The following is a 110,941-nucleotide window of genomic DNA, read 5'->3' as shown; positions in this document are numbered from 1 at the left end:
GGGGCTCTCAGGCAGCCAGTCGTGGCCGGTGGGGTAGGATTTCACCAGGTAGACCAGAATGGCGTTGGAGTCCGACAGCGTCACGCCGTTGTCATCGATGGCGGGGACCTGGCCGAAGGGGCTGATGGCGAGAAATTCGGGCGCCTTGTGCGCACCGTTCGCGACATCGATATCGACCGTCTCATAGGGGAGGTCGAGCAGCGCCATCATGAGTTCGACGCGATGGCTGTGACCGGATTTCGGGTGCCGGTAAAGTTTGATCGGGACGGCTTGAGTAGGGAAGTTGGGGTTCATGCTTGGGCTCCTGTGAACGAGACATGGGGACTTTCGCGCTCGATGTGGTGAGCTGTTCACGAGGATATTGGTTTCCAAAAATCCGCAGTAGATGTCAAAGTTGAAACCTAGACTTCCATTATTTGGAAACCACAGCTCAATGGATCGGTGACCCATGCCCGATAGACTCCAGACCATGGCCATGCTCCTCAGAGTCGTCGACGAAGGCAGCATCACGGCGGGTGCCCGGGCCCTGCGAATGCCCATCGCGACCGTTAGCCGCAGGATCTCCGAGCTGGAAGCCGATTTGAACGCCGAGCTGGTCCTGCGTTCTCCGCGTGGGCTGACGCTGACCGAGGCGGGCACTGCCTACGTGGCGGCTTGCCGAAGGATTCTGGAAGAGGTGGCCGAAGCGGAACGTGGCGCCTCTGGCGAATTTTCGGCGCCTCGGGGGACGCTGACCCTGACGGCTCCGATCGTCTTCGGACGCTTGTATGTCCTGCCGGTGGTCACGGCTTTCCTGCAGTGTCACCCGGAAGTGAACATTCAGCTGCAGCTCACCGACCGCCCGATGAGTATCGGTGAGGAGCACATCGATATGGCCGTGCGTATCGGCCCACTGCCGGATAGCGGCTTGATCGCCCGCAAGGTCGGCGAAGTACGCCAAGTCGTCTGTGCCAGCCGCGCCTATCTCGACGAGCACGGAAGGCCCTCTACGCCGAGCGATCTCGAAGGTGCCTCCTGCATCACCTTCGATCAGTTGCTGGCCACCCAGGCCTGGCGCTTCGAAGCGGAGGGAAAGTCGCTGCGGATTCCTGTGCATGCACGTCTAACGGTGAACACGGCTGAAGCGGCGCTTGATGCGGCAGAAGCAGGGCTCGGCTTTACTCGCGTGCTCTCTTATCAGGCCGCACCCAGGATACAGGCCGGCCGCCTTGAAACCGTATTGCAGGCGTGGGAGCCAACACCCTGGCCGATCCACCTGGTTTACGAACGCCGGCCGCTGCTCCCGCAGAAGCTACGGGCCTTCATCGATTTCGCGGTACCGCGTATCGCGCAAAGCGTGAAGGCAGGGTTTGGTTAGCGCCGAGCTTCAGACAAGGCTGATGTAACGACAAGGCGAAATGGGTGGAGCAATTATGGAGCGCTTTGTTACGTGATAGCCTATTGAAATTCTGAAACTAACTTGTGGACAGGAATCATCACGTCATGACCCGTTTTCTTAAAGAATTTGTAGGCAGCAGTTATCCTATGGCCGCCATCCACAAGCATGTATGTCTTTCCACAACCACAGTTCAATAATCGAATTGGCTCATTGATGCCGCTGCCTGCTTTCAGTGACTTGAATACCGTTTTAAGTCTCTCATCATCGCCTCGGACCCAATATATTGGAAGCTGGACAAGTTCACTGACCGCCACTTTAGTGCACATGTTTTTATTGACTCCTTGTCGCGTAACAGGTCTTAGACTATACGCCAAGGCAGGCCTGCACCAGCGACCCAGGTCAACGTAAGCCCAGAAGACGAGAGCCAGCGCAGTGCGCTGGCTCTCAGTGTCTAAGGGCCCGGTGGCTCAGGATGACTTGACCGAAGCTTGGGAATCGCTACTCGGCCACGTGGAAAGCGCCTGGGTGGCAATAGCCTCCAGCATGTCGCGGCTGAAGCCGGCCTTGGCCTGCACCGCCATGTCGTGCAGCACGGCCATGACATAGGCGGCGTTGAAGTCGGCGACGCTGAGCCGGTCGCCGACGAGGCACTCGCGCTCCTGCAGGTGGCGCCCAAGCACCGTCAGCATTTCCCTGCACTCCTGCCTGGCCAGGTCGGATTTGAGCGGCCATCAGACTTGTGCGGCCCCGCCGTCAGCGAAGACCTCGCTACCGGTCATGAAGCTGCTTTCGTCCGAGGCAAGAAAGAGCGCCACCGCTGCCGTCTCCTTGGGATGCCCGATACGACCGAGAGGTATCTGCGAGACAAAGCCCTCCAGCAACGCATCTTCCTCGCCGGCATTTGCCAAGCCCTTGAGGCCGGGTGTCTCGGTGGCGCCGGGAGAGAGCACGTTTACGCGGATGCCTGTCCCTTTCAGGTCCAGCGCCCAGCTTCGGGCAAAATTGCGAATTGCAGCCTTGGTCGCGCTGTAGACGCTGAACGCAGGCGTTCCCGTCGAGCCGGTGGTCGAACCGGTGAGGATGATGGATCCACCGGCCTGCATAAGCGGCAGAGCCTTTTGCACCGTGAATAGCGTTCCTTTGACATTGACGTCGAAGGTCAAATCGAACGACGCCTCGTCGATGGTGCCAAGCGGAGCTAGCTTTCCAAGCCCGGCATTGGCGAAAAGAATGTCTATTCGTCCGCTCTTCGCACGCACCGTCGCGAACAGCCGATCAAGGTCGTCCAGACGCGAAACGTCGCCCTGCACCGCGGTCACTCCGGAGCCGATCGTCTCCACCGCCCTGTCCAGTTCCTCCTGACGACGGCCGGTAATGAAAACCTCGGCACCTTCTGCCACAAACCGTTTGGCCGTCGCCAGACCGATGCCGCTGTTGCCGCCGGTTATGACGGCGATTTTACCTTCAAGCCTGCCCATCTCGATCTCCTGGAAAATGATAACCGCTTCGAGATAGAGAGTAGAGGCTTGCTTTCCTTTATTAAAGTATGCACCTTTTGGTAAGTACCAACTGGAGCATGCGAAATGACAACATCTGGTTTTAACTGCGGGCTGGACGCTGCGTTGGCTGTCATCGGTGGCAAGTGGAAACCTTTGATCCTGTTCCACCTCGCCCACCAAGCGCGGCGTTATGGCGACCTGAGGCGCGCCATCGGCAATGTCAGTGACAAGATGCTCATTCAGCAACTCAAGGAATTGGAGGCTGATGGAATCGTCGACCGGCTCGACTTCAAGGAAATTCCGCCGAAAGTCGAGTATTCCCTCACTGCGTTCGGCCAGACCCTCGCCGAAGCCTTGAAGCCGCTCTGCGCCTGGGGAACGGAACATATGACTGAGGTTGAGCACCTTATGTCACGGCGCCCGGTACCGCGATAGCCCGCCTGCGCGAAGACCCCGCGACCGTCGAGGTGATGCTCAATCCCGACGGCCGGCTCTGCAGGATCTCGGGAGGTAGACGCATCATCTTCATCGGCTCGGGTATCGCCAGCCGTGTGGGTTTCCCTGGGGTAGCGGACTACCTCAGCGGCGCCGTGCTGAACGTGTCCGGGGGTACCAGATCTGAGGCTTACGAATAGGCGTAAAGAAGGCTCACACAAGCCACTCACGAAAACCGAGTGCCGGCACGTGCGCCGGCTCTCGGTGTCTTGCGGCCCTCTTCGGCCAGATTCTCTGCGGTAGTGGCGGATCAAAAATCGAAAAACACCGTCTCGCCTTCGCCCTGCAGCCTGATGTCGAGGCGGTAGCGCACCTTGCCGCCGGCCTCTTCGCGCTTGGCGATGAGGGTCTGGCGGCGGGTCGGCGATTCGATGCGGGAGAGCACTGGACAAGCGGCGTTGGCTTCGGCTTCGTCCTCGAAGTAGAGGCGGGTCTGCAACTGGATGTTCACGCCGCGGGCGAAGATCGCGAGGTTGATGTGCGGCGCCATGGGCTGGCCGTTGGGGTGAGCTACCGGGCCGGGCTTGATGGTGGTCAGCGACCACTCGCTACCCTCGTCGGCAGTGGTGGCGGTACGCCCGAAGCTGTTGAACGGCTTCTTCAGGTCGAACTCGGGCTGGTATCGACCCTTGCTGTCGGCCTGCCAGGCCTCGAGCAGGGCGTCGCGCACCAGGTCGCCGTTGCCGTCGATCACCGTACCGACCACCTCGATGTGCTCGCCCTCAGCCTCGGGACTGGCCATCCGGCTCCAGATCTCCTCGTCTCGCTCGGGTAGGCCGGCCACGTGAAGGGCCAGGCCGATGTGCACGTAGGGCCCGGCGGTCTGGGAGGCAGTCTCGCGCAGCATCAGCTCGCTGCAGGGTTGGGAATTCGGCTGTTTCATCTGGTTGCCCCTTGCTGGTTCTCGAACCCGCTTACTGGTTTTCAAAGAAGGTTTGGAGCTCGCCGCGCACCACCAGGTCGAAGCGGTAGGCCAGGCAGTCCATGGGCTTGCTGCGCGCCATGTCGAGGCGTCCGACCATGGTCTCGACCGCGGCCGGATCCTTGATGGTGTTGACGATGGGGCACAGCGGAATCAGCGGGTCGCCTTCGAAGTACATCTGGGTAATCAGGCGGGTGGAGATCGAGGGGCCCATCACCGAGACGTGGATGTGCGAGGGGCGCCAGCTGTTGGGGTCGTTGGGCCAGGGGTAGGGGCCGGGCTTGATGGTGCGGAAGCGGTACCAGCCCTGTTCGTCGGTCAGGGTGCGGCCCACGCCGCCGAAGCCGGGATCGAGCGGGGCAAGGTAGCCGTCCTTCTTGTGGCGGTAGCGGCCGCCGGCATTGGCCTGCCACATCTCCACCAGGGTGTGCGGTACCGGCTTGCCGAACTGGTCGACGACGCGACCGAACATGACGATGCGCTCCCCTACCGGCAGGCCAACCGCCCCTGCCAACGCGGGGTCTTCACGATAGTTGAGCAGCAGGTCGTTGTCGTGCGGCCCCATGCGCAGGTGGCGGAAGTCGGGGCCGGAAAGCTCGGAGACGCTGGGCTGCTGCATGCTGACCAGCGCCTGTTGCGGCGAGCGGGCCACGCTGGTCTTGTAGCCGGGGGCGTAGGCCGGGGGGTGCCAGTTGCGGTCGCGCTCTACGAAGCGCTTGTTGTGATCTTGCATGGTGGTCGTCTCTTGGGGAGAGTGGTCTTGTCTCGCCCAGTGTGGCGCCTTGTCGCAGGTGCGCCAATTGACGACTCGGGCAGGCCCCATAACCGCTGGGTTATGCTGCGCTGCCGCTACGATGGCTACCTTGCACGGCTGCTCGAGCCGCGCCCGACGCTGGCCTCGCGCAACACCTCGCAGAAGGTTTCCAGCGCCAGCGAGGATGGCATGCTGGCATTGAAGCAGAGCCCCACGGAACCGCCCTGGGCTTCCAGGTCGACGGCTAGCCGACACAGTAGCCCTGCCGCCAGGTCCTCGGCGATGGCTTCCTCGGGGGCGACCCAGATGGCGTCGCTCTCCAGGGTGTAGCGCCGGCTGATGGGCAGCGAAAGCGTTTCCAGCCGCTGGCTCATCAGCGCAAGCGAATGGCGCACGCAGAAGCTTTCGACCTGCTGGCGAAGGGTGGTCTGGGGTGGCGGCAGCACCCAGGGGAAGTCGCCCAGCCGGGCGGGATCGAGCGGGGAGACGCCGGCCAGCGGATGGCCGCTGCGCACACTGAGCAGCAGCGGCTCGTAGTAGAGGTGCTCGAAGGCCAGGTCGCGAATCTCGCGCGCCTCGGTCATGCGCCCCACCACCAGATCGAGTTCGCCGCGGCGCAGGCGCGAGAGCAGGAAGGCGCTGGAGCCGGTTACCACGTTCACGCCCACGTCGTTCTGCCCGTCGGGCTCGGCGTGCCAGCGGCGGATGGCCTCGGGCAGCAGTTGGCTCTCCACCGTGGAGAGTGCGCCCACGCGTAACCAGCGGTCGCCGCGGTGGATATCGCCGACGGCGGCCACGCCTTCTTCCAGCGCACGCATGGCCGGCCCGGCATGGCGCAGCAGGGTCAGGCCCGCCTGGGTCAGCGCCACGCCTTGGGGTGTGCGTTCGAACAGCGCCGCGCCGAGGCTCTCTTCAAGCTCACGAATGGTCTTGGAGATGCCCGGCTGGGTGATCGCCAACCGCTCGGCGGCCCGGGCGAAGCTGCGCTGGCGGGCCACTTCGAGGAAGGCCTGCAGATGGCGCAGCTTGATGCGGGCGTTGAGCAAGCGACTCTCCTCGGTATTGCGATGCCGGTCATCGCCGGATTTCGCTCAGACGATACACCAGCGACGCGCCAGCGGCGAACCGCCCGGGTCAGCCCTTCTCCCCCCAGCCCAGCTCCTTGGCAAGTGCAAACGCATGGTTCGCTGCCGGCACGCCGGCGTAGATCGCCACGTGCATCAACACCTGGCGCAGCTCCGCTTCGCTGAGGCCGATGCGCTTGGCGGTCTTGAGGTGCAGCGTGAGTTCCTCGCGACCCAGCGCGGCCAGGATACCAGTGGTGATCAGGCTGCGTTCGCGCCGGGTGAGGTCGTCGTTGCTCCATAGCTCGCCCCAGGCCAACCGGGTGATCATCTGCTGGAAGGGGGCGTCGAGACTGTTGGCATTCTCGCTGGCGCGGGCGACGTGCGCCTCACCCAGCACCTGCTTGCGGGTCTCGAGGCCCGCGGCGTAGCTCACGCCATGCTCGCCGACATCTTCGCGATCGGCGGCCATCCACAGCAGCAGCCGCTTAGCCATGGCGGCGGGGCCTTCGACCGAGGGCACGTGGGCGAAGCCTTCAAGAATTTCCAGCGGCGCGCCGCCGCATTCGGCCGCCAGCGCCTGCAGGGTCTCGGGCGGCGTGGCCACGTCGTCGCTGCCGCCGAGCAGGTGCACGCTGACGTTCGGATGCTGCGCCAGCGGCCCCTTCAGCTTGCCGCGGAAGTCGGTGCGGCCGAGCATCTCGCACAGCCGGGCGTAGGATTCACCGTCGGTACGTGACATCTGGGTACGCCAGCCGGCTTCCAGGGCGGGTTCGGCGGCAAACCGCTGGGCCGAGAACCAGCGCGGCACGATCTCGCCGGACATGGCCGAAAGCCCCTCGTCGCGCACGCGGCCGGCGCGGGTGGTCCACAGCTCGCTGTTGCCGATCACGGCGCCGGTATTGGTCAGAGTGGCGGAGTAGAGCCGCTCGGCGTGCTCGGCGATCAACTGCTGGCCGACCACGCCGCCGATGGAGGTTCCGACGAAGTGGAAGCGCGAGGCGCCGGCATGCTCCGCCAGCGCCAGGGCCTCGCGGGCCAGCGCCGCCGGCGTGATTTCGCCACCTGCCTCCGGCCAGGCCTGGCTGGCGCCGTGGCCGGGCAGGTCCCAGGTCAGCACGCGGTAGCGCGGCAGCAGCGCCGGTAGCAGGTCGTCCCATACCGCCTGGGTCATGCCCAGCGGATGCGCCAGCACCACCAGCGGCAGCGCCTCGGGGCCGAGCAGGCGATAGGCGACGCTGCGGCCGTCGATCTCGAGAAACGCCATAAACACCCTCCCATTTTCAGACGTCGAATCATGGCTCGGCGCCTGATTGGAAAATTACGCCTTTTCTATCAGGGTCGCGATGCCCTGCCCCACACCCACGCACATGGTGCACAGCGCATAGCGCTTGCCGCTGCGTTGCAATTCGTGAGCGGCGGTCATCAGCAGGCGGGCGCCGGACATGCCCAGCGGGTGGCCCAAGGCGATGGCGCCACCGTTGGGGTTGACCCGCGGGTCGTCGTCGGCGAGGCCGAGATCCCGCGTGCAGGCAAGTGCCTGGGCGGCGAAGGCCTCGTTGAACTCGAACACGTCGATCTCGTCCATCGACACGCCGGTGCGCTCGAGCAGCTTGCGTACCGCCGGCACCGGGCCGTAGCCCATGATGCGGGGCTCGACGCCGGCCGTGGCCATGCCGAGGATACGGGCCATCGGCTTGAGGCCATGCTGCTCCACTGCGGCCTGGCTTGCCACCAGCATGGCGGCGGCGCCGTCGTTGACGCCGGAGGCGTTGCCTGCGGTGATGCTGCCGCCCTCGCGGAACGGCGTCGGCAACCCGGCCAGCTTCTCCAGGGTGGTCTCGCGCGGGTGCTCGTCGGTGTCGAACACCAGCGGCTCCTGCTTGCGCCGGGGAATCTCGATCGGCGTGATCTCGATGGCGAAGCGGCCCGCCTTCTGCGCGGCGGCGGCCTTCTGCTGCGAACGCAGGGCAAAGGCGTCCTGGTCTTCGCGGGAGATGTTGAACTGCTCGGCGACGTTCTCGGCGGTCTCCGGCATTGAGTCGATGCCGTAGGCCTTCTTCATCAGCGGATTGACGAAGCGCCAGCCGATGGTGGTGTCCTCGATCTTTTGGCCGCGGGAAAAGGCGCTGTCGGCCTTGCCCAGCACATAGGGCGCGCGGGACATGGACTCCACGCCGCCGGCCAGCGCCAGCTCCATCTCGCCGGCCTTGATGGCACGGAAGGCGGTGCCTACCGCGTCCATGCCGGAGCCGCACAGGCGGTTCATGGTGGTGCCGGGCACGGAGGTGGGCAGGCCCGCCAGCAGCGCCGACATGCGCGCCACGTTGCGGTTGTCCTCGCCGGCCTGGTTGGCACAGCCCATGAAGACCTCTTCGATGGCCGCCGGATCGAGCTGCGGCGCATCATTCAGCACCGCCTTGAAGATGGTGGCGGCAAAGTCGTCGGGGCGCACGCTGGCCAGGGTGCCGCCGAAGCGGCCGATGGCGGTGCGCCGCGGATGGCACAGGTATACGTCGGTCATAAGGACTCCTGGTTCATTCGCCCGCGTGCTTGCGCTCGGTCCTGGCCTTCAATTCGCGCAGGATCTCGAGTTCGTGGGCGCTGGGCTCCGGCGTGGTTTCGAGCGTGTCGGCGAAGCGGATCTCCCAACCAGTGGCCTCGATCACGTCCTCGCGGGAGACGTTCGGGTGCAGCGAGACGACCACCAGCTCCTTGGTCTCGGGGTCGGGCTTCATCACGCACAGGTCGGTGATCACACGGGTCGGCCCCTTGCCGATATTGGGCACGCCGTCGCGGCCCTTACCATCGCGGCCGAAGCCCAGGGTGGTGATGAAGTCGACGTCCTTCACGAAGGCGCGCTTGGAGTGCTTCAGGGTAATGAAGACTTCGCCGGCGTTGGTGGCGATCTCCGGCGCTCCGCCGCCGCCAGGCAGGCGCACTTTGGGGTCATGGTAGTCGCCGATCAGGGTGGTATTGAGGTTGGCGAAGCGGTCGATCTGCGCGGTACCGAGGAAACCGACGCTGACCTTGCCGCCCTGCAGCCAGTAGCGGAACATCTCGGGCACCGAGACGGTGGTCAGCGCCGATTCGCATAACTCACCGTCGCCGATAGAAAGCGGCAGCACCTCGGGCTTGGTCTGCAGGGTGCCGGATTCGTAGATCAGCACTACGTCGGGGGCGTGGGTCAGGCGCGCCAGGTTGGCCGCCTCCGAGGGCAGGCCGATACCGACGAAGCAGGTCATGCCGTTTTCCAGAGCGCGTGCGGCGGTGACGCTCATCATTTCCGCCGAGGTGTACTCGATGCTCATCAGGCGTTCCCCCCTGCGTTCATGACGTTCTCTTCGATCCACCGGGTAAAGGTGTCGCGGTCGCGGGCGATGGCGTCCCACTCCTTGTAGAAGCGGTTGTCGCGCGGGTAGTAGCCGTGGGCGTAGGAGGGGTAGGAACCCTTCTCGGCCACGGCGACAGCGCTGATCGCCCAGCCGGGGATGATGCAGGCGTTGGGGTGATAGTCCGGCTCGGAGGTCAGGTCGTCGACGATCTCCTCGACGGTGACGATGCTCTTCCTGGCCGCCAGCACGGCTTCCTTCTGCACGCCGATGATGCCTTCCACCAGCACGTTACCGGCGCGGTCGGCCTTCTGCGCGTGGACGATGGAAACGTCTGGGCGCACCGAGGGCACCGCAGCCAGGCGCTCACCGGTGAACGGGCACTCGATGAACTTGATCTGGTCGTTGACGCTGGGCAGCTCGCTACCCACGTAGCCGCGCAGCACGGCCAGCGGCAGCCCGGCAGCGCCAGCCTCGAAGGCGCAGGCCATGGCGGCGTGGCTGTGTTCAAGGATCTCGACCTTGTGCGGCCAGCCCTTCTCCACCGCATCGCGCAGGCGATGCAGCGAGCCCACGCCAGGGTTGCCGCCCCAGGAGAAGATCACCTTTTTGGCGCAGCCGGCACCGATTATCTGGTCGTAGACCAGGTCGGGCGTCATGCGGATCAAGGTCAAATCCCGCTTGCGCTGACGAATCACTTCGTGACCGGCGGCGAAGGGAATCAGGTGGGTGAAGCCCTCCATGGCCACGGTGGCGCCGTCTTCGACGTAACATGCCACCGCGTCATGCAGGCTCAGGAACTCGGCCATGGTCGTCCTCCTGGCGGATGCTCTCAAACACGTTCGAATAGCGAACTTTGTTTTGTGATGCGAACAAGTTACCTCCCTGCCACTTCGTCGTCAAATTCGCTGCGCCAGAAAAAACACAAGGGGAGGCTGGGCCTCCCCTTGCTCGAATCATGCAAGGCAATGATTAGTCAGCGAATCACTTCCGCTGAAGCCAGGCAATGGCACGCCGCACCTGAGCCTTGCTACTACCAAGGTATAAAGCGGGATCCGTCGCCTGGCGCAGCGCCTCGGCCTCCAGCTTGCCCTTTACCTGGGCATGCGCTTCGAGCGCCTCGGCGTAGGGAATGCCCTTGAGGCGCGCCGTCTCGGCGGCTTCGGCGCTGACCCGCTTGGCCGCGTCCTGGCCCAGCACCGGCGCGAGCAGGCGCGATACCGGTTCCGCCATGATGCCGCCGCCGGTAGCCGCCAGGTTGCGGCGCATTGCTTCGGGATTCACCTCGAGCCCTTCGAGCAGCGTGGCGGCCTGCTCCAGCGCCCCTTCCAGCAGCAGGGCGCTATCGACCAGCGGCGTCCACTCGGCGTGCCACTCGCCCAGCCCCCGCTCCAGGGGCTGAGCATTCGCATTGAGCAATACCGTGACCAGGCCGTGGATCTGTCGAGCCGCGCCGCGGATCATGGCGCAACGCACCGGGTTGCGCTTGTGCGGCATGGAGGAGGACTCGCCCATGCCCGGGGCGAAAGGCTCCGCCACCTCGCCCACCTCGGTCTGGGTCAGCAGCGAAATGTCGAGCGCCAGTTTTTCCGCCGCCACTGCCGCCGCGTCCAGCGCCGTGCCCAGGGCATGGATCGGCTGGCGGTCGGTGTGCCAAGGAAGCACCGGGGCACTCAGGCCGAGGCGCTGCGCCAGGGCATCCATGAAATCGAGGCCCAGCTCGTCCAGTCCCGGCTCGTCCAAGCCAGAGTGCACGCCCACGGCGCCGCCGAACTGCACCGGCAGCTCGACCGCGGCCAGGCGGCGACGTGCCTGCTCCAGGCCGATGGCCCAGTGCGCCACCTTGACGCCGAAGGTGAACGGCAACGCCTGCTGCATCAGGGTGCGCCCCACCATGACCGTTCCTTCATGGGCACTCATCAGTTCGAGCGCGGCCAGACGACACCGCACCAGCAGGCCGTCCAGGGCGGCCAGGCGCGGCTTCAGCAACAGCATCAAGGCCGAGTCGATCACGTCCTGGCTGGTGGCACCCTGGTGGAAATAGCGCCTGAGCTCACCGGGCAAGGCGCTGCGCGCCTGCTTGACGAAGGGAATGGCCGCGTTGCCGCCGCTGGCCACGCCGGCGGCGACGGCTGCCATGTCGAAGGCGTGGTTTTCCAGGCAGCGGCGCATCTCGGCACTGGTGCCCTCGGGCACACCGCCTCGAGCTTCCTGCACGTCGGCCAAGGCCAATTCGAAGGCGAGCATGGCCTGGACCATGGCCTGGTCATGACACTCTGCCAATGCCGTTTGGCTCATGAAAGGGTGCCGAAGCAGGGCGTCAGGCATATCATGCTCTCCTTAGGAAGGGCTGGCTCATGCTCAGTCTCAAGACTCAGTCTCAAGACCCAGGCTCAGGTCCTAGCTTAGCCCATGGTCGTACATATGTTCGCAAAACGAACACTATGCTAGATTGAAGGGCTCCGCTGGAGCAACTCACCAAGGACAAGACGGGAAAGAAATGACACCCGAGGAAGAGGTACTCAGCCCGGACGACCGGGACTTCGTCACCGCCCTGGCCAGCGGTCTGGAGGTCATCCTGGCCTTCGACGAGACCCACTCGCGCATGACGCTGAGCGAGGTCGCCAGCCGCACCGGCATGAACCGTGCCCGCGCCCGGCGCTTCCTGCTCACGCTGCACGCCCTTGGCTACGTGCGCAAGCAAGGCCGTAACTTCGAGCTGGCCCCGCGGGTGCTGCAGCTCGGCTATGCGTTTCTCTCCGCCAACAACTATCGTAGCGTGATCCAGCAGGTATTGGAGGACATCACCGCCGAGAGCGGCGAATCCTCTTCCCTGGGCGTGCTCGACGGCGACGAGGTCACCTACGTGGCGCGCTCCTCGGCCCGCCACCGGCTGATGGCCATCACCCTCTCCGTCGGCACCCGGCTGCCTGCCGCCCATACCTCGATGGGGCGGGCGCTGCTGGCCCAGCTTCCCGATGCCGAACTGGATGCCTTCCTGGAACGGGTCACGCTGGAGCGCTACACCGACAAGACCGTGACCGACAAGGCCGCGCTCAAGAAGTGCATCCTCAAGGTGCGCCAGCAGGGCTACGCCATCGCCGACCAGGAACTGGACTCGGGGCTGCGCTCGCTGGCCGTGCCGGCCTTCGACGCCAACGGCAAGCTGCTAGGTGCGATCAACATCAGCACCAACGCCGCGCGGGTGGATCTCGACACCCTGATGAAGGAGTATCTGCCGCTGTTGCAGCAGAAGGCCCGGGATATCCGCACCACTATCAGTTGAAGGCGTGACAGGCGGCATGACTTTTCTTGAACACGATTCTAGAATAGCCTATTTAGCCAGCGAGATATCATCATGGCGGGCAGTCTGATCGAACGCACCCTCGGGGTGCTTGAAGCTCTTTCTGAAGATGCCGACGGCCTGCCGCTGCTGATTGTTGCGGAGCGCCTGGGTATTCCCAAGAGCGCGGCTCACCGTATCTGCCACGAGCTGATCCGCCTGGGCCATGTGCGTCAAGATCCAGCCAGCCAGCGCTATCAGCTCACGACCCGATTGGTGGCACTCAGCTTGCGCTATCTCTCCAGCACCGGCGCCAGCGATATCGTCCAACCGGTGCTCGACCGCCTGGCCGAACAGAGCGGTGAGCTGGTGCGCCTGTCGGTAATCGAAGGCAACCGCCTGACCTGGATCGCCAAGGCCCAGGGCGCCCGCAGCGGTCTGCGTTATGACCCCGACATGGGCAAGGAAGCGCCGTTGTTCTGCACCGCCAGCGGTCATGCCTGGCTGGCGGCCCTGAGCGACGAGGAGGCCTTGGCGCTGGTCGACACCCAGGGCATGGAAACCGACCACCCGCTGGGACCCAACGCCCCACGCAGTAAGGAAGCCCTGCTCGAGCATCTGCAGCAGACGCGGCAGCGCGGCTACAGCTGGACGCACGACAGCATGGGGCCCGGTACCGCCGCTATGGCCGCACTGGTGCGTCACCCCTTGGATCGCCATCCCCAAGGGGTACTGAGCATCGCCGGCCCCAGCGTGCGGCTCGACGAGCAGCGTGTGAAGGAACTTGGCCCCGCCCTGGTGACCGCCGCCGAAGAGCTCTCCCAGGCCACGCCCTCCTCGCGCCTCTTCACCTGATTTTTCCTCTTTCTAAAAGCGGCTGGCCGGGATAGCGCCCGGCACGGTCGTGGCTGCCTTGGCACGGAGGCCCGCATGCTCGAGATACTCGCCATTACCACACCGATCTTCCTGCTGATCGGTGCCGGCTACCTGGCCATGGGCACCCGGCTGGTGAATCGTGAGCAGCTTCAGGGCGTGGCCACCTTCGTGCTCTACTTCGCCCTGCCGGCCTTGATCATTCGTGCCCTGACGCAAAACCCTCTCGACCAGGTGCTTCATACGCCCTACCTGCTGGCCTATGGCCTGGGCTCGGTGGCGGTATTCACGTTTGCCCTGCTACTGACCCTGGGACTGCAGCGCAAGCCGCTCAGCGAGGGCGCCATGCATGCCCTGGGCATGTCCGCCTCCAACAGTGGCTTCATCGGTTATCCGGTTGCCGCCATGGTACTCGGCAGCTCGCCGGCAGCTGTCCTCATGGCCTTGAACATGGTGATCGAAAACCTGTTGATCATTCCGGCAGCCCTGATCCTGGCCGAGGCAGGCCGCCAGAGCGGCGCCGGCATCGTCACGGTAGCCCGCAAGACCTTGGTACGCCTGGTGCGCAACCCCATCCTGATCGGCCTGGCGGCAGGCCTGGCGCTGGCCGTGACGGACACTTCCCTGCCAGGCCCCCTGGCGCAGGTAGTCGACATGCTCGCCAGTGCCGCCGGCCCGGCGGCACTGTTCGTCATCGGCGGCACCCTGTTCGGACTCCAGGTCCGCGGCATGGTGAAGGATGTCGGCCAGATCGTCGTCGGCAAGCTGATCCTGCATCCCCTCGCGGTGCTTGGCCTATTCCTGCTGATGCCAACGGCGGACCCCACCCTGCTGGCCGGGGCACTGCTGTTCGCCAGTGCGCCGATGATCAGCATCTATCCGCTGCTCGGCCAGCGCTATGGCATGGCCGGCGTCAGCGCTGCCGCGCTGATGATGAGCACGTTGACGGCTTTCGTGACCCTGAGTGCGGGCATCTGGTTAATGGATGTCTCTGGTCTGTTGACCACTGGTTAGCAATGCGTCGAGTGAACCGGAGGGACGTTTCAACATGAGCGATCCTTATGAAGCCTGATCGAGAATCAGACAGGTCGTACTCGCAAGGGCGTAAAGCTTGCCGTCTGGTCCGTAGAGCTGGCCTTCCGCCACCGCCATTCGGCGGCCACCGTGAACCAGCCGACCTTCCGCGCGAACCCGCGGTACCGCCTCGGTGAGGGCCCGGATGATATTGAACTTCAGCTCCAGGGTCGTGTACGTCTTACCAGGCGGCAATGTCGAATGGACGGCGCATCCCATCGCCGTGTCGAGCATGGTCGCAAACCAGCCGCCGTGTACCGTACCCATCGGGTTGTAGTATCTGGAGCCCGGCCGTCCCTGGAATACCGCACGCCCAGGCTCGATGCGCACAGGAACGCAGTCGAGCGTGGCGACCATCGGGGGGAGCGGCAGCTCGCCGGCAAGGATCGCTTCGAGTATTTGCAATCCACTGCGGCCGGCGACCTGATCAGGCGACGCCACACCGGGAACGGTCTGAAGACGGGCACGCACGGCCGCTTCCTCGGCCTGCCAGCGAGCGAGCGTTTCTTCGGAATTCATCGCGTCGGTTGTGGTCATTTCGCATCCCCGTCGACGGTGATGGAGAGGTCGCTGTAGAGGCGATTGGTACTTGCATGCGGTGCATCCCACCCGCCCCCCAATGCCCGGAAGGAAGCAATGGCGGCGCGCGCCGCTTCGGTTTGCGCCTGGGCCTTGGCGTCACGCACCTGCAGCAGGTTGCCGTCGGCATTGAGCACTTCGATCAGGCTGACGACGCCACCTTCGTAGGCGGCAAGCGAGTTCTCGCGGGCACGGGCGAGTGAGGCTTCACCCTGCGCCAAAATGCCGACCTGGGCCTCGCGTTTGACGAGGGCGGAAAAGGCGCTCTCTACCTCCTCGGTCGCCCGCAGCACGGCCAGCCGGTAGGCCGCGAGCGCTTCGGCTTCCTGGCCGCGCGCGGCGGCGATCTGCGCCTCGACGCGGCCGAAGTCGAACAGGCGCCAGCGCAGCCCGAGGACGCCCTGGGCCTGGCTGGCATCGCCAGAGAAGAGGTTGCCGCTCGAGATCGTGGTGGCGCTGCCCAGCAGGGCGCCGAGCGAGAGCTTGGGATAGTACTCCGACATCGCCACGCCAATGCGTGCGTTCGCTGCAGCGAGACGCCGCTCGGCCACGATGAGATCCGGCCGGCGCCGAATCATCTCGGCCGGGGTGCCGGTCTCGGCCAGGCCCGGCGCGACCGGGATCGATGCCGCCGGGCGCAAGTCGGCGCGGTAGGTCCCAGGCGGCACGCCAAGCAGCACATCCAGCGCGTTCATTGCCACGTCGAGGCCCGCCTCCAGGACGGGAATCTGCGCCTCGACCTGAGCGAGCGAACCCTCGGCCTGGTGCATCTGCAGCTCGGCAGCGATCCCCTGCTCGTACTGGAACCTGATCGTGTCGAGCAGTTGGCGACGGGTCTCGGCCTGTTGCCTGGCGATCGCGAGGCGCGCTTGCAAGCCTCGGATCGTGACGTACACATCCGCCGTGTGCGCGGCCACGGCCAGTCGTGTCGCGACGGCGCCAGCTTCGGATACCGCGTACTCCGCGCGCGCGGCTTCCCATCCTCGCCGCAGGCCGCCGAACATGTCGACCTCCCAGCCCGCCTCGAGGTTGGCCTCGTAGGCACTGCCGCTGCGATCGAAATCGGGCGTGGCAGACAGCACCTGCCCCAGCGGGGTCTCGACCGACTGGTATACTTCCGCACCGTGAGCGCTCACGTTGGCCGATGGCAGCAGTGCGGCATCGGCCTGGCGCAGCGAGGCACGCGATTGGGCGACACGGGCCGCCGCTTGCGCGATGTCCAGATTCTGCTCGAGGGCGAGGCTGACGAAGCGCGCCAGCAAGGGATCGTCGAAGGCGGCCCACCAGACCTGGAGCTCCGCCTGGCTCTGGACTTCCCGCTGCTCGACGCTCTCCTGCCCGATGAAGCGAGCCGATAGGGCAGTTTCAGGCGGCCGGTAGTCCGGGCCGACTGCGCAGCCCGTCAAGACGCTGACACTCAGCAGAAGGGCGAGAGAGCGGGGGCGGGCAAGCATGGGAGTCTCCAGGGGGTGGAATTTGTTGAAGTGACTATAGTCCAATATAGTCACTAGCTGTCAAACCCAAAATATCGAGGTGTGGTGTCTCATGAGTGAAAACGCGTCTTCCGCCCCCCAATCGCGCGGCCCTGCCGATCACAGTGTTCGCGAGCAGATCGTGGAGGCCGCCGAAGGGCACTTCAGCCACTACGGTTACGACAAGACCACGGTCTCCGACCTGGCCAAATCAATCGGTTTTTCCAAGGCTTACATCTACAAGTTCTTCGATTCCAAGCAGGCCATCGGCGAGGCCATCTGCGCCAAGACCTTGAGCGCCATCATCGTGGCGGTCGAAGAGGCCGTGGCCGACGCGCCCACGGCAACGGAAAAATTCCGCAGAATGTTCAAAAGTTTGGTATCGACTGGTGTGAGCCTGTTCTTCAATGATCGCAAGCTGTACGACATTGCCGCGCACTCGGCCGGCGAGGGCTGGCCGTCTGCCCGCGCCTACGGTGAGCGCATCGAACAGATCCTGATGGAGATCGTCCGCGAGGGGCGCGAAAGCGGCGAGTTCGAGCGCAAGACGCCGCTGGACGAGACGGTGAAAGCGATCTTCCTGGTCATTCAACCCTACGTGAATCCGCTCCTGCTCCAGTACAACCTCGATCTCGTCGAGGAGGCGCCGGTGCAGCTGTCGAACCTGGTGCTGCGCAGCCTGGCTCCCTAGTGGCCTAGCGAACCCAGCGAGTGACTATTTACAAATATGGTCACCCGTCATAAGCTGTGAGATATCCGTCCTCCCGGAGATCTCCATGCTCAAGCGCCGTGATGTCCCATTCCTCACCGTCATCGCTCTGCTGCCGCTTGCCTTGGCAGCGTGCAGCGATGCCACCTCTTCAATCGATCCACGGATGCAGACTCCCCTGGTGCGGGTAGCGGCGGTGGCGCCCTCCGCCCAGGCGGAGCGTTCGTTCACCGGCGTCATTGCGGCGCGAGTGCAAAGCGACCTCGGCTTCCGCGTACCCGGCAAGATCCTCGAGCGCCTGGTCGATACCGGGCAGACCGTCGAACGCGGCCAGCCGCTCATGCGCATCGATCCCACGGATCTGCAGCTCGCCACGCGCGCCTTTGAGGAGGCCGTGGCCGCCGCCAGGGCGCGTGCACGCCAGACCGCGGAGGACGAGGCGCGCTACCGCGCTCTCGTTTCCCGGGGCGCGGTGTCGGCATCGGCCTACGACAACGCCAGGGCGGCCGCCGAGTCGGCACGGGCGGAACTCAATGCGGCCGAAGCCCGGGCCGACGTTGCCCGCAACGAAGCGAACTATGCGGTCCTGCTTGCAGATGCGGACGGCGTGGTGGTGGAGACCCTGGCGGAGCCGGGCCAGGTCGTCGCGGCCGGCCAGGTGGTCGTGCGTGTGGCGCATGCCGGACACCGCGAGGCGGTCGTCGCGTTGCCCGAGACCCTGCGCCCGGCGCTCGGCTCCACCGGCCGCGCAACCTTGTATGGCAATGGGCTCACGGGCGCTGCAACGCTTCGCCAGCTGTCGGATGCCGCCAACCCTCAGACGCGGACCTTCGAGGCCCGCTACGTGCTGGATGACCGTCTGGCGGATGCGCCGCTGGGCTCGACCGTCGCCCTCCTTATCCCGACTATCAAAAGCCCTGACGACCGCTCCACCCCGGCACTGCAGGTACCGATCGGTGCCATCTTCGATCCGGGTCGGGGGCCCGGCGTATGGCTGGTCGAAGGAGAGGGGGGCGAAGAGCCAGGGCCTCGGGTCACCTGGCGTGCCGTACAGGTGGCCGGCCTCAGCGACGAAGCGGCGTCGGTCGTCGGCGAGCTCGAGGCGGGCGATCGTGTCGTCGCGCTCGGCGCGCATCTGCTGCACGAGGGCGAGCAGGTGCGACTCGCTGGAAACGAGGTCGCACCAGACGTAGCCGTCAACGGCGGAGAACGGCAATGAGCGGCTTCAATCTCTCCGCCCTCGCGGTACGCGAGCGCTCGGTCACCCTGTTTCTGATGGTGGCGATCTTCGTCGCCGGCATCGTGGCCTTCCTGACCCTGGGCCGGGCGGAAGACCCCGCCTTCACCATCAAGCAGATGACCGTGGTCACGGTCTGGCCCGGGGCCACGGCCCAGGAGATGGAAGAACTCGTCGCCGAGCCGCTGGAAAAGCGCATGCAGGAACTGCGCTGGTACGACCGGACCGAGACCTTCACGCGACCGGGCCTGGCCTTCACCACGGTATACCTGCTCGACAGCACGCCGCCCGCCGAGGTCCCCGAGCAGTTCTACCAGGCGCGCAAGAAAATCGGCGACGAGGCCGGCAGCCTGCCACGTGGCGTCATCGGCCCGATGGTGAACGACGAATACGCCGACGTGACCTTCGCCCTCTATGCGTTGAAGGCGAAGGGCGAGCCTCATCGACATCTCGTCCGCGAGGCAGAGAGCCTTCGCCAGCGCCTGCTTCACGTGCCGGGCGTCAAGAAGGTGAACATCATCGGCGAGCAGGCCGAAAGGATCTTCGTCGAATTCTCCCATGACCGCCTCGCGACCCTGGGCGTCTCCCCTCTCGACCTCTTCGCGGCACTGAACGGGCGCAACGTGATGACGCCCGCCGGCTCGATCGAAGCCCACGGTCCGCAGGTCTTCATCCGGCTGGACGGGGCGATCGACGACCTCGAAGCGATCCGCAATACCCCGGTCACCGCGCAGGGCCGCACGCTGAAGCTCGGCGATATTGCCGAGGTGAAGCGGGGCTACGAGGACCCGGCCACCTTCCTGATTCGCAACGACGGGGAGCCGGCCCTGATTCTCGGTGTAGTGATGCGCGAGGGCTGGAACGGTCTCGATCTCGGCGAGGCACTGGAGGCGGAGGCAGCGGCGATCAACGCCGAGATGCCGCTCGGCATGAGCCTGTCCAAGGTCACGGATCAGTCGGTCAATATCAGTTCGGCCGTTGACGAGTTCATGCTCAAGTTCTTCGCTGCCCTCGGTGTGGTGATGCTGGTGGGCTTCCTCAGCATGGGCTGGCGCGCCGGCATCGTGGTCTCGGCAGCGGTGCCCCTGACCCTGGCCGCGGTGTTCATCGTCATGGCGGCCACCGGCAAGAACTTCGACCGGATCACACTGGGCTCGCTGATCCTGGCGCTGGGGCTGTTGGTCGACGATGCGATCATCGCCATCGAGATGATGGTGGTGAAGATGGAGGAGGGCTACGACCGCGTGCGCGCCGCGGCCTATGCCTGGAGCCACACCGCCGCGCCCATGCTCTCCGGCACCCTGGTGACGGCGATCGGCTTCATGCCGAACGGCTTCGCCAGGTCCACCGCCGGCGAGTACACCAGCAACATGTTCTGGATCGTCGGCATCGCCTTGATCGCGTCGTGGGTCGTGGCCGTGGTATTCACGCCCTACCTGGGGGTGAAGCTGCTGCCCAACATCGAGAAGCACGAGGGCGGGCACGGGGCCATCTACGCGACGCCGAACTACCAGCGTTTCCGCCGGCTACTGGGCAGCGTGATCCGGCGCAAATGGCTGGTTGCGGCGGGCGTGATCGGCGCCTTCGGCGTCGCGATCCTCGGCATGGGCGTGGTCAACAAGCAATTCTTTCCGACCTCCGACCGCCCCGAGGTGCTGGTCGAAGTCCAGATGCCGTATGGCACCTCGATCGAGCAGACGAGCGAGGTGACCGCCAAGGTCGAGGCCTGGCTGGCCGAGCAGCCGGAAGCGGCGATCGTGACCGCCTACATCGGACAGGGGGCGCCGCGCTTCTACCTCGCCATGGCGCCGGAGCTGCCCGACCCCTCCTTCGCCAAGATCGTCGTCCTGACCGACGACCAGGCGGCGCGCGAGGCGCTCAAGCTCAGGCTGCGCCAGGCGGTGGCCGACGGCCTGGCGCCGGAGGCGCGCGTGCGGGTGACCCAGTTGGTGTTCGGCCCCTACTCGCCGTTCCCCGTGGCCTTCCGCGTGATGGGCCCCGACCCCGACACGCTACGCGGCATCGCGCGAGAGGTGCGTGCCGTGATGCAGGCCTCCCCCCAGATGCGCACGGTCAATAGCGACTGGGGCGAGCGCGTGCCCACGCTGCGTTTCTCGCTCGACCAGGACCGGCTGCAGAGCCTCGGCCTGACCTCCAGCGACGTGGCCCAACAGCTGCAGTTCCTGTTGAGCGGCGTTCCCATTACCGAGGTGCGCGAAGATATCCGCTCGGTCCAGGTCGCGGCCCGTTCGGCCGGTGACACGCGGCTCGATCCGGGCAGGATCGCCGATTTCACCCTGGTTGGCGCGGCCGGTCAGCGGATTCCGCTATCGCAGGTCGGCACGGTGGAGGTCCACATGGAAGACCCGATCCTGCGCCGCCGCGACCGCACGCCGACGATCACCGTGCGCGGCGATATCGCCGAGGGCCTGCAGCCGCCGGACGTGTCCACCGCCATGTGGCAGGAACTGCAGCCGATCATTGCCGAACTGCCGACCGGCTACCGGATCGAGCTGGCCGGCTCCATCGAGGAATCCGGCAAGGCCAATCGCGCCCTGGTGCCGCTGTTTCCCATCATGATCGCCCTGACGCTGACCACGATCATCTTCCAGGTCCGCTCGATCTCCGCCATGACGATGGTGTTCGCCACCGCGCCGCTGGGCCTCATCGGGGTCGTGCCCACCCTGCTGGTGTTCCAGCAGCCGTTCGGCATCAACGCCCTCGTTGGCCTGATTGCGCTGGCCGGCATTCTGATGCGCAACACCCTCATCCTGATCGGCCAGATTCACGACAACGAGAAGGCAGGACTCGCGCCCTTCGACGCCGTGGTCGAGGCCACCGTGCAGCGCGCGCGCCCGGTCATCCTGACCGCGCTCGCCGCCATCCTGGCCTTCATCCCGCTCACCCAGTCGGTGTTCTGGGGAACGCTGGCCTACACCCTGATCGGCGGCACCTTCGCCGGGACGGTGCTGACCCTGGTGTTCCTGCCGGCGATGTACGCCATCTGGTTCAGGATCAAGCCGGCCCCGTCGCAAAGCTGGGCGCCATCACCCCAATCCCCCTAATAGAGAGGAACTACCATGTCGAATTCCAAAGTTGTCATCGTTACCGGCGTGTCATCGGGCATCGGACGTGCCGCCGCGGTGAAGTTCGTCGAGCAGGGCTGCCGGGTGTTCGGCACCGTGCGCAACACGGCAAAGGCACGGCCAATACCGGGAGTCGAGCTGGTCGAGATGGATATCCGTGACGAAGCATCGGTTCAACATGGAATCCAGACCGTCATCGTTCAGGCCAAGCGCATCGACGTGCTCGTCAACAGCGCTGGCGTGACCCTGCTCGGCGCAACGGAGGAGACGTCGATTGCCGAAGCCCAGACGCTGTTCGACACCAACCTCTTCGGCCTCTTGCGCACGATCCAGGCGGTGCTGCCGCACATGCGCGAGCAGCGTTCTGGTCGCATCGTCAACGTCAGCTCGGTGCTGGGCTTTCTGCCTGCGCCGTACATGGGACTCTACTCGGCATCCAAGCATGCCGTCGAAGGTCTATCCGAGACCCTGGATCACGAGGTGCGTCAATTCGGCATTCGCGTGGCACTTGTCGAACCCTCCTTCACCAAGACCAGCCTGGATCTCAACGCGCCCCAGACGGCTTCCAGACTCCCTGACTACACCAAGGAGCTAGGCGTCGTTTCCCAGGCCATCCAAAACAATGTCCAAAAAGCGCCCGAGCCCGATGGGGTCGCCACCACGATTGTCGATGCCGCGTTGGGTGCATGGAAAATGCGGCACACGCCCAAAGGTGAGGCTTCTCTTCTGAGGAAATTACGCCGCTTCATGCCCGCTGGCCCGGTCGAAAAAGGCCTCAGAAAAACGTTTGGGCTCGCCTGAATCGATCCCGCTTTCTCTCCAGAGTATGAGCGTTGCGGGCTTCACGAATGGCAGACGAGGAATCGAGTATGCGTCGAGTTGTTGTGACTGGCCTGGGGCTGGTTTCTCCTTTGGCCGCAGGCGTAGGGACCACCTGGGTCCGGCTCTTGAAAGAATACGGCACTAGGCATCTGGCTCCTCGTGTCACTCCAGATGCAGAGTCTTCAGGCGGCAATGGACCCCGACGCCAGGGCGTGCTCCGTTCCGCCCCGCAGATGGCGCTGCAGGATTTCCTGCGCGCCCTCGGCATCACGCCGCAGGGCGCAGTCGTATAGCGCTCGGTGCTCGTCGGCGGCGATGCGGCCCCGGTAGGACAGGGCGATGAGCTGATAGCGCAGGTACTTGTCGAAGACCGCGTTGTGCAGGTGCATCAGTACCTGGGAGCCGCAAGCCGAGGTCAGCGCCTGGTGAAACTGCCAGTCATACCGCTTCCAGAGTTCGGCGACCTGTAGATTGCCGCTCGCCATCTCCGCCTCCATGGTGGCGAGCTTGTGGTAGGCCGCTACGACTCTCGCTTCCCAGTCGATGTCTCCATGCGCGAAGGAGTCCTCCAGCGCTCGCCCCTCCACCAGAAGTCGCAATTCGGCCAGCTCGCGAGCATTCTCGGCCGATATCGGCGCGACTTCGAAGCCACGCTGACCTTCGGCGACGACGAAGCCCTCCGAGGTCAACCGGTTGAGAGCTTCGCGCAGTGTGGTCACGCTGGTGTCGTAATCATCCTGCAGGTTGCTCAACTTCAGCTTCTTCCCCGGGGGCAGTTTGCCGGCGATGATGTCGGCGCGTATGCAGCGCCAGGCCGTCTCGCCCACCGAGACCGGCGCCTCTGACTTGTTCAGTCTTCCGTGAATTAGGGGCGTTGGATCCGAATCGATGGAGGAGAGCTGACCGGTCTCCACCGTATGTGCCACACAGGCTGCGATATGCTGATGCAATACGGCAGCAGCGCGCTCGGCATCGCGTGCCAGGGCTGCATCTAACAGCAGGCGGTGTTCCTGCGCCGCGGGTTTGCCGCGAAAGATGACGGCAACGATCTGATAACGCTGGTAGCGGTCGAAGATAGCGCCATAAACCTGGAGCAGCTCCGCCGAGCCGCACGCGGAAATCAGGGTATGGTGGAATTCACGGTCATAGTGCTTCCATTCGGCGCTGCGGCTGGTATCGCCCGCTATCATCAGGCGTTCCATGGACTCGAGCTTGTGGTACGCGCCGACCACCCGACCTTCCCACTCCAGGTCGCCCTTGCGGAATGCCTCGCGCAGGGCGTGGCTCTCCAGCAGTTCGCGCAGATCGGCGAGTTGCTGAAACTCCTCCTGGGTGACGGCGGCGACTTCGAAGCCGCGCTGACCTTCGGAACGAACCAGGCCTTCGGCAGATAGCCGGTAAAGGGTCTCGCGAAGGGTACTGACGCTGGCCGAGTAGCGCTCCTTCAACGCTTCCAGGCGCAGCCGGGAGCACGGTGCCAGACGACCGCCAATGATGTCGCTCCGGATGGACCGGTAAGCGCTTTCACCCGCCGTTTCCTGTGGTACAGGCAGCAAGACTCACCTCCCTTTTTGTACTGACCATTTTGTTCCTCGCCAGTGAAGCCAGCAAGAGAAAAACAAAACTCAAATGACATTATCAAAAATATAGTAGGAAATATCTAAAATCAGTTGATCACCAAAATGCGTGATGTAGCATGGAGCTGTCCAGCGTGGGGAGCAAGCCATCTCGCCGCGGGCGCATCACAATGACAAGATAAAAAGGAGTCACTCCATGCCCATTCCCGCCAAGTGCCGCGGTATTCTTGCCGCCGGCGTCATGATGTTCGCAGCGACCACGGCGTCCGTGGCCATCGCGCAAGACAACCCCAGGCTGCGTTTCTCGGCGGTGTTCTCCGAGCAGGACATCCGTGCCGAGATGATGCAGCGCTTCGAAGAGGCCATCGCCGACGACTTCACTATGGAGCTGCATTACGGCGGATCGCTCTTCAGCCAGGGCTCGGAATTGGTCGCGCTCCAGCGTGGCAACCTGGAGATGAGTAACGTCGCTCCCCAGGACGTCGCCAACCAGATCCCGGCCTGGTCCATTCTGACCTCCGCCTACCTCTTCCGTGATGCCGAGCACCTGCTGACGTTCTTCGGCAGCGAAGCCGGGGAAGAAATGAAGGCCATGGCCGAGGAGCAGCTTGGCGTCCACATTCTGGGCCCGACCTTCTTCGGCACTCGCCATGTAGGGCTGGTGAACGATGAGCGAATCGAGACCCCAGAGGACATGTCCGGTGTGCGGCTACGCATGCCGCCGGGTGAGTCGTGGCAGTTCCTGGGCCGGGCGCTCGGGGCCAATCCGACCGCCATGGCTTATGCCGAGGTTTATACGGGCCTGCAGACCGGCGCCATCGACGGTCAGGACAATCCCCTGCCGAACGTCCAGAACATGCGTTTCTACGAAGTCATGGACCAGATCGCGCTGACGTCGCATCTCGTGGCGTTCGACCTGCTAATGGTCTCCTCCAGCGTCTGGAACGACATGACGCCAGAGCAGCAGCAAGCCTTCCAGGCCGCTGCCGACGAGGCGATCGCCTGGAGCACGGCGGAACATCAGCGCAAAGAGCAGGAGCTGGCTGACTTCTTCAGTGAGCAGGGGCTCGATGTCTACACGCCGGATATCGATGCCTTCCGCGAGTATGCGCAGCAGCAGTACCTGGAATCCTCGATCTCCGACGCATGGCCGGAAGGCATGCTCGAGCGCATCAACAACCTTTGATGGCTGATGGATCGGCCGCGTCGCGGTCGATCCCACTCCACCCTGGAGGTACGCAGATGCGCCAAAGGATTCTCCGGTGGGCGGCATGGCTGCGCCATGGCGCCGACGCCATTGCGGCCGCCATGCTCGCCGTCATGTTCGTTTCCTTCCTGATCACGGTGCTGTTCCGCTACGTTCTTAACTGGCCGGCGGGCTGGGCCTCGGAACTGAGCACCGTGATGTGGGTCTGGCTGGTGCTGTTCGGTGCGGCCTTTCTGCTCCGCGAGCGTGACGAGATCCGCTTCGACATCTTCTACAGCAATGTTCCGCCTCCCATTCGCCGCGTAATGACGGTGCTTTTCTCCCTTGGCGTCGTCGGCCTTTTCCTGGTTTCCCTGCCCGCGGTCTACGACTACGTGACCTTCATGAAGGTGCAGCGCACGTCATATCTGCGTATCCGCTACGACTGGCTGTACTCGATCTACGTGGTCTTCGCCCTGGCCATCATCATCCGCTACGGCTGGATTGGCACTCGCGCCGCACTGGGACACGACCCGATGACCGCCCGCGACGCCGACGACGAAACAAAGCGAGGTTAAGGATGGATCCCTTCACGCTCACGCTTCTGGTGATCATCGCCCTGGCTCTGCTGGGGCTACCCATCGGGCTATCGATGATGTCGGGCTCCATCGTCTACCTCTTCATGAACGGGATGGACATGGGGCTGGTGGCCGAGCGGTTACTGAACAGCATGTTCACAAGCTACGTCATCCTAGCGGTGCCACTGTTCATCCTCGCCGCGGAATTGATGAACATCGGCACCATGACCAATCGCCTGCTGCATTTCTGTAATGCCTTGGTCGGACGCTTCCGCGGCGGCCTGGCCTACGTGAACATCGTGCAGTCGATCATTTTCTCCGGCATGTCCGGATCGGCCTTCGCCGATGCGGCAGGCTCTGGGCGGATCATCGCCAACATGATGATCCAGGACGGTCGTTACACCCGCAGCTTCGCCGCCGCTCTGACGGCGAGCGCGGCGGTCATTGGGCCGATCATTCCACCCTCGATTCCGATGGTGCTTTATGCCCTGGTGTCCAACGCCTCCATCGGCTACCTGTTCCTCGGCGGCATCATTCCCGGGTTGTTGATGGGGGTCATGCTGATGATCGTGGTGATGGTCACGGCGCGTCGCCGCCGGTTTCCGGTGGAAAAGCCCACGCCAGTGCGGGAATTGCCGGGCATTACCGTTCGCGCCTTCCCGGCATTGATGTTGCCGGTGGTACTGCTGGGTGGAATCTACAGCGGAGCGATGACGCCCACCGAGGCAGCCGCCGTCGCCGCGGCATACGCCTTTCTGATCTCGGTCCTGCTCTATCGCAACATCAATGCACGACAGGTTTACGGTTCACTCGTCAACAGCGCCCGCTCTTCCGTCGCCATCGGCATGCTGATCGCGGGCGCGCTGGTGTTCAACTACGTGGTGACGTCCGAGAACATTCCTCAGGCACTGCGCATATTCCTGGCCGATTACGACCTTTCGGTGCTGCAGTTTCTGTTGCTCGTCAACCTCGTACTGCTGCTGCTGGGCTGCTTGCTCGAGGGAACGGCCATTATCCTCATCATCGTGCCGGTGTTTATCCCTACGGCGAATGCCCTGGGCGTCGACCTGGTGCATTTCGGCGTCATCGCCGTGGTGAACATCATGATCGGGCTGGTGACACCGCCTTATGGACTACTGATCTTCATCATGCAGAGCATTACCCGCGCCCCGTTGCGCAGCCTGTTCCTCGATCTCATCCCGTTCATCGCCGCACTCTTCCTGTCGTTGGCGATCATCACGCTATTCCCTGATCTCGTCCTCTGGCTACCGCGGCAGTTCGGCTACCAAGGCTGAATAATGATAAGAGGTAATGTCCATGCATAGCCTTCATATTCTCAACGGCCCGAACCTGAACCGACTCGGCAAGCGCGAACCGGAGATCTACGGCCATACGACACTGGCGGAGGTCGAGTCCTTGTGCCGGCAGGCCGCCGGCACCCGGCCGGTGGTGTTTCGCCAGTCCGGCTACGAAGGACAGTTGGTGGAATGGATTCACGAGGCCATCGATGAACCCGCTGCCGCCATCGTCATCAACCCGGCGGGGTTGACCTTCACCTCGATCCCGATCCTAGACGCGCTCAAGATGTTTCCCGGACCGATCATCGAGCTGCATATCTCCAACATCCACCGGCGCGAAGAGATTTATCATCGCTCGCTCGTCTCGCGCACCGCCACGGCAGTGATCGCGGGCCTGGGGCCGGCCGGCTATCGGACAGCCGTCGAGGCCGTGCTACGCCTGGTCGAAGACGCCGATCCATAAGCGGATCTCGGTGAATCACGCGCCCAAACGCGGCCCCTTTTCAGGGGCCGCTCTCGTTCAATGCCCCCTTAGCCACCATGCCCGAGACTCTCCGACTTACCTGGCCATTGATAAAAATGGAACTTCGTTCTAAATTGTTCCATCAGCCTTCCAGCGAGTCTCTACATGGCCGACATACGACAGGATTACGACCTGGTGGTGGTAGGTTCCGGCGCCGCCAGCCTCGCCGCCGCTGCCACTGCTGCCTATCACGGCCTCAAGGTCATGGTGGTAGAGAAAGCCGACGCTTTGGGCGGTGCCACCGCGTGGTCGGGCGGCTGGATGTGGGCGCCGCTTAATCCGCTGGCCAAGGCGGCCGGCATCGATGAAGATCCGGAGACCGTGCGTACCTACCTGCGTCATGAGCTGGGTGAACGCTATGACGCGGCGAAGATCGACGCCTTTCTCGATGCCGCACCGCGAATGGTGGAGTTCTTTCACGACAAAACGGCACTGCAGTTCGCCGACGGCAACGCCATCGCCGACATCCACGGCGACACCCCCGGCGCCGGCACCGGCGGCCGCTCGGTGATTGCCGCTCCCTTCGACGGTCGCCAACTGGATCGCGAAACGCTGGCCAAGCTGCGCAGGACCATGCCCGAGACAGCCTTTCTGGGCATGCCGATCCAGGCCGGGCCGGACCTGCTGGCTTTCCTGACCGCGACCCGCTCGCTGAAATCCTTCGTACATGTCACACGACGCCTCACCCGACATTTCCTCGACCTGGCCCGCTACGGCCGCGCCATGCAGTTGGTCAACGGGGTGGCCCTGGTCGGCCGTCTGGCCAAGTCCGCCGTTGACCTGGGCGTGGAGCTGCGTGTCTCATCGCCAGCCAAGCGCCTGATCATGGAGGATGAACGGGTCACCGGCGTGGTGGTCGAGGGCTCGCAGGGGCAGGTGACCCTCCGGGCCCGATGTGGCGTGGTGCTAGCCACCGGCGGCTTCCCTTGGGACGTCGAACGCCGCCGGGAACTCTTCCCGCGTACGCCGACGGGCCAGGAGCACTGGCCGCTGCCGCCACCCTCGGCCAGCGGCGACGGCCTGCGCCTGGGCGAGTCAGTGGGCGGTACGGTGGGCACCGATCTCCACTCACCGGTGGCCTGGGCGCCGGTGTCGCTGGTGCCCTGGGGTGGTGGCCGGGTCGGGCACTTCCCGCATATCATCGACCGCGGCAAGCCGGGCCTGATTGGCGTGCTGAAAGACGGCAAGCGCTTCGTCAACGAGGCCGGCGGCTACTACGACTACGTGGACGCCATGGTAAAGGCGGTGCCGGAGGGCGAGGAGGTCTGCTCCTGGCTGATCTGCACTCACCGCTTCCAGCGTCGTTATGGCCTCGGCATCACCCGTCCGGCGCCGGTGCCCTTCCGACACTGGATCCGCAAGGGCTACCTCAAGCGCGGCAAGACGCTTGCCGAGCTGGCGCAAGCGTGCGGTATCGATGCGGACGGCCTCGCGGCCACCGTGGCCGACTACAACCGCCACGCCGCCCGGGGCGAGGACCCCGAGTTCGGGTGCGGCGCCACCCCCTACAACCGCAAGCAGGGCGACTCTGCCCACGGCCCCAATCCCTGCGTGGCACCCCTGGTCCAGGGTCCTTTCTATGCAGTGAAGGTAGTGCCTGGCTGCTTCGGCACCTTCGCCGGTCTCGAGACCAACGAGCATGCACAGGTGCTGAACGCCCAGGGCACGCCGATCGAGGGCCTCTACGCGGCGGGCAGCGATATGGCCAGCATCATGGGCGGCTACTACCCGGCCGGCGGCATCAACCTGGGCCCGGCCATGACCTTTGGCCATATCGCCGGCCTGCATGCTGCGGGACGGATACGGCACGACGCTGCTAACTCCGGAGCCGACGCTACCCATGCGTGAGCCGATCTTCTCCCTGGCCGCCCTCACCGTACTCGAGCTGCCGCCCCCCGAGATGGTCGAAGTCGCCGCCCAAGCCGGCTATGAGGCTGTGGGCCTGCGGCTCATTCCCGCTACGCCGGAGGAGTACCACTTCCCGCTGGCCCGGGATGCCGGTCTGTTACGGCGTACCCGGCAACGCCTCGGGGAAACCGGGCTACGAGTCCTTGATATCGAGATCCTGCGCCTGAAGCCCGACACCGATGTGCGCCGGGATTTCTGCCAGGTGCTGGAGATCGGTGCCGAGCTAGGCGCCAGCGAGGTGCTGGTGGCAGGGAACGACGACGATGAGGCACGTACCATCGACAATTTCGCTGCCCTGTGCGAACTGTCCGCCCCGCTAGGCCTGCATCCGCACCTCGAGTTCATGCCCTGGACGGGAGTGAAGAACCTGGCCCAGGCGCACCGCATCGTCGCCGCGGCGCGCCTGGCCGGGCAGGACAACGCCTGCCTGCTGGTCGACGCCTTCCACTTCAACCGCTCGGCCAGCCGCCTGGAGGATCTTGTACGGGTGCCGCCGGACTGGCTGCGCTACGTGCAACTGTGCGACGTGGCCGGGCCGATTCCGGACAGCATGGAAGCGATATTGCACGAGGCGAGGCAGCAGCGCTGCTTTCCCGGCGATGGCGATATCGATCTGCGAGCTCTGCTGGAGACTCTGCCCTCGGGGCGGCCATACAGCCTCGAGATCCCTACCGAGTCGCTGCGCCGCCAGGGCATCGCCGCGCTGGAGCGGGCCCGCCAGGCACTCGACAAGGCGCGTGCCGTGATTGCCCTTGCCTGACAGACTTTCGATGGGCCTTCTCGGTGCCTATCTGTTAGCCTGCTACTATTAAGCTTCTTCAAAGAGATGCCCGAAGGCCATGTCGACGACCACCGCCACCACTGCCCTCGGCAGCGCAGACCGTCCGCTGCTGGGCATCGCCTTCATGCTGGGCGCCGGCCTGCTGTTCACCCTGCTCGATACGGGTGTGAAATGGCTCACCCAGAGCTACTCGCCGGTGCAGGTGGTCTGGGCCCGCTATGCCGGCCACATGCTGGTACTGGGCGCCTACCTGCTGATGCTGGGCTGGCCCCGATGCCGAGCGATCATGGCCTCCGTCGAGTCGCTCCCGGGGCAGTTCGTGCGCGGCCTACTGCTGCTCGCCGCCAGCACCTTCGCCTTCCTGGCCTTTCGTGAGCTGCCGCTGCTGCAGGTATATGTGATCAATTTCAGCTCGCCGCTGCTGGTCACCTTGCTGGCCATTCCACTTCTCGGTGAACGCGTGACCCTGGCCCGTGGTGCAGCGGTCGCTGCCGGTTTCGTTGGCGTTGTGATTGCGGTGGGTCCCGTCGACTGGCGTGCCCAGCCCGCCGCCCTGCTGCCGTTCGGCATGGCCCTGTGCTTTGCGCTCTATCAACTGGCCACACGGCGCTTCGGCCGCAACGACCACCCGCTGGCCTCGCTGTTCTACGCAGGGCTGGCCGGCGCCATGGTCAGCTCGATGGTGGTGCCGTTCTTCTGGAAGCCCATCGCCGGCGGCGATGTCCCGCTGTTCCTGGTGGTCGGAGCCCTGGGTGCCGTCAGCCAACTCGCCCTGATCATGGCCATGCGCTGCGCCCCGGCCTCGCTGGTGTCGCCCTTCCTCTACCTGCAGATCGTCTGGGCTACCGTGTCGGGCTATCTGGTATTCGGCGACGTGCCGCTGCTGGAAACCTACCTGGGCGCCGTGCTGATCATCGGGGCGGGGATATTCCTGGCAACCCGTAAGCGCTGATCGTCAGCGCCTGCGGCCTTGTCTCAGGGCTCCTGCAACAACTCGCGGCGGTAGTGGGCATAGAGAGTGGCGGCCTGCTCCTCAGCAGCAGCACGTTTGCTCTCGTCCTCGCAGAACCGCTTGAAGGCGTCGACACCCTGGAAGACGAACAGGCCCACACCGCTCATCACATCGGCACCGACCGCCCTGGCGGCGGCGACGAGCTCGGTGACCGCCGGCACATACACGGCATCGAAGATCCAGTGGTGCGCCGCCACCAGCTCCTTGGGCAACGGGCAGCCTGGACTCTTCTCGTGGCCGATGGGGGTGCAGTTGACCAGGCCATCGCAGGCCGGCACCGTCTCGGCCAGCTGCGCCGGGGTGATGGTGGAGGCAGCAAAGCCCTGGGCCTTCAGTTCCGCGGCCAACTGGCGCGACTTGGCCGGATCCAGGTCCATCAGAACCACCTCCAAGGCACCGAGCCTGCCCAGGCCGAAGGCGACCGCTTTGCCCACGCCGCCGGTGCCGAGCAGCAACACCCGTCCCGGCTCACGCTCGCCGAGGGTGGCGTGAAAACCGCTGACGAAGCCGGTGAAGTCGGTGTTCTCGGCGAAGATGCCACTCTCCTCGAAAACCAGCGTGTTGGCGGCCCCGACCATCCGCGCGCCCTCGGAAGCACGGTTGGCAAGGTGCATAGCATCTTCCTTCCAAGGATAGGTGACGTTCACGCCCCGGTATCCGGCGGCCATCACCTTCCTCACCTGACTCTCGAGTGACTCGATCGGCTGTTCGTTGGCGTCGAACAGGTCATAGGTGGTGGGTATGCCGATCAGCTCGCCGAGCCGTACGTGCAGGTCCGGCGAGCTGGAGTTCATGATGGCCTTGCCGATCAATCCCAATTTCATAACGCTGTTTCCTGTATGAGCGAGCTTTCTGCGCTCGAAGAGCTCGAAGAGCTCGAAGAGCTCGAAGGAATCTCGAAAAACAATCCCGGACCGCTACTGGCTCTGTCGGTACTCAGCCGGCCTTGGCCTGGGCCGCGAGGCGAATGCCTGCGTTGGACTCACCAAAATTCTGGTAGCCGCCACGTCGCTCGACGATCTCGAAGAAGAAGCGCCCCGAGAAGGTCTCGGTATAGGCATGCAGGAAGTCGCCGTCCTCGTTGCGATCGAACAGGATGTTGCGCGAGCGCATGGCGTCGAGCAGTTCCGGGGCGATGTCGAAACGCGCCTCCAGGTCGTCGTAGTAGTTGCGCGGGATCTTCAGCAACGGCAACCCACGAGCAAGAAACTCGTCCACGGTGGCAATGATGTCGCGGCTCTCGAAGGCGATCTGCTGCACGCCGCCGCGGAAAGCGCTGAGGAAACGCCCCGGCTGGGTCTCGCGGGCCTGGGAGACGGTGAGCGGCAGGCGAATGCTGCGGTCGGGGCTGACCACCGCCTGGCTGATCATCATGCCATGCGGATCGACGATCTCGTTCTCGGACTCGGCAGCGAAGCCGAATACGGTGCGGTAGAACAACTGCCAACCCAGCAACTGAGTGGCCGGCAATACGTATGAGAGATGGTCGATGCGTACCAGACCCGCTTCGTCACGGCTCTCCTGGTCGAAAAGCTCGAAGTCGGTGCGCCACTGCAGATCATCGGCAGCCGCCTCGTCCACCAAGTAGATCAGGCTGCCCTCGACGCCACGGATCGCCGAGATTTCCATTTCTCCTTCGCCCACCTGACTACGGAACAGCGGAGCCTTGAAGGCCCGCGCACGTCCCAGCGCCCGCTCCACGTCATCGACCCGAAACCCCACGGCACATACCGAAGTGCCATGCAGCAGTCGGAAGGTGTGGGCGAAGCTGTCGGTCTCGAAGTTGAGCACTAGATGGATCTCGCCCTGCTTCCATAGCTCGACGTTCTTGGAGCGGTGACGCCCCACGTGGCGAAATCCCAGCGCATCGATGAACTCGCCCAGGGGGCCGGCGCTCTCCTCGTCGAGGGTGAACTCGATGAAGTGAATGCCATGATAGTTCGGCGCGGGAGGCAGCTCACGCGCCCAGGGCCCATGCTCGACCAGATTCTCTAGCCAGATCAACGAGCGCAGGCCATCCAGGGCAGTGACCTCGGTAGGTGCGGCGCGGAAGGCATCGCTGAAGATCTCGAGCGAAAGGGGGCCGTCATAGCCCGACTTGCCCAGCTCGGTCATGAAATCATGGAGCGGCAGGCGCCCCTGGCCGGGGAAGCAGCGGAAATGTCGGCTCCACTGCAGCACATCCATGTCCAGCAGCGGCGCATCGGCCAGTTGGACAAAGAAGATCTTCTCTTTGGGAATCTTGCCGATCGTAGAGAGGTCGTGGCCGCGCGAGAGGATATGAAAGCTGTCGAGCACCACGCCAAGGTTGGGATGATCGGCTCGGCGCACCACCTCCCAGGCATCTCGATAATCCGCGATGTGGCGCCCCCAGGCCAATGCCTCGAAGCCGATGCGAATGCTGCGCCTGGCCGCGCGCTCGGCCAGTTCGCGCAGATCGGTCACGGCCCGCTCCATGTCGTCGATGGTCTGCGGCGAGACGTTGCTGCAAACCAGCAGGAAATCGGTGCCGAGCTGCTCCATCAGGTCGAACTTGCGTTCGGCACGCTGCAGGTTGCGACTACGCTGCGGTTCGGGCATGGCCTCGAAGTCGCGAAACGGCTGAAAGGCCACGATAGTCAGCCCCAGGCGCTCGCAGAGCTGACGCACCTCCCCGGGGGAGCCGTCGAACGAGAGCAGATCGTTCTCGAAGATTTCCACACCCTCGAAGCCCGCGCGAGCGATCGCTTCCAGCTTGGTCCTGAGATCGCCGCTCAAGCAGACCGTGGCAATGGCACGCATCTACATCCCCTCCTGGCGCCATCGCCTGACGGGCAATGGGCAGCCTTCTTGTTCGTTCAAGAATTTTGTCGTTCCGCCTCAGGTGGAACTGGAACATGGTTTCAATGTTCGCATAGCGGCCTTAAGTTCGCAATGATCCAAAACATGCAAGCACAGTTATCGACATAGGCCTTAACGGCCCGCGGCGGATATCATAAGAGTAGTGCCGAAGCTGTGGCTCGTTATCTTCTTCTGTGTGCATGCGTTAGCAGTATCCGGCATTAAACCTTCGTCGCAGAATTTCCCCTGAGCATTGACAGTATTGGAAGGGAGTTCTAGTGTTCGCAAAAAGCACTATCGTTCGCAGGGCGAACACAAACCCATTCCCGCCGAGACAGAAGGCCGTCATCAGGCGGCAAATAACAACCAATCAGAACAACCCCGGAGGATTTCATGTTCAAACCGCTGCTCACATCCCTGGCCGTCTCCCTCGCCTCACTGGCCATGGCCAGTAGTGCACTCGCCGATTATCCGGAGCGCAACATCCAAGGCACCATCCAGTGGGGTGCCGGTGGCGCCACCGATAACGTCGCCCGCAGCCTCACGCCCCATGTTGAAGAAATCCTGGACACCACCATCGTGCTGACCAATCGCCCGGGTGGTACCGGCGTGATCGGCATGAACCACGTCATGCGCCAGCGTCCCGACGGCTACAACCTGCTGATCGGCGCCGAGAACCCGCAGCTCTATCCGCTGATGGGGCTGGCCGACTTTACCTACGACGACATGCATACCGTCAACATCATCGGCCAAGGCCTGGTGGTGATCGCAGCACCTGCCGATAGCCCCTTCGACAGCTTCGCCGACCTGCTCGAACATGCCCAGCAGAACCCGAACGAGCTGCGCATGGGCGGCACCGGTGCTGGCGGCCTGCCGAGCACCGTTCATGCCATGATCAACGCCGTGGGCGAGCTCGACGTGCGAACCGTCACCTTCGGCGGCGACGGCCCCGGCATCACCGCTATGTTGGGCGGCCACATCGACTTCATGCCGCTGAGCCTGGCCGCCGCCGGTGAGCAGATTCGTGGCGGCAAGATGAAGGGACTGGCCGTGCTCACCGCCGAGGAGATCGAATCGCTGCCAGGTGTCGCGCCGATCACCGAAGCGCTGCCCGATATCGAGGCCTTCCTGCCGTGGGGGCCGTTCTGGGGCGTTTTCGTCCACCAGGACACCCCCGACGACATCAAGGCCACCTTGGAAGATGCCTATGAACAGGCCGTTGCCAAGGATGAGTTCGTCGAGTTCCTGCATAACTTCGGTGCCGAACCGCTGAACCTGCGTGGCGAGGAAGCCCAGCAATACCTGGACAGTTGGCAGTCGGTTACCGGCTGGTCCATGTTCGAAGCCGATGCCGAGACACTGAAAGCCACGCCTGAAGAGCTCGGCATTCCGCGTCCGTAACCCACCTTCGCGGTGAAGGGGGAGGCAAAGCTTCCCCCTTGGAGTCTGTTGATGAGCAAGAAAATCGAGCGCGTACAGGCTGGCGAAAAAGTCTTCGACTGGCTGCTTCTGTTGCTGAGTATCGGTGTACTGGTCGAGGCTTACCGCATCGACGGCGGTCTGCGGCTCAATTCGGCCGGCTCATTCCCGGTAGGCCTGGCCCTGGTGATGCTGGCCTCATCACTGGCCATCCTGTTCAGCCACCGCTACAAGCGACGTGATGAACGCATTCACAGTGCCCTGCATGAGTTACAGGTATTCTTCCACGAGCACTTCCAGCCCCATATCGTGGTCTTCTCGGTGGGCGCGGTGATATATCTCGCGGCCATCGTCTGGGCAAGCTTCTATGTCAGCACCTTCATTTTCCTGGCGGCCATGTTCATCTACCTGCGCCAGGGCAAGGTCATCAGTTCGCTGATCATTACCGCGGTGGCCCTTGCGATCATCTATGTCCTTTTCACCGTGGTCTTCCGCGTCTACCTTCCCTGACCCTCGAGGCCCTCGATGAGTGACACCCTTTCCTTCCTGCTCATGGCCTGGCTCGACCCGGGCCTGCTTGGCCTGACCGCCCTCGGCGTGCTGGCCGGCATATATATCGGCGCCATACCCGGCCTCTCCGTAACCATGGCCGTGTCGATCCTGATCTCCTTCACCTTCTCCTGGGACATCAACAATGCCCTGGCGCTGATGGTCGGCATCTACGTGGGTGGCGTCTACGGCGGCTCGCGTACCGCCATCCTGCTCAACATTCCCGGCGCCCCCTCGGCGGTGACCACCGCCTTCGACGGTTATCCGCTTGCCCAGCGCGGCGAGGCCGGGCGTGCCATCGGCCTGAGCACCGTGATGTCGGTAATCGGCGGACTGATCGGCGTTGCGGTGCTCGCCGGCACCGCCCCTTATCTCTCCGACCTGGCGCTGCAGTTCGCTCCTCGTGATTACTTCCTGATCGCCGTACTCGGCCTGCTGCTGGTCAGCTCGCTCTCCGGTAAGTCACTGTCACGCGGTATTTTCTCGGTAGCCTTGGGAAGCGTCATTGGCCTGGTGGGCATGGACATGGTCACTGCCCAGCCACGTCTCACCATGGGGCAAATGGAGCTGCTCGGTGGGATCCACTACGTGGTGGTGATGATCGGCCTGTTTGGCGTGGCCGAGGCGCTCTACCAGCTGCACAACCTGGCCAAGGTGCCGATCAAGCAGAAGGTCGACAAGATCGTGCCGCCGCTGAACATGGTACTGAAGTTCCTGCCGCTTTCGATACGCACCGCGATAATCGGCGTCGTGGTAGGCGCACTGCCCGGTACCGGTGGCGACATCGCTTCGCTGTTCGCCTACGATCACGCCAAGCGCACCGTCAAGAACCCCAGCCGGCCGTTCGGCGAAGGGGCCTATGAAGGCCTGGTGGCCCCTGAGACCGCCAACAATGCCGCAGTGGGCGGTGCCTATGTGCCGATGCTGACGCTGGGCATGCCCGGCGATGCGGTGACCGCCGTGATCATCGGCGCCCTGGTCATCCACGGGCTCAACCCCGGCCCGATGCTGATGATCGAAACCCCACACATCTTCTGGTTCACCGTGGGCAACTTGGCGCTGGCGAACATCTTCCTGCTGTTCTTCGGCCTCACCGGCATCAAGATCTTCTCGAAGATCGTCGAGGTGCCCAAGGCGGTGCTGATCCCGCTGATCCTGGTGCTCTGCGTGGTCGGCACCTACTCCATCAACAGCAACATGATGGAAGTCTACTGGATGCTCGGCTTCGGCATCCTCGGCTACTGGCTCAAGGTATTCGGCTTCCAGATGGGTCCGATCATCCTCGGCGTCATACTGGGCCCGCTGCTCGACGAATCTTATCGCCAGGCGATGTCATCGGTTGGCGATCGCGCTGGCGATTTCCTGTTGGCCCTGGTTACCAACCCGCTGTCCCTTGTGTTGACCAGCGTGATCGTACTGGTACTGCTGAGCAACACCCCGCTCAAGGGCTGGCTGGCCAAACGCTTCAGCAGGGCCTGACGCACCACTGGCGCAGCCATGCCCGGCCGTGCCGGTGGTGAGAACAAACGGACGAAAGGTTGTGAGTGTGACCGATCCAGCCCTTCACTATGCGCTGGTCTTCGACTTCGATGGTGTGGTGCTGGACTCGGCCACCCTCAAGCGACAGGCCTTCGCCGATCTCTATGCCGAGGCACCTGCCCCTCAGTACCAGGCCGTATGTGCCTACCTGGGCCGCAAAGGAGGCCAGCCACGCGAGGTCAAGTTTCGCCATATCGAAGCGCATATCTTCGGTCAACAAGCCAGTGAAGCGCGTATCCGCGAACTCTGCGCGCTTTTCAAGGCCAGCGTCGAGCAGCGTCTCCTCGAGGCCCCTGCGATTCCCGGCGCTGTGGAATTTCTCGCCCGCTGGGCCGGCAAGCGCCCGCTCTACCTGCTCTCGGCCACGCCCGAGGCCGAGCTGAGGGCCATCGTCGAGAAGCGCGACCTCGCACGCTATTTCCGAGAGGTCGTCGGCTCGCCTCCCGACAAGGTCACCGGCTTGCGTAACCTGCTGGTTCGCTGCGGACATGCCGCGAACGAGACGGTAATGATCGGCGACTCCTACAACGATTTTCGCGCCGCCCGCTCCAACGGCACCCGCTTTGTCGGCGTCACCGCCGACCCCGGCGCCTCCCCTTTCCCGGGCGACACCATCACCGTCCGCGATTTGCACGGCCTGGACGCCGCCTTGGAAAAGCTCTGACCCTTACACCCCCTCGTCACTCTTGCCTGTCGTGCTCCTGTTCCATCTGCCCAGGGCGTATCGGTTGGCGGGGTTCTTCTAGGCCGGGGCTTTCCGGTTCCAGATCGCGGTAGGGGGCGTCGAATTCATTGCTCTCCCCTTGACGTTCACTGCCGCCCTGCCCTACCTGTGGCTCGGTATCAGCCCCCGTATCGGCACCCGACTGTGCTTCGTTTTCATCGTTCGAGCCGGTGCCGTGCATGTCCTGTTCGGGCTCGTCTCGGGCAACGCCCAGGTCGTCCTCGCGCGCCTCGATGGTGCCGATCTGCGCCTCTTCGGCTACCGCTCCTTTCTGTACTGGAGCGCTTGGTTCAGGAGACGCATCCTGACCGAAGGCGGCCGGCACCGCTCCGAAGGCAAGCGCCGCGACCAGGAACCCCATTCCCTTGTGGTAGTTCATCGTCCTTTCCTCCCGCGGCAGAGTGCCGCTCATTCCCAGCCATGAACGCCCGCCATGTCCGGCAGCTCATGGGCGATGCCCTTGTGGCAGGTAATGCAGGTTGCCTCGCCCTCCACCAGGCCGCGCTGGTGCGCCGCGGCTGCCCGAGGGCTCTGGCGGGTGAAGTCCATGTACTGTTCGTCGTGGCAGTTACGACACTCCAGCGAGTCGTTGGCTTCGAAGCGCCGCCACTCGCGTGACGCCATCTCGAGGCGGTGGTCGAGAAACTTCTCGCGGGTGTCGATGACCCCGAAGATATGCCCCCACACCTCCTTTGAGGCCTGCATCTTGCGCGCGATCTTGTCGGTCCAGTTGTGCGGCACATGGCAATCGGAGCAGACCGCCCGTACCCCCGAACGGTTGGTGTAATGAATGGTGGGCAGAATCTCCTGGTAGACGTTGGATTCCATCTCGTGGCAGCTGATACAGAACTGCTCGGTATTGGTGGCTTCCATCGCCGTGTTGAAGCCCCCCCAGAAGAGTACGCCGCCGATGAACCCGCCCACGGTGAGAAAGCCGAGGCTGAAATAGCCGCTGGGCGAGCGGAACACGCGCCAGAAGGTTCCGAGGACGTTGCCGATCCATCTGAACATAGCGTCCTCCTTATTCGCTTCGCTGGCGTGAACCGCGGATGAGATCGCTCATGTCCACGAAGGTGTTACCAACCCGCGAGGGCGCATCGGTCTGCGGTACGTGACACTGGGTACAGAAGTAGCGCCGCGGCGACAAATCGCCGAGGAAGTTGCCCTCTCGGTCCATGTAGTGGGTGACGCTGACCATGATCGCCTGGGTCTCGCCGACACGGGTTCGCGCGTGGCAGGCCATGCAGCGGTTGGCGTTGAGGTCCACTTGGTAGTTGTCGATGCGGTGCGGAATGGTGGGTGGCTGCATCGGATATTCGCGCACCGGGCGCAGGCTGCGGTCCTCGACCCGGTACAGCGGCTCCGGTGTCGGCTCCTCCAGCAGCGGTACGTTGGCACGCAGCGCATCGAGCTCACCTTCGGCGGCGAAGCTGTGCAAGGCCAGCAGGCTGAAAGCGGCAATGCAGGACAGGACGGTAACGCTGAACAGTCGCATGATCGCCTCCTAGACGGCCTCGATTCGGCAGGCGCATTTCTTGAAATCCGTCTGCTTGGAGATGGGATCGGTGGCATCCAGTGTGACCTTGTTGATCAACTGGCTGGCGTCGAACCAGGGCACGTACACCACGCCGCGCGGCATGCGGTTGCGTCCGCGCGTCTCGACCCGCGAGTGCATCTCGCCGCGCGGGCTGGCGATGCGCACCTCGCTGCCACGCCTGACGCCAAGTTCACGCGCATCCTGCGGATGCATGTAGACCACAGCCTGGGGAAAAGCACGATGCAGCTCGGGTACTCGCCGCGTCATCGAGCCGGAGTGCCAGTGCTCGAGCACGCGCCCGGTTACCAGCCACAGCGGGTACTCTTCGTCGGGCGCCTCGGCGGGCGGCTCGTAGGGCACGGCATAGACGATCGCACGGCCGTCCGCCTGGCCGTAGAAATGGATGTCGCGCCCCTCCTCCACGTAGGGGTCGTACTGGCCGTTGTAGCGCCACGGGGTCTCCTGGCCGTCCACCACCGGCCAGCGCAGCCCGCGAACCTGGTGGTAGACCTCGAAGGGTGCCAGGTCGTGGGCCTTGCCGCGGGTGAAACGGGCATACTCCTCGAATAGCCCCTTTTGCACGTAGAAGCCGAAGTGGTGGGACTCGTCGTTGTCGAACTCGGGGTTGAGTTCGTCGAGGCCGAAGGCGTCCACCTGGCCGTTGCCAAACAGCACGTCAAAGAGAGACTTGCCGCGGTAATCCGGGTTGGCGTCGAGCAGTTCCTCCGGCCACACCTCCTCGATGTCGAAGCGCTTGGAGAATTCCATCATCTGCCACAGGTCGGAGCGCGCCTCGCCGGGGGCCGTGACCATCTGCTGCCAGAACTGGGTGCGCCGCTCGGCGTTGCCGTAGGCGCCCTCCTTCTCGACCCACATCGCCGCCGGCAGGATCAGGTCGGCAACCTCGGCCGTCACGGTGGGATAAACATCCGAGACGATGATGAAGTTGTCGGGGTTGCGATAGCCCGGGTAGGTCTCCTCGACCAGGTTGGCTGCCGCCTGCACGTTGTTGTTGCACTGCACCCAGTAGACGTTGATGTCGCCGTCCTTGAGCATGCGGTTCTGCAGCACGGCGTGGGCACCGGGCTGTTCCTGGATGGTGCCCTCCGGTACCTTCCAGATCTCCTCGGCAAAGCGGCGATGGTTGGCGTTGGTCACCACCATGTCGGCGGGCAGGCGATGGGAGAAGGTGCCGACCTCGCGCGCCGTGCCGCAGGCCGAGGGCTGACCGGTGAGCGAGAAGGGGCTGTTGCCCGGCGTCGCGATCTTCCCGGTCAACAGGTGGATGTTGTAGATCATGTTGTTCGCCCACACACCGCGGGTGTGCTGGTTGAAGCCCATGGTCCAGAACGACATCACCTTGGTGTCGGGGTCGGCGTAGAGTTCGGCCAAGGCATCGAGCTGGCGCTTGGGCACACCCGAGAGCCGGGTGACGGTCTCGGCATCGTACTGCTGCAGGAATTCGCGGTAGCGCTCGAAATCGATGTCACGCGCGCCGGCACTGTCGCGGGCGTTGGCCGCTGCCAGCTCCAGGCGATGCTCGGGACGCAAGCCGTAGCCGATATCGACGTTACCCTCCATGAAACGCACGTTCTCGTCGACGAAATCCCAGTTCACCCGATCGTTCTCGATGATATAGCGCGCGATGTAGTTGAGGATGGCGAGGTCGGCCTGGGGAGTGAAGATGATCGGCTGATCGGCCAGCTCGAAGGAGCGATGCTCGAAGGTAGAGAGCACGGAGACGCGCACGTGAGGGTTCGACAACCGCCGGTCGGTAATGCGTGTCCACAGGATGGGGTGCATCTCCGCCATGTTGGCGCCCCATAGCACGAAGGCATCCGCCGCTTCGATGTCTTCATAGCAACCCATCGGCTCGTCGATACCGAAAGTGCGCATGAAGCCGAATACGGCGGACGCCATGCAGTGGCGTGCGTTGGGGTCGAGGTTGTTGGAGCGAAAACCGGCCTTCATCAGCTTGTTGGCCGTGTAGCCTTCCCAGATCGTCCACTGGCCCGAGCCGAACATGCCGATGGCGCTGGGCCCCTTCTCGCGCAGCGCGGCCTTGTACTTCTCGGCCATCACGTCGAAGGCCTCGTCCCAGCTTACCGGCGTGAATTCACCATCCTTGTCGTACTCGCCGTTGGTCTTGCGCAGCAATGGCTGGGTCAGGCGATCCTCGCCGTACATGATCTTGGAGAGAAAGTAACCCTTGATGCAGTTAATGCCGCGATTGACGGGCGACTGCATGTCGCCGTGGGTAGCCACGACCCGATTGTCCCTCACGGCCACGTTGACGCCGCAGCCCACCCCGCAGAACCGGCACGGCGCCTTGGACCACTTCAGCTGCGTGTGCTGCGCGTCGGTCACGATGTTCTGCGCCTGCGTAGCGGTCGTCATGCCGGCCGCCGAGGCCGCCGTCGCTATCGCCGAACTCTTGATGAAATCACGCCGTGTCAGCGTCATGTGCCTCGACCTCCCGATCCAGCTCCTGCCTCGATTCCATGTGGTGGTAGACCATGCTGACCGACAGCACGCCCTCCCGCTCCTGCAGCCAGTCGATGATCTCGACGATGCGGCGCTGCGAAGGCATTTCGAGCAGCACCACCATCTTCCCGACAGGATCGACGGCAGGAATTTCCACACCGTCGAATGCCGAGCACTGCACCTGTAGCGCATCGATATGTTGTGGCCTTACCTGCACCACCAGGCTGGAAATATGCACCTCGTCATCCATGTCGCTCCCCCTCATTACCCAGCCCCGCCAATGCTTTCGGCATCACCTTGACTGCCTGAACCGGACAGAATTGCACGCAGGCGCCGCAGCCATTGCAGGCCTCGCTATCGACGCAGGGCTCGGGAACACGATGCGCATTGAAGGTGAAACGAATGGCACTGATCTCGCACACTTCGCCACAGTTTTTGCAATAGGTACCGTGAATGCCTAGGCAACTTTCTTCGATGGTAGCCACGTTATTCCAGGCAGGAACTGCTTCACTGTTGGCAAAGACCGGCTCGGGGCAGGCATGGACACAGGCCTGACAGAAGGTGCACTCACCTAAGGAAAAATCGATTTCGGGGAACCCGCCATCACCAGGAACGATGACCTGAGTTTCGCAGGCCTTAATGCACTCACTACAGCGTGTGCATAGTTGCGTAAATGCTCCCTCATGGGCGGACCAAGGCGGTCTGATCACCGGCTCATGCCATACGCGCCCTTGCAGCAGCGCACGACGCGACGGATCCACAGGTGACATGGCTTACTCCCAATCGCCAGGTGAAACTGGCGCTTTTCGTCACGGTATTATGTGGTTATTTTTGGTCGTAAACTGGCTAGAACTACGTCTATCCAGGCGGACCAGGAGGTCCAGTAAGCAGCTGAAGCATCCATACCCCAAAGCCGTAGCCCGAAACCACGATGACGGCCAAAATGGGAAACAGGATGCCAGCCAGGAAGAGAAAGACGGCCAGTTCTCGTCGCTTCTCCCGGGACTCTTCTGGCGTATTTGGCTTGGTTGGTCTAGCACGTCTGTCGATCGAATTTCCCATACCCGGCACCGTAGCGTGTCGTCTTGTACTACCGTAGGAAGCAATGGTCGTTCATGCAAATCTTCTACATGTTTTTATTTGGCACCATGCATATCAGGAGATCCGAATGAGTAAATGTTTTTCATGCGGTGCAATGATGGCAACGATCGGGGCAGCCTGGCTTTTCACGCTCGGCTCGGCCTGGGCGGGTCTCGACCGCGACGAGGTGCGCGCCGCCCTGTATGCCCTGCACGCGCACCAGGCGGAGCTGGCCGAGCTGGCCAGGGAACGCGCCGCGCGTGACGAGGTAGCCCAGCTGGCGAGCACCCTGGAGCGCGACCACGGCATTCTCGAGGAGTGGCTGGTAGCGGCCAGCGAGCGCGGCGAGGCTCCCGAACGGAGCGGCGAGGCCGTGCACGACAGCGAAGCCTTCGAAGCACTACGCGAGCTGGAGAGTGAGGCCTTCGACGAGGCCTACCTGGCTTACCAGATGGAGCTGCACATGGCGGCGATCGAATACCTGGAGCAGCACCGGCCCCAGGGCGACGAGCAGTTGGACGAGTTCAACAACCACCTGTTCGTCACCCACGGGACGCTGCTCGTCAACGGCGAGCTGGTCGACTCGCTTCGCTAGGGAGATAGCTGTGCGCATGCCCGCAGCCGTGAGGTACGACAGCGGGCGCCAGCCTCAGGCGCGCTCGGCGGCGCGGATCACGGCGTCCAGCGCCGCCAGGTAGCCCTGGCTGCCGAGGCCGGCGATCACGCCATCGGCGCGCAGCGAGACGTAGGAGTGGTGGCGGAAACTCTCGCGCTTGTGCACGTTGGAGAGGTGCACCTCGATCACCTTGCCCTCGAAGGCGTTGAGCGCATCGAGAATGGCCACCGAGGTATGCGTATAGGCGGCGGGGTTGATGACGATCGCCGCGGTGCCGTCCTCGCGGGCGGCATGAATGGCGTCGATCAGCACGCCTTCGTGGTTGCTCTGTAGCGCCTTGATGTCCCAGCCGTTGACGGCGGCCTTCTCGTACAGCGCGTTGTTGATGTCGTTCAGCGTCTCGCTGCCGTAGATCTCCGGCTGGCGGGTGCCGAGCAGGTTGAGGTTGGGGCCGTGCAGGATCAGAACCTTGTTCATCGCTATCTCTCTCGGGGCAACAGAATCGGGTGGGTAAGCCTCATGCCTGCGGCTCCAGCAGCCGCTGCCAGGCATCGATCACCGCCTGGCGGTGGGCGTGGAAATCAGCGTCGCGGCCGCGGGCGGCCTCGCGAGTCAATGAGGCGCGATGCGCGGTGCTACGCAAGGCCAGGTAGGCCTCGCGCAGGCGTTGGCACTCCTCGGCGGGCAGCCGGCCGGTGCTCTCCAGCGTCTCCAGGATGCGCATGTTGTCGCTCCACTGCAGCAGTTCGGGTGTCTCGTGACCCATGGAGAGCACCGCGAACTGGCACAGGAACTCGATGTCGACCATGCCGCCGGGGTCGTGCTTGAGGTCGAACTCTCCCTCCCCGACCTTGCCACCCAGGTGGTCGCGCATCTTGTGGCGCATCTTCACCACCTCCTCACGCAGGGCCTCACGCTCGCGTCGCCGCCCAAGGATTTCGCGGCGCACCGCATCGAAGCCCTGCGCCAGGCGGGGATGGCCAGCCACCACACGGGCTCGCACCAGCGCCTGGTGCTCCCAGGTCCAGGCCTCGCGACGCTGGTATTCGCCAAAGGCCTCGAGCGTGGTGGCCAGCAGCCCGGCATTGCCCGAGGGACGCAGGCGCATGTCAACCTCATAGAGAGTGCCGGCCGGGGTCACCGCGGTGAGCAGGTGGATGATGCGCTGCCCCAGGCGGGTGAAGAATACCGGCGTGTCGATGGGCCGCGTGCCGTCGGTCTCGCCCTGGGAGTCGGCATCGTGCATGAAGACAAGGTCGAGATCGGAGCCATAGCCCAGTTCGATGCCGCCCAGCTTGCCGTAGCCGACGATCAGGAATTCCGGTTCAGCCCCGGCGCGCGAGCCATCCCGGCGCCGCGGAAAGCCGTGCTTGCGCACCAGGTGACGCCAGGCCATGGCGAGCACCGTTTCCAGCAGTACTTCGGCAATGTAGGTGAGGTAGTCGCTGACCTTCATCAGGTGGCGGGTACCGGCGATGTCCGAGGCGGCGACGCGCAGTACATGCGCGTGCTTGAACACGCGCAGCGCCTCTAACTGGGCCTCTTCATCATCCTCGGGGATGCGCCCCAGGGCCTGGCGCAGCTCATCGGCCAGGCGCGCCTTGTCGGCGGGGGTGTAGAGGGTCTCCGGGGTCAGCAGCTCATCGAGCAATAACGGGTAGCGGGCCAGTTGCTCGGCGATCCAGGGGCTGGCGCCGCACAGCCCCATCAGGTGGCTCAAGGCCTCGGGGTTCTCGCGCAGCAGCGCCAGGTAGGCGGTGCGCCGCAGCACCGACTCGATCAACGGCAATACCCGTTCAAGCGCGGTATCGGGAGTGTCGCTTGCGGCCACGGCGTCCAGCAGCAGCGGCATCAGCGCCTCGAGGCGGTCGTAACCGATGCGCTGCATGGACTGGACCTGGCGCGACTGGCGCAGGGTCGTGAGGCGTCGCAGTGCCATCTCGGCCTGGTCGAAACCCGCCTCGGCCAGCAGCGCCTGCGCCTCCTGGGCATCGAGCTCGGCGCACCACAGCGCGCGCCACTCCTCGAGCGACAGGGCGCCCTCCTCCGTGGCATCGCTTGATTCCTCGGTCTCCTCTTCCGGGTCGGCGATCACCGCGTCGAAGTGCTGGCGCACCCGGCAGCGGACCTCATCGAGCCGCGCCATGACCGCCGGCCAGTCCTCCATGCCCAGCGCCTGGGCGACGCGCTCCCGGTCGAGGTCGTCATCGGGCAGGCTCTGGGTCTGGCGGTCCTCCAGTGCCTGCAGCACGTGCTCGAGATCGCGCAGGAAGACGTAGTCGGGGAGAAGTTCATCGACCACCGCCTGGGGCAGCAGGCCGAGAGCTGGCAGGCGCGAGATCGCCGTGCGCAGCGAGGTGACCTGCAGCTCGGTATCGCGTCCGCCGCGGATAAGCTGGAAGGCCTGCACCACGAATTCCACTTCGCGGATACCGCCGGGGCCGAGCTTGATGTTGGCCTGCATGCCGCGGCGTTTGACCTCGCGATTGATCAGCGCCTTCATCTCGCGCAGCGATTCGATGGCGCCAAAGTCGAGGTACTTGCGATAGACGAAGGGGCGCAGGTTGCCGAGCAGCTCGCTCCCGGCCCCCAGGTCGCCGGCTACCGGCCGCGCCTTGAGCATGGCGTAGCGCTCCCACTCCCGGCCCTGGTCCTGATAATAGGCCGCCAGCGAACTGAAATTGCCGACCAGCGGGCCACCATCGCCCAACGGGCGCAGGCGCATGTCGACGCGAAAGGCGAAGCCATCGGCGGTGACCGCATCCAGCGCGGCGATCAATCGCTGTCCGAGTTTGGTGAAGTACTCCTGGTGTTCGAGCGACGTGCGCCCGCCCTCTGTCTCACCCTTCTCGGGGTAGGCAAAGATCAGGTCGATATCCGAGGAGAGGTTGAGTTCACCGGCGCCGAGCTTGCCCATGCCCAGCACCACCAGGCGCTGCTCGCTGCCATCGGCGCGCGGCGCCGGGCGCCCCCAGCGCGGCTCGAGGTGCTCCTCGAGCCAGCCCAGCGCTCCCTCGAGACACACCTCGGCAAGCCGCGACACAGAGGCAGCCGTCGACCACATGTCGATGCCCGCCGGTCGCGTCAGGTCGCGCCAGACGATGCCCAGCATGCGCGCCCGGCGGAAGCGGCGCAGCGCCGCGTGCAGGGCCGCCTCGTCCTCGGCATTTTCCAGCCGCTCGGCCAGCCAGGCAGCGAGCGTATCGGGGCCAGGAGCTTCATCCAGCTCGCCGCTGGCATCAAGGTGCTGCAGCCAGTCGGGGTAACGCACCAGGGTATCGACCGCGAAGTCGGAAATGGCCATGACGCGCGCCAGCTGGCGCCGGCGTCCGGGATCGAGGCCCAACCAGTTCTCCGAAGGAAGCTCCTGGCCGGTCATCTCGGCGACGTTGTCGCCCCGTGCCAGGCTTTCGCCGAGGCGCTGCCATGCCTTCTCCAGGGCGGGCACGAGCGCAGGGGAAAGATCATCGGCAGGCAGGAAGTCGTCGGGTAAGGGCATGGCAACGGGCCTTGTCGCAGCTGGATCACCCCCAGCATATCGAAGGCACCGGCACGGCGGCACCCCCGAACCGTGGCGTGGCGGAATTCAGCCGAAGAATTTCTGCCAGGCGAGCAGGCTCCAGGTCAGGCCGGCGGCCACCAGCGCCAGCATCACCGCTGCCGAACCGATGTCCTTGGCCCGCCCCGACAACTCGTGATGCTCGGTGCCGATGCGGTCCACCACGCTCTCGATGGCACTGTTGATCAGCTCCACGGTGAGCACCAGCAGGCAGCTGCCCACCAGCAGGATCCACTCCACCGGCCCCGAGCCGACCCACCAGGCCAGCGGCAGCAGCACCACGCACAGGGCCAGCTCCTGCCGAAACGCCGTCTCGTGGCGAAAGGCGAACTTGAGCCCCTTGATCGAATAGCCCGTGGCATCGAAGAGGTGCCGCCATCCGGTACGTGCTGGTTTCATCGTCTCGCTATCCTTACTTGCGGGTAGACGTCAATGCGCCTCGATCATGCGCTCCAGGTCCTGGGACAAGGGGTCCAGCACCTGGGCCCAGTTGAGCCAGGGCGTGGATGCGGTGCCGTTGACCAGCACCGTGAACACGCCCCAGCGCCCCGACCGGGTGCGAAAATAGCCGCTCACGGCACGAACGGCGTAGGGCTGGTTGAGCGTGCCGGTCTTGAGCATGATGTGGTCCTGGAACAGCGGCGAGCCACGGCGAATGAAGCGGGCAACGCCGTTGGCCGGCGACTGGAAGCTGGCGACGAAGCTGGGAAACAGCGACGAGCGATGGAACATGCTCTCCAGCAGCACATTGGCACCCTGTGCCGAGGTGCGGTTCTCGGTGGTCAGGCCGCTGCCACTGAGCATGATCACCGGGCCGTGATCGGGCAGCCCGGCCACGTAGTCCTGGATCGCTTCTCCTGCCTGGAGCAGGGTCGCCCGCGGCGTATCGACCAGATTGAGTGCCAGCACGTCGGCCATGAAGTTGTTGGAGTAATTCATGACGTGCAGCAGCAACTCCTGCAGCGTCTTGCCTTCCACCTGCGCCAGGCTGCGGGCGGATGCAGGCGGCGGTTCGATGCTGGTGGCGTAACCAGCGCCGATGGCGATTCCGGCTTGCTCGAGCATGGCCGTGAGGGTGCGTGCCGTCTGGCGAGCGGGGTCGCCGCTGGCACGGTAGACGTCGCGAGGCGCGGCATCGAGCGAGATGTGGCCGCTCAGCAGCATGACATCCCCCTCCTCGCGGGTGACGCGTTCGGCGCTGAACTCGGTGCCGCCATTGGGCGGCCGCGTCTCGATGCGATTGTCGATGCCCACGATCAGCGACTGGCTGTCGCAGCTGGTGACTCGGGCCGGCTCGCCCGCCGCCGCACCCGGCGCCACGTTGACGCACCAGTTGCCATGGTTGACCCCGGCCGACGATAGCAGCGCGCTGTAGCTGTTGGCCACGCGCGACCGCGCCTCGCAGCGGTCGGTGGTGATGCATTCCACCGGGCCGAAGCGCCACTGGCTGACTACCAGGCGCCCTTCGACTTCGCGCACTCCGGCCTGGTGCAGCCGCTGGGCCAGGCGCCACAGATCCTCGCTGGCAAGCGCAGGGTCGCCACCACCATCGAGTATCAGGTCACCGCGCAATATGCCGTTGGCGTCGAGGTCGGCAGTGCTGACCAGTCGCGTGGTAAAGCGGTGCTGCGGCCCCCAGCGGTCGAGGGCCGCCGCCGCCAGGTAGGCCTTGGACACCGAGGCCGGTGACAATTGACGCTCTGGCTCGATGGCGCCCAGTACCACGCCGGAACGCCCCCCATCGCCCAGCAACCGGGCCTCGGCGCTGATGCGAAAGCCGCTCTCGAGCATTTTTCCCAGCGCGGGGAAGCCCTCTGCCGAGGCTGCCAGGGGCAGCCACAATCCACAAAACAGGGCCAGGCAACGCAGCCTGGCGACGGCCATCGTTAGCATCTCGGTCAAACCCATCCTTCGCCCATGGAGGCTGGCTCAATGAGCGGAAACGCGTGAAAACAACTGGATCACCACCACTCCGATGACGATCAGGCCGATGCCCAGCACCGCCGGCAGGTCGGGCCGTTGGCCATACACCAGCGCCCCGACCAGGGCCACCAGCACGATACCCAGGCCGGCCCAGATTGCATAGGCGATGCCGACTGGGATGGTGCGCAGCACCAGCGACAGCATGAAGAAAGCGATCACGTAGCCGACCACCACCACCAGGCTCGGGCCGGGGCGGGTGAAGCCGTCGGTGGCCTTGAGCGCACTGGTCGCGACGACTTCTGCCACGATCGCCAGCGCCAGGTAGATGAATGCCATCAGCCAGCCTCCTCTGACCCGCCGGGGACGAGCTGCGGCGCATGCGGCAGGTCTGCGACCAGGCGCCAGAGTGACTGACCGCTGAGGTGGTACTTCCGTTCAAAGGGCGTCAGGTATCGCTCGCCGGGGACGAAGGCTTCCACCGCGGCGGCAACGCCGGTGACCCGCTCCAGCGCCAGGGCGAACTCCTCCACGTAGAGCCGCCAGTTGGAGCGCAGCTCCAGCCGGCCGCCAAGGGCCAGAATCACGGGCAGCACCGGGTGGCCGTGCCAGCGCTGCTTGAGGTGCGTCGACTTGGGGTAGGGGTTGGGATAGAGCAGGTAGTGCCGTACCGGCTGCCAGCCGGCGGCCAGCGCCAGGCGCCAGAAATCGACCAGGTCGGCACGCACGAGCAGGGCGTTGTCGCCCACTTCGCCATGCTCCCGCGAGAGCCGGTCGGCACTTCGATCCACGCCGATGACCCGATGGTCATCGAAGCATGCCGCCAACTGTCGCGTCGAGAGCCCCACGCCGCAGCCGGCATCGAGAATCAGCGGGCGCCGCCCATCGTCGCGCTCGTACCAGGCACGGGCGCGCTCGAACGCCTCACGGGTATGGGCGGCCACGGGCTTGCGCAAGGGGTGGCGCAGGGCGCGCTCGACCCTTCGTGCAACGTCCTTGTGCGGGCCGAGCTGATTGGTGGCGATGACGCGGGAGGTGGCAAGCATTGCGGAATCGGTTCGGTAGCTGACGAACTGGCCATTCTAGCAGCCATGGCGCACCAGGCGAGGAGCAAAAAAAAGGCGCATCCAAAGACAGGATGCGCCCACATACCCACTCGTATGACTCAAACAGCAACGGCAGCATAGCGCTTCCATCACGCAATTTCAAACGTTTGTTTTATCCTTGCCGACCAGAACTTGCGCCGCACGCCCATGACGACGTCCCGAGGCGGGTGATATGATCGTCTCCCTTATATCTACATTACCGACTCGCACGAACAGCACAACGAGGAAAGCGGCTTGTCACACTTACCGGTGATCGTCGGCATGGGCGGCGTCAACGCCGCCGGTCGTACCTCAGGCCATCAAGCATTTCGTCGCACCGTGATCGACGCCCTTCCCGAAGCCGAGCAACACGCGCTGCTGCTCGGCCTGGCCGCCCTGATGGGCCTGGGCAGTTGCCGGGAAGGCGCCTGGTACGATGCCGCCGGAAATCCCATTGCCGCCAGCCGGCTGGCCGAGAATTGCCGCGACCAGGTGCTCGATCACACCCTGATCCGGCGCATCGAGGACCCCCGCTTCAACGACGACGGGCTACCGGCCAATCGTCGCGCCAGCCTGGGCCTGGGCTCGGAACTGACGTTCAGCATTCGCCGCCGCCAGCTGCCCGAGCGGCTGCCGCCGACCTGGCAGGTTCGTGAACTGGACCGTCACACCCTGGAAGTCACGGTGCCCCCGGGCGAACTCGACGTGCTGCTGCCGGAGACCCGGCCTGCCCAGGTGCGCGCCGCCGGCCAGCTGCCCAGCGGCTTCGATCCCAGCCGCTACTATCGCAGCGTGCACCATCCCCGCGGCCTGTCGATGTCGATTTTCGCCGCCAGCGACTGCCTGTCGAGCAGCGGCCTGGAGTGGGAGACCCTGCGTGATCGGCTCGACCCCGACGACATCGCCGTCTATGCCGGCAACTCCATCGGCCAGCTCGATGACGAGGGCTGGGGCGGGCTGCTCAAGAGCTTCGTCTCGGGCAATCGTGCCACCTCCAAGCAGATGCCGCTGGGCTACGGGCAGATGCCCGCCGATTTCCTCAACGCCTACGTACTCGGCAGCGTCGGCGGTACCGGGGCCGTGCTCGGCGCCTGCGCCAGCTTTCTCTATAACCTGCGCCTGGGCGTCGAGGACATCCGCAGCGGCCAGCGCCGTGCGGTCATGGTGGGCACCTCCGACGCCCCGGTAACGCCCGAGATCATCGAGGGCTTCCGCGCCATGGGCGCGCTGGCCGACGACGAGAGCCTCAAGGCGCTGGATGCCCTGGAGCTGCTCACCGATGCCGACTACCAGCGCGCCTGCCGCCCCTTCGCGCGCAATTGCGGCTTCACCATCGCCGAGGCCAGCCAGTTCGTGCTGCTGCTCGACGACGCCCTGGCACTGGAGCTCGGCGCCGAGATCCTCGGCAGCGTGCCGGGCGTGTTCGTCAACGCCGACGGCTGGAAGCGCTCCATCTCCGCCCCCGGCATCGGCAACTACATCACCTTGGGCAAGGCAACGGCCCTGGTACGCGACATGCTGGGTGAGGAGTCGCTGCGCGAACGCACCTTCCTGCATGCCCACGGCACCAGCACGCCCAAGAACCGGGTGACGGAATCGCACGTCTTCGACCTGGTCGCCCAGGCTCATGGCATCGAGCACTGGCCGGTCGTGGCGGTGAAGGCCTTCGTCGGCCACTCCCAGGGCAGCGCCGCTGGCGACCAGCTGACCAGCGCCTTGGGCAGCTTCGCCCATGGCCTGCTGCCGGGTATTCCCACCCTCAATGACGTGGCCGACGACGTCTACGCCGAGCGGCTGAGCTTCTCGAGCACGCCGGTTCCTTTCGCTGCCGATGCCGCCTTCATCAATGCCAAGGGCTTCGGCGGCAACAACGCCACCGGCGTGGTGCTCTCACCCACCGTGACCGAGCGCCTGCTGGTGAAACGCCATGGCGAAGCGGCCATTGCGGCCTGGCGTGAGCGACGCGAAGCCACTCGCCAGGCCAGCCAGGCCTATCTGGCCCAGGCCGACGGAGGCCACTACCAGGCACGCTACCGCTTCGGCGAAGGCGTACTGGAAGGACCGGAACTCGACGTCAATGCCACCAGCATCTCCATCCCCGGCTATGCACGCCCGGTATCGCTGACGGTGGACAACCCCTTCGGCAAGTTGGAAGACTGATACGCTGCCCGGCTGGCGTTGTCGCCTCGGCCGTGGACGGTTACCCTGAGCCCTCTTGAGCTGTGCAATGAGCGGAGCGCCATGAAAATCGCGGTCTACCCGGGCACCTTCGACCCCATCACCCACGGCCACTATGACCTGATCGAGCGCGCCTCCCTGCTGTTCGACAAGGTGGTGGTCGCCATCTCGGCCAGCCCCGGCAAGAATCCGGCGCTGGATCTCGACACGCGCATCGCCCTGGCCCGCGAGGTCTCGGCCGGGCTCGACAACGTCGAGGTGATCGGCTTCTCGGGGCTGCTCACCGACATGATGGCCGAGCAGCAGGCCCATATCATCCTGCGCGGCCTGCGCGCGGTTTCCGATTTCGAATACGAGCTGCAGCTGGCCAACATGTACCGCGCCCAGGCACCCGAACTCGAAAGCGTGTTTCTTACTCCGGCCGTAGAGAATTCCTACATCTCCTCGACCATCGTGCGCGAGATCGCCAAGCTCGGCGGCGATGTGTCGCGCCTGGTGCATCCCAGGGTCGCCGAAACGCTGCGCAAGCATTACAATACCTGACCGTATTACTCGGTAATTCCCGAGCCGCTTTATCCAGGGCACGGCCGGACGCGGCCTGCCCGATCGCGAGGTAGCCCCATGGCCCTGATGATCACCGACGAGTGCATCAACTGCGACGTCTGCGAACCCGAGTGCCCCAACGACGCCATCTCGGCAGGCGAGGAGATCTACATCATCGATCCCAGCCGCTGCACCGAGTGCGTCGGCCATTACGACGAGCCGCAGTGCCAACAGGTGTGCCCGGTCGACTGCATTCCGCTCGACCCCGAGCGCCGCGAGAGCCGCGACGAGTTGATGGCCAAGTACCACCTGATCACCGCCGCCTGAAGCGGTTGTAATAATGGCCCGGCAACCCAAGCCCCGCTCATGCGGGGCTTGGCATTCATGCGCCTGTCAGCGTTCTTCCGGCCGGGGACGCGAATTGATCGAGGTACACCCCAGGCAACGGCGGAACGTCGCCTCTGCCGGCGTCTTGACCAGGGTTTCGGCGGCAGCATCGACGTTGCCGCCCATCGCCGAGAACGGTAGCGAGACGACGAACAGCGCCGTACCGCCGAGCGTGGCCACCAGCAGCAGCGGCCGGGCAATCAGGGCGTCGGCAACCATCGCCCCTCCGCTCGGCCGCGCCTCCATGCGTTGCTCCTGGGCTTGAGCCTGCATGGCGTCGAGCATCAATACCATTGCCATGCACATGGCCATCGCCACTCTCGTCGCCACTCTTTTCGCCATTCCCAGCGTCACACTTTCCAGATGTTTCATCTCACCCCCTCCTGGCACCCTTAGCCTGAGTATCGCCCCCACGATACTCCCCTGCCGCCCCTGAATCCCATAGTCGATCGGTCTTCACGTCGTGGCATGCCCCGGTTGCGTCAAACCGCCTCACCCGCCATGCTGCTCGATTCGTCAATCATAGGGACAAGACGTGGCCACCCCGCTAGCCGAGACACCTGCCGCCGCCCGCCGGCGCATCTGGACCCTGGCCTGGCCGATCATTCTTTCCAATATCACCGTGCCGCTGCTGGGACTGGTGGATACCGCCGTGGTCGGCCACCTGCCGGATTCGCGCTATCTGGCCGGGGTGACGCTGGGCGCCACCCTGTTCAGCTTCCTCTACTGGGGCTTCGGCTTTTTGCGCATGGGCACCACCGGCCTGACCTCCCAGGCGGTGGGCCGCGAGAGCGACAGCGAAGTGCGCAACCTGCTGGGCCAGTCGCTGCTGCTGGCCATGGGCATCGGGGCGCTGCTGATCCTGTTTTCCAACCCACTGATAGCCACGGGACTGTGGCTGCTCGACGGCAGCGAGGTCGCCACCGCTCTGGCGGCCGAATATGCCCAGATCCGCATCCTTTCGGCACCGGCGGTGCTGGCCAACTACGCCATCCTCGGCTGGTTCCTGGGCCAGCAGAATTCACGTGTGACGCTGGCCATTCTGGTGCTGACCAACAGCGTCAACATCGCGCTGGACTTGCTGTTCGTGGTCGGCCTCGGCATGACCAGCGACGGCGTGGCCTGGGCCACGGTGATTGCCGACTATACTGCGCTGGCCTTCGGCGCCTGGCTGGTCGCCCGGCAGTTGAAGCTTCTGCAGGGCCGCTTCCTGCGTGAGCGGCTATTCCGGCTCGCCGCCTACGGCGAGCTGTTCCAGGTCAATGCCAATCTCTTCCTGCGCACGCTGGGGCTGTTGTTCGCCATGGCGTTCTTCACCTCACGCGGGGCGGCCCAGGGCGATACCGTGCTGGCCGCCAATGCCGTGCTGATGCAGTTCATCATGCTGACCAGCTATGCCCTGGACGGCTTCGCCCACGCCGCAGAAGCCACCACCGGTCGCGCAGTGGGCAAGCGACGCTGGGACGAATTCGGCACTGCCGTGCGCGCCGCCGCCGGGTTCTCGCTGGTCACGGCCGGTGCCGCGGCGCTCTCCTTCGCCCTGGGCGGCCACTATCTCATCGCCCTGTTGACCAGCCTGCCGGAGGTACGGGAAACGGCCGGCGAGTACCTGCCATGGATGGTGGTCATGCCGTTGATTGCAGTCTGGAGCTATTTACTTGATGGTGTCTTCATCGGCGCTACCGCGACCCGCGAGATGCGCAACAGTATCTTCGGCGCCCTGGCCGCCTACCTGCCTATATGGTGGCTGGCACGGGAGTTCGCTTCACCCGGTCACGAGAACCATGCCCTGTGGCTGGCATTCCTCGCCTTTGCCGTGGTGCGGTCGCTGGTGCTGGCCGGCTACTATTGGCACCATCGAGGCACCCATTGGTGCCACCGGATGGGCGACGAAACGACGCCACGGATTCCCGATCGTTCTTGCTGAACCCGCAATGGCCCGTTTTTATTAGGGCAAGCTGATGACTTTGCGCTATTTTTCTCAGACGCACTCCAGACAATCAGAAGAAGCGACACCGCCATGCTAAAAACGCTGTCCAGGCCCGCCGTCAAGCTGGTCGAACGCTATCTGCCGGATCCCTTCATCTTCGTGCTGCTGCTGACGATCATCGCCGCAGCTGCCGCTATCGGCGTGGAGCGCCAGACGCCTCTGGCCGTGATGCGCTTCTGGGGCGATGGCTTCTGGAACCTGCTGACCTTTTCCATGCAGATGCTGCTGATCCTGGTGACCGGCTTCATGCTGGCCAGCTCGCCGCCGGTCAAGCGCCTGTTGCAACGGCTCGCCAGCCTGGCCCAGAACGCCGGGCATGCCATCCTGCTGGTAACCTTGGTCTCGCTAGCGGCCAGCTGGATCAACTGGGGCTTCGGCCTGGTAGTGGGTGCGCTGTTCGCCAAGGAGCTGGCCCGGCTGGTGCGGGTCGACTATCGCCTGCTGGTGGCCAGTGCCTACTCCGGCTTCGTGGTCTGGCACGGGGGCCTGGCCGGCTCCATTCCGCTGACCATCGCCACCGAGGGCCACTTCACCGCCGACCAAATCGGTGTCATCGGCACCGGCTCGACCATCTTCGCCTTCTTCAACCTGGCGCTGGTGGTGTGCCTGTTCGTCGCCATCCCGCTGGTCAACCGGGCCATGCTCCCCGACGACAAGGACAGCGTCTACATCGATTCCAAGCTGCTCGATGATGGTTCCGCCACGCGGGTGCGTATCACTCGACCGGCCGAGCGCCTGGAGAACAGCATCACCCTGGCCTGGCTGGTCGGCATCCCCGGGGTGATCTTCCTGCTCGACCACTTCGTGCTGCGCGGCGGCGGCCTGAATCTCAATATCGTCAACTTCATGTTCCTGTTCCTGGCCATCGTGCTGCATCGCACCCCGCGCAGCCTGCTGGAAAGCCTCAACGAGGCGATCAAGGGCGGCGCCGGCATCGTCATCCAGTTCCCCTTCTATGCCGGGATCATGGCCATCATGGTGCAGTCGGGGTTGGCGGAAACCATGTCCGAGGGATTGATTTCCTTCGCCACCGAGACCTCGCTGCCGTTCTGGTCGTTCATCAGCGCCGGTATCGTCAACCTGTTCGTGCCCTCCGGCGGCGGGCAGTGGGCGGTGCAGGCACCGGTCATGCTGCCGGCAGCCGAAGCGCTCGGCGTGGACGTCTCGCGCGTGGCCATGGCCGTGGCCTGGGGCGATGCCTGGACCAACCTGCTGCAGCCATTCTGGGCCCTGCCGGTACTCGCCATCGCCGGCTTGAAAGCGAAGGACATCATGGGCTACTGCCTGATCCAGCTGGTCATCACCGGGGTGATCATCTCGGTGGGGCTGACCTGGTTCTGAGCACGGCCCTACTCGTTGAGCGGCCCCGGCAAGTGTCGGGGCCGTCGCCTCCTTCGACGCCACGAGCCATATGCATCATTTCATTGAAGCCATCGACACGATTGCACTGCTCATCGAGGTACTCGGGGTCGCCATCATCGTCGGCGGCTTCGCCATTACCTCCTGGCGGTTCCTGCACCATCGTATGTTTCACGAGCAGCGGGCCTTCATGCACTACCGCCACGGCATCGCCCGTTCGCTCATCCTGGGGTTGGATTTCCTGATCGCCGGCGACGTGATCAAGACGGTCATCATCGCCAATACCAGCCAGCAGGTCGCCACCCTGGGCATCATCGTGCTGATCCGCGCCTTTCTCGGCTTCACCCTGCATGTCGAGGTGGAAGGGCACTGGCCGTGGCAGGACAGTCGCTACAAGGATGCAGGCGGCTCCCAGCGTGACAAGAACGAATGAAGACGCATCGAGCCGCTAGCCCCAACCTCGGCTAAGCCATCGCCGACCGTACCGGTGCGCGCCCCATGCGCGCACTCCACCCCAGGGTTCCCAGGAACAGCGCAAGGCCGAGAAAATCCAGCGCCAGTTGCCCGTGGGGCCATAGCATCAGCGCACCGATGGGGAACATCGCCAGGCGCAGCCACCACGGCAGCTCGTGCTCCAGGAAGCCCTCGAGGCCGGCGATGATGGCGTAGATGCCGAACAGGGCGAAGGCGAACACCGTGGCCATCTCCAGGGGCGTGCCGCCGATCAGCGGCGACCAGACGAACAGCAGCGGGATGATGTAGAGCCCCTTGGCGATCTTCCAGGCGGTGAAGCCGGTACGCATCGGCGGCGTCCTGGCGATGGCCGCCGCGGCGAAGGCGGTGAGGCATACCGGCGGGGTGACGTTGGAGTCCTGGGAGAGCCAGAAGATCACCATATGGGCGGCCACCAGCAGCATGGCCAGGCTATGCGACGACAGGGCCTGCTCGTAGAGCTGGCTGCGGAAGTCGTCCGGCACCAGGGTCAGCAGCTCGCGGGCGCTGGCGGCGTCCATGGGGGCGTTCAGGGCCTCCAGGCTCTCCGGCGCGGCGAGCATGAAGATCGCCCGGGCCTGCTCGGGCAGCTCGCCGGCCATCAGCAGATCCACCAGTTCACCATGAGCCATCAGGCCGTAGAGGGCCGGTGCCGAGAGCGTGCCCAGCACGATATAGGCAGCGGTGACCGGCAGCCCCATGCCCAGCACCAGCGAGGCGATGGCGATCAGCACCAGGGTGATCAACAGGCTGCCGCCGGCCCAGTCGGTGATCATCAGCGAGAAGGTGTTGCCGATGCCGGTGGTGGAGACCACGTTGACGATCAGGCCCACGGTGAGCAGCAGGATCGCCGTGGTGACCATGTTGCGGGTGCCCAGCACCAGGGCCTCCAGCACCACCTTCGGCGTCATGGGCTGCTTCGACAGCCAGGAGGCTGCCACCACCGAGAGGATGGCGATACCCGCGGCATAGGTGGGGGTGAAGCCGTGGATCAGCGATGCCACCAGCACCACCAGCGGCAGCAGGAAGTGCCAGCCGCCCTTGAGCACCTCGAGAAGCCGCGGTGCCTCCTCGGTCTCGACGTGCTGAGTGTTGCTGCGCTTGGCCTCGATACGCACGAACATCGCCACCGAGAGGAAGTAGAGCAGCGCCGGCAAGGCCGCCACGCCGATGATGGTGAGGTAGGAGACCTGGGTATAGGAGGCCATGATGAAGGCCCCGGCCCCCATCACCGGCGGCATCAACTGGCCACCGGTGGAGGCGGCCGCCTCGACGCCGGCGGCGAAACGCGGCGGGAAGCCGGCCTTGCGCATCAGCGGGATGGTAATCACCCCCGTGGAGACGGTGTTGGCCACGCTGGAGCCCGATACCGAGCCCATCAGCCCCGAGGAGAACACCGCCACGAAGCCGGGGCCGCCAATGAAACGCCCGGCCGCACAGCGGGCCAGCTCGATGATGAAGTCGCCGGCGCCGGAGCGCACCAGGAAGGCGCCGAACAGGATGAACATGAATACATAGGACCAGGAGATACGGGCGATGGAGCCCAGCATGCCGTCGCCGCCCAGGTAGCTGCGGTAGAGCACCGTCTCCCAGGTCAGGCCGGGGAAGCCGAACACGCCGCTCACATGGCGGCCCCACCAGGCCACATAGGTCAGCGCCACCAGGCACAGCAGCGGGATGAACCAGCCGGTGGTGCGGCGGGCGAACTCCAGCACCAGGGCCAGGGCGACGATGGAGACGACCCAGTCGGCGGTGGAGAAGCGCACGCCGCGGGCGTAGAGGGCGTCCTCGAAGCCGATCAGGTAGAAGGCGCAGCCCAACGCGGCAAGGCCGAGCAGTATGTCGACCGCCAGCACCAGCCGCGCCCCGTCGGCGGAGCGCGCCTTGAGCATCGGCACCGAAAGGGCGCAGAGCAGCCCGAACATGCCGAAGTGCAGGGCGCTGACCCACACCTCGGAGAGGGTACCCAGGGTGTTGAAGTAGAGATGCGACAGGGCGACGACGGTGGCCAGGGCGAACAGCACCCGGCCGAGCCAGGGGTGGTCGAGGCGCTCGGGCGCCTCGCTGGCGGCCTCGTCGCGAACCTCGGGGATAGGCGTTGCGTTCATGGGCATTCTCACGGAGCTGGCGTGGATGGGAAGGCGTTGCCGGTGGCCTGGTTCGGGACTTTGCCGGGCGCAGGCCCCGAAGTGTCGGACCATCGAGGAGGCGCTGTGGACCCTTCCTTGGGCGCTACTTTTTCCTTCCCTGGAAAAAGACCTCCTCTTCGGCCTGCCCCCGGCGCCCCTCACCGGGAATGGCTCGGCAGCAGGCTCTGGCAAGGTTTGGAAAGGCGTGCTTAGCTCTCCAGCAGATGCTCGGGAATTTCCAGCCCCTGCTCCTGGAAGTAGCGGGCCGCGCCGGGGTGCAGCGGCATGGGCAGGCCATCCAGCGCCTTCTCCAGCGACATGTCGCGGGTCGCAGGGTGGATGTTGTTGAGGAACGGCAGGTTTTCGAACATTGCCTTGGTGATCTGGTAGACGTGCTCCTCCGGTACGTCGGCGTTGACCACCAGGATGTTGGGCTGAGCGATGGTGTGCACCGCCTCGTCCTGGCCCGGGTAGGTGCCGGCGGGGATCTCGAAGGCAGACCAGACCGGGTACTCGCCGTTGATCCGCTCGAGCTGTTCTTGCGTGACGTTAAGGATGGAAATATCGCTGCCCATGTTGGCGAAGGCGCTGGTCACCGCCGAGGCGGGCACCCCGGCGGGAACGTTCATGCCGTCGATGTTGCCGTTCTGCATGGAGTCGGCGCTGGGGCCGTAGCCCAGGTAGGCCAGGTTCATCTGCTCCGGGTCTATCTCCAGGCCGGCAAGAATCTGCCGACCCGAGCCCTCGGTGCCGGAGTTGCGCGCGCCGATGGAGAAGCCGCGACCGTAGAGGTGGGCCAGGTCATCGATGGTGCCGGTCTCGACCCGGTCGCTGCGCATCACGAAGTGCTCGACGTTCTGCCACAGCATGGAGACGGAGCGGACGTTGTCGTAGGCCTTGGGGACCGGGCCTTCGCCATTCCAGGCCCAGGCGCCGTAGAGGGCCTGGAGGATGCCGAACTGGGCCTCGTCGTCGTCCATCAGGCGCAGGTTCTCAGCGGAACCGGCAGAACTGATGGCCGAGACGGAGAGACCGTGGGTCGGTTCGAGCTTGACCCGCACCAGGGTGGAGAGGGCCACGCCCACCGGGTAGTAGGTGCCGCCAGTGGTAGCGGTGCCCATGATGTATTGACCACCCTCACTGCCATTCTCCTGGGCAGCGAGGCCGGTGGCTGTGATGCCGAGCAGGCCGGCGGTGGCGAGACACAGTGCAGACTTGAGGAACTGGCGCTTGTGCATGGAGCTTCTCCTATCGATGGGAGCCTGTTGTGGTTATGCCCCATGTCGATAGCGAGAAGCCTGCCAGCTGAGATAGATCGCTTGTTGCATCAATGAATTGCATGGCGTTCAGTCAGGCCGGCCATCCGCCTTACCATTGCCATCGGCAAGAACTTGCCGATGGCAATGGCCCGCACCGGCAAGTTCTTGCCGATGCGGGCCGTCACGCCGGTGTCGGCGGTTCGACTCCGCCGGTGAAGGCCTCGCGACGCAGCCCATGCTTCTGCATCTTCTGGTTGAGGGTGCGGCGCGGCAGCTCCAGCTCTTCCAGTACCGCCTGGATGTTGCCGCCATGACGGCTCAGTGCCTCCCGCAGCAGCGCCGCCTCGAAGGCCGCCAGCTGCGCCGCCAGGGAGCCCTCCTCCGGCGCGGCGTCCGCGGCGAGCCACGGCAGCTCCAGTCCGAGGATGAAACGGGTCGCCGCATTGCGCAGTTCGCGCAGGTTGCCCGGCCACGGGTGGCGCCCCAGGGCAGCCAGGAGCTCGCCCTCCGGCTCCTGTGGCGGACGCTGGTGCACCTCGGCGGCCTGATGGCAAAAATGCTGGAACAGCAGCGGGATGTCCTCACGACGTTCTCGCAGCGGGGGGATGGTCAGCTCGGCGATGGCCAGTCGGTAGTAGAGGTCCTCGCGGAAGCCTCCCTCCGCGGCCAGGGCCAGCAGGTCGACCTTGGTGGCCGCCACCACCCGCAGATCGACCCCGAGCACGGCATTGCTGCCCAGCCGGGTGATCTCGCCCTCCTGCAGGGCGCGCAGCAGCTTGACCTGGGCCGTCAGCGGCAGCGACTCCACCTCGTCGAGAAACAGGGTGCCGCCACTGGCGTGTTCCAGCTTGCCGATGCGCCGTTCGCTGGCACCGGTGAAGGCGCCCTTCTCGTGGCCGAACAGCTCCGACTCGATCAGCTCCGAGGCGATGGCACCGCAATTGAGGGCGACGAAGGGGCCGCTCGCCCCGCCGGCCTCGTGCAGGCAGCGCGCCACCACCTCCTTGCCGCTGCCGGTCTCACCCAGCACCAGCACATTGGCGCGGGTGGTCGCCAGGTTGACGAGCTGTTGGCGCAGGCGAACCATGCACGGGGCCTGGCCAAGAAGCCGCGCTGCTAGCCCCCCCTCACGCAGCGCCTGGCGCAGCCGACGGTTCTCCAGCGCCAGGCGGCGGCTCTCCAGGCCGCGGCGCACGCTCTCCTCCAGGCGCTCGGGCTCGAAGGGTTTCTCGACGAAGTCCCAGGCCCCGGCCTGCATCGCCTCCACCGCCATGGGCACGTCGCCATGCCCGGTGATCAACACCACCGGAGGCGGAGCCTCGAGGGCCTGCATGGCTCGCAGCAGGGCCAAGCCATCGAGGCCCGGCATCTTGACGTCGCTGACCAGCACGCCGCAGGCATCGCCGGCCTGCAGCGCCTCCAGGGCCGCCTGGCCGCGGGCGAAGCTGCGCACCGCCAGCTCGGATATCTCCAGCCACTGGCTCAGGGACTCCCGCACGTCCGGGTCGTCGTCGACCAGCCAGATCGGCAGGGTATCGGGGCACACATCATGGTTCATCCTGACTCTCCCGAATCGAACAAGAGGGCGCGAGACCCGTCGTCAGGTCCCGGGGCAGCTCGACACGGAACCAGGCGCCTCCCGATGGGCGATTGCCGGCATGGATGCGCCCGCCGAGGTCCTGGACGATGCCGTAGCTGATGAACAGGCCCAGCCCCAGGCCGTCCCCGACCGCCTTGGTGGTGAAGAACGGATCGAAGAGCTGCTCCAGCAGCGCTTCGGGGATGCCTGCGCCGTTGTCGGCCACCGTCACCACCAGGCGCTCGGCCTCGGCTTCGACGGCGACCTCCAGCCACGGCTCGGACACCCCGCGCAGGGCGTCCAGGGCGTTGCGCAGCAGGTTGGTCAGCAGTTGCTCGACACGTATCTCGTCGCCCAGTACCCACAGCCCCGCCTGTGTATCATCCACGCGGCGCTGGGGCTGCACTCCCTGCTCGCGACAGCGCTCCGCCAGCAGTTCGAGAACGAAATCGAGCCGCGCCTCCAGGTCCACCGGCTCCCGCGCCCCGCCCTTGCGGGCAAACAGCTTGAGCTGGCGAATCAGGCTGCCGAGCCGCTCGCAGAGGGCTTGGATACGCTGGAAATTGTCATTGGCCACCTCCGGGCGCCCCCGGCCCAGCAGTCGCTGGCCATTGGCCGCATAGGTGCGGATCCCCGAGAGAGGCTGGTTGAGTTCATGGGCGATGCCGGCAGCCATGGTGCCCAAGGCTGCCAGCTTGCCGGCCTGCACCAGTTCCGCCTGGGCCTCCTGCAGCTCGCGGGTGCGCTCCACCACTCGCGCCTCCAACCGTTCGTTGGCCTCGCGTACGATCGCTGCCTCCCTATCCCGCAGCCGCTGGCGCTTCTGCCGCTCGCGTAACCACAGCGCCAGCAGCAGCAGCGCCAGCCACACCGCCACGCCCGCCATCAAGGCATTGCGGGCACTGGCATAGAGCGGCCGTACCGGCACCAGGTAGTGCATCGTCCAGCCCAGGGTCTCCAGGTCCAGGGTATTGTCGATCAGGCGCTCGCCGTGCCCTGCCTCTCCAGCCAGCAGCGAACCGTCCCGTAGGCGCCGTCCCAACGGCTCGAGGGGCTCGTTCATGAATTGTCGCTGCCGACGAATCTCCTCGCGGGCCTGGGGCGTCAGCTCTCCCAGGCGGCGATAGCGCCATTCGGGTCGGCTGGAGAGAATCACTACGCCGTTGGCATCGGTAAGCAGCACCTTCTCGCCGGCCCGGCGCCAGTCCGCCTGCAGCGCCTCTAGCGAGACCTTGGCCACCAGGACGCCCCGGACCTCTTCTGTATCGCCAGGCCCTACGGCGGCGGAGACGAAGTAGCCAGGACGCCCCGTGGTGCTGCCCACGGCGAAGAACTCTCCCTTCCCCGTGGCCATGGCTTCGTAGAAATAGGGGCGGAAGCGATAGTCATGACCGACGAAGCTATCGGCCTCGGCATGGTTGCTGCTGGCCAGGGTCCGGCCTTCGGCGTCCAGCAGGAAGATCACCTCGGCACCGGAGCGCTCGGCCACCAGCGCCAGGAAATCATTGACCTGGGGTACGAGGATACCGGTGGGGTCGAGCAGTGCCGCCTGTATCTGGGGCTGGTGGGCGAGCAGCCCCGGCAGGTAGCTGGAACGCTCGAGGGCTCCTTGGAGGCTGCTGCCGTAGAGCGACAGCCGGTTGTCGGCATGGCGACGCGCCTCCGCCTCCGACTGGGCATACTGCCAATGCCACAGCCACCAGAGGCTGGCCAGCGCCACCCCGGCCAGGCACAGGGTCAACAAGCGCCGCTGCCAGTTCAAGGCAGCGGCTCCGGGCATGGCGGCCACATGGGATCTCCTCCTCTCCGGTCGGCGGCATCGGTTGGGGTGTCCGGAATGACACGATCATACCACCCACGCGTCCGGCCGCTGTGACGCAAGCATGCAACGAGACGAGCCACTGCCTGCACCCTTCCCGTGGTGAAGACGTTATGCTGTGGGAAAATCCGACAATGGGAACGCCTCGATGGACGAACATGCCCTACCCGGCCAGCATGAATTGATCATGACCGTGCTGATGACCCCCGACATGGCCAACTTCAGCGGCAAGGTGCACGGTGGCGCCATTCTCAAGAAGCTCGACGAGGTGGCCTACGCCTGCGCCAGCCGCTACTCAGGCCACTACGTGGTGACGCTGTCGGTCGACCAGGTGCTGTTCAAGCAGCCGATCCACGTCGGCGAGCTGGTCACCTTCCTGGCCTGCGTCAATCACGTGGGGCGTTCCTCGATGGAGATCGGCATCAAGGTGGTGGCCGAGAACATCCAGCAAAAGCTCATCCGCCACACCAATAGCTGCTACCTGACCATGGTGGCAGTGGACGCCGACGGCAAGCCGGCACGGATACCCCCGCTAAAGCTGGAGACACCGCTGCAGAAGCTGCGTTTCGAGAAGGCGGCGCTGCGCAAGAAGCTGCGCAAGCAGGCCGAAGAAGCCGAGCGCCGTACCCAGGCTGAGCACGGCGCAGAATAGTCACGGCGAGGCGTAAAGGTGTGTGTTGCAGAGCAGCAACGGGAAAGCGAAAAGCATGCGCCGCTCGCCTGCCGAAGGATACGACCGTCAACCGCAGCCGATGTCGGTCACGGTGTCGCTGTCGTCGATATGAACGTTGATCCGGTCGCCCCGGTACTCCATGGTGTAGGAATGCCCCGGGCGGATGACCCGCAGCGTGGCGGCGCCGCTTTCCCGGCGTATCGACTCGCCCAGCGCCTCGTCGTAACGGCGGCCGATGCGATCCTGCACGCGCTGTGCACCGCAGGCATCTTCTCCCTCGCTGACCTGAGGCGGTTTGGGAGCAGGGTCATGTGGAACGTTGCTGGAATTCGCCATGGGGGCACAACCTGTCAGTAATGTCAGGCCGACCGATATCAGGCACAACCTCAAAGGGCTTACCATGCGTAAGGTCTCGCTGCAGTGAGAAGGACAAGAGAAGGACAAGAGAAGGCTGCGCGCAGGCAGCACGCGGGGCGACTGCCAGGTCTCCCGCATGCTGCCAAGCCCGACCACACGGATTAGCTGGCGGCGTCCTGCACGTGCTGACCGCCACGCTCGACGTCCTCACCTGCGCCTTGCATGGTATTGCAGCCCGCCAAGGCACCAGCGGTCATCAGCAGAGCAAAACTCAGGGCAATCGCTTTCTTCATGGTCATATCTCCTTGAAACACTATCGGGGAAATCCATTCCTTGCCGTGAAGCAATGGCCTTATCCAGCGTAACAGCCCTTTGCCGCTTTGCATAACCGCTAATATGACGACGACTGGCGCTGGATTGCCTCGCCCCCCTGCTCGATGTCCTCGCCCATGCCGCGCATGGTATTGCAGCCGCTGAGCAGTGACAGCGCCATGAGCGCCGCCAACAATACCGCTACCGTTCGCTTCATGTTGCTCTCCTCGTTTGCGTCCAGGCTCACTCTCTCACTTTAGCTGCTGTCGATTCGCTTCGCTTGTTTCTCACGCTTCCCGTCGGCCTGTGTCATGATGGATGACACCGTCACCGTGAGGGAGAGGGAAGATGTCGTCAGTACTGCTGGATGAGCGCTTGGTCAGGGACAGCTACCCGGTAACGGAGCTACCGCTGTGCCAACTGCGCCTGATGGACGATACCCGCTTCCCCTGGCTGATCCTGATCCCTCGGCGTGCCGATGTCAGCGAGGTGTTCGACCTGGACGAGGCCGACCGGCAACAGCTATGGCGAGAGGCCAGTGAGCTGGGGCGCATGCTCAAGGCCCTGACCCAAGCCGACAAGATCAACGTGGCCAACCTGGGCAATGTGGTCGCCCAGCTGCATGTCCATGTCGTTGCCCGCCGGCGTGGCGATGACGCCTGGCCGGGGCCGGTGTGGGGGCACGGGAAGCCGCAGCCCTACGACCTCAACGACCTTGCCAGCATGCGCGACCATCTGTTGGCACGGCTGGACGGGTTGAAGCAGCGGCTCTGAGGTTTCGCTCAGTTGCCGAACGGATGCCCGCTAGGCGGTGACGAACGCTCTACAGGGCCGCCAGTACGAGGGGGCGGCTCCCCCAGCAGGGGCGTCGAGGTGGGCTGGGTCGCACCGGTGATGGTGAGCGAGATACCCAGCGTCATGATGGCAAGTCCGCCGCCCAGGGCAGCCCAACTCAACAGGCGGCCCACCCGCTGCATGCCGCTCTGCTTCGCCAGCCGCCGCTCGGCCCAGCCACGTGCAATCACGCTGGCCAACGCCAGCCCGGAGACGGTCAGTGCCGTACCCAACGCCATGACCATGACCGCCGCCACACCGACCGCGAACTGGCCCAGCAGGGTGGCCGCGCCCAACAGCAGCACACCGCCGCTGCAGGGGCGAATACCGATGGCGACTACCGTGGCCAGCGCAGTGCGCCAGTCGGCAGCCTGACTCGGATCGACGTGGTGATGACCGCCGCAACAGGCAGGGTCGTGCGAGTGGCCGTGATCGTGATGATGGTGGCCATGCGGGTCATGGTCATGTGCGTGCGCCGGCCCACTGGCCGGATGCCGCAGTTGGCGAATCGCCCGCAGACAGAGCCAGCCCCCCAGCAGCGTCACCATCAGGAAGCTGGCCTGTTCGACCCAGGCGACACTCCCCATCGCCTGGCGGGTTACCCAGCCCAGGCCGTGCACCAGCACCACCACCAGGCCGATGGCCACCAGCCCCTGCAGCAGCGAGGCGGCGAAGGAGAGTACCAGCGCCCTGCGCACCGCCCCCCCCTGCGAGAGCAGGTAGGTCGTCAGCACCGCCTTGCCATGCCCGGGCCCGGCGGCATGAAAGACACCATAGCCGAAGCTGACGCCCAGCAGCGCCGCCCAGGCACCCGGCGTGGGCGTGCCGGAGAATTCGGTGATGGCCATGGTAAGGGCACGGTGGAAGTCGCGTTGCCAGGCCACCAGTTGAAAGCTCAACGCTTGCAGCCCACCCTGGCTGAAGAAGTACAGCACCAGCGCGACAGCCGCCAGCAGACCGAGCCCGACCCACCATGCCCTGGCAGGCGTCCTTGCCACCACTCTGGCCATCACTCGCATGTCACCACCCCGGTCTCGGCAAAATGACGCCCCAGGCCGGGCTCGGCTTCATCATTGATGTCGAGCATGGCGGCTTCCGCCACTAGTTCGGGATCGGGATCGGCGGGCAGGATGCGAGTGGTGCAACTCAGCTCACCGCCGACCGTCAGCGCCTCTTCCGGCGGCGTGTCGCCCTCCGCCTCGTGGACGACTTCCAGGTAGTAGGTCGGGTCGAAGACCTGATACTCCAGCGTCTGCTCGCCCAGCGCCTGCGGCTCCTCGAGCGGCAGCAGAAAGACGAACTCCACCCGGCCGTTGCGCTCCATCACGGTGTATTCGGTCACGTCGCCAAGGCTCAGCTCGTCATCACCCATGCGCACTTCGGTAAAGAAATCGAATGGCGCGAGGTTGCCACGAATCTCTCCTCCCAGCCGATCGAGGCCCGCTTCCAGCCCTCCTTCGGTCCGGCTCAGCTCCTCGATGAGAACCAGGCTGTAGAAGGGGTCCATGCGCCAGGCCTGGTGCAGGGCTTCGAGGTGTCCCGCCTCGTCGACGACCAAGCGCACACGGATGTCGATCCAGCCGTGGGGATGGGCCAGAGCCAGCCCGGGCATCCAGGCCAGGATCAGTAGTAGTGGCGTCAGCCAGGCGCGTCTCGCCCCGGCGCTGGAAAAATGAAGGAAGCGATTCATGTCGCGAATAGACTCTCATGGATGAGAACGAACGAAACCATCAAGGCGCCAGCCCCAGCCGGCGCTGCAGCTCGGCCAGCAGCGGGTCGAGCAGGTGTGGCGGTAACGGCCTGTCGCCCCGGGTAGCCGTCAGGGAAGCTCGGGCGCCCTGCCCCTCGGAAGTGACCGTGGCCCTGACCCGATAGCCCGGCCAGCGCGCGAGCACCGCCTCGACGCGCCCCAGCCCGGCATCGGCGTGGCGGATCACGTAGCCCTCCTCCATCAGCAGGCCGACGACTTCCCGCAGGGTCGCCTCAGGTGCCGCCGCGAGTGCCAGCTCACGCGGCTCCGGCGCCTGCTGCGCCGTGGCACAGCCCGACAGCACGACGAGCAGCAGCGCAATGACAAGACCACGCATCAGGGCTCCTCCCTCGCTGGGGCGGCTTGCATGGCCTGGCGCAGCGAACCGCAGAAGGCAGTATCGCTGCCACTTCGCGTTTCGCGCAGCTCGCCTCGCCAGTCGATCACCTGAATATCGCGACTGACCCGTACCCAGCCCGGGTCCGCGACCACCGAGACGCGTTCGAGCTGAGTGGCATCCTGGGTAATGCTGCCGCCGGCACCGCCGAAGCCGATCATCACGCCGGTGGATACGCCACGGCCACCGCCCAGGCCGAAGCCACCGAAGAAACCGGTCCGCTCCCAGCTATCGTAGCGATCGCCATAGCCCGGAATGGTCCGGGTCCGCTCGGCGCTGATCACCCCGAGTGCCAGCTCGGTATCGCGCACCACGAAGTCATCCGCCTCCAGCGCATCGAGGGCGCGGCGTACCCACTCGCGCGGCTCGATGCCATCGGCCTCCCAGCGGCACTCGGCTGCAGGCCGCGGTTCTGCAGAGGGCAGTACCGTCGGCGTCGCCTGGCAGCCGGCCAGCAAGGCCAGGCCGGACATCATCCACCACAGGCGCATGGAGGTTCTCCTGTTCGTCATTGGGACGCAGTCTACGCCGCCCGGCCCACCGTGCAAGGACGTCACTGACGCCTTGAGAGTCCCGGCAAGCCCAAGGGTTCCCGAGCGGCCGGTATTTGCGCGCGATGCGAGCGCGCATCGCCTGGACAACAGCGACCGAGGCCGACCCCTCATGCACACAGTCTATCGCAACCATGGCCAGATATTGTTTTAGCAGCCCTTGCTGGGACCTTAGACTTGGCTGCAACGCATTCACATGCCAAAGGAGTACGCACATGAGCGACACCAACGCCATCGGCCTGCATCAAGGCAGCGCCAGCCAGCTTGCGGAGAAGCTCAACCTTCTGCTGGCCAACTACCAGGTCTTCTACATGAACGTGCGCGGCTACCACTGGAACGTAAAGGGTCCGCAGTTCTTCGAGCTGCATGCCAAGTTCGAGGAGCTCTACACCGACCTGTTGACCAAGGTCGACGAAGTCGCCGAGCGCATCCTGACCCTGGGCCACAAGCCGGTACACGCCTACAGCGACTACGTCTCGATGGCCCAGATCCGCGAGGACAAGGACGTACACGACGGCGAAGCCTGCGTGCGCGGCGTGCTCGCGGGCTACCAAACCCTGATCGAGCTGCAGCGCGACCTGCTAGCCGCGGCCTCGGATGCCGATGACGAGGGCACCGCCGCCCAGACCGGCGACTACATCCGCGAGCAGGAGAAGACCGTCTGGATGCTCAACGCCTACCTGGGCTGAGCACCATCCTTCGGAGCCGGGCACCGTCCGGCTCCTCACACACATAGCGCCACACCCCGACATCCTGCGTGACGATTCGCAACACTCCCACCCTTGTCGTCGGCGCCATCCGCTACAACCCTTCAGGAGTACACAGACGCGACTCGCACCCATGCTGGCGGAGCCAGCGAACACTGCTTGCAAGGAGGTAGCACATGAGCGAGAAGCTGAAGGGTAAGACCGTCGCCATCCTGGCCACCGATGGCTTCGAGGAGTCGGAACTCACCGAGCCCAAGGCCGCGCTGGAGCGCGAGGGCGCCACGGTACACGTGATCGCGCCGGACAAGGATAGCATCCGCGCCTGGGCCAGCACGGACTGGGGTGCTTCCTATGACGTCGACCGTCGCCTGGAACAGGCCAATGCCGACGACTACGACGCGCTGGAGCTTCCGGGCGGCCTGTTCAACCCCGATGCCCTACGCCAGAATGAGCAGGCATTGGCGTTCACTCGCCGCTTCTTCGAGGCCCATAAACCGGTCGGCGCGATCTGCCACGGCCCTTGGATATTGATCAATGCCGGCGTCGCCAAGGGCCGCCGCATGACCTCCTACCCCTCGGTGGAGCAGGACTTGCGCAATGCCGGAGCCGAGTGGGTCGACCAGGAGGTCGTGGTCGACAGCGGCCTGGTCACCAGCCGCAAGCCCGACGATCTCGAGGCTTTCTGCAGCAAGCTCGTCGAAGAGATCGCCGAAGGCAAGCACAGCCGGCAGCACGCCTGATGCGTTGAGCCTTCGTTTTCCGCCGCTCGCCCTGGCGAGCGGCGTTCTCTCTTGGGCGTTCTCGGCGGGTCAGGCGCTCTGCGTCGCCGTGTCGTCGCTAGCCAAGTCCTCGACCAGCGCCCGCAGCAGTACCCAGAACTCTTCCACCGAACTCAGCTCCACCCGCTCGTCGGGCGAGTGGGCGCCGCGGATCGACGGGCCGAACGAGATCATCTCGAGCTGCGGATACTTGCCGGCCAGGATCCCGCACTCCAGCCCCGCGTGGATCACCTTGACCGCCGGCTCGCTACCCACATGCCGTCGATGCAGCCGCCGGAAGCGCGCCAGCAGCGCACTGTCGGGCGTCGGCGCCCAGCCGGGGTAGGCATTTTCGACCCGGGTGCGCGCTCCGATGAGGTCGAACAGGCCGCGGAAGCGATCGGCCATGTCGTTCACTGCGCTGTCACGCAGCGAGCGCACCAGGGCGCAGAGGTGGAAACGGCCTTCGTCGAGGCTCACCACGCCCAGGTTGTTGGAAGTCTCTACCACACCCGGCACCGTACTGCTCATGCGTTCCACGCCATAGGGCGCCACGTTGAGTGCCGCCAACAGCATGCTGCTGGCATGGGCATTGAGCGCCTGGACGGGCGCAGCCTCGAGCGGCGTCAAGGCCAGCGTCAGGTGCTCGTCGACCCCGGACAGCTCGGCACGCAGCTCCTGCTCCAGCGCTGCCACGCGGTTCTCGGCAGCGGTGACCTCGTCGGCGGGCAGCACCAGGGTGGCAAAGGCCTCGCGCGGGATGGCGTTGCGCAGGGTGCCGCCACGATAGCTGACCAGGCGGACATCGTAGGCCTCCAGCACCCTCAATACACGGACCAGCAGGCGGTTGGCATTGCCGCGACCGCGGTGAATGTCGATGCCGGAATGACCGCCCTTCAGGCCGGTCAAGGCCAGTTGTACGGCGACTTCGTCAGATCCCGGTTCGGCCGTGGGCAGTTGGGCCTCTACCACGATGTCGGCACCGCCGGCACAGCCGATGAACACTTCGCCGCGATCTTCCGAATCCAGGTTGAGCAGCACGCTCCCCTCGAGCCAGTTCTCCGCCAGCTGCAATGCGCCGCCCATCGAGCTTTCCTCCTCGAGGGTGAACAGCGCCTCCAAGGGCCCGTGAACCAGCTCCTCGTCCTCCAGTATCGCCAGCGCCGCCGCCACGCCAAGGCCGTTGTCGGCACCAAGCGTGGTGTGTCGGGCCCGCAGCCAGCCATCGTCCACGTGGGTCTCGATCGGGTCGCGGGTAAAGTCGTGGGGATGATCGGTATTCGCCTGGGCCACCATGTCGAGATGCCCCTGCAGGATGACGCCCGGGGCGCCCTCCTTGCCAGGCGTGGCCGGCTTGCGAATGCGCAGGTTGCCGAAGTCGTCGCGGTCGTGGGCAAGCCCGTGCCGCTCCGCCCAGCGCTCGAGAATGGCCACCAGTTCAGCCTCGTGCCCCGAAGGACGCGGCGTGTTGCACAGGGTACGGAAATGGCGCCACAGCGGCTGCGGCGCGAGTTGCTCGAGATGTTCGTTCATGATCGGTCTGCATGGGGATAACCGAGCTACCTTACCGGGCCGCTGGCCCCGGGAAAAGCCTGGTCAAGTCACGTGTCGTGGATACGGGCCACGACGTCGCGCAGCCGATCCATGACCTGGCGGCGCCCCTTGGCACCGGACTGGGCCGCGAGCCAGGCCATGTCTCGGCCCTGGAAGGCCCAGGCGGCCAGCCAGGCCAGCTCGCCCTCCCGCCGACCCGCCGCTGCCGCCCGCCGCACCAGCCCCTGCAGGGCAGGGCGTGCCAGGGCTGGCTCACGATGGCCATGGGCGACATCGGCGATATCGCGGCGCTCGGCATCGCTCAAGGGTGGAGGCTTCCCCTCGGCCAGCAGCGCCAGCGCCACCTCGGGGTCGAGGTCGGCAAGCTCGAAGGCCAGCAGGACGGGCAGCAGCCGTTGGAAGCGCTCGACCAGCGTCTCGGTCAGCGCTTCGCCCTTGAGGCCTAGCGGGGCGACGACCATCACGGCGTACTCCCCGGTGGAGGTCTCTCGCGACAATCCCAGACGCACGGCACGGAAGCCCAGCGCCTGCCAGAAGGCCAGCAGCCCCGGCTCGGCGCCGAAGCTGGCCCCCAACAGGTCGATACCGGCCTTCCGGGCGGTCTCACGCTCATGCTCCAGCAACCGCTGCCCCAGCCCCTCACGGCGGCGCTGCGGATTTACCGCAATGCGCTGCACACGACGCAGGCGGGCCATCAGCGCTTCCCGGGAACCGGCATGGGCGGCCAGCGACTGCGCCAGCAGATGACCTGGCAGGCGGCGTTCACCGCGGGCCACGCGTTCGGCCAGTTCGAGATCGAAGCCCCCCTCGTCGGCACACACCGCGACGGCCTGGGTATGGAGACGATCGGTCAGGGTCGTGATACTGAGCCCCGGCTCGTCGAGCAGTCGCTGCAGGTCGGCCGGCGTGGTGCGATAGTGCGCCTGCACCAGCAGGCCAAAAATCTCACGCAGGGCGGCCTCATCGGCAGCAAGCGTCGAGCGTTGCCAGCGCACCGTCTGCAGCGACGTCGCAGCTATGGAGGGAAGTGGGGTCATCGGCTCGGCATCGAGCAGCAACAGGTCGCCGACCAGGCGTTCGAGCGGGTCGCCTTCGGCCCAGCGCACCGGTGCCGCAAGATGGAATTCGCGCCAGTCGGGCGCCTCTCGCTCGAGGCGCTCGCGAAAGCGCAGGGCGAAACCGCGACCGGAGCCCTCGTAGCCATGCATGGTGGTAGCAAAGGCGATCCGCGGGAACGCCGCGAGCCACCGCCCCAGCATGGCGGCGGGAATGGCAGCGGCTTCGTCCACCAGCAGCCAGCTACCCCGGCCGCCAGCCTCGCCACGCTCGACTCGGAGGTCCAATTCATCGGGGGCAACGAACTCGACCCGCCCGCCCTGCACATCGACGAAGCGATTGGCTTGGCGCTGGCCATGTGGGCGCAGCGCCTCCAGGCGCTCGAACAGGGCTGCCACTGCCTGCGGACGCGGTGCCGTCACCCATATTTCCTCCTGGCCCGCCGCTATCAGCCGTGCACAGGCAATGCCGAGCGCTGCGGTCTTGCCACGGCCGCGGTCGGCGGTGAGCACCAGCGGGCGCCGCCGCCGGAGCCCGACCAGACGTTTTACCGCCTCGGCCTGATCACGTGTCAGGCAGTCTGCATCTCCACTGTCGCTGTCGGCTCCGGATGCGCAAACGGGCGACCCAGGTAGGATGGGTGGCTTCCCGGGAATCCAGCGCACCACATCGGTAGCCTGCGACAGCCGCCGCAGCAGGCGGGCCATGTAGCGGCTCGGCGCGGCATCAGGAGACGGAGTCAACAACACCAGCAGGCCGCCGGCACGCAGGGTGCCACTCAACGCACCGAAGGCATCTGCATCGAAGCCGGCCTCCGGCGAGGCGGCATCGAAAACGATCAGGTCGTGCTCGCCCCCCAGGCGCGTCCTGGCCTTGGCGGGTGGCAGCCAAGCCTCGTCGTATAGCGCCCCAGGCGACGTTGACGACACCCAGCAAGGCGTCAACCAATCATGCACCTGCCACAGGGCGATAGCCTGGTGTCGGGACGTCTCGGCAGCCCCGGCCAGCCATATCAGGCCACGCCAGCCGCCCACACCCATTTGGTCAGACCAATTTAATATTAGCTGTTCTGCCGATACACCCACGCGCCCTCCACTCGCGGCTTTGCTGCATCTGCCGCCTTAACAATTGGTAGCACTCCGATCGCCGAACGAATACATGAGCCTGCTAAATATAAGCAGAAAATCTCTTATTTAAGCGTCACGTTTCGAGAAAATCGCGACAATACACCCATTTCAATGCAAACTTCCCGCCCCTTCACGCTCGCCTTATGAATTGCCTTATTTGGTCTTACCAATTTTCCACAGTTGCTTTGGAAAGGGAGCCATGGCTAATTCGGCGCTGGAATAGGCCTTTCCTAGAACAATACCCGTCACAACAAGTGGAGTCGCGTCTATGCAAGCCTCAACTGGCCCTCAGCCGTCCGCACGCCTCAAGCTGGCCGGCACGACAGCCGCCGTGATCCTCGCCGGTGCCGCCCTGGCTGGCACCGCCAATGCCCAGGAGAGCGTGCGCTGGCAGGTCCCCATCGCCTTTCCCTCTCACCTGGTCGGCCTGAGCACACCGGTGGTGCACCTCTCCGAGACCCTGGGGGCGATATCCGGGGGCAACATCACCCTGCGCTACTATGAGCCGGGCGAGCTGATTCCGCCGTTCGAGATTCTCGATGCCGTTTCGGAGGGGCGCTATCCGGCAGGTTTCACCTGGATCGGCTACGACCAGGGCAGCATCCCGGTACTACCGCTGCTCTCGGGCCCTCCCTTCGGCATGGAACCACCCGCCTTCATGGCCTGGCACTACTTCGGCGATGGCGATGCCCTACTGCAGGAAGTGTACGAGCCCTACGGCGTGAAGGCGCTGCTGTGCGGTGTCATCGGTCCGGAGGCCGCCGGCTGGTTCGCCGAGCCGATGGAGTCACTCGAGCAGATCGACGGCCTGCGCATCCGCTTCGCCGGCATTGGCGGTCGAGTGATGGAAGAACTGGGTGCTTCGGTCACCATGCTGCCCGGTGGCGAACTCTATCAGGCCATGGAGCGCGGCACGATCGATGCCACCGAATTCTCCGCCCCGGCCGTCGACCGCATCCTGGGCATGCAGGAAATCGTACAAAACTACGTCATGCCGGGCTGGCACCAGACCTATACCACCTCGCACCTGCTGGTGAACCAGGAAATGTGGAACGACCTCTCCGACCTGAGCCGCGCCCAGATCGAGACCGGCTGCCGCTCCGCCACGCTGTTCGGCTTCTCCGAGAGCGAGTGGGAGAACCCCCAGGCGCTGGCCGATTTCGAGGCCGAGGGTGTGAATGCCCAGACGCTATCGCCGGAGATCCTCGCCGAGCTGGAGTCCGTCACCATGCGCGTGCTGGATGAGATGGCCGGTGAGGACGAACTCTTCGCCCGCGTGCTGGAAAGCCAGCGTGAATGGATGCAGGTCCACGGCAACTGGCACGCCAAGGGCTACCTGCCGCGCTCCTACTACGCACCCAACTCCAACTGATAAGCGCCGGTAAGTGAAGGCCGCTGGAGGCCAGCCTCCAGCGGCCGTCTTCCCGGCTTGCGGCAATATGAGGCTGCCCGATGACAACACCGCGTCCCGACCACTCTTCGGACAACCCTGAGGACTTCCAGCCGGAGCTGCCCACGAATCGCGTGAGCCATGTGCTTGACACGGCCATTGCGGTACTCGGCAAAGGGCTTTCCTGGCTCTGGCTGGCTACGCTCGTCGTTGTGCTGACCAATGTTTTCAGCCGCTTCATCCTGGGGCGGGGCTCGATTGCCCTGGAAGAGCTTTCGTGGCACTTCTTCGGCGCCACCATGATCCTCACTCTGGCCTATGCCGTGGTCACCGACGATCACGTTCGGGTCGACGTGCTACGTGAGAAGTTCTCGCTGCGCTTCCAGGCCTGGGTCGAACTGCTGGGTATCCTGCTGCTGGTGCTGCCCGTCCTCTATTTCATGATCGACGGCCTTACCGAGTACGCCTACCGCTCCTTCGAGCGGAGCGAGCGGTCCCAGGCCCCCAGCGGCCTGCCCTATCGCTTCATCATCAAGACCACACTGCCGATCGGCATGGCGCTGATTGCTCTCGCGCTGTCGTCCCGGGCGCTGCGCTGCTGCACCTTTCTCTTCGGTTTTCCCCGGCAGCTGCTCCTGCGGCGCCCGGTGGATCACCGCTAACGTGCCTTCGCGAGGATCGTCATGAGTCTCGAAGAAATTCTCGTCATCGGCATGTTTGCCGGTTTCATGGGCTTGCTGCTGATTGGCTTCCCCGTAGCCTGGGCACTGGCCGGCATCGGTTTCCTGTTCGCCGCCATCGGCCATGTACTGGTCGAATACATGGGGGCAAATCTCTGGTTTTCCTGGGGCGGCACCATCGGCGTTCTCGACAGACGCCTGTTTGGCATCGTCGCCAACGAGCTGATGGTGGCGCTGCCGCTGTTCATCTTCATGGGCATCATGCTCGATCGCTCGGGCATTGCCGAGCGCCTGATGAACTCACTGGTTCGCGTTCTGGGCGGGCTGCGCGGAGGTTATGCGGTCACGGTGGTCATCGTCGGCGTACTTCTGGCAGCCTCGACCGGCATCGTTGGTGCCTCGGTAGTACTGCTCGGCATGCTCTCTATCGGCCCGATGCTGCGGGCCAAGTACGACAAGTCACTGGCGGTGGGTACCGCCTGCTCGGTGGGCACCCTGGGCATACTGGTGCCACCGAGCATCATGCTGGTACTGATGGCCGACCGACTGGGCACCTCGGAAGCCTCGGTCGGCCGGCTATTCATGGGCGCGTTGATCCCCGGCGTGATGCTTGGAGTGATGTATATCGCCTACATCTTGATTGCCGCTTATATCAAGAAGGATCTCGCGCCGGCGCCGGAAAACCGACAACCGCTGAATATCCGTGCACTGTTTGAGGTGCTGGTCGCCGTACTGCCGCCCTTGGCGCTGATCGTGGCGGTGCTGGGCTCGATCTTCACCGGTTTTGCCACCACCACCGAAGCCTCCGCAGTGGGTGCGCTTGGAGCCATGCTGCTCGCGCTGTTCAATCGCCGCCTGAGCTTCGATATCGTTTCCAAGGCGCTGTATCAGACCACTCGCACCACCGCTTTCATCTTCGGCATCTTCATCGGTGCCACCGTTTTCGCCGTGGTGTTACGCGGGCTGGGCGGCGACGATGTCATCCGCGATGCGATCACCGGCCTGCCGTTCGGCCCTGCCGGTGTGGTACTGACGATCATGCTGGTGGTCTTCTTGCTCGGCTTCTTCCTCGACTGGGTGGAAATCACCTTGATCATCCTGCCGCTGGTCGCCCCGGTGGTCTTCAGTTTGGGTGTCGATCCGGTATGGTTCGCCATTCTCTTCGCCATCTGCCTGCAGACCTCGTTCCTGACCCCACCGGTGGGTTTTGCCCTGTTCTATATCAAGGGGGTCTGCCCGCCGGGGATCAGCACGCTCGATATCTACAAGGGCATCGCCCCATTCGTGGCCTTGCAATTGCTGGGGCTGTTCCTGGTGTTCTTCTACGAGCCACTGGCAACCTGGTTGCCCGCACAGGTCTACAGCGGGCGCTGAAGAACGGAACAGTGACGCGCCTGAGCCACTCAGGCGCGCTCCCGGCGACCCTGTCCGCCAAATCAGACTTTGGTCTATCACCCCCCTTCACCCCGTCCCCTCCCCGTCTTGCCAACATATTGGCACTTTGCCTTTCTATACAGGCACATCTATTTGTCCCATTCCTTAATTAAATATGGCTGATGGCCGGCACGACCGGCCTCGAACCGCTACCCTTGCCAAAGTGAGCTATCGATTCCGGAGATGCCAGCATGCTAGCTTGTCGATGTTTGCCGAACGGCTGAACCGGCGATCCCGGAAGGCCTCGGTCGCCCTCAGGCGCACCGCCTCGGCATGGCTCTTCTATTGCGGCAATACAACAAGACCCACAAGGGAGCACAACATGAAGATGAAACTCGCACTTTCCGGACTGGCTGCTGGCATCGCCCTGGCGGCCTTCACCTCCACCGCCCAGGCTCAGGAACGCTGGACCATGACCTCCACCTGGCCGGACAGCATCGATCTGATCCAAATCGATCGCCACTGGGTGGAGCTGGTCAACAAGCTGGCCGGCGACGAACTGCAGATCGAGTTCCGCGCCGGCGGTACCCTGATGCCCGGTACGGAAGTGTTCGACGCCACCGAAACCGGCAGCATCGAGGCTGCGGGCGACTGGCCCGGCTACTGGGCAGGACGCAGCTCGGCCTTCTCTCCCCTGGCCGCCACGCCCAGCCTGTTCAACGGGTTCGACTACCTGAACTGGATCCAACAGTGGGGCGGCTTCGAGCTCTATCAGGAGGTCTACGGCCAGTACGATATGATCTACCTGCCCTACGGCATCACCAACAACGAGTCCGGCTTCATGGGGCGCACCCCCATCGAGAGCCTGGCCGACCTGGACGGCAAGCGTCTGCGCCTTTCGGGCCGCGACCAGGGCCGAGTGCTCGAGCGCCTGGGCGGCTCCCAGGTCACGCTCTCGGGCGGCGAGATCTACCAGGCAGTGGAACGTGGCGTGGTCGACGGTGCCGAGTTCTCGACTCCCGGCGTCGATTACAATGCCGGCTTCGCCGAGGTGGTCGAGTACTGGGCGACGCCCGGTTGGCACCAGTCCGCCAGCGTGTTCGGCGTAATGATCAACAAGGACGCCTGGGACGCCCTCTCCGAAGAGACCCAGGAGAAGCTGAAGATCGCCGCCGATGCCACCCTGGCCTGGTCGCTGGCCTGGTCCGAGCGCCAGTCGACCGAGGGCACCGTCAAGTTCCAAGAAGCCGGCGTGGAGATCTCCACCTATGGCGAAGAGGACATGGCGCGTATCCAGGAAGTGACCAATGAAGTGATCGTGGAAGGCGCCTGCGAGGACCCCATGCACGCCAAGGTCTACCACTCCATGGTCAGCTACCTGCAGCACTATGCCAACTGGCGTGATGTCTCGGTGCCCTACAACATGAGCCGCAGCTTCGACAACCTGCCCGATCTCGAGGCCATCGAAGCCTGCCTGTAAGGCACTCCTCCCGTCGCCCCGGCCCCTCCCTGCGCCGGGGCGTTTCAGTCCTGAGGTCGGAGACTTGACCCATGAATGCGATTGCCAAGGCGATCGACACGCTCAACGAAGTGTTCGGGCGGGTCATCGCACCGCTGATCGCCGTCATCACCCTGGTGGTGCTCTACGACATCGCCCTGCGCCTGTTCACCGGGCGCCCCAGCGACTGGGCCTTCGATATCACCAAGATGCTGTTCGGCGCCCACTTCATGCTGATGGCCGCCTACGGCCTGCGCCATCATGCCCACGTCGAGGTCGACGTACTCAAGCGCCTGCTCTCGCGCAGGAAACAGGCCGTCATCGAGATCCTCGGCTACCTGATCTTCTTCGTGCCTTTCATCTGGATGCTGGTGACCCTGGGCTGGAGTTTCTTCATGCGCTCCTACAGCCGTGGTGAAACCACCTATGGCATCGTCTCGATTCCCATCTATCCGGTGAAGGGCGTGATCGTGCTGGCCGCGGTGCTGATCCTGCTCCAAGCCATCGCCATCGTGATTCGCGCCATCCAGCAGCTGCGGGAGGAAGCCGTATGAACCTCAGCCCCGAAGTGCTCACCCTGGTGATGTTCGGCGGCCTGCTGGTGGGCCTGTTCATGGGGCATCCGCTGGCCTTCGTACTGGGTGGCGTAGCCGTCATCGGCGCCTACCTGGGTCCGGGTGAGCGCGTGCTCGGCACCATCATCAATAATATCTTCGGCAACGCCATGGACAACTATGTCCTGGTGGCCATTCCGCTGTTCGTGCTGATGGCGCGCTTTCTCAATGACTCGGGGGTCACCGAGAAGATGTTCGCGGTGATGCGCCTGCTGTTGGCCAACCTGCGCGGCGGCCTGGCGCTCACTGTGGTCATCGTCTCGGTGATGCTGGCCGCCACCACCGGCATCGTCGGTGCATCCATCGCGGTGATGGGCATGATCGCGCTGGTGCCAATGCTCAAGCACGGCTACAACAAGGAGCTCAGCACCGGCGTGATCATGGCCAGCGGCTGCCTGGGCATCCTGATCCCACCGAGCATCATGCTGATCCTGATGGCGAGCTACTCGCCGGTCTCGGTGGGCGCACTGTTCGCCGGAGCCCTGATCCCGGGCCTGCTGCTGGGCGCCATGTACGCGCTCTACGTACTGGTGATCTGCTATCTCAAACCTTCCTACGGCCCACCGGTGTCCACCGCGGAGCGCGCCGAGACCTCGACCGCTCAGCTGCTGGTCATGCTGGCCAAGTACGTGCTGCCACCGATGGCCCTGATCCTGGGCGTGCTGGGCGCGCTGTTCACCGGGGTGGCCACCGCCACCGAGGCGTCGGCCATCGGCGTGGGCATCGCCTTCCTGCTGTTCCTGATCTTCGGTGACCGCAAGCTCACCACCTGTTTCAGGACACTGATCGATGCCAGCAAGACCACCACCATGGTGATGCTGGTGCTGGTCGGGGCCACCGCCTTCACCGGGGTGTTCTCCCGCGGCGGCGGCATGACGGTGATCAGCGAACTGGTCATGGCCATGCCCGGCGGTACCACCGGGGCGCTGATCCTGATGCTGTTCCTGGTCTTCATCCTGGGCATGTTCCTCGACTGGACCGGCATCGTGCTGCTGAGCTTTCCGATCATGCTGCCGATCGTCAACCAGATGGGGGTCGACGTGCTGTGGTTCGTGGTGATGGTGGCCGTGGTGCTGCAGACCTCGTTCCTCACCCCGCCGTTCGGCTACGCGCTGTTCTACCTCAAGGGCGTGGCGCCGAAAGGGGTCGAGATCATCGACCTCTACAAGGCGGTGATCCCCTTCTGTGCGCTGATCGTGCTGGCCTGCCTGCTGATGGCCTTCTTCCCAGTGCTGGTGACGGGCCTGCCGTCGCTCATGCTCGGCTACTAGGCTTCCCCCCGCTCGGCCTGAGCGCCCGTATCGCAGATACGGGCGCTTTTCTTGATGCCGGTCAGCTGACACGAGCTGCAGCCACACGCGGCAACTGATATCATTTCCAGCCGTTACCGCCTCGCATTACTGCGCTGCCGCGCCGGCCAGTGAAGGAGTTCCTGCTTGTTCCGATCCGCGACTACCGGCCTTTCCTCCCTGTCTCACCGCTTGAGCCCCTGGACACTGCTGATCCTGATCGTGGCACTCGTCGTCGCGCTGCCGGTCATCGTGGTACTGGCACATATCGTGATGCCGACACAGGGGGTCTGGCAGCATCTGGCCAGTACGGTACTGGGTCGCTATCTGGGCAACACCTTCTACCTTGCCGTCACGGTGGGGCTCGGCACTATGGTGATCGGCACCGGTACCGCCTGGCTGGTGGTGATGTGCCGCTTTCCGGGGCGGCGTATCTTCGAGTGGGCCCTGCTGCTGCCGCTGGCAGTCCCCACCTATGTGATCGCCTACGCCTATACCGACTTCCTGCAGTATGCCGGCCCCCTGCAGAGCTGGCTGCGCGAGATCTTCGACTGGGGTCGCGGCGATTACTACTTTCCCAACATTCGCTCCCTGGGCGGTGCCGCCACGCTGATTACGCTGGTGCTGTACCCCTATGTCTACCTGCTGGCTCGGGCCGCGTTCCTCGAGCAGTCGGTGTGCGTGCTCGACGTGGGCCGCACGCTGGGACGCGGCCCGTGGAACCTGTTCGCCACCGTGGCCGTGCCGCTGGCACGCCCGGCCATCGTCGGTGGCGTCTCGCTGGTGCTGATGGAAACCCTCAACGAATTCGGCGCGGTGCAGTTCTTCGGCGTCGATACCTTCACCACCGGTATCTATCGCACCTGGTTCGGCCTGGGCGAGCAGGTCGCCGCCGCCCAGCTCGCCGCCTGCCTGCTGCTGTTCGTCATCGCGCTGGTACTGCTGGAGCGCTGGTCGCGGGGCAAGCGCCAGTATTTCCATACCACTAACCGCTACCAGCAGCTGCCCGAGTATCGACTGCGCGGCTGGCGGGCCGCTGCGGCCTTCGCCGCCTGCGCCCTGCCGGTACTGATCGGGTTCCTGATTCCCAGCGGCCTGCTGAGCCAGATGGCCATCGCCAGTGGCGATGCGCTGTTTGGCACCCGCTTCCTCGACTTCGCCTGGAACAGCCTGTTGCTGGCCGTCATCGCCTCGGCGATCGCGGTGGGCCTGGCAGTCGTCCTCAGCTATGGGGTGCGCCTTGACGACAGTCCACTGACGCGCATCGCCACGCGGGTCGCCTCGATGGGCTATGCGATTCCCGGCTCGGTGATCGCGGTGGGTATCCTGATTCCCTTCGCCTGGCTCGACAATACCCTCAACACCTGGCTGCACGCCCACTACGGCAAGATCGTCGGACTGATCTTCAGCGGCTCGGCGTTCATCCTGGTGTACGCCTATGTGGTGCGCTTTCTGGCGGTGTCGTTCAATACCGTGGAGGCGAGTCTAGGCAAGGTGACGCCGAGCATGGACGCCGCCTCGCGTACCCTGGGCCAGTCGCCGGCCGGCACGCTCAAGCGCGTGCATACGCCGATCATGCGCGGCAGCCTGATCGCCGCCGGCATTCTGGTCTTCGTCGACGTCATGAAGGAGCTGCCGGCAACCATCATCCTGCGCCCCTTCAATTTCGACACCCTGGCGGTCAGGGCCTACAGCCTGGCATCGGACGAGCGCCTCGCCGAGGCCTCGACGGCGTCACTGGCCATCGTCGTCGTCGGCATCGTTCCGGTGGTGCTGCTGAGCATGGCCATGCGCCGCTCGCGCCCCGGCTCAGGCAGCCACTGAGGGAAAGACGAAGACCTGTGACAGGTCGAGGTGAATGTCCACTCGCTGCCCCTCGGCGGGCAGGAAGACGCCGGGCACCCTGGCATGCAGGTGGGCTTCGCTGCCATCTTCGCCGTGAGCGCAGATATGCAGCAGGCTGCTGCGCCCCAGCAGCTTGGCCATGACCACATGGCTGTAGCGGTGCTCCGGCGCCGGCTCGAAGTGCTCGGTGATGCGCAGCGCCTCGGGCCGGATCATCACCAGCGCCTGGCTCCCTTCGGGCAGCCAGCCAGCCTCTACCGGTCCTACCGGCGTCTGCACACGACCGCCCTGCACCACGCCGCTCAGCTCGTTCACTTCACCGAAGAATGCCACGACGAAAGGATCACAGGGCGCGCAGTAGAGCTCCCTCGGCGTTCCCATCTGCACGATGCGACCATCGCGCATCAGGGCGATGCGATCGGCCATGAACATCGCCTCTTCGGGGTCATGGGTCACCAGCAGGGTGGCGGCGCCGACCTTCTTGAGTACGTGCAGGGTATCGTCGCGGATGCGGTCTCGCAGCCGCGCATCGAGGCTGGAAAAGGGCTCGTCGAGCAGCATCAGCTGTGGAGCCGGCGCCAGGGCCCGGGCCAGCGCCACGCGCTGCTGCTGACCGCCGGAGAGCATGTGCGGATAGCTTTCGGCGTAAGCGGCCATACCCAGCTGCTCAAGCAGCGTCAGCGCTCGCTCGCGGCGCTGCCGCGGCGGCTCGCCCTTCAGGCCGAAGGTGACGTTCTCGATGACCGTGAGATGCGGGAACAGCGCCGAATCCTGGAAAGCCAGGCCGACGTTGCGCTTCTCCGGCGGCACGTGGCGCCCCTTGGGCACGGCGATCTCGCCGCCGTTGAGGGTCACACGGCCCTGCTGGAGTACCTCGAGCCCCGCCGCGATACGCAGCAGAGTGGTCTTGCCGCAACCCGATGGCCCCAGCAGGCAGACGACTTCTCCGGGCGCTACGTCGAGGTCGACACCACGCACGGCAGCCAGGCTGCCGAAAGTATGATGCACCCCCTCCATGGTCAGCGCGGAGGGCTGGCGGTAGGGAGCGTGTCCGACTTCCATTGGCTTCGATTGGCTAGTCATAGAGCAGGCGACATGATCCAGGGGGAAATGACAGCCTCCATCCTACCCGAAATGTCCAGCAAATACGTTTGAAATCAAATCGCATTTGCCAATTTTTTCGCATTTCCTTGCTTCCGGTCAGCTTCACCGCACCCCGCACGCATGGGCTTCCTGCGGCAGGCTTGACGGCTTGTACGCAAAACGCTTCAATAGCGCTTAACGTAATGCAACGTATTATCATTAGTTTTGCACCCCAACCCATCAGGCTCTCGAGGCATAAAAAACCATGACCCAGCGCAACCGTCTCATCGCCCCGCTCGCTGCCGTGCTCGCCGGTTCGGCCTTTGCCACCGCAGCAGCGGCCAATGAGGTCAACCTCTACTCGGCACGCCATTACGATGTCGACGAGCAGCTCTACCAGGCCTTTACCGATGAGACCGGGATCAAGGTCAACCTGCTCGAGGGCGACTCCGACCAGTTGATCGAGCGCATCCAGCGCGAGGGCGTGGCCAGCCCCGCCGACGTGATGATCACCGTCGATGCCGGCCGCCTGTGGCGTGCCGAAGAGGACGGCATCTTCCAGGGCATCGAATCCGACGTGCTCGCCGAGCGCCTGCCGGATGCCATGCGTCACCCTGAAGGCAAGTGGTTCGGCTTCAGCCAGCGTGTGCGGGCTATCTTCTTCAACCCGGAGAACGTCGACCCCAGCGAAATCACCTCCTATGAGGACCTGACCGACCCGCGCTGGGAAGGCGAGGTGTGCATCCGCTCCTCCAACAACATCTACAACCAGTCGCTGCTGGCCTCGATGATCGAGCACCACGGCGAGGAAGGCGCCGAGGAGTGGGCCCAGGGCATCGTCAACAACCTGGCGCGCCAGCCCGAGGGCGGCGACACCGATCAGATCAAGGCAGTGGCTGCGGGCGAGTGCGACCTGGCCGTGGCCAACCACTACTACTACGTGCGTCTGATCAACTCCGACGACGCCGCCGACCGCGAAGTGGCAGAGAAAGTCGGTATCCTGTTCCCCAACCAGGACGATCGCGGCATTCACGTCAACGTGGGTGGGGCAGGTGTCGTGGCGACCTCGCCGAATCGTGAGAATGCCATTCGCTTCCTCGAATTCCTGGCTTCCGACACCGCCCAGGAGATCTTCGCCGCCGGCAATTACGAGTACCCGGTGGTCGAGGGCGTGAAGATGGACGAGACCCTGGAGTCCTGGGGCGAGCTGAAGAAGGACGAGATCAACGTCAGCATCCTGGGCGAGAACAACCCGGAAGCTATCCGCATCTTCGATCGCGTCGGCTGGCGGTAAGACCTAGCCAGCAGCCCGAACCAAAAACGCCACCGCAGCCGCGGTGGCGTTTTTGATTGAACTAGCATGGGGAAGGAGAGAGCTGCGTCACGAGCGAGGGTCAGTGGGCTTCATCCCAGTTCATCCCACTCTCGGCCTCGACGATCAACGGCACGCTGAGTTCGGCGGCGGCCTGCATGCGTGCCTTCACCTCGCCGATGAACTCACCCACCTGCGCCTCGCCGACCTCGAACACCAGTTCGTCGTGGACCTGCATCACCATGCAGGCGTCGAAGCCGCTCTCCTGTAGCCAGCCGTCGACCTCGATCATGGCGCGCTTGATGATGTCCGCCGCGGTGCCCTGCATCGGCGCGTTGATCGCGGTGCGCTCGGCGGCCTGGCGCCGGGCGTGGTTCTGGGCGCGGATCTCGGGCAGGTAGAGCCGGCGGCCGAACACGGTCTCGACGAAGCCATCCTCGGCGGCCTGGGCGCGGATGCGGTCCATGTAGCGCGCCACCCCCGGGTAGCGGTCGAAGTAGCGGTCGATGTAGGTCTGCGCCTGGCTGCGGTCGATGTGCAGCTGTTTGCCCAGGCCCCAGGCGCTCATGCCATAGATCAGCCCGAAGTTGATCGCCTTGGCGCTGCGCCGCTGCTCGCCCGAGACTTTCTCCAGCGCCACCCCGAAGACCTCGGCGGCAGTGGCGGTGTGGATGTCGCGCCCTTCGGCGAAGGCCGAGAGCAGCCCTTCGTCTTCGGAGAGGTGCGCCATGATGCGCAACTCGATCTGCGAGTAGTCGGCAGCGACGATTCGGTAGCCGGGCCGGGCAATGAAGGCCTGGCGAATCTTGCGCCCCTCCTCGGTGCGGATCGGAATGTTCTGCAGGTTGGGGTCGGACGACGACAGCCGCCCGGTGGCGGCAACCGCCTGGTGGTAGCTGGTGTGCAGGCGACCGGTGCGCTTGTTGACCAGGCGCGGCAGCTTGTCGGTATAGGTCGACTTCAGCTTGGCCAGGCCGCGATGCTCCATGATCACCTTGGGTAGCGGGTAGTCCAGCGCCAGTTCCTCGAGCACCGCTTCGGCGGTGGAGGGTGCGCCCTTGGGTGTCTTCTTGAGCACCGGGATCTTCTGCTCGTCGAACAGGATCTCTCCCAACTGCTTGGGCGAGCCGAGGTTGAACTCACGCCCGGCCAGCTCGAAGGCGCGTGTCTCCAGTGCCTGGATGCGCCCTTCGAGCTCCTGGCTCTGGGCATGCAGGCGTGCGGCGTCGATCGCCACGCCGGTACGTTCGATGCGCGACAGCACCGGGATCAGCGGGCGCTCGATATGGTCGAGCACTTCGGCCAGGCGCCCTTCCGCCTCAATGCGCGGGCGCAGCTCGCAGTGCAGGCGCAGGGTGACGTCGACGTCCTCGCAGGCGTAGGGCACGGCCTGCTCGAAGTCGATCTGGTTGAAGGTGAGCTGCTTGGCGCCCTTGCCGGCGATCTCCTCGAAGCTCACCGTCTTCTGGCCGAGGTACTTGAGGGCCAGCGAATCCATGTCGTGGCGGGTCGCGGTGGAGTTGAGCACGTAGGATTCGAGCATGGTGTCGGTCAGCGGCCCGCGCACCTGGATGTCGTAGTTGGCCAGCACCGAGATGTCGTACTTGAGGTTCTGGCCGATCTTGCCGCGGCAGGGATCCTCCAGCAGCGGCTTGAGGGCGGCGAGCACCGCGGCCCGGTCGAGCTGGTCGGGCACGTCGAGGTAATCGTGGGCGAGCGGCACGTAGGCCGCCTCGCCGGGCTCCAGCGCCAGCCCCACGCCGACGATCTCGGCATCCATGTAGTTGAGGCTGTTGGTCTCGAGGTCGAAGCAGAAGGCCTCACAGGCATCGAGCCGGGCCAGCCACGCGTCGAGTTCCGCCTGGGTCAGGATCAGGTGGTTCTGGCACGCCGCCACGCTGGCGGGCGGCGCATCGGGATCGAGATTGCCTGCCGTCGCCGTGCCCGCCACCCCGGCCCCCCGCTCCACGTCGTCGACGCCTTCGTCCTTGCCCGCCAGCAGCTCGGAGAGCCAGGCCTTGAACTCGAGTTCGGTATAGAGCTGTTTGAGCGCTTCGCGGTCGGGATGGGCGATGTCGAGGTCGTCGAGGCCCACCGGCAGCTCGCAGTCGGTCTTGATGGTGGCCAGCTGGTAGGAGAGATAGGCCATCTCGCGATGCTCCTCGAGCTTGGCCGGCAGGGTCTTGGCGCCGCGGAAGTCGAGCGTCTTGACCTTGTCCAGATCGGCGTAGATGGCATCCAGCCCTCCGCCCACGCCCTGCAGCAGGCCAAGCGCGGTCTTCTCTCCCACCCCCGGCACCCCGGGAATGTTATCCACCTTGTCGCCCATCAGTGCCAGGAAGTCGATGATCAACTCAGGCGGCAGGCCGAACTTGGCCTTGACCCCCTCCACATCGAGGAACTCGTCCTTCATGGTGTTGACCAGCGTAATATGGCCATTGACCAGTTGCGCCATGTCCTTGTCGCCGGTGGAGATCACCGCGTCGCGGCCGGCCTCCGTGGCAAGCCGGGCCAAGGTACCGATGACGTCGTCGGCCTCGACCCCTTCGACGCACAGCAGCGGCAGCCCCAAGGCGCGAACGCAGGCGTAGAGCGGTTCCACCTGGCTGCGCAGGTCGTCGGGCATCGGCGGACGCTGGGCCTTGTACGCCTCGAACAGCTCGTCACGGAAGGTCTTGCCCTTGGCGTCGAAGACCACCGCCATGGGGCTGTCCGGATAATCCTTGATCAGCCGCTTGAGCATGTTGAGCACGCCCTTGATGGCACCGGTGGGCTGGCCGTTGGAAGTGGTCAGCGGCGGCAGGGCGTGAAAGGCACGGTAGAGGTAGGACGAACCGTCGACGAGAACGATGGGCGTGTCGGCCATGTATCGGGCATCCGTTGGGTCTGTGCAAGAAAATGTGATCCTGATCAGCCATGATACGCATTGCGCACCTCTTTTGCCGCCATCGTTGGGATCACGCTGTCCAACGTCATACACTGGAGTCAATCAGTGGCAGTGATCGTCGCATGCGCTCTTGGGAGGCCATCATGAACGTTTCTCGCCGTTTCCTGGCTGTAGCACTGCTTTCCCTCGGCCTCGGACTGGCGGCAGCCATGCCTGCCCTGGCCCAATCCTCTGCCGATGTCGAGCCCGACATCACCATTCGTCAGGAGGAGGATCGCACCATCCGCGAATACCGTGTCAACGGTCAGCTCTACGCCATCGAGATCCGCCCTAGCCGAGGCCCCAGCTACTTCCTGGTCGACCACGACGGCGACGGCAACTTCGAGCGCCAGGAGGGCGACAGGATCGCCGTGCCCCAGTGGGTGCTGGTTCGCTTCTAGCCGCCATGCCGGGCTCCATCCCAGGTGAATGCCGTAACGTGTCCAGCAGACGTGCATCGAGATGCCAAGACGCTACAATAGGCGGCTTGGCAACCTGGGCGAGAGACACATGGCCGTATTCACCCCATTGAGCGACGCACAGGTCGCGGAGTTTCTCGGGCGTTTCGACGTCGGCGAGCTGGTATCCCTGCAGGGGGTCGCCGGAGGCACCGAGAACACCACGTTCTTCGTCACCACCGACCGCCGCGAACTGGTGCTGACCCTGTTCGAGCAGGGCGAGCACGAGGAGCTGCCGTTCTTCGTCGACCTGCTCGACTACCTGGACGAGCATCGACTGCCAGTGGCAGGGCCAGTGCACGACCGCGAGGGTGTCGCCCTGCACAGTCTGGCCGGCAAGCCGTCGCTGCTGTTCCCGCGCCTGCCCGGCCGCCACCCCGTGGCGCCCAACCTGACACAGTGCCAGGCCCTGGGCGATGCGCTGGGCCGGATGCATGCGGTGTCCCAGCACTTTCCCGGCCATCGTCCCAATCCGCGCGACCTGAACTGGCTCGTGGCCATGCACCACAAGGTGCTGGGTTACCTCTCGCCCGAGGATCAGGCCCTGATGAAGGACGAGGTGGAGGTCTATCAGGGCGTGCTCGGTGCCGCTCCCGAACTGCCCCATGGCGCGCTGCACGGGGATCTGTTCCGCGACAATACCCTGTTCGAGGGCGACCGCCTCGGCGGCCTCATCGATTTCTACAACGGCTGCACCGGTGATCTGCTGTTCGACCTGGCCATCGTCATCAACGACTGGGCCTCGGGCCCCGAGGGGCGACTGGACCGTGAACGCCACGATACTATCCTGAAGGCCTACCAGGCTCGCCGCCCCCTTACCGCCACCGAGCGCGAGGTATGGCCGACGATGCTGCGCATGACGGCACTCCGCTACTGGCTGTCGCGTCTGCTGGTGGTCTATGTGGACCCACCGGCCCACGACCTGACGCCCCACGACCCGGCGCAGTTCCATACCATTCTCACGGCACGCCTGAAACATGGCGCCCTGCCCCTGCCCGAAGCGAGCAACACATGAGCCTATCCATGGGAGCTGCCTCCGGCCCCGCCCAACGGGCGCGCCGTACCTGGAACATCGACCAGTGGGGCAGCGGTTATTTCGACGTCGACGACAGCGGCCACGCCCTGGTGCGCCCGCTTGGCAGCGAAGCCGAAGGTCCTGCCTTGCCGCTGGCCCCGCTAGTGGACCAGTTGCGCGAGGCCGGCCTGCGCCTGCCGGTACTGGTACGCTTCAGCGATATCCTGCACGACCGCGTCGAGCAGCTGTGCGAGGCCTTCGACCTGGCCATGAACGAGGAGGAGTACGCCGGCGGCTATACCGCCGTCTACCCGATCAAGGTCAACCAACAGCGCCGCGTGGTAGAGGAAATCCTGGCTACCCGTGAGCGCGGCCATGGCCGGGTCGGCCTCGAGGCCGGCAGCAAGCCGGAGCTGCTGGCCGTGCTGGCACTCTCCGCCGACGGCCCGTCGCTGATCGTGTGCAATGGCTACAAGGACCGCGAGTACATTCGCCTGGCATTGATGGGCGAAAAGCTCGGCCATCGGGTCTACCTGGTAGTGGAGAAATTCTCCGAGCTGCCGCTGATCCTGGAAGAGGCCGAACGCCTTGGCGTCACCCCGCGCATCGGCCTGCGTGCGCGCCTGGCCTCGGTGGGCATGGGCAAGTGGCAGGACACCGGCGGCGAAAAGTCCAAATTCGGCCTTACCGCGGCGCAGATGCTGGCCGTGGTGGAGCGCCTGCGCGAGGCCGATTCGCTGGCCAGCCTGCAGTTGGTGCACTTCCACCTGGGCTCGCAGATCGCCAATATCCGCGACATTCAGTTTGGCCTGCGTGAGTGCGCGCGTTTCTACCAGAGCCTGCTGGCGCTGGGCGCGCCGATCGACACCGTCGACGTTGGCGGCGGCCTGGGGATCGACTACGAAGGCACGCGTTCGCGCAGCTTCTGCTCGATCAACTACTCCATGCGCGAGTACGCCCGCAACGTGGTCAGCGCCTTCGCCCAGGCCTGTACCGAGGCGGAGATCCCACACCCCCACCTGATCAGCGAGTCAGGCCGCGCCCTCACCGCCCACCACGCGGTGCTGATCGCCAACGTGATCGGCGAGGAGCGGGTCAACGACGAGGCGCCCGAACGCCTGGCCGAGGACGATCCGCAGTTGGACGAACTGTGGCGGGTTCACGATCTGCTGGGTAACTCGGTGGAGCCGCGCGAGCTGGTGGAAGCCTGGCATGACCTGTTGCAGGCGATGAGCGAGCTGCACGACCGCTTCATCATGGGACTGGCCGACATCACCGTGCGCGCCGAGGCCGAAGGCGTTTACTTTGCCGCCTGTGCGCGGCTGCGCGAGCGGCTCAACAGCCGCAACCGCGCCCACCGCGAGATCATCGACGAACTCGCCGAGAAGCTCGCCGACAAGCTGTTCGTCAACTTCTCGCTGTTCCAGTCGGTGCCCGACGTGTGGGGCATCGACCAGATCTTCCCGGTGCTGCCGCTGACCGGGCTCAACCGCGAGCCCACCCGCCGCGGCGTGATTCAGGACATCACCTGCGACAGCGATGGTCGCATCGACGGCTATGTCGACGGTCAGGGCGTGGAAACCACCCTGCCGCTCCCGGAATGGCATGAAGACGAGGAGCGCCTGCTGGGCTTCTTCCTGGTCGGTGCCTACCAGGAGATTCTCGGCGACCTGCATAATCTGTTCGGCGACACCGATTCCGTCGATGCCGCTCTGGACGAGAACGGCGAGTGGGTGCTCAGTCACGCCCAGCAGGGCGACCGGGTCTCCGACGTACTGGCCTACGTCAACTTCGATGCCACGGTGCTGCGTGACCGGCTCGCCGGCCAGTTGGCCGACAGCGGCCTGTCCGCCGAAGAACAGGCCCACTTCCTCGACGACCTCTCGGCCGGCCTGCAAGGTTATACCTACCTCGAGTGAGGCGCAGGCCACGAGGCATACGACACGACGCCTCCGCGGCCAAGCCGCGGAGGCGTCGTGTGTTCGGACCCGTATGAGATCAGGGCAAGGGGTTACTCGACGACCTGGGCCGTGACCTCGAGGCCGCCGGTAAGGGTCAGGCGCAGCTTGGCGCCACGCGGCAGCTCGCCGACGCCCTCGGGCGTGCCGGTGATGACCACGTCGCCAGGTTCGAGGGTGAAATGGCGGCTCATTTCCGCCACCAGGGTGGGCACGGGAAACAGCATGTCGGAACCCTCGCCGTGCTGGCGCAGCTCGCCATCGATCTCGAGTTCGAAGGTCAGCGCGTTCCAGTTTGGCACCCGGCTCAACGGCAGAAAATCGCTCAGCGGGCAGGCGCCGTCGAACGACTTGGCAATTTCCCAGGGGTGACCTTTCTCTTTCAGGCGGGTCTGCACGTCGCGCAGGGTCAGGTCGAGCGCCAGGCCAATGCCGACAATGGCTCGCTCGGCCTCGTCGGAGGTGGCATGGGTCAGCTGCTCGCCGATCAGCAGGGCCAGCTCCGTCTCATAGTGCACTTCGCCGCGCGAGAAGGGCGGGTCGAGGGGCTCGTCGAGGCGAACTGCACTGGTGGCCGGCTTGATGAACAGCAGCGGCTCGGTGGGTATCGGGTTGTCCAGCTCCTTGGCATGGTCTGCATAATTGCGGCCTATGCAAACGATCTTGCCCAGCGAATGGGGAAACTCCTGGCCATCGGTGAAACGGGTGACAAAGCGCATGGCGGGTCTTCTCCTTCTCGTTATGCGTGCCGCTTCTCAACGACAAGCCTCACAGTCTACCGCACCATGCGCCCTGTTCCACCCTGATGACGCTATAGAGACGATAGGAGTCAGTCTTGCGGCGACCACTGCTCGTCCGGCCCATGGGCCAGGAAGCTCGGCCGACGGCGCCGTGCGGCAAAGGGCTCGACACAGGCGTTGTCGCGCCGGTTGTAGACGAAGAAAACGTTACTGCGCGGATCCGGCGACATGTTGGCGTTGGAGCCGTGCAGGGTATTGCAATCGAACAGCAGCAGTCCGCCTGCCGCCCCTTTGGGCGCCTCGATGCCATGGCGCCCGACCAGTTCACGCAGCGCCTCGCGCCCCGGCACGCCAAACTCCTGACGCTTCAGCGACTGGCGATGGTGATCGTCCGGCGTCTCGCCCAGGCACGGCACGAACACCTTGTGCGAGCCGGGGATCAGCATCAGCGGGCCATTGAATTCGTGGTTGTCGGTCAGCACGATCGAGGCGCTGACGGCGTGCATCGCCGGCATGCCGTCCTCGGCGTGCCAGGTCTCGAAGTCGGAGTGCCAGCTGAAGCCCTTGCCCTCGAAGCCCGGCTTGTAGTTGATGCGCGACTGATGCACATAGGCGTCGCCGCCGAGGATCTGGCGCACCCGGCCCACCAGGCGCTCGTCGCGTGCCAGGCTGGCAAAGCGCTGGGAGAGGAAGTGCACCGCGAACAGTGAGCGGATCTCCTGGCTGTCGGGCTCGGTGATGCTGAAATCGCGACCGCGGAAGTCATCGCGGCTGAGCAGAGCGTTCAGCTCCCGACGCAGTTCGTCGAGCTCTTCACCGCTGATGAAGCCAGGCTCGAACAGGAAGCCCTTACGCTCGAACTCGTCGAGCTGCGTCTGAGTCAGCGGCCCTTCCTCGGCGCTGCCACGTATGACGCCTTCCTGGCGCTCGAGCCAGAGGGTATCGAGCGGCTTGGCCAAGCGGGTGGGATAGGCATCGCGAACACGGTCAAGCGCGCTGTCGACCTGTGAAGTCAGGGTTTCGCTACCGGCGTAGTCGGTTGCCTGTTTCAGCTTACGGTTGGACGAAGTGTGCACTGTCATCCAATCACCTCCTGTGTATCCGTGATCAGTTTCAGTCCCAACTCGTGCAACGGCGTGCAGCCGTGGTGGGAGGCCTCCAGAGAGACCTTGCAACGTTGATGTGGTGGCGAGGCGTTGCGCTTTCAAGAGAAACAAAAAAACCGCCTTCAAGGGCGGTTTCTAACACTGCAAGCTGTTGATATCCCGAATGGTGCCGGCACCAGGAGTCGAACCCGGGACCTACTGATTACAAGTCAGTTGCTCTACCAACTGAGCTATGCCGGCTCGGGACCGATCCAAACGAGCTGCAGAATCGGAAAGAGATGTTGGCGTGGCTGGGGTACCAGGATTCGAACCTGGGAATGCCGATACCAAAAACCGGTGCCTTACCACTTGGCGATACCCCAGCAGTGTGGTGGCCAGAGACGGAATCGAACCGCCGACACGGGGATTTTCAATCCCCTGCTCTACCGACTGAGCTATCTGGCCGCTGCCAACGGTGCGTATTAAACAAGATCGTATCCGCAGCGTCAAGCCTTTCGTTTCATGCAGATGCCGCGGCCCAGCCGGTGTCGTTCGGGCTAGCGCTCAGGCGGCACGTAGCCCTCGGCCTGGTCGGTTTCGCGATTGTCGAGGAAGCGCTCCATCTGCTCGTTGAGGTAGGCCCGCGCCTCGGGATCGAGCATGTTGAGGTGTTTCTCGTTGATCAGCCGGGTCTGCAGCGCCTGCCATTCCTCCCAGGCGCGCTTCGACACGCTGGCCTGGATGTCCTGGCCCTTTTTTCCCGGCAACGGCGGGAACGGCAGCGCCTCGAGTTCCTGCTGGTACTTGCGACAGAAAACGGTCTGGCTCATGGCGTACTCCTCTGGGGTAGATGGCCGGGCGCTCAAGGCCCTTCCGGTGCGGCCAGGGTGAACGGCGTGAGCGAGGCCAGCAACGATTTGACCGGCGCCGCCAGGCCGATGCGCCTGGGATGGCCTGGATCGTACCAGCATCGTGCCTCGCCTACCGAATCCAGCCCGTCGATCCGTGCCGGCTGCGGTGTGATCTCGAGCCTGAAATGGCTGAAGGTATGGCTGAAGGCCGGCCAGCTTGGCTGGAGTGCCGCTGCAGGGGCATGCACATCGAGCCAGGCGCGCAGTGCTGCCAGGTCGTCGAACTGAGGCAGGCCCCATAGCCCGCCCCACAGCCCGCTGGCCGGGCGCTGTTCGAGCAGCACGCGTCCTTGGCCGTCCTGCAGTACCAGCATCAGCGTGGTGCGCGTCGGCAGCGCCTTCTTGGGCTTGGATTCGGGAAAGCGGCGCTCCTCACCACGGGCGTGGGCCACGCAGACATCGGCGAATGGACAGCGGCTGCACTCGGGCGTGCCGCGCCGACACAGGGTGGCGCCGAGGTCCATCATCGCCTGGGTATGGTCGGCCACCCTTGCCTCGGGCGTGTAGTGCTCCGCCAGCGCCCACAGCCTGCGTTCAACCGCCGGCCGCCCCGGCCAGCCCTCCACAGCGTGCAGCCGCGACAGGCTGCGCTTGACGTTGCCATCGAGAATCACCGCACGCCGCCCAGTACTCTGGGCGATGATCGCCCCGGCGGTGGAGCGGCCGATGCCGGGCAGCTCCGCCAGCGACTCGAGGCTTGCTACCGGCAGCTCGCCGCCATGCTCGGCCATCACCCGCTGTGCCGCCTTGTGCAGGTTGCGCCCACGGGCGTAATAGCCGAGCCCGGTCCACAGGTGCAGCACCTCGTCCTGAGAGGCCGCCGCCAGCTCGGCGAGGGTCGGGAAGCGCGCCATGAAGCGCTCAAAATAGGGGATCACGGTCGCCACCTGGGTCTGCTGCAGCATGATCTCCGAAACCCATACCCGATAGGGTGTGCGCTCGTTCTGCCAGGGCAGGTCGTGGCGCCCCTCACGATCGAACCAATCCAGCAGGCGGCGCTGGAACACGACGGCGTCAAGCACCGGCGCAGGCATTTCGCTCATGAACCACCTTCACGCAGACGTGACGAAAAAAAAGCGCCGACTGGAAGTCGGCGCAGAGACTGGCTTTCTGGGTATTCAATTCAACAGACCACGCAGGGTATCGCGAAGTTCCCGACCGGCCCCTTCGCCCAGGCGCTCTTCGAGCTGCTCGAGCGGACGCTCCAGACGCCGCTCCAGCTCGTCGCCGGCACGGCGGGAGACTTCGTCGCGCAGCAGCTCGGCCAGGGTCGTCTGGAAGGCGTCGCGGTCGAAGCGGCACCATTCGCCGCTGTCGCCGGAGAGTTCCCCATTGCAGCGCACCGGCAGCGGCACGCGCTCCAGGCGCGGGTTGACCGGACAGGCGGCATCGGCGCCGTCGACGAAGCGGGCAGCGGCACGCAGGTCGAAGCGTTCGCTGCCCAGGTCCAGCTCACCGGTGCCGCCCAGCTCGATGCCGGGGATGAGGACCAGAATGTCTTCGCTGCGGACTACGCCATCGGTGATGCGCAGACTCGCTTCGGCACGCTCGAAACGCGTATCGGCGCTCCAGTCTCGGGTCGTCTCGCGTCCCTCGATCATGGCCGCCAACGAACACAGCTCCTGCGATACGTTGACCTCGAGTATGGCCCCCTCATCGATGCGCCCCTGCAGGCGCCCGTTGAGATTGCGCTTGAGCGCAGGCCAGCTGTTGGCACGCGTTTCGAGTTCGCCATCAAGCGTGAGCCGGCCACGCAGCGGTGCCGGGCCATTGTCTTCACCCAGCGCCTTGAGCAGCGGCTCCAGGCGCACCCGTGAAAGATTGGGGCGCAGCTGCCAGCGAATCGGCTCGCGAGCCAGGTCAAGCGCTCCACTGGCGCTCAGCTCGCCGTCGTAGAAGACCGAGCTGAAGCGCTCGAGACGCTGCTGACCGTCCCCGCCGGACATGGCCAGCCCCACCTCGGTGAAGTCGAGCCCAGACAGGCGCAGCTGTGCCAGGTCGAGCGTTCCGTTCAAGTCCAGTTGGGCCAGCCACTCAGCGGGCACCAGCTCAGCCGTGTCGTCGGCATGGGCCTTGCCAATGCCCAGGAGACTACGCCGGGCGGCACTCTGGTCGACGGGCTCGGCCGGAGGCAGGTAGCTGTCCAGATTGAGACGATCGCCCTGCAGCTCGAAGTCAAGCAACTGGCCGTCGAAGCCGGCGATCAGCTTGCCGGTGAAGGTGCTGCCATCCAGCACCATGGTCAGGCCCGCCAGCTCGAGGCGCTCCAGATTGCCTCGCACCGGGCTGGTCAGGGCCACGTCGGAGAGCGCCTGGGGGCCCGCCATCTGGGGCATCTTGCCCAGGCGTGAGAGCCATGGCCGCAGCGAGAAGGGCGCCAAGCTGATCTGGCCGCTATAGGTTGGCGCTTGATCCAGGCTGGCGAGGTTGAGATGCCCGCTCAGGCGCAGCTCATCGGGCCCTGTCAGCTGCAGGTCACGCAGCTGCGCCGTGCTCTCGGCCAGGTCGGCATCCAACGCCATGGCCAGCACCAGGGGCACGGGGCTCTCTCCCAGATCGGGGTGCTGCAGCCCGGCCTCGAGCCGGCCTTCCTGCAGCTGCAGGCGCTGCTGCGACAGGTCCAGGATGAGCTGCTGCCCACTCAGGTCTATCTGCTGGCTGCCCTCGATACCCGCCAGCGAGCTCGCGGTACTGAGTTTCAGCGCCTCCAGCACATAGCGACGCTCGGCAAGGGCCAGCCGCATCCGGCCCTCGAGAGAAATATCGCTCGCCAGTGCCGGGCTACGCTCCAGCTCCCGCCAGTCGAGGGAGGGGTAGGACCTCAATTGGAAGGAGGACCTGAACGGAAAGGCGCGTTGGGGATTGACGTTGGTGCCGGAAAGATTGATTTCCTCGACCAGCCACTCCGTTCCCGCCGCCAGGTCGCGGTATCTCGCTGCCCCATTGCGCACCTGGACGCTGGCAATATTGAGCGCCACGGCAAGGTTGCTACCTTCCAGGCTGGGCCCAGCGCTAGCCGGTGCCAGCGCCGATTCGGCCCCTTCACGACGCTCATCGAGGCGCTGCATCAGGGTCTCCCAGTTGCCACGCCCCTGCTCGTCACGCACCAGGCGCAGTTGCATGCCCTCCAGCGTCAGCCCCTCGATGGCAATCTCGCCGCGCAGAAGCGGGGCGAAAGCGAGGCTGACCTCCGCCTGGGAAAAGGCGAGGAAGGGCTGGTCGTCGACACTCTGCTCCGGCAGGCGGCCTTCGGCTTGCTCCACGCTCACGCCCAGGCGTGGGTAGAACGACCAGGAAAGCGGTCCATCCAGGGTCAGCTCCAACCCACTCTGCTCACGCACCACCTCGACCAGGCGTGGCTTGAAGTCCTCCGGGTCGAGAAAGGTCGTGACATAGACCACGGCTGCCACCACCACGACACCGAGCACCCCGATGGCGGCCAGCAGCATTTGCAACAATCGCTTCATGGTTTACCGCCTCCTTGCAGCGGTGGAGCTAATACGAAATAGTCGCCAGTGATATCCAGGCGATATCCCAGGCGCGCCAGCAGCATTTGGTCGGCGACCGGTAGCTGCGAGGAGAGGGTGCGCAGCTCACGGCCCCCGGTGCGGGCCGCATCGCTCACCAACCCCAGCAACCGCGAACCGACACCACGCCGCCGGGTGGCCTTGCGCACGCACAGCTCCGACAGCCACCAGGCCTGTTCATCGGCCTTCACTGCCACCGCCCCGAGCAGGCGCTCGTTGAAGCGCGCGCAGCCGAAGAAGTGACCGGCCTCGAGGTGCTCTTGAAGGAAGGCAGCCACGGGCACTCCCATGCGCTCGGCCGGCGCGTCGGCATAGATCCGCTGCAGGTCGTGCTGCACCTGCGGGTCCGACGCCCATACAGCCTGGTCTACGAGGTGAAGCGTTACCGGCATGACGGTCTCCCTGGGCCGCGGCTGGGTCGCCGCCGCTATGATGGCCGCATTGTAGCGGATGGGGGGGGCGATTCTCTATAATGGACGGTCCACATGACGGCAAGCGCAGCGGCTTGCCCGCCCGGAAGCCACCTGCGGTCATGCCGGGCCCACACCATGCGACGCGCACCAGCGCCAGAGAGAGTCCGACATGTCCGAGCGAATCGCCACGGTAACCCGTAACACCAAGGAGACCCAGATCACGGCCACCGTGAACCTCGATGGCGAAGGCCGGCTGAACTGTGAAACCGGCGTCCCCTTCCTCGACCACATGCTGGATCAGGTGGCACGCCATGGCCTGATCGACCTGGACATCAAGGCGGTGGGCGACCTGCATATCGACGACCATCACACCGTCGAGGACCTCGGCATCACCCTTGGCCAGGCCTTCGATCAGGCTATCGGCGACAAGCGAGGCATCCATCGCTATGGCCACGCCTATGTGCCGCTGGACGAAGCCCTGTCGCGAGTCGTGATCGACTTCTCCGGTCGCCCCGGGCTGTTCATGAACGTCGAGTTCACCCGCGCCACCATCGGCCGTCTCGATACCCAGCTGTTCTGGGAGTTCTTCCAGGGCTTCGTCAACCACGCACGGGTCACGCTGCACATCGACAACCTGAAGGGCTTCAATGCCCACCATCAGGCGGAAACCATCTTCAAGGCTTTCGGCCGTGCCCTGCGCATGGCCGTGGAGTCCGACCCACGCATGGCCGGCCAGATGCCGTCCACCAAGGGCTGCCTGTAGCGCAGACGACCGAACCTGAGAGGAGCCGTCATGACCATTGCCGTCATCGACTACGGAATGGGCAATCTGCACTCGGTTGCCAAGGCGCTGGAGCACGTGACCCACGAGCACGTGGTCATCACTCGTGATCCACGCCGCATCCAGGGTGCCACCCGCCTGGTGCTGCCCGGCCAGGGGGCGATCCGCGACTGTATGGGCGAACTCGAGAAGACCGAGCTGCGAGGGCTGGTGCAAGAGCTGCTGGCCAGGCAGAGCAAGCCGCTGCTGGGCATCTGTGTCGGCCAGCAGATGCTGCTCGATCACAGCGAGGAGAACGGCGGCATTGCCTGCCTGGGCTTCCTCCCCGGCGAGGTAAAGCACTTCCCGACCGACATGCGCGATGCCAACGGGCAGCGCCTCAAGGTGCCGCACATGGGCTGGAATCTGCTGCATCAGCATCACGACCACCCGCTGTGGAGCGGCATCGATCAGGACGAGCACTTCTATTTCGTACACAGCTATTACGCCGAGGCCAGTGACGACGCCACGGTGTTCGGCACCACCGAGTATGGCCGGGTCAACGCCCACGTAGCCATCGGGCGCGATGCCACCTTCGCCGTGCAGTTCCACCCGGAGAAGAGTTCCCGGGCCGGACTCAAGCTGCTGGAAAACTTCGTCAACTGGGCGCCCTGAGACGCCATCAGCGAGGCGCACCCAGCCGCGCCCTGCCGCCCGAGCCACGATCAACCCGGTGCCATGCGCGCACCCGAGAGGACACGACATGCTGGTAATTCCTGCCATTGATCTCAAGGACGGCAAGTGCGTCCGCCTCAAGCAGGGGCGGATGGACGATGCCACCACCTACGGCGACGATCCGGTGGCCATGGCCGCGCGCTGGGTCGAGGCCGGCGCCCGGCGCCTGCACCTGGTCGACCTCAATGGCGCCTTCGAGGGCAAGCCGATCAACGGCGAGGCGGTGACTGCCATCGCCCGGCGTTGGCCTGAGCTGCCCATCCAGATCGGTGGCGGCATTCGCAGCGCCGAGACCATCGAGCACTATCTCGCGGCCGGCGTCTCCTACGTGATCATCGGTACCAAGGCGGTCAAGGAGCCCGACTTCGTCGGCGAGATGTGCCGCGCCTTTCCCGGCCATGTGATCGTCGGCCTCGATGCCCGCGACGGCTTCGTCGCCACCGACGGCTGGGCCGAGGTCTCCACGGTGAAGGCCACCGAGCTTGCCAAACGCTTCGCCGACGACGGGGTTTCCAGCATCGTCTATACCGACATCGCCCGTGACGGCATGATGAATGGCGTCAACGTCGAGGCCACGGCTCAGCTTGCCCGCGAGGGCGGCCTGCCGGTGATTGCCTCGGGCGGGGTGACCAATCTCGACGACCTGCGCGCCCTCGTGGCAGCGAGCGAACCGGGCATACTCGGTGCCATCACCGGCCGGGCTATCTACGAGGGCAGCCTCGACGTGGCCGAAGGCCAGAAGCTGTGCGACGACCTGACTGCAGGGCTCGACCGAGCCGGGAGCTGAATCATGGGACTGACCAAGCGCATTATCCCCTGTCTCGATGTCGACGCCGGCCGGGTGGTCAAGGGCGTCAATTTCATCGGTATCCGCGATGCCGGCGACCCGGTCGAGATCGCCCAGCGCTACAACCTGCAGGGCGCCGACGAGATCACCTTCCTCGACATCACCGCCAGCCATGAGGATCGTGACACCACGGTGGAGATGGTCGAGCGCATCGCCGGCGAGGTGTTCATACCGCTGACCGTGGGCGGCGGCATCCGCACCTGCGACGATATCCGCACCATGCTCAATGCCGGCGCCGACAAGGTCTCGATCAATACCGCTGCGGTCACCAACCCCGACTTCGTACGTGAAGCCGCCGAGCGCTTCGGCAGCCAGTGCATCGTGGTGGCCATCGACGCCAAACGCGTCTCAGCGGAAGGCGAAGCACCGCGCTGGGAGATCTTTACCCATGGCGGACGGCGCCCTACCGGGCTGGACGCGGTCGAATGGGCGAAGAAAATGGTGGAATACGGTGCCGGTGAGCTGCTGCTGACCAGCATGGATCGCGACGGCACCAAGGCCGGCTTCGACCTGGGCGTGACCCGCGCGATCAGCGACGCCGTGACAGTGCCGGTTATCGCCTCCGGCGGCGTCGGCAATCTCGATCACCTGGTCGATGGCGTACTCGAGGGCGGCGCCGATGCGGTGCTCGCCGCCAGTATCTTCCACTTCGGCGAATACACCATCCCCGAGGCCAAGCGCTACATGGCCGCGCGTGGCATCGAGATGCGCCTTTGATAAGGCGCCAAGGAGAGTGAACTTGCAGGTCTCAAGGAAGAACAAGCACCGCCGGAGCATCGCTGGCTTCGTCCTGGTCCTGCTGGCATCGCCAGCGTCCCAGGCCGACCAGCACTCGGCCTGGCCGCCGGCATTCGAAATTGATCACGTGCTGCTGCAGACCAGTCTCTACACGCGCCATTTCGACCCCGAACCCGAGCACAACGATCGACAGGACCTGATCAGCCTCGAGCTGCACAACCCGCAGCGCTGGCTGGTCGGCGGCGCCCGCTTCCTGAACTCCTTCGACCAGGAGGCCCTCTATCTCTATGCCGGGCGCGAATTCCCTTTCTGGGAGCCGAGAGAGAACGTCACCGTGCGCGCCAAGCTGACGGCAGGCCTGCTGCACGGCTATCGTGGCGAGTATCAGGACAATATTCCCTTCAACCGCTATGGTACGGCGCCGGCCGCCCTCCCCAGCGTGGGCCTGCAATGGGGGCGCTTCGAGACCGACCTGATCGTCTTCGGCGCCGCCGGGGCCATGATCATCGGCGGCATCCGCTTCTAGACGCCGGCCGTATATGGCCTAATCGGCCTCGAGCCCGAGGTTGCTCACTCCATCGTTGCGCCCCAACAATCGCAATGCCTTGAGTGCATCGCGGTCGAGTGAGCTTTCCACGGCTTCGAGTACCGTGTCCTGAAAGTCGTTCTCATCCGCCATGAGAGGATGCTCGCGTAGCAGCTTTGCCAGCTTGCCTGCGTCCTCCTCGCCCTCGGCCAGCTCAATGAAGGCGCGCACGCCCCCCTTGGAGATACGGCTGACCTCGAGCACCGCATCGGGGGATTCGCCGCGCAACGTATCGAGCAGCGACGTCAAGGCGACCACAACTTCCACGGCACGGCGGGCACCGAAGCTGTCGTCGTCGGCCGGCGGCTCGAGCTCGGCGAGCTTCTCGGCCTGGCGCTCGAAGTCGATGCGCGCCTCGCGCACGGCAAGCTGCTCCCACACCAGATCGAGGATCGCCTTCACCCCCGCCGGGTTTCCAGCTCCCGTCATCTGCGCATAAAGCACATAGTTGGGTAACAGCCGTTCGCACAGCGCCGCCATGAAGGCCTGCTGATGCCGCGGCGAAAGGGTCTGAAGCCGCTGGTGGAAGCCCCCTGCTGGCTGGCTCATGGATACTCCTAATGAATTGACGGTCAGATGAAAGGAATGGGAAGCCGCCGGCTCATGGCCACAGCGCCTCAGGCGCCACCCGGCCCCGCGCATCGAAGAGCACGCCCTCGGCAACCAGCCGTTGACGCTGCTCGATGGCGCCGGGATGATCGGCCACTCGTCGCGAGGCTGTGATCACACGAAACCACGGCAGGCCATGGTCGTCGGGCAGCTCGCGCAGCGCCCGGGCAACCAGGCGAGGCGTACCTCCCTCGGTCATGGTGGCGATGCGGCCGTAGGTGGTCACCCGCCCCGGCGGTATCGCGGCCAGGATGGTCAGGATCTGTTCTCGCAGTGCCGGTTTCATGTACGCTGCCGCTCCCCTGCTTCGTGTTACCCCTGAATGGCGAGGTTTCCATGCACCTGCACCTTCTTCAACACAGCCCGCTTCACGGCCCGGGGCGCATCGCCGACTGGCTGACCAGCATGGGACACAGCCATACCGTCTTCCATCTCCACGCGGGTGAAATGCCTCCCAGCCTGGCCGATGGCGATGCACTGATCCTGCTCGATGGCCCCATGGATATCCTCGACGACGAACGCTACCCCTGGCTCAAGCGCGAGCGCAAGCTGATTGCCAAGGCGCTGGACGGCAGCAAGCCTCTGCTCGGCATCGGCATGGGCGCCCGGATGATCGCCGCCGAGCTGGGCGCCACGGTGGGCCGTGGCACCTTCGCCGAGGTCGGCTGGCACGAGGTGACTCTGGCCCCGGAGAGCCCCTTCGATCTGCCGGAGCGCTTCACCGCCTTCATGTGGCATCGCGATGTCTTCGCCCTGCCCGACGATGCCCTGCCGTTGGGCGGAAGCCCCGTCAGCCCCGTACAGGGCTTCGCCTGGGATGCCGGACGAGCGCTGGGGTTGCTGTGCCATCTCGAGGTCACACGAGCCGGCGTAAACGAGTTGCTGGCCAGTAGCGAAAGGCCCGAAGGGAGCGAGGCCAGCCCCCATGCCCAACCCGCCGAGAGTATCCTGGCCGACGCCAGGCACTTCGACCGCCTGGCGCCGCTGCTCGACCGCCTGCTCAGCCAGTGGATACGCAGCGCTCCGGCATGAGAGCCTCAAGCCAGCTGAGGCTGCCCGGCGGGCTGCCGCGCAGCCTCCGTCGACCACTCCCGGGCCGCCGCCAGGCAGCTGTCCCAGTCACCAACGTGCAGGAAGCGTCCCGGGTCGCGCTTTTCCAGCTGGTAGCGGTACATGGGGTCGTAGTATTCGGTAAGCAGCGGTGCCAACCACGCCTCGTGGGCCTGGAGATTGCCGCGTTCGTGCTCGCGGAAGGCGAGCTGCTGCAGCCGTTGGAGCCGCGCCAGGCGCGCATGGCCCAGGCGCTTCTTCAGCCTCACCAGCGCGCTCGAGAGCTGCTTGCGCATCAGTGTCCAGCCCAGCCATTCGCCGAACTGCTGGCGATAGATCGCCCACAGGTCGTCGATGTAATCCTTGTGGATCTGGGCCAGACGCCAATCGAGGGGCATCTCCACCCGTACCCGAGGAGCTCGCTCCATCGCCCGCCAAAAGACGAGGGGCACGTTGGCCGCACCGATATGACGCGACTCATCTTCCACCACCAGCGGGCCGGAAAGCTCCAGCAGGCCAAGCCCCATGGCATGCTCGAAGTCGATCTGGCTCGGCGCGGGCAGCGGATGCCTGCCGAAGGCCGAGCCCTTGTGCCGGGCGCAACCCTCTAGATCCAGGCCATTGGGCAGCGCCTGGATCAGTGCCGTCTTGGCGCAGCCGGTAAGCCCGCCAACCACCAGCAGTGGCTGTTCGGCCGCTGCGTCGATGCGCTGACACAGCGCCTGGCGCATTGCCTTCCAGCCACCGCGGATGCGCGGCCGCGCGACACCGCTCTCGGCCAGCCATTGCTGGGCGATCTGCGATCGTAGCCCACCGCGATAGCAGTAGATCACGGCATCGGGGCGTGCCTCGACCATGCGACGCCAGGCATCGATGCGCGATGTCCTGATGCCGCCACTGACCAGTCGCTGGCCCAGCTCGATCGCAGCCTGCTGCCCGTGCTGTTTGTATTCGATACCTACCAGACGGCGCTCCTCATCGTCCATCAGCGGCAGGTTGACTGCCCCGGGCAGGCTGCCCTGGGCGAATTCGACCGGCGCACGCACGTCGATCAGCGGCCGCCCCTGGCGCAGCAGGGAAAGATCGGGCTCGACCAAGGGTAGGTTCACCCGCGCACCTCGATCAGGGCCTGCCCCCCGGCCTTGACCACCTCGCCGAACGGCGCCAGCTCGATGCCGTGCTCACGACCGATGCGCTCGACATCGTCTTGCCAGGAGGGGTGCACCGAGAGCAGCAAGCCACCGGAAGTCTGCGGGTCGCACAGCCACTGCCAATGCGGCTCGTCCATGTCCTTGAGCGTCGCCCCCAGGGCATTGCGGTTGCGATGAGTGCCACCGGGCACCGCACCGCGACGGCGATAGGCTTCGGCCTCGGCCAACCGCGGCAGGCGGCGGAAGTCGATGCGTGCGGCCACTCCGCTGGCCTGGCACACCTCGGTGAGGTGGCCCGCCAGACCGAAGCCGGTCACGTCGGTCATGGCGTGAACGCCCTTTACCCTGGCCAGCGCCATGCCAATCTGGTTTGGCTTCAGCATGGTCTCGCGGGCCAGGTTCTGGTGGCCCGATTCGAGCAGGCCCTGCTTCTCGGCAGTCGTCAGGAAACCGACGCCCAGTGGCTTGGTCAGGAACAGCAGGTCACCCACTTGGGCGCCCTTGTTGAGCTTCAAGTGCTCGAGGTCGATCAGGCCATTGACCGCCAGGCCGAAGATCGGCTCCGGTGAGTCGATGGAGTGCCCGCCGGCCAGCGCCAGGCCCAGCTCACGGCACACGCCCTGGGCGCCCGCGACCACGTCGCCTGCAATTTCAGGCCCCAGCTTGTCCAGCGGCCAACCGAGAATACCCAGTGCCAGCACCGGCCTGCCGCCCATGGCGTAGACGTCGCTGATGGCATTGGTGGCGGCGATGCGGCCAAAATCGAAGGGATCATCGACGATGGGCATGAAGAAGTCGGTAGTGGCGATCATGCCGCGACCGTCACCCAGGTCATACACGGCCGCATCCTCACGGCCCTGATTGCCCACGATCAGGCGCGAATGGGTTGCCCCCGGCCCGGCCTTGGCCAGGATGCCGTCGAGTACGTCAGGGGCAATCTTGCAGCCGCAGCCGGCGCCGTGGCTATATTGGGTCAGGCGAATCGCGCTCATCTCGTTCTCCTTGGCAGTTCACTCGTCATTCTACCGCAGCAGGGCGCCCTTGCCTCACAGCGCCTCGAGGGCATCGGCCAGCTTGTCCACGGCGACGACCTCCATGCCGTCCGGGGCACGCTTCGGCGCATTGGCCCGCGGCACGATGGCCCGGGTGAAACCGTGCTTGGCCGCCTCGACGATACGCTCCTGGCCGCTGGGCACGGGACGGATCTCGCCGGAAAGCCCCACCTCGCCGAAAGCCACCAGCTCGCGCGGCATAGAGCGGTTCTGCAGGCTCGACACCACGGCGAGCAGCACGGCCAGGTCGGCACTGGTCTCGAGCACCTTGACCCCACCGACCACGTTGAGGAACACATCCTGGTCGCCGGTGAACAGCCCGCCATGGCGGTGCAGCACCGCCAACAGCATGGCCAGGCGGTTCTGGTCGAGGCCCACCGCCACCCGCCGCGGGTTGCCCAGCGCCGACTCGTCGAGCAGCGCCTGAACCTCCACCAGCAGCGGGCGCGTCCCCTCCCATACCACCATCACCAGGCTGCCCGACGCCTGCTCCTCGCTGCGAGAAAGGAAAATGGCGCTGGGATTCTTCACCTCCTTCAAGCCGTGCTCGAGCATGGCGAACACGCCGAGTTCATTGACCGCGCCAAAACGGTTCTTCTGGCCGCGCAGGGTACGAAAGCGCGAGTCGGCACCGCCCTCGAGCAGCAGCGAGGCATCGATCATGTGCTCCAGGACCTTGGGGCCGGCCAAAGTGCCGTCCTTGGTCACATGGCCCACCAGCAGCAGCACGGTGTTGGACTGTTTGGCAAAGCGCGTCAGCACCGCGGCGGACTCACGCACCTGAGCCACACCGCCGGGGGCCGAGGCGATGTCCTCCAGATGCATGGTCTGGATCGAATCGATGACCAGTATCTCGGGGCGTTCGCGCTCGGCTACCGCCAATATCGTCTCGACGCTGGTCTCGGCCAGCATTTTGAGCCCTTGGGTGGGCAGCTGCAGACGATGCGCCCGCATCGCCACTTGAGAGAGCGACTCCTCGCCGGTGACGTACAGCACCTTGCGCGCCTGAGCCAGCTTGCAGGCGGTCTGCAGCAGCAGGGTCGACTTGCCGGCACCGGGATGCCCCCCGAGCAGCACCGCCGAGCCCGGCACCAGGCCGCCGCCCAGTACGCGGTCGAACTCACCGAAGGTGGAGGAGAGCCGCGGCACCTCGGTGAGATCGACGCTGCCCAGGTCCACGACCTCCTTCGACAGGTTACCCGCATAGCCGGAGCGCCCGGCACCGCTCGAGGCAGCAGCCCCTGGGCGAGGCGCGCTCAGCCGTACTTCGCTGAGGGTGTTCCATTCCAGGCAGCTCGAACACTGCCCCTGCCATTTGCGATACTCCGCCCCGCATTCGGTGCAGACGAAGGCACTCTTCGCTTTGGCCATGCTGGCCTCTCTCCGGCTTCAGTTCGGCCCATTCTAACAGGCCAGCCAAACGCGCGAAGGCGGCCCGCAGGCCGCCTTCGCTACTGTTGGAACCAGACGTTACTGGCGCTGCAGCTGCAGGGCTTCGTTGTTCTGGAAGCGCCGACGCTGAGGGTCGATCAGCTCCAGGGTCCGGTCGTCGACACGCAGGAAGTAGTAGATCTGCCCTTCGCCATCCGGCGTCAGCTCGTACACGGTGGCATCGGGATCGACTGCCGTGCCACTGAGTACTTCCCAGTTACCGGCATACTCCTCATCGGGTGGATCCTGAGGGTGATCCCGATAGCTGGCTCGCAGGTCGAAGGTCCGCTCCTCGAGCGCTGCCTGCTCGTCACCGCGCAGGTTCACGCTCAGATCGATACCCGCACAGTTGCGGCAGGGCAGAGTACCTTGGTAAACGACTTCGGCATCGTCCATGGCCATGTCGGCACGATCATCAGCCGGGCCGGCCGCACAGCCGGCCAGGAAAGCCAGCATGGCCGAACCAGCCAGCAGGGTCCTTACTTGCATTTGCTCACTCCTAACTATGGGTTTGTCGCCATGTACTATCCATCAGCATATATCACAGCATAACCCCTTAGCGCCTCGGCAGACAGCCTGTCTCTGCCCGACCCGCCTCTTCAGGCGGCCCCCGGATATACGTGGATGAAAACCAGGGCCAGCACGATGGGCATCACGACCAGGCTGCCCAGATTGCCGATCAGCACCAGGGAGGCAACCTTGTGGGGCTCCTGACGATACTGCTCGGCCACCAGATAGTTGAGCACGGCCGGTGGGAGCGCGGCAAATACCCACAGCGCCGCCGCCTGCAGCCCCGTCAGCTCCAGCCACAGGATCATCGGCGCGGCCAGGACGAGCCCCGACAACGGACACAGCAGGGCGCCGAGCAGTCCGGTTCTCCAGCCGCCGAAATCGATGTCGAGCATGCGCACCCCGAGAGCGAACAGCATCAGCGGGATGCACACCCCACCCAGCATGTGCAGTGCCTCGAGCAGCCACCCGGGCAGCGGCACACCGCCCAAGTTGACGCCCAGCCCCGCCAGGCTGGCCAGCACGATCGGCATCCTCAGCAAGCGCCACAGCGGTGTGTGCGGGCTAAGCATATAAAGACCTACCGAGAAGTGCAGCAGCATCTCGACGATGAACACCACCACCGCAGCTGGTAACGCTGCCTCACCGAAGGCGAGCACCAGTAGAGGGATGCCCATGTTGCCGGAGTTGTTGAACATCATCGGCGGCAGGAAAGTCTTGGGCTCAAGCTTGAGCAGCCTGACCAGCGGCCACAGCACCAGGCCCGAGCCCAGCACCACGACGGCGGCCCCCAGCGCCAGGCCCGCATACTCCGCCAGCGGGGCTTGTCGGTCCGCCAGCACCGCGAACACCAACATGGGTACGAAAATCTCCATGTTGAGAGTGTTCAGGCTGCGTATGTCCGGGGTACGAAAACGGCCGTAGAGGGTGCCGCAACCAGCAATCAGGAATACCGGCAGCAGCGTGGCAATGATCTGGGCGGTCATGTACGGGTTCCAGCATCCACGCGAAAGCGCCTAGGCTAGCACGCTACCGGCTTGCGCGGTCAGGCCGCACCGGTCAACATGGCCTAAAGTTCTGTCCCAATGAGAAACGAGCCCCCATGAGCCAGTTCTGGAGCCCCACGATACGCGAGCTGACGCCCTATGTTCCGGGAGAGCAGCCGCGTGAAAAGCTTATCAAGCTGAATACCAACGAGAACCCCTATCCCCCGGCACCCGGCGTCGAGACGGCGTTGCGCGAGTACCCGGTCGACCACTTGCGCCTCTATCCCGATCCGCAGTCCCTGGCTTTGCGCCAGGCACTTGCCCGGGAGTTCGGCGTCGAGGTGGAGCAGGTCTTCGTCGGCAACGGCTCCGATGAGGTGCTGGCACTGGCCTTCCAAGCCTTCTTCTGCCACGACCGAGCGCTCGAAATGCCGGATATCACCTACAGCTTCTATCCGGTCTACTGCAAGCTATACGGCATCGAGCGGCGCGCTCTGCCGCTGGACCAGCACTGGCGGGTCGATCTCGATGCCTTTACCACCGACAGCGCCGGTGCGATCTTCGCCAACCCCAATGCGCCCACGGCACATGGGCATTCGTGCGAAGCCATAGCTGGCCTGCTAGCTCGACTGACGAACCAGGTCGTGCTGGTCGACGAAGCCTACGTCGACTTCGGCGGCGAAAGCGTCGTACCGCTGATCGAGCGCTTCCCCAATCTGCTGGTGACCGGCACCTTCTCGAAATCGCGCAGCCTGGCTGGCCTGCGCCTGGGCTACGCCATCGGCTCACGCGAGTTGATCGAAGGGCTCGAGCGGGTCAAGGATTCCTTCAACTCCTACCCCATCGACAGCCTGGCCAGTGCGCTCGCCATCGCCTCACTGGCGGATCGGGAACATTTCGATGCCTGCCGGGAGCGCGTCATTACCACCCGCGAACGGACCGTGCGGCGTCTCACGGAGCTCGGCTTCGAGGTACTGCCCTCCCAGGCCAACTTCGTCCTGGCCCGTCACCACCAGCACGACGCGGCCCAGCTCTTCGTCGGCCTGCGCGAACGAGGCATCCTGGTGCGCCACTTCAATACCGAGGCACTGCGTGACTTTCTGCGCATCTCGATCGGCACAGACGATGAGATGGACAGCCTGGTCGAAGCCTTCGAGCTACTTTGCCGTTGAGTCACCCCGAGGGCGCCATGCGGCGCCCCTATCTCTCCGGAGACTCACGCCATGAGCACGTCATCCCTTCCCCTTTCAGGCCTCCACCACGTCGCCCTGATCACTGCCGACTATCGCCGGGCCAAACGCTTCTATCTCGATGTGCTGGGCGCCGAGGTCCTCAAAGAGACCTACCGTGCCGAGCGTGACAGCCACAAGCTGGACCTGAGGCTGCCCGGCGGTATCCAGCTCGAACTCTTCTCCTTTCCTTCGCCCCCGGCACGTCCGAGTTATCCTGAAGCCTGCGGGCTTCGTCACCTCGCCCTGGCAACACCAGACCTGGATGGCTGTGTGAGGATGCTCGAAGCGCGCGGCGTCCAACCCGAGCGCATCCGAATCGACGCCATCACCGGCGCCCGCTTCACCTTCCTCAGCGATCCCGACGGCACCCCCATCGAGCTTTACGAAGTGAACTGACCGGCAAAGAAAAACCCCGAGCGCTATCGCACTCGAGGTTGCTTAAACGACGAAACCCAGCCTCTTTCGAAGCTGGGTTTCTGAAGAAGTGCCTGACGATGACCTACTCTCGCATGGGGAGGCCCCACACTACCATCGGCGCTGAGCGGTTTCAC

108 protein-coding genes and 3 tRNA genes (1 of these 111 cut by a window edge) are annotated in these 110,941 nt (G+C 64.9%); 50 read left to right on the top strand and 61 right to left on the bottom strand.

What is annotated here, in order from left to right; genetic code table 11:
- Positions 1-294, bottom strand: partial view of a glutathione S-transferase family protein gene (locus ACUY1T_RS16180; RefSeq protein WP_446024537.1) — the 5' portion only. 354 nt of this gene lie to the left of the window's left edge; 294 of the gene's 648 nt are visible here — the first part of the coding sequence; it begins with the start codon at positions 292-294; its stop codon lies off the left edge, out of view.
- 154 nt (positions 295-448) lie between these two features.
- Between ACUY1T_RS16180 and ACUY1T_RS16175 the strand changes: the two genes are divergently transcribed.
- Positions 449-1,357: a LysR family transcriptional regulator gene (locus ACUY1T_RS16175; RefSeq protein WP_446024535.1), complete on the top strand. Its 909-nt coding sequence runs from the start codon at positions 449-451 to the stop codon at positions 1,355-1,357.
- 488 nt (positions 1,358-1,845) lie between these two features.
- On the opposite strand, the gene ACUY1T_RS16170 is transcribed toward ACUY1T_RS16175, so the two are convergent.
- Together ACUY1T_RS16170 and ACUY1T_RS16165 are read right to left on the bottom strand one after the other, a co-directional pair.
- Positions 1,846-2,091, bottom strand: a complete 246-nt coding sequence (locus ACUY1T_RS16170; protein ID WP_446024677.1) for a glutathione binding-like protein — start codon at positions 2,089-2,091, stop codon at positions 1,846-1,848.
- Between the two features lie 18 nt (positions 2,092-2,109).
- Positions 2,110-2,856: an SDR family NAD(P)-dependent oxidoreductase gene (locus ACUY1T_RS16165; RefSeq protein ID WP_434232716.1), complete on the bottom strand. Its 747-nt coding sequence runs from the start codon at positions 2,854-2,856 to the stop codon at positions 2,110-2,112.
- A 105-nt stretch (positions 2,857-2,961) separates the two neighbouring features.
- Here ACUY1T_RS16165 and ACUY1T_RS16160 point away from each other — a divergent pair, with 105 nt between their 5' ends.
- Positions 2,962-3,312 (top strand): winged helix-turn-helix transcriptional regulator, encoded by a 351-nt coding sequence (locus ACUY1T_RS16160; protein WP_446024533.1) that lies wholly within the window; start codon positions 2,962-2,964, stop codon positions 3,310-3,312.
- Between the two features lie 310 nt (positions 3,313-3,622).
- On the opposite strand, the gene pcaG is transcribed toward ACUY1T_RS16160, so the two are convergent.
- The 8 genes from pcaG to ACUY1T_RS16120 form a co-directional block, all read right to left on the bottom strand.
- A complete protein-coding gene (gene pcaG / locus ACUY1T_RS16155) occupies positions 3,623-4,255 on the bottom strand; it encodes a protocatechuate 3,4-dioxygenase subunit alpha (protein ID WP_446024531.1) in 633 nt (210 codons plus the stop codon).
- Between the two features lie 31 nt (positions 4,256-4,286).
- On the bottom strand, positions 4,287-5,027 hold the full coding sequence (gene pcaH / locus ACUY1T_RS16150) for a protocatechuate 3,4-dioxygenase subunit beta (RefSeq protein ID WP_446024530.1): 741 nt from the start codon (positions 5,025-5,027) through the stop codon (positions 4,287-4,289).
- 125 nt (positions 5,028-5,152) lie between these two features.
- Positions 5,153-6,094 carry a pca operon transcription factor PcaQ gene (gene pcaQ / locus ACUY1T_RS16145; protein ID WP_446024528.1) on the bottom strand — a complete coding sequence of 314 codons (942 nt, stop codon included), beginning with the start codon at positions 6,092-6,094 and terminating at the stop codon, positions 5,153-5,155.
- Positions 6,095-6,182: 88 nt separating this feature from the next.
- Positions 6,183-7,379, bottom strand: coding sequence for an alpha/beta fold hydrolase (locus ACUY1T_RS16140; protein WP_446024526.1), 1,197 nt, complete (start codon positions 7,377-7,379; stop codon positions 6,183-6,185).
- 54 nt (positions 7,380-7,433) lie between these two features.
- On the bottom strand, positions 7,434-8,636 hold the full coding sequence (pcaF, locus tag ACUY1T_RS16135; RefSeq protein WP_446024524.1) for a 3-oxoadipyl-CoA thiolase: 1,203 nt from the start codon (positions 8,634-8,636) through the stop codon (positions 7,434-7,436).
- Positions 8,637-8,649: 13 nt separating this feature from the next.
- Positions 8,650-9,423 carry a CoA-transferase subunit beta gene (locus tag ACUY1T_RS16130; protein WP_446024522.1) on the bottom strand — a complete coding sequence of 258 codons (774 nt, stop codon included), beginning with the start codon at positions 9,421-9,423 and terminating at the stop codon, positions 8,650-8,652.
- Positions 9,423-10,253, bottom strand: a complete 831-nt coding sequence (locus tag ACUY1T_RS16125) for a CoA transferase subunit A (protein WP_446024520.1) — start codon at positions 10,251-10,253, stop codon at positions 9,423-9,425. The genes ACUY1T_RS16130 and ACUY1T_RS16125 overlap by 1 nt, the downstream gene beginning before the upstream one ends.
- Positions 10,254-10,428: 175 nt before the next feature.
- Entirely contained in the window at positions 10,429-11,772 is a 1,344-nt protein-coding gene (locus ACUY1T_RS16120) for a class-II fumarase/aspartase family protein (RefSeq protein ID WP_446024518.1), read from the bottom strand.
- A 172-nt stretch (positions 11,773-11,944) separates the two neighbouring features.
- Here ACUY1T_RS16120 and ACUY1T_RS16115 point away from each other — a divergent pair, with 172 nt between their 5' ends.
- The 3 genes from ACUY1T_RS16115 (at position 11,945) to ACUY1T_RS16105 (ending at position 14,614) form a co-directional block, all read left to right on the top strand.
- Positions 11,945-12,730 (top strand): IclR family transcriptional regulator domain-containing protein, encoded by a 786-nt coding sequence (locus ACUY1T_RS16115; RefSeq protein ID WP_446024516.1) that lies wholly within the window; start codon positions 11,945-11,947, stop codon positions 12,728-12,730.
- Between the two features lie 72 nt (positions 12,731-12,802).
- Complete coding sequence (locus ACUY1T_RS16110) at positions 12,803-13,582, top strand: IclR family transcriptional regulator (RefSeq protein ID WP_446024515.1); 780 nt, start codon at positions 12,803-12,805, stop codon at positions 13,580-13,582.
- A 75-nt stretch (positions 13,583-13,657) separates the two neighbouring features.
- Positions 13,658-14,614, top strand: a complete 957-nt coding sequence (locus ACUY1T_RS16105) for an AEC family transporter (RefSeq protein WP_446024513.1) — start codon at positions 13,658-13,660, stop codon at positions 14,612-14,614.
- A 45-nt stretch (positions 14,615-14,659) separates the two neighbouring features.
- Here the strand turns inward: ACUY1T_RS16105 and ACUY1T_RS16100 are convergent, their stop codons facing one another.
- A complete protein-coding gene (locus tag ACUY1T_RS16100) occupies positions 14,660-15,211 on the bottom strand; it encodes a PaaI family thioesterase (protein ID WP_446024511.1) in 552 nt (183 codons plus the stop codon).
- The gene (locus ACUY1T_RS16095) at positions 15,208-16,752 is read right to left on the bottom strand and encodes an efflux transporter outer membrane subunit (protein ID WP_446024509.1); all 1,545 of its coding nucleotides are present in this window, start codon (positions 16,750-16,752) and stop codon (positions 15,208-15,210) included. The genes ACUY1T_RS16100 and ACUY1T_RS16095 overlap by 4 nt, the downstream gene beginning before the upstream one ends.
- Before the next feature lie 46 nt (positions 16,753-16,798).
- On the opposite strand from ACUY1T_RS16095, the gene ACUY1T_RS16090 reads away from it, so the two are divergent.
- The 4 genes from ACUY1T_RS16090 (at position 16,799) to ACUY1T_RS16075 (ending at position 22,558) form a co-directional block, all read left to right on the top strand.
- The gene (locus ACUY1T_RS16090) at positions 16,799-17,416 is read left to right on the top strand and encodes a TetR/AcrR family transcriptional regulator (RefSeq protein WP_446024507.1); all 618 of its coding nucleotides are present in this window, start codon (positions 16,799-16,801) and stop codon (positions 17,414-17,416) included.
- Positions 17,417-17,501: 85 nt separating this feature from the next.
- On the top strand, positions 17,502-18,653 hold the full coding sequence (locus ACUY1T_RS16085) for an efflux RND transporter periplasmic adaptor subunit (RefSeq protein ID WP_446024505.1): 1,152 nt from the start codon (positions 17,502-17,504) through the stop codon (positions 18,651-18,653).
- Positions 18,650-21,736 carry an efflux RND transporter permease subunit gene (locus ACUY1T_RS16080; protein WP_446024503.1) on the top strand — a complete coding sequence of 1,029 codons (3,087 nt, stop codon included), beginning with the start codon at positions 18,650-18,652 and terminating at the stop codon, positions 21,734-21,736. Before ACUY1T_RS16085 ends, ACUY1T_RS16080 begins: the two co-directional genes overlap by 4 nt.
- Positions 21,737-21,751: 15 nt before the next feature.
- Complete coding sequence (locus ACUY1T_RS16075; RefSeq protein WP_446024501.1) at positions 21,752-22,558, top strand: oxidoreductase; 807 nt, start codon at positions 21,752-21,754, stop codon at positions 22,556-22,558.
- Positions 22,559-22,761: 203 nt separating this feature from the next.
- On the opposite strand, the gene ACUY1T_RS16070 is transcribed toward ACUY1T_RS16075, so the two are convergent.
- Entirely contained in the window at positions 22,762-24,135 is a 1,374-nt protein-coding gene (locus ACUY1T_RS16070; RefSeq protein WP_446024499.1) for a GntR family transcriptional regulator, read from the bottom strand.
- Between the two features lie 217 nt (positions 24,136-24,352).
- On the opposite strand from ACUY1T_RS16070, the gene dctP (ACUY1T_RS16065) reads away from it, so the two are divergent.
- The 7 genes from dctP (ACUY1T_RS16065) (at position 24,353) to ACUY1T_RS16035 (ending at position 31,382) form a co-directional block, all read left to right on the top strand.
- Entirely contained in the window at positions 24,353-25,342 is a 990-nt protein-coding gene (gene dctP / locus ACUY1T_RS16065) for a TRAP transporter substrate-binding protein DctP (protein WP_446024497.1), read from the top strand.
- Between the two features lie 56 nt (positions 25,343-25,398).
- Complete coding sequence (locus ACUY1T_RS16060) at positions 25,399-25,920, top strand: TRAP transporter small permease (RefSeq protein WP_411796375.1); 522 nt, start codon at positions 25,399-25,401, stop codon at positions 25,918-25,920.
- 2 nt (positions 25,921-25,922) lie between these two features.
- Positions 25,923-27,215 carry a TRAP transporter large permease gene (locus ACUY1T_RS16055; RefSeq protein ID WP_446024495.1) on the top strand — a complete coding sequence of 431 codons (1,293 nt, stop codon included), beginning with the start codon at positions 25,923-25,925 and terminating at the stop codon, positions 27,213-27,215.
- Positions 27,216-27,237: 22 nt separating this feature from the next.
- Complete coding sequence (locus ACUY1T_RS16050; RefSeq protein WP_446024493.1) at positions 27,238-27,681, top strand: type II 3-dehydroquinate dehydratase; 444 nt, start codon at positions 27,238-27,240, stop codon at positions 27,679-27,681.
- 165 nt (positions 27,682-27,846) lie between these two features.
- Positions 27,847-29,589: an FAD-dependent oxidoreductase gene (locus ACUY1T_RS16045; protein WP_446024491.1), complete on the top strand. Its 1,743-nt coding sequence runs from the start codon at positions 27,847-27,849 to the stop codon at positions 29,587-29,589.
- A complete protein-coding gene (locus tag ACUY1T_RS16040; RefSeq protein ID WP_446024490.1) occupies positions 29,582-30,409 on the top strand; it encodes a sugar phosphate isomerase/epimerase family protein in 828 nt (275 codons plus the stop codon). The genes ACUY1T_RS16045 and ACUY1T_RS16040 overlap by 8 nt, the downstream gene beginning before the upstream one ends.
- Before the next feature lie 79 nt (positions 30,410-30,488).
- Positions 30,489-31,382 (top strand): DMT family transporter, encoded by an 894-nt coding sequence (locus ACUY1T_RS16035; protein ID WP_446024488.1) that lies wholly within the window; start codon positions 30,489-30,491, stop codon positions 31,380-31,382.
- Between the two features lie 23 nt (positions 31,383-31,405).
- Here ACUY1T_RS16035 and ACUY1T_RS16030 read toward each other — a convergent pair whose 3' ends face one another.
- A complete protein-coding gene (locus ACUY1T_RS16030; protein WP_446024486.1) occupies positions 31,406-32,266 on the bottom strand; it encodes a shikimate dehydrogenase family protein in 861 nt (286 codons plus the stop codon).
- Between the two features lie 112 nt (positions 32,267-32,378).
- Entirely contained in the window at positions 32,379-34,223 is a 1,845-nt protein-coding gene (locus tag ACUY1T_RS16025; protein ID WP_446024484.1) for a bifunctional sugar phosphate isomerase/epimerase/4-hydroxyphenylpyruvate dioxygenase family protein, read from the bottom strand.
- 432 nt (positions 34,224-34,655) lie between these two features.
- On the opposite strand from ACUY1T_RS16025, the gene ACUY1T_RS16020 reads away from it, so the two are divergent.
- The 4 genes from ACUY1T_RS16020 to ACUY1T_RS16005 all read left to right on the top strand — a co-directional run bounded on the left by ACUY1T_RS16020 (position 34,656) and on the right by ACUY1T_RS16005 (position 38,433).
- Positions 34,656-35,663: a tripartite tricarboxylate transporter substrate binding protein gene (locus ACUY1T_RS16020; protein ID WP_446024482.1), complete on the top strand. Its 1,008-nt coding sequence runs from the start codon at positions 34,656-34,658 to the stop codon at positions 35,661-35,663.
- A gap of 51 nt (positions 35,664-35,714) precedes the next feature.
- The gene (locus ACUY1T_RS16015) at positions 35,715-36,191 is read left to right on the top strand and encodes a tripartite tricarboxylate transporter TctB family protein (protein ID WP_446024480.1); all 477 of its coding nucleotides are present in this window, start codon (positions 35,715-35,717) and stop codon (positions 36,189-36,191) included.
- Between the two features lie 15 nt (positions 36,192-36,206).
- Positions 36,207-37,709, top strand: a complete 1,503-nt coding sequence (locus ACUY1T_RS16010; RefSeq protein WP_446024478.1) for a tripartite tricarboxylate transporter permease — start codon at positions 36,207-36,209, stop codon at positions 37,707-37,709.
- 67 nt (positions 37,710-37,776) lie between these two features.
- On the top strand, positions 37,777-38,433 hold the full coding sequence (locus tag ACUY1T_RS16005; protein ID WP_446024476.1) for an HAD family hydrolase: 657 nt from the start codon (positions 37,777-37,779) through the stop codon (positions 38,431-38,433).
- Positions 38,434-38,449: 16 nt separating this feature from the next.
- Here ACUY1T_RS16005 and ACUY1T_RS16000 read toward each other — a convergent pair whose 3' ends face one another.
- The 7 genes from ACUY1T_RS16000 to napE all read right to left on the bottom strand — a co-directional run bounded on the left by ACUY1T_RS16000 (position 38,450) and on the right by napE (position 43,576).
- The gene (locus ACUY1T_RS16000) at positions 38,450-38,872 is read right to left on the bottom strand and encodes a hypothetical protein (protein ID WP_446024475.1); all 423 of its coding nucleotides are present in this window, start codon (positions 38,870-38,872) and stop codon (positions 38,450-38,452) included.
- Between the two features lie 29 nt (positions 38,873-38,901).
- Positions 38,902-39,504: a cytochrome c3 family protein gene (locus ACUY1T_RS15995; protein WP_434232922.1), complete on the bottom strand. Its 603-nt coding sequence runs from the start codon at positions 39,502-39,504 to the stop codon at positions 38,902-38,904.
- Positions 39,505-39,514: 10 nt separating this feature from the next.
- Positions 39,515-39,988: a nitrate reductase cytochrome c-type subunit gene (locus tag ACUY1T_RS15990; RefSeq protein ID WP_446024473.1), complete on the bottom strand. Its 474-nt coding sequence runs from the start codon at positions 39,986-39,988 to the stop codon at positions 39,515-39,517.
- Positions 39,989-39,997: 9 nt separating this feature from the next.
- The gene (gene napA, locus ACUY1T_RS15985) at positions 39,998-42,493 is read right to left on the bottom strand and encodes a nitrate reductase catalytic subunit NapA (RefSeq protein WP_446024471.1); all 2,496 of its coding nucleotides are present in this window, start codon (positions 42,491-42,493) and stop codon (positions 39,998-40,000) included.
- Positions 42,474-42,764 (bottom strand): chaperone NapD, encoded by a 291-nt coding sequence (locus ACUY1T_RS15980; protein ID WP_446024469.1) that lies wholly within the window; start codon positions 42,762-42,764, stop codon positions 42,474-42,476. The genes napA and ACUY1T_RS15980 overlap by 20 nt, the downstream gene beginning before the upstream one ends.
- Complete coding sequence (napF, locus tag ACUY1T_RS15975; protein WP_446024467.1) at positions 42,757-43,284, bottom strand: ferredoxin-type protein NapF; 528 nt, start codon at positions 43,282-43,284, stop codon at positions 42,757-42,759. The genes ACUY1T_RS15980 and napF overlap by 8 nt, the downstream gene beginning before the upstream one ends.
- Positions 43,285-43,372: 88 nt before the next feature.
- A complete protein-coding gene (gene napE / locus ACUY1T_RS15970) occupies positions 43,373-43,576 on the bottom strand; it encodes a periplasmic nitrate reductase, NapE protein (protein WP_446024465.1) in 204 nt (67 codons plus the stop codon).
- A gap of 106 nt (positions 43,577-43,682) precedes the next feature.
- Between napE and ACUY1T_RS15965 the strand changes: the two genes are divergently transcribed.
- On the top strand, positions 43,683-44,189 hold the full coding sequence (locus ACUY1T_RS15965; protein WP_446024463.1) for a DUF4142 domain-containing protein: 507 nt from the start codon (positions 43,683-43,685) through the stop codon (positions 44,187-44,189).
- Between the two features lie 54 nt (positions 44,190-44,243).
- Here the strand turns inward: ACUY1T_RS15965 and aroQ are convergent, their stop codons facing one another.
- From aroQ to trmB, 6 genes are all read right to left on the bottom strand, one after another.
- A complete protein-coding gene (aroQ, locus tag ACUY1T_RS15960) occupies positions 44,244-44,687 on the bottom strand; it encodes a type II 3-dehydroquinate dehydratase (RefSeq protein ID WP_209538121.1) in 444 nt (147 codons plus the stop codon).
- 40 nt (positions 44,688-44,727) lie between these two features.
- Positions 44,728-47,709, bottom strand: coding sequence for a bifunctional [glutamate--ammonia ligase]-adenylyl-L-tyrosine phosphorylase/[glutamate--ammonia-ligase] adenylyltransferase (glnE, locus tag ACUY1T_RS15955; RefSeq protein WP_446024460.1), 2,982 nt, complete (start codon positions 47,707-47,709; stop codon positions 44,728-44,730).
- Positions 47,710-47,796: 87 nt separating this feature from the next.
- The gene (locus tag ACUY1T_RS15950) at positions 47,797-48,168 is read right to left on the bottom strand and encodes a diacylglycerol kinase (protein WP_446024458.1); all 372 of its coding nucleotides are present in this window, start codon (positions 48,166-48,168) and stop codon (positions 47,797-47,799) included.
- Between the two features lie 30 nt (positions 48,169-48,198).
- Entirely contained in the window at positions 48,199-49,662 is a 1,464-nt protein-coding gene (gene dacB, locus ACUY1T_RS15945; protein ID WP_446024456.1) for a D-alanyl-D-alanine carboxypeptidase/D-alanyl-D-alanine endopeptidase, read from the bottom strand.
- A gap of 36 nt (positions 49,663-49,698) precedes the next feature.
- On the bottom strand, positions 49,699-50,031 hold the full coding sequence (locus ACUY1T_RS15940; protein WP_446024676.1) for a DMT family transporter: 333 nt from the start codon (positions 50,029-50,031) through the stop codon (positions 49,699-49,701).
- Positions 50,028-50,735, bottom strand: a complete 708-nt coding sequence (gene trmB, locus ACUY1T_RS15935) for a tRNA (guanine(46)-N(7))-methyltransferase TrmB (protein WP_446024454.1) — start codon at positions 50,733-50,735, stop codon at positions 50,028-50,030. Before trmB ends, ACUY1T_RS15940 begins: the two co-directional genes overlap by 4 nt.
- 321 nt (positions 50,736-51,056) lie before the next feature.
- Between trmB and ACUY1T_RS15930 the strand changes: the two genes are divergently transcribed.
- The 3 genes from ACUY1T_RS15930 (at position 51,057) to ACUY1T_RS15920 (ending at position 53,822) form a co-directional block, all read left to right on the top strand.
- Positions 51,057-52,934, top strand: a complete 1,878-nt coding sequence (locus tag ACUY1T_RS15930; RefSeq protein WP_446024675.1) for a beta-ketoacyl synthase — start codon at positions 51,057-51,059, stop codon at positions 52,932-52,934.
- Positions 52,935-53,015: 81 nt separating this feature from the next.
- Positions 53,016-53,495, top strand: coding sequence for a pantetheine-phosphate adenylyltransferase (coaD, locus tag ACUY1T_RS15925; RefSeq protein WP_411796352.1), 480 nt, complete (start codon positions 53,016-53,018; stop codon positions 53,493-53,495).
- A 78-nt stretch (positions 53,496-53,573) separates the two neighbouring features.
- Complete coding sequence (locus tag ACUY1T_RS15920; protein WP_446024452.1) at positions 53,574-53,822, top strand: YfhL family 4Fe-4S dicluster ferredoxin; 249 nt, start codon at positions 53,574-53,576, stop codon at positions 53,820-53,822.
- Positions 53,823-53,888: 66 nt separating this feature from the next.
- Here the strand turns inward: ACUY1T_RS15920 and ACUY1T_RS15915 are convergent, their stop codons facing one another.
- Complete coding sequence (locus ACUY1T_RS15915) at positions 53,889-54,254, bottom strand: hypothetical protein (RefSeq protein ID WP_446024450.1); 366 nt, start codon at positions 54,252-54,254, stop codon at positions 53,889-53,891.
- A gap of 163 nt (positions 54,255-54,417) precedes the next feature.
- On the opposite strand from ACUY1T_RS15915, the gene ACUY1T_RS15910 reads away from it, so the two are divergent.
- The 3 genes from ACUY1T_RS15910 to ACUY1T_RS15900 all read left to right on the top strand — a co-directional run bounded on the left by ACUY1T_RS15910 (position 54,418) and on the right by ACUY1T_RS15900 (position 57,664).
- The gene (locus ACUY1T_RS15910; RefSeq protein ID WP_446024448.1) at positions 54,418-55,809 is read left to right on the top strand and encodes an MATE family efflux transporter; all 1,392 of its coding nucleotides are present in this window, start codon (positions 54,418-54,420) and stop codon (positions 55,807-55,809) included.
- Positions 55,810-55,902: 93 nt separating this feature from the next.
- Entirely contained in the window at positions 55,903-57,213 is a 1,311-nt protein-coding gene (locus ACUY1T_RS15905; RefSeq protein WP_446024446.1) for a short-chain fatty acid transporter, read from the top strand.
- Between the two features lie 70 nt (positions 57,214-57,283).
- Complete coding sequence (locus ACUY1T_RS15900; RefSeq protein WP_446024444.1) at positions 57,284-57,664, top strand: DUF1622 domain-containing protein; 381 nt, start codon at positions 57,284-57,286, stop codon at positions 57,662-57,664.
- A gap of 31 nt (positions 57,665-57,695) precedes the next feature.
- Here ACUY1T_RS15900 and ACUY1T_RS15895 read toward each other — a convergent pair whose 3' ends face one another.
- From ACUY1T_RS15895 to ACUY1T_RS15880, 4 genes are all read right to left on the bottom strand, one after another.
- A complete protein-coding gene (locus ACUY1T_RS15895; RefSeq protein WP_446024442.1) occupies positions 57,696-59,831 on the bottom strand; it encodes a TRAP transporter permease in 2,136 nt (711 codons plus the stop codon).
- A 230-nt stretch (positions 59,832-60,061) separates the two neighbouring features.
- Positions 60,062-61,090: a TAXI family TRAP transporter solute-binding subunit gene (locus tag ACUY1T_RS15890; protein ID WP_446024440.1), complete on the bottom strand. Its 1,029-nt coding sequence runs from the start codon at positions 61,088-61,090 to the stop codon at positions 60,062-60,064.
- A gap of 202 nt (positions 61,091-61,292) precedes the next feature.
- Complete coding sequence (locus tag ACUY1T_RS15885; protein WP_446024438.1) at positions 61,293-62,669, bottom strand: sigma-54-dependent transcriptional regulator; 1,377 nt, start codon at positions 62,667-62,669, stop codon at positions 61,293-61,295.
- Positions 62,659-64,470, bottom strand: coding sequence for a sensor histidine kinase (locus tag ACUY1T_RS15880; protein WP_446024674.1), 1,812 nt, complete (start codon positions 64,468-64,470; stop codon positions 62,659-62,661). Before ACUY1T_RS15880 ends, ACUY1T_RS15885 begins: the two co-directional genes overlap by 11 nt.
- A 187-nt stretch (positions 64,471-64,657) precedes the next feature.
- On the opposite strand from ACUY1T_RS15880, the gene ACUY1T_RS15875 reads away from it, so the two are divergent.
- Positions 64,658-65,161, top strand: coding sequence for an acyl-CoA thioesterase (locus ACUY1T_RS15875; protein WP_446024436.1), 504 nt, complete (start codon positions 64,658-64,660; stop codon positions 65,159-65,161).
- 87 nt (positions 65,162-65,248) lie between these two features.
- Here ACUY1T_RS15875 and ACUY1T_RS15870 read toward each other — a convergent pair whose 3' ends face one another.
- From ACUY1T_RS15870 to ACUY1T_RS15860, 3 genes are all read right to left on the bottom strand, one after another.
- Positions 65,249-65,518 (bottom strand): I78 family peptidase inhibitor, encoded by a 270-nt coding sequence (locus ACUY1T_RS15870; RefSeq protein WP_446024434.1) that lies wholly within the window; start codon positions 65,516-65,518, stop codon positions 65,249-65,251.
- A 182-nt stretch (positions 65,519-65,700) separates the two neighbouring features.
- A complete protein-coding gene (locus ACUY1T_RS15865) occupies positions 65,701-65,832 on the bottom strand; it encodes an entericidin A/B family lipoprotein (RefSeq protein ID WP_446024432.1) in 132 nt (43 codons plus the stop codon).
- Positions 65,833-65,930: 98 nt separating this feature from the next.
- The gene (locus ACUY1T_RS15860) at positions 65,931-66,068 is read right to left on the bottom strand and encodes an entericidin A/B family lipoprotein (protein ID WP_446024430.1); all 138 of its coding nucleotides are present in this window, start codon (positions 66,066-66,068) and stop codon (positions 65,931-65,933) included.
- Between the two features lie 131 nt (positions 66,069-66,199).
- Here ACUY1T_RS15860 and ACUY1T_RS15855 point away from each other — a divergent pair, with 131 nt between their 5' ends.
- Positions 66,200-66,625 (top strand): HIT domain-containing protein, encoded by a 426-nt coding sequence (locus ACUY1T_RS15855; RefSeq protein WP_446024428.1) that lies wholly within the window; start codon positions 66,200-66,202, stop codon positions 66,623-66,625.
- An 8-nt stretch (positions 66,626-66,633) separates the two neighbouring features.
- Here the strand turns inward: ACUY1T_RS15855 and ACUY1T_RS15850 are convergent, their stop codons facing one another.
- Genes ACUY1T_RS15850 through ACUY1T_RS15835 form a run of 4 tightly spaced genes read right to left on the bottom strand, consistent with a single transcriptional unit; the run spans position 66,634 to position 69,323 of the window.
- Positions 66,634-67,695, bottom strand: coding sequence for a nickel/cobalt transporter (locus ACUY1T_RS15850; protein ID WP_446024673.1), 1,062 nt, complete (start codon positions 67,693-67,695; stop codon positions 66,634-66,636).
- Positions 67,695-68,375 (bottom strand): DUF1007 family protein, encoded by a 681-nt coding sequence (locus ACUY1T_RS15845; protein ID WP_446024426.1) that lies wholly within the window; start codon positions 68,373-68,375, stop codon positions 67,695-67,697. Before ACUY1T_RS15845 ends, ACUY1T_RS15850 begins: the two co-directional genes overlap by 1 nt.
- Positions 68,376-68,415: 40 nt before the next feature.
- The gene (locus ACUY1T_RS15840; protein ID WP_446024424.1) at positions 68,416-68,772 is read right to left on the bottom strand and encodes a hypothetical protein; all 357 of its coding nucleotides are present in this window, start codon (positions 68,770-68,772) and stop codon (positions 68,416-68,418) included.
- Entirely contained in the window at positions 68,772-69,323 is a 552-nt protein-coding gene (locus ACUY1T_RS15835) for a hypothetical protein (RefSeq protein WP_446024421.1), read from the bottom strand. Before ACUY1T_RS15835 ends, ACUY1T_RS15840 begins: the two co-directional genes overlap by 1 nt.
- 275 nt (positions 69,324-69,598) lie before the next feature.
- On the opposite strand from ACUY1T_RS15835, the gene ACUY1T_RS15830 reads away from it, so the two are divergent.
- Both ACUY1T_RS15830 and ACUY1T_RS15825 read left to right on the top strand, forming a co-directional pair.
- A complete protein-coding gene (locus ACUY1T_RS15830; RefSeq protein WP_446024419.1) occupies positions 69,599-70,072 on the top strand; it encodes a Dps family protein in 474 nt (157 codons plus the stop codon).
- A gap of 194 nt (positions 70,073-70,266) precedes the next feature.
- Positions 70,267-70,830, top strand: a complete 564-nt coding sequence (locus ACUY1T_RS15825) for a type 1 glutamine amidotransferase domain-containing protein (protein WP_446024417.1) — start codon at positions 70,267-70,269, stop codon at positions 70,828-70,830.
- Between the two features lie 69 nt (positions 70,831-70,899).
- On the opposite strand, the gene ACUY1T_RS15820 is transcribed toward ACUY1T_RS15825, so the two are convergent.
- Together ACUY1T_RS15820 and ACUY1T_RS15815 are read right to left on the bottom strand one after the other, a co-directional pair.
- Complete coding sequence (locus ACUY1T_RS15820; protein WP_446024415.1) at positions 70,900-72,381, bottom strand: aminoacyl-histidine dipeptidase; 1,482 nt, start codon at positions 72,379-72,381, stop codon at positions 70,900-70,902.
- Between the two features lie 68 nt (positions 72,382-72,449).
- Positions 72,450-74,498, bottom strand: a complete 2,049-nt coding sequence (locus ACUY1T_RS15815) for a tRNA(Met) cytidine acetyltransferase TmcA (RefSeq protein ID WP_446024413.1) — start codon at positions 74,496-74,498, stop codon at positions 72,450-72,452.
- 355 nt (positions 74,499-74,853) lie between these two features.
- Here ACUY1T_RS15815 and ACUY1T_RS15810 point away from each other — a divergent pair, with 355 nt between their 5' ends.
- The 7 genes from ACUY1T_RS15810 (at position 74,854) to ACUY1T_RS15780 (ending at position 83,254) form a co-directional block, all read left to right on the top strand.
- A complete protein-coding gene (locus tag ACUY1T_RS15810) occupies positions 74,854-75,957 on the top strand; it encodes a TRAP transporter substrate-binding protein (RefSeq protein WP_446024411.1) in 1,104 nt (367 codons plus the stop codon).
- Between the two features lie 80 nt (positions 75,958-76,037).
- Positions 76,038-76,637, top strand: a complete 600-nt coding sequence (locus ACUY1T_RS15805; protein WP_446024409.1) for a TRAP transporter small permease subunit — start codon at positions 76,038-76,040, stop codon at positions 76,635-76,637.
- Between the two features lie 21 nt (positions 76,638-76,658).
- Entirely contained in the window at positions 76,659-78,029 is a 1,371-nt protein-coding gene (locus ACUY1T_RS15800; protein WP_446024407.1) for a TRAP transporter large permease, read from the top strand.
- 382 nt (positions 78,030-78,411) lie between these two features.
- Entirely contained in the window at positions 78,412-79,509 is a 1,098-nt protein-coding gene (gene dctP / locus ACUY1T_RS15795; RefSeq protein WP_446024405.1) for a TRAP transporter substrate-binding protein DctP, read from the top strand.
- A 71-nt stretch (positions 79,510-79,580) separates the two neighbouring features.
- Positions 79,581-80,081 carry a TRAP transporter small permease subunit gene (locus ACUY1T_RS15790; RefSeq protein ID WP_446024403.1) on the top strand — a complete coding sequence of 167 codons (501 nt, stop codon included), beginning with the start codon at positions 79,581-79,583 and terminating at the stop codon, positions 80,079-80,081.
- Positions 80,078-81,412 (top strand): TRAP transporter large permease, encoded by a 1,335-nt coding sequence (locus ACUY1T_RS15785; RefSeq protein WP_446024401.1) that lies wholly within the window; start codon positions 80,078-80,080, stop codon positions 81,410-81,412. The genes ACUY1T_RS15790 and ACUY1T_RS15785 overlap by 4 nt, the downstream gene beginning before the upstream one ends.
- Before the next feature lie 165 nt (positions 81,413-81,577).
- On the top strand, positions 81,578-83,254 hold the full coding sequence (locus ACUY1T_RS15780; RefSeq protein WP_446024399.1) for an ABC transporter permease: 1,677 nt from the start codon (positions 81,578-81,580) through the stop codon (positions 83,252-83,254).
- Here the strand turns inward: ACUY1T_RS15780 and ACUY1T_RS15775 are convergent.
- Entirely contained in the window at positions 83,240-84,337 is a 1,098-nt protein-coding gene (locus ACUY1T_RS15775) for an ABC transporter ATP-binding protein (protein ID WP_446024397.1), read from the bottom strand. The two genes, ACUY1T_RS15780 and ACUY1T_RS15775, sit on opposite strands and share 15 nt — an antisense overlap.
- Before the next feature lie 286 nt (positions 84,338-84,623).
- Here ACUY1T_RS15775 and ACUY1T_RS15770 point away from each other — a divergent pair, with 286 nt between their 5' ends.
- Positions 84,624-85,652, top strand: coding sequence for a Fe(3+) ABC transporter substrate-binding protein (locus ACUY1T_RS15770; protein ID WP_446024395.1), 1,029 nt, complete (start codon positions 84,624-84,626; stop codon positions 85,650-85,652).
- 100 nt (positions 85,653-85,752) lie between these two features.
- Here ACUY1T_RS15770 and polA read toward each other — a convergent pair whose 3' ends face one another.
- Positions 85,753-88,536: a DNA polymerase I gene (gene polA / locus ACUY1T_RS15765; RefSeq protein ID WP_446024393.1), complete on the bottom strand. Its 2,784-nt coding sequence runs from the start codon at positions 88,534-88,536 to the stop codon at positions 85,753-85,755.
- 164 nt (positions 88,537-88,700) lie between these two features.
- Between polA and ACUY1T_RS15760 the strand changes: the two genes are divergently transcribed.
- The 3 genes from ACUY1T_RS15760 to speA all read left to right on the top strand — a co-directional run bounded on the left by ACUY1T_RS15760 (position 88,701) and on the right by speA (position 91,988).
- Positions 88,701-88,997, top strand: coding sequence for a DUF2782 domain-containing protein (locus ACUY1T_RS15760; protein WP_446024391.1), 297 nt, complete (start codon positions 88,701-88,703; stop codon positions 88,995-88,997).
- Positions 88,998-89,106: 109 nt separating this feature from the next.
- The gene (locus tag ACUY1T_RS15755) at positions 89,107-90,069 is read left to right on the top strand and encodes a homoserine kinase (RefSeq protein ID WP_446024389.1); all 963 of its coding nucleotides are present in this window, start codon (positions 89,107-89,109) and stop codon (positions 90,067-90,069) included.
- Positions 90,066-91,988 (top strand): biosynthetic arginine decarboxylase, encoded by a 1,923-nt coding sequence (gene speA, locus ACUY1T_RS15750; RefSeq protein ID WP_446024387.1) that lies wholly within the window; start codon positions 90,066-90,068, stop codon positions 91,986-91,988. The genes ACUY1T_RS15755 and speA overlap by 4 nt, the downstream gene beginning before the upstream one ends.
- A gap of 92 nt (positions 91,989-92,080) precedes the next feature.
- Here the strand turns inward: speA and ACUY1T_RS15745 are convergent, their stop codons facing one another.
- From ACUY1T_RS15745 to ACUY1T_RS15705, 9 genes are all read right to left on the bottom strand, one after another.
- A complete protein-coding gene (locus tag ACUY1T_RS15745) occupies positions 92,081-92,746 on the bottom strand; it encodes a fumarylacetoacetate hydrolase family protein (RefSeq protein WP_446024385.1) in 666 nt (221 codons plus the stop codon).
- 110 nt (positions 92,747-92,856) lie between these two features.
- Entirely contained in the window at positions 92,857-93,849 is a 993-nt protein-coding gene (gene thpD, locus ACUY1T_RS15740) for an ectoine hydroxylase (protein WP_446024383.1), read from the bottom strand.
- Positions 93,850-94,037: 188 nt separating this feature from the next.
- Positions 94,038-94,113, bottom strand: a tRNA-Thr gene (locus ACUY1T_RS15735).
- Between the two features lie 47 nt (positions 94,114-94,160).
- A tRNA-Gln gene (locus tag ACUY1T_RS15730) sits at positions 94,161-94,235 on the bottom strand.
- Between the two features lie 6 nt (positions 94,236-94,241).
- Positions 94,242-94,317 (bottom strand) — tRNA-Phe (locus tag ACUY1T_RS15725).
- 92 nt (positions 94,318-94,409) lie between these two features.
- Positions 94,410-94,682: an oxidative damage protection protein gene (locus ACUY1T_RS15720; RefSeq protein WP_411797210.1), complete on the bottom strand. Its 273-nt coding sequence runs from the start codon at positions 94,680-94,682 to the stop codon at positions 94,410-94,412.
- A gap of 32 nt (positions 94,683-94,714) precedes the next feature.
- On the bottom strand, positions 94,715-95,806 hold the full coding sequence (mutY, locus tag ACUY1T_RS15715) for an A/G-specific adenine glycosylase (protein WP_446024380.1): 1,092 nt from the start codon (positions 95,804-95,806) through the stop codon (positions 94,715-94,717).
- Positions 95,807-95,881: 75 nt separating this feature from the next.
- The gene (locus ACUY1T_RS15710) at positions 95,882-98,230 is read right to left on the bottom strand and encodes an AsmA family protein (protein ID WP_446024378.1); all 2,349 of its coding nucleotides are present in this window, start codon (positions 98,228-98,230) and stop codon (positions 95,882-95,884) included.
- Positions 98,227-98,682 carry an acetyl-CoA sensor PanZ family protein gene (locus ACUY1T_RS15705; RefSeq protein ID WP_446024376.1) on the bottom strand — a complete coding sequence of 152 codons (456 nt, stop codon included), beginning with the start codon at positions 98,680-98,682 and terminating at the stop codon, positions 98,227-98,229. The genes ACUY1T_RS15710 and ACUY1T_RS15705 overlap by 4 nt, the downstream gene beginning before the upstream one ends.
- 190 nt (positions 98,683-98,872) lie before the next feature.
- On the opposite strand from ACUY1T_RS15705, the gene hisB reads away from it, so the two are divergent.
- From hisB to ACUY1T_RS15680, 5 genes are all read left to right on the top strand, one after another.
- Complete coding sequence (gene hisB / locus ACUY1T_RS15700) at positions 98,873-99,466, top strand: imidazoleglycerol-phosphate dehydratase HisB (protein ID WP_446024374.1); 594 nt, start codon at positions 98,873-98,875, stop codon at positions 99,464-99,466.
- Between the two features lie 30 nt (positions 99,467-99,496).
- Complete coding sequence (gene hisH / locus ACUY1T_RS15695) at positions 99,497-100,138, top strand: imidazole glycerol phosphate synthase subunit HisH (RefSeq protein ID WP_446024372.1); 642 nt, start codon at positions 99,497-99,499, stop codon at positions 100,136-100,138.
- 88 nt (positions 100,139-100,226) lie between these two features.
- Entirely contained in the window at positions 100,227-100,985 is a 759-nt protein-coding gene (gene hisA / locus ACUY1T_RS15690) for a 1-(5-phosphoribosyl)-5-[(5-phosphoribosylamino)methylideneamino]imidazole-4-carboxamide isomerase (RefSeq protein ID WP_446024370.1), read from the top strand.
- Between the two features lie 3 nt (positions 100,986-100,988).
- On the top strand, positions 100,989-101,762 hold the full coding sequence (hisF, locus tag ACUY1T_RS15685; protein ID WP_446024368.1) for an imidazole glycerol phosphate synthase subunit HisF: 774 nt from the start codon (positions 100,989-100,991) through the stop codon (positions 101,760-101,762).
- 22 nt (positions 101,763-101,784) lie between these two features.
- On the top strand, positions 101,785-102,309 hold the full coding sequence (locus tag ACUY1T_RS15680; RefSeq protein WP_446024366.1) for a hypothetical protein: 525 nt from the start codon (positions 101,785-101,787) through the stop codon (positions 102,307-102,309).
- A gap of 18 nt (positions 102,310-102,327) precedes the next feature.
- On the opposite strand, the gene ACUY1T_RS15675 is transcribed toward ACUY1T_RS15680, so the two are convergent.
- Together ACUY1T_RS15675 and ACUY1T_RS15670 are read right to left on the bottom strand one after the other, a co-directional pair.
- On the bottom strand, positions 102,328-102,918 hold the full coding sequence (locus ACUY1T_RS15675) for a YjaG family protein (protein WP_446024364.1): 591 nt from the start codon (positions 102,916-102,918) through the stop codon (positions 102,328-102,330).
- A gap of 52 nt (positions 102,919-102,970) precedes the next feature.
- A complete protein-coding gene (locus ACUY1T_RS15670) occupies positions 102,971-103,264 on the bottom strand; it encodes an MGMT family protein (RefSeq protein ID WP_446024362.1) in 294 nt (97 codons plus the stop codon).
- 50 nt (positions 103,265-103,314) lie between these two features.
- Here ACUY1T_RS15670 and ACUY1T_RS15665 point away from each other — a divergent pair, with 50 nt between their 5' ends.
- Positions 103,315-104,010: a type 1 glutamine amidotransferase gene (locus ACUY1T_RS15665; protein ID WP_446024360.1), complete on the top strand. Its 696-nt coding sequence runs from the start codon at positions 103,315-103,317 to the stop codon at positions 104,008-104,010.
- 5 nt (positions 104,011-104,015) lie between these two features.
- On the opposite strand, the gene mnmH is transcribed toward ACUY1T_RS15665, so the two are convergent.
- From mnmH to ACUY1T_RS15640, 5 genes are all read right to left on the bottom strand, one after another.
- Positions 104,016-105,137, bottom strand: coding sequence for a tRNA 2-selenouridine(34) synthase MnmH (gene mnmH / locus ACUY1T_RS15660; RefSeq protein ID WP_446024358.1), 1,122 nt, complete (start codon positions 105,135-105,137; stop codon positions 104,016-104,018).
- Positions 105,134-106,171 carry a selenide, water dikinase SelD gene (gene selD, locus ACUY1T_RS15655; RefSeq protein ID WP_446024356.1) on the bottom strand — a complete coding sequence of 346 codons (1,038 nt, stop codon included), beginning with the start codon at positions 106,169-106,171 and terminating at the stop codon, positions 105,134-105,136. The genes mnmH and selD overlap by 4 nt, the downstream gene beginning before the upstream one ends.
- 54 nt (positions 106,172-106,225) lie before the next feature.
- A complete protein-coding gene (radA, locus tag ACUY1T_RS15650; RefSeq protein ID WP_446024354.1) occupies positions 106,226-107,602 on the bottom strand; it encodes a DNA repair protein RadA in 1,377 nt (458 codons plus the stop codon).
- Positions 107,603-107,701: 99 nt separating this feature from the next.
- Positions 107,702-108,151 (bottom strand): copper resistance protein NlpE N-terminal domain-containing protein, encoded by a 450-nt coding sequence (locus ACUY1T_RS15645; RefSeq protein WP_446024352.1) that lies wholly within the window; start codon positions 108,149-108,151, stop codon positions 107,702-107,704.
- A 110-nt stretch (positions 108,152-108,261) separates the two neighbouring features.
- Positions 108,262-109,158, bottom strand: coding sequence for an AEC family transporter (locus ACUY1T_RS15640; protein ID WP_446024350.1), 897 nt, complete (start codon positions 109,156-109,158; stop codon positions 108,262-108,264).
- 116 nt (positions 109,159-109,274) lie between these two features.
- On the opposite strand from ACUY1T_RS15640, the gene hisC reads away from it, so the two are divergent.
- Positions 109,275-110,330 carry a histidinol-phosphate transaminase gene (hisC, locus tag ACUY1T_RS15635; protein ID WP_446024348.1) on the top strand — a complete coding sequence of 352 codons (1,056 nt, stop codon included), beginning with the start codon at positions 109,275-109,277 and terminating at the stop codon, positions 110,328-110,330.
- 51 nt (positions 110,331-110,381) lie between these two features.
- The gene (gene gloA2 / locus ACUY1T_RS15630) at positions 110,382-110,786 is read left to right on the top strand and encodes an SMU1112c/YaeR family gloxylase I-like metalloprotein (protein WP_446024346.1); all 405 of its coding nucleotides are present in this window, start codon (positions 110,382-110,384) and stop codon (positions 110,784-110,786) included.
- Positions 110,787-110,941: the final 155 nt, after the last annotated feature.

This window comes from Billgrantia sp. Q4P2 (assembly GCF_052806135.1).
The sequence above is the reverse complement of the archived record's forward strand: the minus strand, read 5'-3'. Positions and strand labels throughout refer to the sequence as shown.

Bases quoted from the DNA above. Each gene is read 5' to 3' on its own strand.
- ACUY1T_RS16175 (WP_446024535.1), top strand. From the start codon at position 449: ATGCCCGATAGACTCCAGACCATGGCCATGCTCCTCAGAGTCGTCGAC.
- ACUY1T_RS16165 (WP_434232716.1), bottom strand. From the start codon at position 2,856: ATGGGCAGGCTTGAAGGTAAAATCGCCGTCATAACCGGCGGCAACAGC.
- ACUY1T_RS16160 (WP_446024533.1), top strand. From the start codon at position 2,962: ATGACAACATCTGGTTTTAACTGCGGGCTGGACGCTGCGTTGGCTGTC.
- pcaG (WP_446024531.1), bottom strand. From the start codon at position 4,255: ATGAAACAGCCGAATTCCCAACCCTGCAGCGAGCTGATGCTGCGCGAG.
- pcaH (WP_446024530.1), bottom strand. From the start codon at position 5,027: ATGCAAGATCACAACAAGCGCTTCGTAGAGCGCGACCGCAACTGGCAC.
- ACUY1T_RS16140 (WP_446024526.1), bottom strand. From the start codon at position 7,379: ATGGCGTTTCTCGAGATCGACGGCCGCAGCGTCGCCTATCGCCTGCTC.
- pcaF (WP_446024524.1), bottom strand. From the start codon at position 8,636: ATGACCGACGTATACCTGTGCCATCCGCGGCGCACCGCCATCGGCCGC.
- ACUY1T_RS16130 (WP_446024522.1), bottom strand. From the start codon at position 9,423: ATGAGCATCGAGTACACCTCGGCGGAAATGATGAGCGTCACCGCCGCA.
- ACUY1T_RS16125 (WP_446024520.1), bottom strand. From the start codon at position 10,253: ATGGCCGAGTTCCTGAGCCTGCATGACGCGGTGGCATGTTACGTCGAA.
- ACUY1T_RS16120 (WP_446024518.1), bottom strand. From the start codon at position 11,772: ATGCCTGACGCCCTGCTTCGGCACCCTTTCATGAGCCAAACGGCATTG.
- ACUY1T_RS16115 (WP_446024516.1), top strand. From the start codon at position 11,945: ATGACACCCGAGGAAGAGGTACTCAGCCCGGACGACCGGGACTTCGTC.
- ACUY1T_RS16110 (WP_446024515.1), top strand. From the start codon at position 12,803: ATGGCGGGCAGTCTGATCGAACGCACCCTCGGGGTGCTTGAAGCTCTT.
- ACUY1T_RS16105 (WP_446024513.1), top strand. From the start codon at position 13,658: ATGCTCGAGATACTCGCCATTACCACACCGATCTTCCTGCTGATCGGT.
- ACUY1T_RS16100 (WP_446024511.1), bottom strand. From the start codon at position 15,211: ATGACCACAACCGACGCGATGAATTCCGAAGAAACGCTCGCTCGCTGG.
- ACUY1T_RS16090 (WP_446024507.1), top strand. From the start codon at position 16,799: ATGAGTGAAAACGCGTCTTCCGCCCCCCAATCGCGCGGCCCTGCCGAT.
- ACUY1T_RS16085 (WP_446024505.1), top strand. From the start codon at position 17,502: ATGCTCAAGCGCCGTGATGTCCCATTCCTCACCGTCATCGCTCTGCTG.
- ACUY1T_RS16080 (WP_446024503.1), top strand. From the start codon at position 18,650: ATGAGCGGCTTCAATCTCTCCGCCCTCGCGGTACGCGAGCGCTCGGTC.
- ACUY1T_RS16075 (WP_446024501.1), top strand. From the start codon at position 21,752: ATGTCGAATTCCAAAGTTGTCATCGTTACCGGCGTGTCATCGGGCATC.
- dctP (WP_446024497.1), top strand. From the start codon at position 24,353: ATGCCCATTCCCGCCAAGTGCCGCGGTATTCTTGCCGCCGGCGTCATG.
- ACUY1T_RS16060 (WP_411796375.1), top strand. From the start codon at position 25,399: ATGCGCCAAAGGATTCTCCGGTGGGCGGCATGGCTGCGCCATGGCGCC.
- ACUY1T_RS16055 (WP_446024495.1), top strand. From the start codon at position 25,923: ATGGATCCCTTCACGCTCACGCTTCTGGTGATCATCGCCCTGGCTCTG.
- ACUY1T_RS16050 (WP_446024493.1), top strand. From the start codon at position 27,238: ATGCATAGCCTTCATATTCTCAACGGCCCGAACCTGAACCGACTCGGC.
- ACUY1T_RS16045 (WP_446024491.1), top strand. From the start codon at position 27,847: ATGGCCGACATACGACAGGATTACGACCTGGTGGTGGTAGGTTCCGGC.
- ACUY1T_RS16040 (WP_446024490.1), top strand. From the start codon at position 29,582: ATGCGTGAGCCGATCTTCTCCCTGGCCGCCCTCACCGTACTCGAGCTG.
- ACUY1T_RS16035 (WP_446024488.1), top strand. From the start codon at position 30,489: ATGTCGACGACCACCGCCACCACTGCCCTCGGCAGCGCAGACCGTCCG.
- ACUY1T_RS16030 (WP_446024486.1), bottom strand. From the start codon at position 32,266: ATGAAATTGGGATTGATCGGCAAGGCCATCATGAACTCCAGCTCGCCG.
- ACUY1T_RS16025 (WP_446024484.1), bottom strand. From the start codon at position 34,223: ATGCGTGCCATTGCCACGGTCTGCTTGAGCGGCGATCTCAGGACCAAG.
- ACUY1T_RS16020 (WP_446024482.1), top strand. From the start codon at position 34,656: ATGTTCAAACCGCTGCTCACATCCCTGGCCGTCTCCCTCGCCTCACTG.
- ACUY1T_RS16015 (WP_446024480.1), top strand. From the start codon at position 35,715: ATGAGCAAGAAAATCGAGCGCGTACAGGCTGGCGAAAAAGTCTTCGAC.
- ACUY1T_RS16010 (WP_446024478.1), top strand. From the start codon at position 36,207: ATGAGTGACACCCTTTCCTTCCTGCTCATGGCCTGGCTCGACCCGGGC.
- ACUY1T_RS16000 (WP_446024475.1), bottom strand. From the start codon at position 38,872: ATGAACTACCACAAGGGAATGGGGTTCCTGGTCGCGGCGCTTGCCTTC.
- ACUY1T_RS15995 (WP_434232922.1), bottom strand. From the start codon at position 39,504: ATGTTCAGATGGATCGGCAACGTCCTCGGAACCTTCTGGCGCGTGTTC.
- ACUY1T_RS15990 (WP_446024473.1), bottom strand. From the start codon at position 39,988: ATGCGACTGTTCAGCGTTACCGTCCTGTCCTGCATTGCCGCTTTCAGC.
- napA (WP_446024471.1), bottom strand. From the start codon at position 42,493: ATGACGCTGACACGGCGTGATTTCATCAAGAGTTCGGCGATAGCGACG.
- ACUY1T_RS15980 (WP_446024469.1), bottom strand. From the start codon at position 42,764: ATGGATGACGAGGTGCATATTTCCAGCCTGGTGGTGCAGGTAAGGCCA.
- napF (WP_446024467.1), bottom strand. From the start codon at position 43,284: ATGTCACCTGTGGATCCGTCGCGTCGTGCGCTGCTGCAAGGGCGCGTA.
- napE (WP_446024465.1), bottom strand. From the start codon at position 43,576: ATGGGAAATTCGATCGACAGACGTGCTAGACCAACCAAGCCAAATACG.
- ACUY1T_RS15965 (WP_446024463.1), top strand. From the start codon at position 43,683: ATGAGTAAATGTTTTTCATGCGGTGCAATGATGGCAACGATCGGGGCA.
- aroQ (WP_209538121.1), bottom strand. From the start codon at position 44,687: ATGAACAAGGTTCTGATCCTGCACGGCCCCAACCTCAACCTGCTCGGC.
- glnE (WP_446024460.1), bottom strand. From the start codon at position 47,709: ATGCCCTTACCCGACGACTTCCTGCCTGCCGATGATCTTTCCCCTGCG.
- ACUY1T_RS15950 (WP_446024458.1), bottom strand. From the start codon at position 48,168: ATGAAACCAGCACGTACCGGATGGCGGCACCTCTTCGATGCCACGGGC.
- dacB (WP_446024456.1), bottom strand. From the start codon at position 49,662: ATGCTAACGATGGCCGTCGCCAGGCTGCGTTGCCTGGCCCTGTTTTGT.
- trmB (WP_446024454.1), bottom strand. From the start codon at position 50,735: ATGCTTGCCACCTCCCGCGTCATCGCCACCAATCAGCTCGGCCCGCAC.
- ACUY1T_RS15930 (WP_446024675.1), top strand. From the start codon at position 51,057: ATGGGCGGCGTCAACGCCGCCGGTCGTACCTCAGGCCATCAAGCATTT.
- coaD (WP_411796352.1), top strand. From the start codon at position 53,016: ATGAAAATCGCGGTCTACCCGGGCACCTTCGACCCCATCACCCACGGC.
- ACUY1T_RS15920 (WP_446024452.1), top strand. From the start codon at position 53,574: ATGGCCCTGATGATCACCGACGAGTGCATCAACTGCGACGTCTGCGAA.
- ACUY1T_RS15915 (WP_446024450.1), bottom strand. From the start codon at position 54,254: ATGAAACATCTGGAAAGTGTGACGCTGGGAATGGCGAAAAGAGTGGCG.
- ACUY1T_RS15905 (WP_446024446.1), top strand. From the start codon at position 55,903: ATGCTAAAAACGCTGTCCAGGCCCGCCGTCAAGCTGGTCGAACGCTAT.
- ACUY1T_RS15900 (WP_446024444.1), top strand. From the start codon at position 57,284: ATGCATCATTTCATTGAAGCCATCGACACGATTGCACTGCTCATCGAG.
- ACUY1T_RS15895 (WP_446024442.1), bottom strand. From the start codon at position 59,831: ATGAACGCAACGCCTATCCCCGAGGTTCGCGACGAGGCCGCCAGCGAG.
- ACUY1T_RS15890 (WP_446024440.1), bottom strand. From the start codon at position 61,090: ATGCACAAGCGCCAGTTCCTCAAGTCTGCACTGTGTCTCGCCACCGCC.
- ACUY1T_RS15885 (WP_446024438.1), bottom strand. From the start codon at position 62,669: ATGAACCATGATGTGTGCCCCGATACCCTGCCGATCTGGCTGGTCGAC.
- ACUY1T_RS15880 (WP_446024674.1), bottom strand. From the start codon at position 64,470: ATGCCCGGAGCCGCTGCCTTGAACTGGCAGCGGCGCTTGTTGACCCTG.
- ACUY1T_RS15875 (WP_446024436.1), top strand. From the start codon at position 64,658: ATGGACGAACATGCCCTACCCGGCCAGCATGAATTGATCATGACCGTG.
- ACUY1T_RS15870 (WP_446024434.1), bottom strand. From the start codon at position 65,518: ATGGCGAATTCCAGCAACGTTCCACATGACCCTGCTCCCAAACCGCCT.
- ACUY1T_RS15865 (WP_446024432.1), bottom strand. From the start codon at position 65,832: ATGAAGAAAGCGATTGCCCTGAGTTTTGCTCTGCTGATGACCGCTGGT.
- ACUY1T_RS15860 (WP_446024430.1), bottom strand. From the start codon at position 66,068: ATGAAGCGAACGGTAGCGGTATTGTTGGCGGCGCTCATGGCGCTGTCA.
- ACUY1T_RS15855 (WP_446024428.1), top strand. From the start codon at position 66,200: ATGTCGTCAGTACTGCTGGATGAGCGCTTGGTCAGGGACAGCTACCCG.
- ACUY1T_RS15850 (WP_446024673.1), bottom strand. From the start codon at position 67,695: ATGGCCAGAGTGGTGGCAAGGACGCCTGCCAGGGCATGGTGGGTCGGG.
- ACUY1T_RS15845 (WP_446024426.1), bottom strand. From the start codon at position 68,375: ATGAATCGCTTCCTTCATTTTTCCAGCGCCGGGGCGAGACGCGCCTGG.
- ACUY1T_RS15840 (WP_446024424.1), bottom strand. From the start codon at position 68,772: ATGCGTGGTCTTGTCATTGCGCTGCTGCTCGTCGTGCTGTCGGGCTGT.
- ACUY1T_RS15835 (WP_446024421.1), bottom strand. From the start codon at position 69,323: ATGCGCCTGTGGTGGATGATGTCCGGCCTGGCCTTGCTGGCCGGCTGC.
- ACUY1T_RS15830 (WP_446024419.1), top strand. From the start codon at position 69,599: ATGAGCGACACCAACGCCATCGGCCTGCATCAAGGCAGCGCCAGCCAG.
- ACUY1T_RS15825 (WP_446024417.1), top strand. From the start codon at position 70,267: ATGAGCGAGAAGCTGAAGGGTAAGACCGTCGCCATCCTGGCCACCGAT.
- ACUY1T_RS15820 (WP_446024415.1), bottom strand. From the start codon at position 72,381: ATGAACGAACATCTCGAGCAACTCGCGCCGCAGCCGCTGTGGCGCCAT.
- ACUY1T_RS15815 (WP_446024413.1), bottom strand. From the start codon at position 74,498: ATGGGTGTGGGCGGCTGGCGTGGCCTGATATGGCTGGCCGGGGCTGCC.
- ACUY1T_RS15810 (WP_446024411.1), top strand. From the start codon at position 74,854: ATGCAAGCCTCAACTGGCCCTCAGCCGTCCGCACGCCTCAAGCTGGCC.
- ACUY1T_RS15805 (WP_446024409.1), top strand. From the start codon at position 76,038: ATGACAACACCGCGTCCCGACCACTCTTCGGACAACCCTGAGGACTTC.
- ACUY1T_RS15800 (WP_446024407.1), top strand. From the start codon at position 76,659: ATGAGTCTCGAAGAAATTCTCGTCATCGGCATGTTTGCCGGTTTCATG.
- dctP (WP_446024405.1), top strand. From the start codon at position 78,412: ATGAAGATGAAACTCGCACTTTCCGGACTGGCTGCTGGCATCGCCCTG.
- ACUY1T_RS15790 (WP_446024403.1), top strand. From the start codon at position 79,581: ATGAATGCGATTGCCAAGGCGATCGACACGCTCAACGAAGTGTTCGGG.
- ACUY1T_RS15785 (WP_446024401.1), top strand. From the start codon at position 80,078: ATGAACCTCAGCCCCGAAGTGCTCACCCTGGTGATGTTCGGCGGCCTG.
- ACUY1T_RS15775 (WP_446024397.1), bottom strand. From the start codon at position 84,337: ATGGAAGTCGGACACGCTCCCTACCGCCAGCCCTCCGCGCTGACCATG.
- ACUY1T_RS15770 (WP_446024395.1), top strand. From the start codon at position 84,624: ATGACCCAGCGCAACCGTCTCATCGCCCCGCTCGCTGCCGTGCTCGCC.
- polA (WP_446024393.1), bottom strand. From the start codon at position 88,536: ATGGCCGACACGCCCATCGTTCTCGTCGACGGTTCGTCCTACCTCTAC.
- ACUY1T_RS15760 (WP_446024391.1), top strand. From the start codon at position 88,701: ATGAACGTTTCTCGCCGTTTCCTGGCTGTAGCACTGCTTTCCCTCGGC.
- ACUY1T_RS15755 (WP_446024389.1), top strand. From the start codon at position 89,107: ATGGCCGTATTCACCCCATTGAGCGACGCACAGGTCGCGGAGTTTCTC.
- speA (WP_446024387.1), top strand. From the start codon at position 90,066: ATGAGCCTATCCATGGGAGCTGCCTCCGGCCCCGCCCAACGGGCGCGC.
- ACUY1T_RS15745 (WP_446024385.1), bottom strand. From the start codon at position 92,746: ATGCGCTTTGTCACCCGTTTCACCGATGGCCAGGAGTTTCCCCATTCG.
- thpD (WP_446024383.1), bottom strand. From the start codon at position 93,849: ATGACAGTGCACACTTCGTCCAACCGTAAGCTGAAACAGGCAACCGAC.
- ACUY1T_RS15720 (WP_411797210.1), bottom strand. From the start codon at position 94,682: ATGAGCCAGACCGTTTTCTGTCGCAAGTACCAGCAGGAACTCGAGGCG.
- mutY (WP_446024380.1), bottom strand. From the start codon at position 95,806: ATGAGCGAAATGCCTGCGCCGGTGCTTGACGCCGTCGTGTTCCAGCGC.
- ACUY1T_RS15710 (WP_446024378.1), bottom strand. From the start codon at position 98,230: ATGAAGCGATTGTTGCAAATGCTGCTGGCCGCCATCGGGGTGCTCGGT.
- ACUY1T_RS15705 (WP_446024376.1), bottom strand. From the start codon at position 98,682: ATGCCGGTAACGCTTCACCTCGTAGACCAGGCTGTATGGGCGTCGGAC.
- hisB (WP_446024374.1), top strand. From the start codon at position 98,873: ATGTCCGAGCGAATCGCCACGGTAACCCGTAACACCAAGGAGACCCAG.
- hisH (WP_446024372.1), top strand. From the start codon at position 99,497: ATGACCATTGCCGTCATCGACTACGGAATGGGCAATCTGCACTCGGTT.
- hisA (WP_446024370.1), top strand. From the start codon at position 100,227: ATGCTGGTAATTCCTGCCATTGATCTCAAGGACGGCAAGTGCGTCCGC.
- hisF (WP_446024368.1), top strand. From the start codon at position 100,989: ATGGGACTGACCAAGCGCATTATCCCCTGTCTCGATGTCGACGCCGGC.
- ACUY1T_RS15675 (WP_446024364.1), bottom strand. From the start codon at position 102,918: ATGAGCCAGCCAGCAGGGGGCTTCCACCAGCGGCTTCAGACCCTTTCG.
- ACUY1T_RS15670 (WP_446024362.1), bottom strand. From the start codon at position 103,264: ATGAAACCGGCACTGCGAGAACAGATCCTGACCATCCTGGCCGCGATA.
- ACUY1T_RS15665 (WP_446024360.1), top strand. From the start codon at position 103,315: ATGCACCTGCACCTTCTTCAACACAGCCCGCTTCACGGCCCGGGGCGC.
- selD (WP_446024356.1), bottom strand. From the start codon at position 106,171: ATGAGCGCGATTCGCCTGACCCAATATAGCCACGGCGCCGGCTGCGGC.
- radA (WP_446024354.1), bottom strand. From the start codon at position 107,602: ATGGCCAAAGCGAAGAGTGCCTTCGTCTGCACCGAATGCGGGGCGGAG.
- ACUY1T_RS15645 (WP_446024352.1), bottom strand. From the start codon at position 108,151: ATGCAAGTAAGGACCCTGCTGGCTGGTTCGGCCATGCTGGCTTTCCTG.
- ACUY1T_RS15640 (WP_446024350.1), bottom strand. From the start codon at position 109,158: ATGACCGCCCAGATCATTGCCACGCTGCTGCCGGTATTCCTGATTGCT.
- hisC (WP_446024348.1), top strand. From the start codon at position 109,275: ATGAGCCAGTTCTGGAGCCCCACGATACGCGAGCTGACGCCCTATGTT.
- gloA2 (WP_446024346.1), top strand. From the start codon at position 110,382: ATGAGCACGTCATCCCTTCCCCTTTCAGGCCTCCACCACGTCGCCCTG.